107 protein-coding genes, 2 tRNA genes and 1 pseudogene (1 of these 110 only partly in view) are annotated in these 111,231 nt (G+C 70.3%); 50 read left to right on the top strand and 60 right to left on the bottom strand.

Annotated features, from left to right (window positions below):
• The 6 genes from MKK68_RS03030 to MKK68_RS03005 form a co-directional block, all read right to left on the bottom strand.
• A protein-coding gene (locus MKK68_RS03030) for an RNA polymerase sigma factor region1.1 domain-containing protein (protein WP_244028601.1) crosses the window boundary here: on the bottom strand, positions 1-164 show its 5' end (the start). The gene continues 220 nt to the left of window position 1, outside the view; 164 of the gene's 384 nt are visible here — the first part of the coding sequence; it begins with the start codon at positions 162-164; its stop codon lies beyond the left edge, outside the window.
• Between the two features lie 55 nt (positions 165-219).
• The gene (gene gor / locus MKK68_RS03025) at positions 220-1,605 is read right to left on the bottom strand and encodes a glutathione-disulfide reductase (protein WP_244028600.1); all 1,386 of its coding nucleotides are present in this window, start codon (positions 1,603-1,605) and stop codon (positions 220-222) included.
• The gene (locus MKK68_RS03020; RefSeq protein ID WP_244028659.1) at positions 1,602-2,789 is read right to left on the bottom strand and encodes an O-antigen ligase family protein; all 1,188 of its coding nucleotides are present in this window, start codon (positions 2,787-2,789) and stop codon (positions 1,602-1,604) included. Before MKK68_RS03020 ends, gor begins: the two co-directional genes overlap by 4 nt.
• 79 nt (positions 2,790-2,868) lie before the next feature.
• A complete protein-coding gene (locus MKK68_RS03015) occupies positions 2,869-3,441 on the bottom strand; it encodes a DUF2059 domain-containing protein (protein ID WP_409567147.1) in 573 nt (190 codons plus the stop codon).
• Positions 3,442-3,524: 83 nt separating this feature from the next.
• Entirely contained in the window at positions 3,525-4,238 is a 714-nt protein-coding gene (gene rpiA, locus MKK68_RS03010) for a ribose-5-phosphate isomerase RpiA (protein WP_244028596.1), read from the bottom strand.
• Positions 4,239-4,404: 166 nt separating this feature from the next.
• Positions 4,405-4,869, bottom strand: coding sequence for a hypothetical protein (locus MKK68_RS03005; protein ID WP_147842870.1), 465 nt, complete (start codon positions 4,867-4,869; stop codon positions 4,405-4,407).
• 175 nt (positions 4,870-5,044) lie between these two features.
• Between MKK68_RS03005 and gph the strand changes: the two genes are divergently transcribed.
• Positions 5,045-5,728 carry a phosphoglycolate phosphatase gene (gene gph, locus MKK68_RS03000; RefSeq protein WP_244028594.1) on the top strand — a complete coding sequence of 228 codons (684 nt, stop codon included), beginning with the start codon at positions 5,045-5,047 and terminating at the stop codon, positions 5,726-5,728.
• Here the strand turns inward: gph and MKK68_RS02995 are convergent.
• From MKK68_RS02995 to MKK68_RS02970, 6 genes are all read right to left on the bottom strand, one after another.
• A complete protein-coding gene (locus MKK68_RS02995) occupies positions 5,719-8,955 on the bottom strand; it encodes an efflux RND transporter permease subunit (protein WP_243987279.1) in 3,237 nt (1,078 codons plus the stop codon). The genes gph and MKK68_RS02995 overlap by 10 nt on opposite strands.
• Before the next feature lie 143 nt (positions 8,956-9,098).
• Positions 9,099-10,229: a M48 family metallopeptidase gene (locus tag MKK68_RS02990; protein WP_409567150.1), complete on the bottom strand. Its 1,131-nt coding sequence runs from the start codon at positions 10,227-10,229 to the stop codon at positions 9,099-9,101.
• Entirely contained in the window at positions 10,226-11,479 is a 1,254-nt protein-coding gene (locus MKK68_RS02985) for a DUF898 family protein (protein ID WP_244028590.1), read from the bottom strand. The genes MKK68_RS02990 and MKK68_RS02985 overlap by 4 nt, the downstream gene beginning before the upstream one ends.
• Positions 11,480-11,512: 33 nt before the next feature.
• Positions 11,513-11,947 carry a tellurite resistance TerB family protein gene (locus MKK68_RS02980; RefSeq protein ID WP_147844056.1) on the bottom strand — a complete coding sequence of 145 codons (435 nt, stop codon included), beginning with the start codon at positions 11,945-11,947 and terminating at the stop codon, positions 11,513-11,515.
• A 112-nt stretch (positions 11,948-12,059) separates the two neighbouring features.
• Entirely contained in the window at positions 12,060-12,284 is a 225-nt protein-coding gene (locus tag MKK68_RS02975) for a YbdD/YjiX family protein (RefSeq protein WP_147844055.1), read from the bottom strand.
• 5 nt (positions 12,285-12,289) lie between these two features.
• On the bottom strand, positions 12,290-14,347 hold the full coding sequence (locus MKK68_RS02970; protein ID WP_244028588.1) for a carbon starvation CstA family protein: 2,058 nt from the start codon (positions 14,345-14,347) through the stop codon (positions 12,290-12,292).
• 206 nt (positions 14,348-14,553) lie between these two features.
• On the opposite strand from MKK68_RS02970, the gene MKK68_RS02965 reads away from it, so the two are divergent.
• Positions 14,554-15,420 carry an NAD(P)-dependent oxidoreductase gene (locus MKK68_RS02965; protein ID WP_147844058.1) on the top strand — a complete coding sequence of 289 codons (867 nt, stop codon included), beginning with the start codon at positions 14,554-14,556 and terminating at the stop codon, positions 15,418-15,420.
• A 6-nt stretch (positions 15,421-15,426) separates the two neighbouring features.
• Here the strand turns inward: MKK68_RS02965 and miaA are convergent, their stop codons facing one another.
• Positions 15,427-16,350 (bottom strand): tRNA (adenosine(37)-N6)-dimethylallyltransferase MiaA, encoded by a 924-nt coding sequence (gene miaA / locus MKK68_RS02960; RefSeq protein WP_244028586.1) that lies wholly within the window; start codon positions 16,348-16,350, stop codon positions 15,427-15,429.
• Between the two features lie 19 nt (positions 16,351-16,369).
• On the opposite strand from miaA, the gene serB reads away from it, so the two are divergent.
• Positions 16,370-17,266 (top strand): phosphoserine phosphatase SerB, encoded by an 897-nt coding sequence (gene serB / locus MKK68_RS02955; protein ID WP_243946208.1) that lies wholly within the window; start codon positions 16,370-16,372, stop codon positions 17,264-17,266.
• 6 nt (positions 17,267-17,272) lie between these two features.
• Here serB and MKK68_RS02950 read toward each other — a convergent pair whose 3' ends face one another.
• The 6 genes from MKK68_RS02950 to MKK68_RS02925 all read right to left on the bottom strand — a co-directional run bounded on the left by MKK68_RS02950 (position 17,273) and on the right by MKK68_RS02925 (position 23,149).
• Positions 17,273-17,686 carry a DUF1640 domain-containing protein gene (locus MKK68_RS02950; protein WP_279605176.1) on the bottom strand — a complete coding sequence of 138 codons (414 nt, stop codon included), beginning with the start codon at positions 17,684-17,686 and terminating at the stop codon, positions 17,273-17,275.
• 134 nt (positions 17,687-17,820) lie between these two features.
• Positions 17,821-19,344, bottom strand: coding sequence for a Do family serine endopeptidase (locus MKK68_RS02945; protein WP_244028655.1), 1,524 nt, complete (start codon positions 19,342-19,344; stop codon positions 17,821-17,823).
• Between the two features lie 128 nt (positions 19,345-19,472).
• Positions 19,473-20,429 carry a protease modulator HflC gene (gene hflC / locus MKK68_RS02940; protein ID WP_244028584.1) on the bottom strand — a complete coding sequence of 319 codons (957 nt, stop codon included), beginning with the start codon at positions 20,427-20,429 and terminating at the stop codon, positions 19,473-19,475.
• Positions 20,426-21,598, bottom strand: coding sequence for an FtsH protease activity modulator HflK (gene hflK / locus MKK68_RS02935; RefSeq protein WP_147728693.1), 1,173 nt, complete (start codon positions 21,596-21,598; stop codon positions 20,426-20,428). Before hflK ends, hflC begins: the two co-directional genes overlap by 4 nt.
• A gap of 235 nt (positions 21,599-21,833) precedes the next feature.
• Positions 21,834-22,355 carry a dihydrofolate reductase gene (locus MKK68_RS02930; RefSeq protein ID WP_409567146.1) on the bottom strand — a complete coding sequence of 174 codons (522 nt, stop codon included), beginning with the start codon at positions 22,353-22,355 and terminating at the stop codon, positions 21,834-21,836.
• The gene (locus MKK68_RS02925; protein ID WP_243936391.1) at positions 22,355-23,149 is read right to left on the bottom strand and encodes a thymidylate synthase; all 795 of its coding nucleotides are present in this window, start codon (positions 23,147-23,149) and stop codon (positions 22,355-22,357) included. The genes MKK68_RS02930 and MKK68_RS02925 overlap by 1 nt, the downstream gene beginning before the upstream one ends.
• 121 nt (positions 23,150-23,270) lie before the next feature.
• Between MKK68_RS02925 and selA the strand changes: the two genes are divergently transcribed.
• Together selA and MKK68_RS02915 are read left to right on the top strand one after the other, a co-directional pair.
• Positions 23,271-24,692, top strand: coding sequence for an L-seryl-tRNA(Sec) selenium transferase (gene selA, locus MKK68_RS02920; protein WP_244028582.1), 1,422 nt, complete (start codon positions 23,271-23,273; stop codon positions 24,690-24,692).
• A 171-nt stretch (positions 24,693-24,863) separates the two neighbouring features.
• Complete coding sequence (locus tag MKK68_RS02915) at positions 24,864-25,340, top strand: MarR family winged helix-turn-helix transcriptional regulator (protein WP_147726067.1); 477 nt, start codon at positions 24,864-24,866, stop codon at positions 25,338-25,340.
• Between the two features lie 13 nt (positions 25,341-25,353).
• Here MKK68_RS02915 and MKK68_RS02910 read toward each other — a convergent pair whose 3' ends face one another.
• The 3 genes from MKK68_RS02910 to MKK68_RS02900 all read right to left on the bottom strand — a co-directional run bounded on the left by MKK68_RS02910 (position 25,354) and on the right by MKK68_RS02900 (position 28,637).
• Positions 25,354-25,875 carry an SRPBCC family protein gene (locus tag MKK68_RS02910; RefSeq protein ID WP_244028580.1) on the bottom strand — a complete coding sequence of 174 codons (522 nt, stop codon included), beginning with the start codon at positions 25,873-25,875 and terminating at the stop codon, positions 25,354-25,356.
• Between the two features lie 51 nt (positions 25,876-25,926).
• Positions 25,927-27,261, bottom strand: coding sequence for an alpha-amylase family glycosyl hydrolase (locus MKK68_RS02905; RefSeq protein WP_244028579.1), 1,335 nt, complete (start codon positions 27,259-27,261; stop codon positions 25,927-25,929).
• Between the two features lie 62 nt (positions 27,262-27,323).
• The gene (locus MKK68_RS02900) at positions 27,324-28,637 is read right to left on the bottom strand and encodes a pentapeptide repeat-containing protein (protein WP_409567149.1); all 1,314 of its coding nucleotides are present in this window, start codon (positions 28,635-28,637) and stop codon (positions 27,324-27,326) included.
• Positions 28,638-28,901: 264 nt separating this feature from the next.
• Between MKK68_RS02900 and MKK68_RS02895 the strand changes: the two genes are divergently transcribed.
• Positions 28,902-31,193, top strand: a complete 2,292-nt coding sequence (locus tag MKK68_RS02895; protein WP_244028575.1) for an FdhF/YdeP family oxidoreductase — start codon at positions 28,902-28,904, stop codon at positions 31,191-31,193.
• A 103-nt stretch (positions 31,194-31,296) separates the two neighbouring features.
• On the opposite strand, the gene MKK68_RS02890 is transcribed toward MKK68_RS02895, so the two are convergent.
• From MKK68_RS02890 to MKK68_RS29680, 5 genes are all read right to left on the bottom strand, one after another.
• Positions 31,297-31,512 carry a hypothetical protein gene (locus tag MKK68_RS02890; RefSeq protein WP_147726058.1) on the bottom strand — a complete coding sequence of 72 codons (216 nt, stop codon included), beginning with the start codon at positions 31,510-31,512 and terminating at the stop codon, positions 31,297-31,299.
• A 101-nt stretch (positions 31,513-31,613) separates the two neighbouring features.
• Positions 31,614-32,315: a BA14K family protein gene (locus MKK68_RS02885; protein ID WP_244028573.1), complete on the bottom strand. Its 702-nt coding sequence runs from the start codon at positions 32,313-32,315 to the stop codon at positions 31,614-31,616.
• Between the two features lie 116 nt (positions 32,316-32,431).
• The gene (locus tag MKK68_RS02880) at positions 32,432-33,664 is read right to left on the bottom strand and encodes an acyl-CoA dehydrogenase (protein ID WP_409567145.1); all 1,233 of its coding nucleotides are present in this window, start codon (positions 33,662-33,664) and stop codon (positions 32,432-32,434) included.
• A 128-nt stretch (positions 33,665-33,792) separates the two neighbouring features.
• Positions 33,793-34,710: an AEC family transporter gene (locus MKK68_RS02875; RefSeq protein ID WP_279604120.1), complete on the bottom strand. Its 918-nt coding sequence runs from the start codon at positions 34,708-34,710 to the stop codon at positions 33,793-33,795.
• Positions 34,711-34,826: 116 nt separating this feature from the next.
• The gene (locus MKK68_RS29680) at positions 34,827-35,759 is read right to left on the bottom strand and encodes a 3-hydroxyacyl-CoA dehydrogenase NAD-binding domain-containing protein (protein WP_244028571.1); all 933 of its coding nucleotides are present in this window, start codon (positions 35,757-35,759) and stop codon (positions 34,827-34,829) included.
• A 114-nt stretch (positions 35,760-35,873) separates the two neighbouring features.
• On the opposite strand from MKK68_RS29680, the gene MKK68_RS02865 reads away from it, so the two are divergent.
• From MKK68_RS02865 to MKK68_RS02845, 5 genes are all read left to right on the top strand, one after another.
• Positions 35,874-36,854, top strand: coding sequence for an ABC transporter substrate-binding protein (locus tag MKK68_RS02865; protein ID WP_147726062.1), 981 nt, complete (start codon positions 35,874-35,876; stop codon positions 36,852-36,854).
• Positions 36,854-37,663, top strand: coding sequence for an ABC transporter permease (locus MKK68_RS02860; protein ID WP_147726063.1), 810 nt, complete (start codon positions 36,854-36,856; stop codon positions 37,661-37,663). The genes MKK68_RS02865 and MKK68_RS02860 overlap by 1 nt, the downstream gene beginning before the upstream one ends.
• A 7-nt stretch (positions 37,664-37,670) precedes the next feature.
• Positions 37,671-38,465 carry an ABC transporter ATP-binding protein gene (locus tag MKK68_RS02855; RefSeq protein WP_244028569.1) on the top strand — a complete coding sequence of 265 codons (795 nt, stop codon included), beginning with the start codon at positions 37,671-37,673 and terminating at the stop codon, positions 38,463-38,465.
• A 94-nt stretch (positions 38,466-38,559) separates the two neighbouring features.
• The gene (locus MKK68_RS02850) at positions 38,560-39,213 is read left to right on the top strand and encodes an ABC transporter ATP-binding protein (RefSeq protein ID WP_147726065.1); all 654 of its coding nucleotides are present in this window, start codon (positions 38,560-38,562) and stop codon (positions 39,211-39,213) included.
• Positions 39,214-39,301: 88 nt separating this feature from the next.
• Entirely contained in the window at positions 39,302-40,543 is a 1,242-nt protein-coding gene (locus MKK68_RS02845) for a capsule biosynthesis protein (protein WP_244028567.1), read from the top strand.
• 28 nt (positions 40,544-40,571) lie between these two features.
• On the opposite strand, the gene MKK68_RS02840 is transcribed toward MKK68_RS02845, so the two are convergent.
• Positions 40,572-41,312: a general stress protein gene (locus MKK68_RS02840; RefSeq protein WP_243946191.1), complete on the bottom strand. Its 741-nt coding sequence runs from the start codon at positions 41,310-41,312 to the stop codon at positions 40,572-40,574.
• A gap of 197 nt (positions 41,313-41,509) precedes the next feature.
• On the opposite strand from MKK68_RS02840, the gene flhA reads away from it, so the two are divergent.
• Entirely contained in the window at positions 41,510-43,657 is a 2,148-nt protein-coding gene (gene flhA, locus MKK68_RS02835) for a flagellar biosynthesis protein FlhA (RefSeq protein WP_147728230.1), read from the top strand.
• Here flhA and MKK68_RS02830 read toward each other — a convergent pair.
• The 5 genes from MKK68_RS02830 to fliI form a co-directional block, all read right to left on the bottom strand.
• Entirely contained in the window at positions 43,569-44,090 is a 522-nt protein-coding gene (locus MKK68_RS02830) for a hypothetical protein (protein ID WP_244028565.1), read from the bottom strand. The two genes, flhA and MKK68_RS02830, sit on opposite strands and share 89 nt — an antisense overlap.
• On the bottom strand, positions 44,087-44,650 hold the full coding sequence (locus MKK68_RS02825; protein WP_243946186.1) for a hypothetical protein: 564 nt from the start codon (positions 44,648-44,650) through the stop codon (positions 44,087-44,089). Before MKK68_RS02825 ends, MKK68_RS02830 begins: the two co-directional genes overlap by 4 nt.
• A gap of 12 nt (positions 44,651-44,662) precedes the next feature.
• Positions 44,663-45,715, bottom strand: a complete 1,053-nt coding sequence (locus tag MKK68_RS02820) for a lysylphosphatidylglycerol synthase domain-containing protein (RefSeq protein WP_147728231.1) — start codon at positions 45,713-45,715, stop codon at positions 44,663-44,665.
• A gap of 173 nt (positions 45,716-45,888) precedes the next feature.
• Positions 45,889-46,296: a flagellar export protein FliJ gene (fliJ, locus tag MKK68_RS02815; RefSeq protein WP_147728232.1), complete on the bottom strand. Its 408-nt coding sequence runs from the start codon at positions 46,294-46,296 to the stop codon at positions 45,889-45,891.
• Between the two features lie 86 nt (positions 46,297-46,382).
• Complete coding sequence (gene fliI / locus MKK68_RS02810; RefSeq protein WP_244028563.1) at positions 46,383-47,738, bottom strand: flagellar protein export ATPase FliI; 1,356 nt, start codon at positions 47,736-47,738, stop codon at positions 46,383-46,385.
• A 418-nt stretch (positions 47,739-48,156) separates the two neighbouring features.
• Between fliI and ctrA the strand changes: the two genes are divergently transcribed.
• From ctrA to MKK68_RS02780, 6 genes are all read left to right on the top strand, one after another.
• On the top strand, positions 48,157-48,858 hold the full coding sequence (ctrA, locus tag MKK68_RS02805; protein WP_147727979.1) for a response regulator transcription factor CtrA: 702 nt from the start codon (positions 48,157-48,159) through the stop codon (positions 48,856-48,858).
• A gap of 415 nt (positions 48,859-49,273) precedes the next feature.
• Positions 49,274-50,836 carry a 2-isopropylmalate synthase gene (locus tag MKK68_RS02800; protein ID WP_147843017.1) on the top strand — a complete coding sequence of 521 codons (1,563 nt, stop codon included), beginning with the start codon at positions 49,274-49,276 and terminating at the stop codon, positions 50,834-50,836.
• Positions 50,837-50,978: 142 nt separating this feature from the next.
• Positions 50,979-51,054 (top strand) — tRNA-Lys (locus MKK68_RS02795).
• 174 nt (positions 51,055-51,228) lie between these two features.
• Positions 51,229-52,026 (top strand): ABC transporter ATP-binding protein, encoded by a 798-nt coding sequence (locus tag MKK68_RS02790; RefSeq protein WP_244028561.1) that lies wholly within the window; start codon positions 51,229-51,231, stop codon positions 52,024-52,026.
• Positions 52,026-52,910: an ABC transporter permease gene (locus tag MKK68_RS02785; RefSeq protein WP_243937758.1), complete on the top strand. Its 885-nt coding sequence runs from the start codon at positions 52,026-52,028 to the stop codon at positions 52,908-52,910. Before MKK68_RS02790 ends, MKK68_RS02785 begins: the two co-directional genes overlap by 1 nt.
• A 75-nt stretch (positions 52,911-52,985) precedes the next feature.
• Entirely contained in the window at positions 52,986-53,951 is a 966-nt protein-coding gene (locus tag MKK68_RS02780; RefSeq protein WP_243987182.1) for an ABC transporter substrate-binding protein, read from the top strand.
• Between the two features lie 42 nt (positions 53,952-53,993).
• On the opposite strand, the gene MKK68_RS02775 is transcribed toward MKK68_RS02780, so the two are convergent.
• Both MKK68_RS02775 and MKK68_RS29365 read right to left on the bottom strand, forming a co-directional pair.
• Positions 53,994-54,239 (bottom strand): hypothetical protein, encoded by a 246-nt coding sequence (locus tag MKK68_RS02775; RefSeq protein WP_147843013.1) that lies wholly within the window; start codon positions 54,237-54,239, stop codon positions 53,994-53,996.
• A gap of 121 nt (positions 54,240-54,360) precedes the next feature.
• On the bottom strand, positions 54,361-55,161 hold the full coding sequence (locus MKK68_RS29365) for a cold-shock protein (protein WP_147858186.1): 801 nt from the start codon (positions 55,159-55,161) through the stop codon (positions 54,361-54,363).
• Between the two features lie 306 nt (positions 55,162-55,467).
• Here MKK68_RS29365 and MKK68_RS02760 point away from each other — a divergent pair, with 306 nt between their 5' ends.
• The 3 genes from MKK68_RS02760 (at position 55,468) to MKK68_RS02750 (ending at position 57,987) form a co-directional block, all read left to right on the top strand.
• Positions 55,468-55,941 carry a response regulator gene (locus tag MKK68_RS02760; RefSeq protein WP_147729085.1) on the top strand — a complete coding sequence of 158 codons (474 nt, stop codon included), beginning with the start codon at positions 55,468-55,470 and terminating at the stop codon, positions 55,939-55,941.
• Positions 55,942-56,170: 229 nt separating this feature from the next.
• Positions 56,171-57,259, top strand: a complete 1,089-nt coding sequence (locus MKK68_RS02755) for a Ppx/GppA phosphatase family protein (protein ID WP_147844394.1) — start codon at positions 56,171-56,173, stop codon at positions 57,257-57,259.
• The gene (locus tag MKK68_RS02750) at positions 57,256-57,987 is read left to right on the top strand and encodes an RlmE family RNA methyltransferase (protein WP_147844395.1); all 732 of its coding nucleotides are present in this window, start codon (positions 57,256-57,258) and stop codon (positions 57,985-57,987) included. Before MKK68_RS02755 ends, MKK68_RS02750 begins: the two co-directional genes overlap by 4 nt.
• Positions 57,988-58,266: 279 nt before the next feature.
• Here MKK68_RS02750 and MKK68_RS02745 read toward each other — a convergent pair whose 3' ends face one another.
• The 5 genes from MKK68_RS02745 to MKK68_RS02725 form a co-directional block, all read right to left on the bottom strand.
• The gene (locus MKK68_RS02745) at positions 58,267-59,514 is read right to left on the bottom strand and encodes a DUF4167 domain-containing protein (RefSeq protein ID WP_244028651.1); all 1,248 of its coding nucleotides are present in this window, start codon (positions 59,512-59,514) and stop codon (positions 58,267-58,269) included.
• A gap of 442 nt (positions 59,515-59,956) precedes the next feature.
• Entirely contained in the window at positions 59,957-60,856 is a 900-nt protein-coding gene (gene prmC, locus MKK68_RS02740; protein ID WP_409567144.1) for a peptide chain release factor N(5)-glutamine methyltransferase, read from the bottom strand.
• Positions 60,853-61,938, bottom strand: a complete 1,086-nt coding sequence (gene prfA / locus MKK68_RS02735; protein ID WP_244028559.1) for a peptide chain release factor 1 — start codon at positions 61,936-61,938, stop codon at positions 60,853-60,855. The genes prmC and prfA overlap by 4 nt, the downstream gene beginning before the upstream one ends.
• 60 nt (positions 61,939-61,998) lie before the next feature.
• Positions 61,999-64,263: a phosphoenolpyruvate--protein phosphotransferase gene (ptsP, locus tag MKK68_RS02730; RefSeq protein ID WP_243987169.1), complete on the bottom strand. Its 2,265-nt coding sequence runs from the start codon at positions 64,261-64,263 to the stop codon at positions 61,999-62,001.
• Between the two features lie 85 nt (positions 64,264-64,348).
• A complete protein-coding gene (locus MKK68_RS02725; protein WP_244028557.1) occupies positions 64,349-65,584 on the bottom strand; it encodes an aspartate kinase in 1,236 nt (411 codons plus the stop codon).
• A 280-nt stretch (positions 65,585-65,864) separates the two neighbouring features.
• Between MKK68_RS02725 and ubiG the strand changes: the two genes are divergently transcribed.
• Genes ubiG through MKK68_RS02710 form a run of 3 tightly spaced genes read left to right on the top strand, consistent with a single transcriptional unit; the run spans position 65,865 to position 68,283 of the window.
• Entirely contained in the window at positions 65,865-66,653 is a 789-nt protein-coding gene (gene ubiG / locus MKK68_RS02720) for a bifunctional 2-polyprenyl-6-hydroxyphenol methylase/3-demethylubiquinol 3-O-methyltransferase UbiG (RefSeq protein ID WP_244028555.1), read from the top strand.
• 45 nt (positions 66,654-66,698) lie between these two features.
• Positions 66,699-67,259, top strand: a complete 561-nt coding sequence (locus MKK68_RS02715) for a YbhB/YbcL family Raf kinase inhibitor-like protein (RefSeq protein WP_244028554.1) — start codon at positions 66,699-66,701, stop codon at positions 67,257-67,259.
• Between the two features lie 49 nt (positions 67,260-67,308).
• On the top strand, positions 67,309-68,283 hold the full coding sequence (locus tag MKK68_RS02710) for an NADPH:quinone oxidoreductase family protein (protein WP_244028552.1): 975 nt from the start codon (positions 67,309-67,311) through the stop codon (positions 68,281-68,283).
• Positions 68,284-68,287: 4 nt separating this feature from the next.
• On the opposite strand, the gene MKK68_RS02705 is transcribed toward MKK68_RS02710, so the two are convergent.
• The 4 genes from MKK68_RS02705 to MKK68_RS02690 form a co-directional block, all read right to left on the bottom strand.
• The gene (locus MKK68_RS02705; protein WP_244028550.1) at positions 68,288-69,301 is read right to left on the bottom strand and encodes an adenosine kinase; all 1,014 of its coding nucleotides are present in this window, start codon (positions 69,299-69,301) and stop codon (positions 68,288-68,290) included.
• A gap of 67 nt (positions 69,302-69,368) precedes the next feature.
• Positions 69,369-69,923, bottom strand: coding sequence for a Uma2 family endonuclease (locus tag MKK68_RS02700; RefSeq protein ID WP_244028547.1), 555 nt, complete (start codon positions 69,921-69,923; stop codon positions 69,369-69,371).
• 43 nt (positions 69,924-69,966) lie between these two features.
• The gene (locus MKK68_RS02695) at positions 69,967-70,287 is read right to left on the bottom strand and encodes a hypothetical protein (RefSeq protein WP_147726310.1); all 321 of its coding nucleotides are present in this window, start codon (positions 70,285-70,287) and stop codon (positions 69,967-69,969) included.
• 77 nt (positions 70,288-70,364) lie between these two features.
• Complete coding sequence (locus MKK68_RS02690; RefSeq protein WP_244028545.1) at positions 70,365-71,246, bottom strand: sulfite oxidase heme-binding subunit YedZ; 882 nt, start codon at positions 71,244-71,246, stop codon at positions 70,365-70,367.
• 203 nt (positions 71,247-71,449) lie between these two features.
• On the opposite strand from MKK68_RS02690, the gene MKK68_RS02685 reads away from it, so the two are divergent.
• Together MKK68_RS02685 and MKK68_RS02680 are read left to right on the top strand one after the other, a co-directional pair.
• On the top strand, positions 71,450-72,469 hold the full coding sequence (locus MKK68_RS02685; RefSeq protein WP_244028543.1) for an aldo/keto reductase: 1,020 nt from the start codon (positions 71,450-71,452) through the stop codon (positions 72,467-72,469).
• A 131-nt stretch (positions 72,470-72,600) separates the two neighbouring features.
• Positions 72,601-73,722, top strand: a complete 1,122-nt coding sequence (locus MKK68_RS02680) for a DUF2336 domain-containing protein (protein WP_244028541.1) — start codon at positions 72,601-72,603, stop codon at positions 73,720-73,722.
• A gap of 71 nt (positions 73,723-73,793) precedes the next feature.
• On the opposite strand, the gene MKK68_RS02675 is transcribed toward MKK68_RS02680, so the two are convergent.
• Complete coding sequence (locus tag MKK68_RS02675; protein ID WP_244028539.1) at positions 73,794-74,132, bottom strand: hypothetical protein; 339 nt, start codon at positions 74,130-74,132, stop codon at positions 73,794-73,796.
• A 322-nt stretch (positions 74,133-74,454) separates the two neighbouring features.
• On the opposite strand from MKK68_RS02675, the gene MKK68_RS02670 reads away from it, so the two are divergent.
• The 3 genes from MKK68_RS02670 to MKK68_RS02660 are packed head-to-tail and all read left to right on the top strand — an operon-like array spanning position 74,455 to position 77,500.
• On the top strand, positions 74,455-76,350 hold the full coding sequence (locus MKK68_RS02670; RefSeq protein ID WP_147858191.1) for a PAS domain-containing sensor histidine kinase: 1,896 nt from the start codon (positions 74,455-74,457) through the stop codon (positions 76,348-76,350).
• A 32-nt stretch (positions 76,351-76,382) separates the two neighbouring features.
• Positions 76,383-77,102, top strand: coding sequence for a peptidoglycan-binding domain-containing protein (locus tag MKK68_RS02665; protein ID WP_244028647.1), 720 nt, complete (start codon positions 76,383-76,385; stop codon positions 77,100-77,102).
• Positions 77,103-77,158: 56 nt separating this feature from the next.
• Complete coding sequence (locus tag MKK68_RS02660) at positions 77,159-77,500, top strand: DUF1491 family protein (protein WP_244028537.1); 342 nt, start codon at positions 77,159-77,161, stop codon at positions 77,498-77,500.
• Positions 77,501-77,543: 43 nt separating this feature from the next.
• Here the strand turns inward: MKK68_RS02660 and gltX are convergent, their stop codons facing one another.
• Entirely contained in the window at positions 77,544-78,887 is a 1,344-nt protein-coding gene (gltX, locus tag MKK68_RS02655; protein ID WP_244028535.1) for a glutamate--tRNA ligase, read from the bottom strand.
• A 173-nt stretch (positions 78,888-79,060) separates the two neighbouring features.
• Between gltX and MKK68_RS02650 the strand changes: the two genes are divergently transcribed.
• Together MKK68_RS02650 and MKK68_RS02645 are read left to right on the top strand one after the other, a co-directional pair.
• Positions 79,061-79,369 carry a hypothetical protein gene (locus MKK68_RS02650; RefSeq protein ID WP_147841302.1) on the top strand — a complete coding sequence of 103 codons (309 nt, stop codon included), beginning with the start codon at positions 79,061-79,063 and terminating at the stop codon, positions 79,367-79,369.
• A 176-nt stretch (positions 79,370-79,545) separates the two neighbouring features.
• Positions 79,546-79,620, top strand: a tRNA-Val gene (locus MKK68_RS02645).
• A gap of 129 nt (positions 79,621-79,749) precedes the next feature.
• Here the strand turns inward: MKK68_RS02645 and MKK68_RS02640 are convergent.
• Entirely contained in the window at positions 79,750-80,661 is a 912-nt protein-coding gene (locus MKK68_RS02640; RefSeq protein ID WP_147728610.1) for a neutral zinc metallopeptidase, read from the bottom strand.
• An 87-nt stretch (positions 80,662-80,748) separates the two neighbouring features.
• Complete coding sequence (locus MKK68_RS02635; RefSeq protein ID WP_244028645.1) at positions 80,749-81,645, bottom strand: uracil-DNA glycosylase family protein; 897 nt, start codon at positions 81,643-81,645, stop codon at positions 80,749-80,751.
• A 228-nt stretch (positions 81,646-81,873) separates the two neighbouring features.
• Here MKK68_RS02635 and MKK68_RS02630 point away from each other — a divergent pair, with 228 nt between their 5' ends.
• A complete protein-coding gene (locus MKK68_RS02630) occupies positions 81,874-83,547 on the top strand; it encodes an electron transfer flavoprotein-ubiquinone oxidoreductase (RefSeq protein WP_244028533.1) in 1,674 nt (557 codons plus the stop codon).
• A gap of 277 nt (positions 83,548-83,824) precedes the next feature.
• Entirely contained in the window at positions 83,825-85,693 is a 1,869-nt protein-coding gene (locus MKK68_RS02625; protein WP_244028643.1) for a tetratricopeptide repeat protein, read from the top strand.
• A gap of 7 nt (positions 85,694-85,700) precedes the next feature.
• Here MKK68_RS02625 and MKK68_RS02620 read toward each other — a convergent pair whose 3' ends face one another.
• Both MKK68_RS02620 and MKK68_RS02615 read right to left on the bottom strand, forming a co-directional pair.
• On the bottom strand, positions 85,701-86,141 hold the full coding sequence (locus MKK68_RS02620) for a HEPN domain-containing protein (RefSeq protein ID WP_244028531.1): 441 nt from the start codon (positions 86,139-86,141) through the stop codon (positions 85,701-85,703).
• The gene (locus MKK68_RS02615) at positions 86,125-86,421 is read right to left on the bottom strand and encodes a nucleotidyltransferase domain-containing protein (RefSeq protein ID WP_243936223.1); all 297 of its coding nucleotides are present in this window, start codon (positions 86,419-86,421) and stop codon (positions 86,125-86,127) included. Before MKK68_RS02615 ends, MKK68_RS02620 begins: the two co-directional genes overlap by 17 nt.
• A gap of 167 nt (positions 86,422-86,588) precedes the next feature.
• Here MKK68_RS02615 and MKK68_RS02610 point away from each other — a divergent pair, with 167 nt between their 5' ends.
• Positions 86,589-87,464: a 4-(cytidine 5'-diphospho)-2-C-methyl-D-erythritol kinase gene (locus tag MKK68_RS02610; RefSeq protein ID WP_244028529.1), complete on the top strand. Its 876-nt coding sequence runs from the start codon at positions 86,589-86,591 to the stop codon at positions 87,462-87,464.
• Between the two features lie 59 nt (positions 87,465-87,523).
• Here MKK68_RS02610 and MKK68_RS02605 read toward each other — a convergent pair whose 3' ends face one another.
• On the bottom strand, positions 87,524-88,546 hold the full coding sequence (locus MKK68_RS02605; RefSeq protein WP_147725412.1) for a polyprenyl synthetase family protein: 1,023 nt from the start codon (positions 88,544-88,546) through the stop codon (positions 87,524-87,526).
• 161 nt (positions 88,547-88,707) lie between these two features.
• On the opposite strand from MKK68_RS02605, the gene MKK68_RS02600 reads away from it, so the two are divergent.
• Complete coding sequence (locus MKK68_RS02600; protein ID WP_244028527.1) at positions 88,708-88,938, top strand: DUF2007 domain-containing protein; 231 nt, start codon at positions 88,708-88,710, stop codon at positions 88,936-88,938.
• A gap of 2 nt (positions 88,939-88,940) precedes the next feature.
• A complete protein-coding gene (locus tag MKK68_RS02595; RefSeq protein ID WP_244028525.1) occupies positions 88,941-89,690 on the top strand; it encodes a tRNA1(Val) (adenine(37)-N6)-methyltransferase in 750 nt (249 codons plus the stop codon).
• Positions 89,691-89,763: 73 nt separating this feature from the next.
• On the opposite strand, the gene MKK68_RS02590 is transcribed toward MKK68_RS02595, so the two are convergent.
• On the bottom strand, positions 89,764-90,018 hold the full coding sequence (locus MKK68_RS02590; protein WP_244028523.1) for a hypothetical protein: 255 nt from the start codon (positions 90,016-90,018) through the stop codon (positions 89,764-89,766).
• A gap of 228 nt (positions 90,019-90,246) precedes the next feature.
• Here MKK68_RS02590 and MKK68_RS02585 point away from each other — a divergent pair, with 228 nt between their 5' ends.
• Positions 90,247-91,101, top strand: coding sequence for a S49 family peptidase (locus MKK68_RS02585; protein ID WP_244028521.1), 855 nt, complete (start codon positions 90,247-90,249; stop codon positions 91,099-91,101).
• Positions 91,102-91,146: 45 nt separating this feature from the next.
• Here the strand turns inward: MKK68_RS02585 and MKK68_RS02580 are convergent, their stop codons facing one another.
• Positions 91,147-91,410 carry a hypothetical protein gene (locus MKK68_RS02580; protein ID WP_147725407.1) on the bottom strand — a complete coding sequence of 88 codons (264 nt, stop codon included), beginning with the start codon at positions 91,408-91,410 and terminating at the stop codon, positions 91,147-91,149.
• Positions 91,411-91,621: 211 nt separating this feature from the next.
• On the opposite strand from MKK68_RS02580, the gene MKK68_RS02575 reads away from it, so the two are divergent.
• The 5 genes and pseudogenes from MKK68_RS02575 (at position 91,622) to MKK68_RS02555 (ending at position 97,181) form a co-directional block, all read left to right on the top strand.
• Positions 91,622-92,548 carry a glycine--tRNA ligase subunit alpha gene (locus tag MKK68_RS02575; protein ID WP_244028519.1) on the top strand — a complete coding sequence of 309 codons (927 nt, stop codon included), beginning with the start codon at positions 91,622-91,624 and terminating at the stop codon, positions 92,546-92,548.
• A gap of 84 nt (positions 92,549-92,632) precedes the next feature.
• Positions 92,633-93,805: a Fic family protein gene (locus tag MKK68_RS02570; RefSeq protein ID WP_244028518.1), complete on the top strand. Its 1,173-nt coding sequence runs from the start codon at positions 92,633-92,635 to the stop codon at positions 93,803-93,805.
• 58 nt (positions 93,806-93,863) lie between these two features.
• Positions 93,864-94,307 carry a DUF3828 domain-containing protein gene (locus MKK68_RS02565; protein WP_244028516.1) on the top strand — a complete coding sequence of 148 codons (444 nt, stop codon included), beginning with the start codon at positions 93,864-93,866 and terminating at the stop codon, positions 94,305-94,307.
• Positions 94,308-94,400: 93 nt separating this feature from the next.
• Positions 94,401-96,611: a glycine--tRNA ligase subunit beta gene (glyS, locus tag MKK68_RS02560; protein WP_244028514.1), complete on the top strand. Its 2,211-nt coding sequence runs from the start codon at positions 94,401-94,403 to the stop codon at positions 96,609-96,611.
• A 217-nt stretch (positions 96,612-96,828) separates the two neighbouring features.
• Positions 96,829-97,181 (top strand): annotated as a pseudogene (locus MKK68_RS02555) (endonuclease domain-containing protein).
• 9 nt (positions 97,182-97,190) lie between these two features.
• Here MKK68_RS02555 and MKK68_RS02550 read toward each other — a convergent pair.
• A complete protein-coding gene (locus MKK68_RS02550; RefSeq protein ID WP_244028512.1) occupies positions 97,191-98,192 on the bottom strand; it encodes a magnesium transporter CorA family protein in 1,002 nt (333 codons plus the stop codon).
• Between the two features lie 211 nt (positions 98,193-98,403).
• On the opposite strand from MKK68_RS02550, the gene groES reads away from it, so the two are divergent.
• Both groES and groL read left to right on the top strand, forming a co-directional pair.
• Entirely contained in the window at positions 98,404-98,691 is a 288-nt protein-coding gene (gene groES, locus MKK68_RS02545) for a co-chaperone GroES (RefSeq protein ID WP_055886789.1), read from the top strand.
• Positions 98,692-98,774: 83 nt separating this feature from the next.
• Positions 98,775-100,427 carry a chaperonin GroEL gene (groL, locus tag MKK68_RS02540; protein WP_147725401.1) on the top strand — a complete coding sequence of 551 codons (1,653 nt, stop codon included), beginning with the start codon at positions 98,775-98,777 and terminating at the stop codon, positions 100,425-100,427.
• Positions 100,428-100,755: 328 nt separating this feature from the next.
• Here the strand turns inward: groL and MKK68_RS02535 are convergent, their stop codons facing one another.
• Entirely contained in the window at positions 100,756-101,409 is a 654-nt protein-coding gene (locus tag MKK68_RS02535; protein WP_244028510.1) for a peptidase inhibitor family I36 protein, read from the bottom strand.
• A gap of 348 nt (positions 101,410-101,757) precedes the next feature.
• Here MKK68_RS02535 and MKK68_RS02530 point away from each other — a divergent pair, with 348 nt between their 5' ends.
• The 3 genes from MKK68_RS02530 to MKK68_RS02520 all read left to right on the top strand — a co-directional run bounded on the left by MKK68_RS02530 (position 101,758) and on the right by MKK68_RS02520 (position 104,769).
• Entirely contained in the window at positions 101,758-102,051 is a 294-nt protein-coding gene (locus tag MKK68_RS02530) for a hypothetical protein (protein WP_147725400.1), read from the top strand.
• A 129-nt stretch (positions 102,052-102,180) separates the two neighbouring features.
• Positions 102,181-104,295: an ABC transporter ATP-binding protein/permease gene (locus MKK68_RS02525; RefSeq protein ID WP_244028508.1), complete on the top strand. Its 2,115-nt coding sequence runs from the start codon at positions 102,181-102,183 to the stop codon at positions 104,293-104,295.
• Positions 104,296-104,469: 174 nt separating this feature from the next.
• Positions 104,470-104,769 carry a hypothetical protein gene (locus MKK68_RS02520; RefSeq protein WP_147725398.1) on the top strand — a complete coding sequence of 100 codons (300 nt, stop codon included), beginning with the start codon at positions 104,470-104,472 and terminating at the stop codon, positions 104,767-104,769.
• An 80-nt stretch (positions 104,770-104,849) separates the two neighbouring features.
• On the opposite strand, the gene eda is transcribed toward MKK68_RS02520, so the two are convergent.
• From eda to MKK68_RS02505, 3 genes are all read right to left on the bottom strand, one after another.
• Complete coding sequence (eda, locus tag MKK68_RS02515; protein ID WP_244028506.1) at positions 104,850-105,464, bottom strand: bifunctional 4-hydroxy-2-oxoglutarate aldolase/2-dehydro-3-deoxy-phosphogluconate aldolase; 615 nt, start codon at positions 105,462-105,464, stop codon at positions 104,850-104,852.
• Positions 105,465-105,486: 22 nt separating this feature from the next.
• Positions 105,487-107,310 (bottom strand): phosphogluconate dehydratase, encoded by a 1,824-nt coding sequence (edd, locus tag MKK68_RS02510; protein WP_244028504.1) that lies wholly within the window; start codon positions 107,308-107,310, stop codon positions 105,487-105,489.
• Positions 107,311-107,470: 160 nt separating this feature from the next.
• The gene (locus MKK68_RS02505) at positions 107,471-108,580 is read right to left on the bottom strand and encodes a type II asparaginase (RefSeq protein WP_244028502.1); all 1,110 of its coding nucleotides are present in this window, start codon (positions 108,578-108,580) and stop codon (positions 107,471-107,473) included.
• A 178-nt stretch (positions 108,581-108,758) separates the two neighbouring features.
• Between MKK68_RS02505 and MKK68_RS02500 the strand changes: the two genes are divergently transcribed.
• Together MKK68_RS02500 and MKK68_RS02495 are read left to right on the top strand one after the other, a co-directional pair.
• Positions 108,759-108,974: a hypothetical protein gene (locus MKK68_RS02500; protein WP_147725394.1), complete on the top strand. Its 216-nt coding sequence runs from the start codon at positions 108,759-108,761 to the stop codon at positions 108,972-108,974.
• Positions 108,975-109,113: 139 nt separating this feature from the next.
• Positions 109,114-109,362 carry a hypothetical protein gene (locus MKK68_RS02495; RefSeq protein WP_244028500.1) on the top strand — a complete coding sequence of 83 codons (249 nt, stop codon included), beginning with the start codon at positions 109,114-109,116 and terminating at the stop codon, positions 109,360-109,362.
• A 21-nt stretch (positions 109,363-109,383) separates the two neighbouring features.
• On the opposite strand, the gene MKK68_RS02490 is transcribed toward MKK68_RS02495, so the two are convergent.
• On the bottom strand, positions 109,384-109,659 hold the full coding sequence (locus tag MKK68_RS02490; protein ID WP_244028498.1) for a hypothetical protein: 276 nt from the start codon (positions 109,657-109,659) through the stop codon (positions 109,384-109,386).
• A 9-nt stretch (positions 109,660-109,668) separates the two neighbouring features.
• Positions 109,669-110,559 carry a DNA/RNA non-specific endonuclease gene (locus MKK68_RS02485; RefSeq protein ID WP_405042548.1) on the bottom strand — a complete coding sequence of 297 codons (891 nt, stop codon included), beginning with the start codon at positions 110,557-110,559 and terminating at the stop codon, positions 109,669-109,671.
• A 513-nt stretch (positions 110,560-111,072) separates the two neighbouring features.
• Here MKK68_RS02485 and MKK68_RS02480 point away from each other — a divergent pair.
• The coding region (locus tag MKK68_RS02480) for a 1-deoxy-D-xylulose-5-phosphate synthase N-terminal domain-containing protein (protein WP_243936377.1) at positions 111,073-111,231 on the top strand (159 nt) is incomplete at its 3' end.

Here is a 111,231-nt window from a genome sequence, read left to right as displayed (position 1 = left end):
GCCGGCCGGAGCGCGTCGGCCAGGAGGCCGTCGATCACGCGCTGACGCCGCGCCTGCGCGTCGCCGGCCGTCGGCACCGGCTCGGCCGGGCCGGCCTTGCCCGGCTCGCGCTTGCCGGGGTCTTTCTTGCCGGAGTCTTTCTTGCCGGAGTCTTTCTTGCCCATCGATCGGATATGGCTCGTGAAACCGCGCCGTCGAGACCCGGCGCGACCGGGATCGTCAGCCGACGGCGACGGGATGCTTGGTCACCTGCGGGACCCGCATGGTGACCAGTTCCTCGGACGCGGTCGGATGCACCGCGATGGTGCGGTCGAAATCGGCCTTCGTCGCGCCCATGGTCACCGCGATGCCGACCGCCTGGATGATCTCGCCGGCATCGTGCCCGAAGATGTGGACGCCCACGACCTTGTCGCTGGCGCAGTCGACCAGCACCTTCATCAGGATTTTCTCGTCGCGTCCCGACAGCGTCGCCTTCATCGGCCGGAAGCTCGCCTTGAACACGTCGATCTTGCCGAAGATCGCGCGGGCGGTGTCCTCGTTGTGGCCGACGACGCCGATCTCCGGGGTCGAGAACACCGCGGTCGGGATCAGGCGGTGGTCGACGCAGGCCGGCTTCTCGCCGAACACCGTGTCGGCGAAGGCGTGGCCCTCGCGGATCGCGATCGGCGTGAGGTTAACGCGATTGGTGACGTCGCCGACCGCGTAGATCGAGGGCACCGCGGTCCGCGAGTAGGCGTCGACCGGGATCGCGCCGGCGGCGTCGGTCTCGATCCCGACGCGGTCGAGGCCGAGCCCGCCGACGTTCGGGCGCCGGCCGGTCGCGATCAGCACCTGGTCGACCGTGATCGTCTCGCCGTCGTCCAGCGTCGCGGCGATGCCGTCCGCGACGCGCTCGAGCTTCGCGAGGGTGCGCCCGAGCTTGAGCGACATCCGCCTGGCGTAGGCTTCGCCGAGCGCGTCGCGGATCTCGTCGTCGAAGCCACGCAGCAGCCTGTCGCCGCGATGGAGCAGCGTCGTCCGGCTGCCCAGGGCCGAGAACACGCCGGCGAACTCGACGGCGATGTAGCCGCCGCCGATCACCAGGATGCGCTCGGGCAGCGTCTCCAGCTCGAACACCTCGTTCGAGGTGATCGCCAGCTCGGCGCCCGGCACCGCCGGTTCCTTCACCGGATGGGCGCCGACCGCCACCAGGATCACCTTGGCGGTCACGCGTGCGCCGCTGCCGACGAGGCGGATCGTGTGCGCGTCCTCGATCACGGCGCGCTCCGGCACCACCGTGACCCCGGCGCGGATCAGGTTGGCGTCGTAGATCCCTTCGAGCCGGGTCACCTCGGCGTCGCGCCTCCGCTTCAGGACGCTCCAGTCGAAGCGCGGTGCCTCGACGGTCCAGCCGAACCCGGCGGCGTCCTCGAACTCGTCGGCGAAGCGACCGGCATAGACCATCAGCTTCTTCGGCACGCAGCCGCGGATCACGCAGGTGCCGCCGACGCGGTACTCTTCCGCCATGGTCACGCGGGCGCCGTAGCCGGCCGCGATCCGCGCGGCGCGAACGCCGCCCGAGCCGCCGCCGATGACGAACAGGTCGACGTCGTAGGTATCGGTCATGACGGGGTCCGATCGGGCGCGGCCGAGGGCCGGGGAAGGGGTGCCTGCGCGGTGCGGTGCCCGGCATCGCGCAGCCAGGTGATGGCAGCGCCGAGGCCGGCGGTCCACCACGCCGCCCAGGTGTTGTGCTCGACCAAGGCGATGGCCGCCGCCGCCGCGATCAGGGCGAGCGCCGTCGCGCGCTCGGCCGAATCCGAACCCGCAACCGGCGCGAGCATCAGCATCGAGACGGCCGCCACGAGCACGGCGCCGACGACGCCGAGCTCGGCCCAGACCTGAAGGAACGCGTTGTGCGGATGGCCGACCGCCAGAAGCGTGCGCATCTCGGGATCGAGGCGTTGGGCCACCGGCGTCTCGGCGAAGCGGGCGGAGGTGCCGAAGCCCGCCCCGACCCACGGATCCGCCGCGACCGCGGCGCCGAAGCTGCGGGCGATGGCGACGCGGGCGCGCGACGAGGAATGCACCAGCCGCTCGTGCGCGGCCTCCGGCATGAAGCGATCGAGCAGGTCGCCCTCCACCGGCGCCAGCGCCACCGCGAGGCCGAGACTCAGCCCGGCCACGCCGACGGCGAGCCGGCCCGGCACGAGCCGCGCGAGAGCGAACATCGCCCCGCCGGCGATCAGCCCCATGGCGGCGGCTCCGCTCACCGAGCGCAGGATGCCGAGTGCCGCGAAGGCCAAAGCGACGAGGGCGAGAACCCGCCGGCCCTGCCGCCACAGCGCCAGGGCGAGCGGGCCGGCGACGACGGCGAGGGCCAGCGCCGGGCGGTTGTAGACGAATTCCGCCACCCGCTGACCGAGCGCGCGCTGCAGCGGCAGGCCGGTGGCGAGGCCGACGGCGATGGTCAGCCCGGCGAGCACCACCATCGCCGCCGCGAGCGGGGCCGCGAAGGCCGGGATGCGCCCCGGCGCGAGGCGGACGAGGAGGTAGGCGGCGACGAGCGTCGGCAGGAACTCGCCGGCCATCCGCAGCGACAGCGCGGGGAACGGCGTCCAGGCCAGGGTGAGCGCGCACCAGGCGAGGAACGCCAGCGCGGCGAGGCCGATCGGCCTCGCGAGCGGCGGGACGAGGCGGCGCGGGACCGCGCCGGCATCCTCGACGCAGCGCCCGGCCAGGAACAGCACGGCCGCGATGGCGACGACGAGGGGGCTCGACCGGTTGGCCAGCGCCATCGCCAGGGGCATCACGGCGAGCGCGACAGCGCCCGCTGCATAGAGACGTCGGGACGGGGACACGGGCCGGCCGCGCGGTCGATTCGTGTGCCTACTGGAGCTGGTGCCCGCGCTTGCCCATCTCGGCGCGCACGCGGACCATGACGTATTCCGAGACTTCCTGGGTCCAGGTCTGCATCGCCTGCACCATCTCGTCGAGGATCTGAGGTTGGGTCTCGACGTAGCGCTTGCCGGCGGGCGAGCGGAAGAACGCCGCGATGTCCTGCAGCTCGGCTTCGCTCAGCTTGTTCGCGTAGATTCGCGCCGCGGTGTCGATGATGCGCTGCTTCTGCAGCTCCATCTCGGGGTTGAGGCCCTGCAGCACCTCGTCGAGGTCCTTGCTCAGCTCGGGGCGGGTCACGGTCTGCTGCTTGATCTGCTCGGCGAAGGCCGGAATGATCGAGTCGAACGAGCGCGCGATGCCCGAATTGAGCATCACCTCGCGGGCGAGCGCGAGATGGTTGGCGCCGATCGTCGGGGCGCCGCGCGTGGCCGGGGCGGCGGGCGCGGCCGGCGTCGCGGCGGGCTTCTGAGGCGCAGCCTTCTGGGCCTGGGCGAGGCCGGGCGCAGCGGCGACCAGGGCCGCGATCAGCACGGGGAAGAGGCGGCGGGAGAGGACGGGCATTCCGGGCATTCCTGAAGCGAGGGGAAGAGCCGGCGCCGGCATCCGAGGCCGTCGCCGGGGCGCCGTCGGGCGCGCTGATGCAGCTATGCGAGGCTGCCGATCACGGTGATCTCGGCCTGCCCGTCGCGGTCCTCGGCGAGGATGGCCGCGGTGGCGATCCCGAGGAACAGGCCGTGCTCGACCACGCCCGGCACCGACCAGAGCAGCGCCGACAGCCGCTCGGGATCGGCGATCCGCCCGAGGCGCGCGTCGAGGATGTGGTGGCCGCCGTCGGTCGTGAGCGGCGCGCCGCCGGGGGCTATGCGCAGCGCGACCGCACCCGTGCAGCCGGCGCGCTCGATCGCCGCCTCGACGGCGCGCCGGGTCGCCGTGAGGCCGAAAACGTTGACCTCGATCGGCAGCGGGAAGGCGCCGAGCGTCCCGACGCGCTTGGCGGCATCGGCGATCACCACCATGCGGCGGCTGGCGCAGGCGACGATCTTCTCGCGCAGCAGCGCCGCGCCGCCGCCCTTGATCAGCCGGAGATCGGCATCGACCTCGTCGGCCCCGTCGATCGTCAGGTCGAGCTCGGGCAGTTCCTCCAGCGTCGCGAGGCGGATGCCTTCCCGCGTCGCCGCCGCGTGGGTCGCCTCGGAGGTCGGGACGCCGACGACGTCGAGGCCGTCGCGAACCCGCGCGCCGAGCAACGCGACGAAGGCCGCCGCCGTCGATCCGGTACCGAGGCCGAGCCGCATTCCGGGCTCGACGAGATCGAGGGCGCGGGCGGCGGCCGCGCGGCGAAGGTCCGGGCCGCTCACGACGACGTCCCGCCGTCGGGTCTCACGAAAGGATGCATGCGCAGGGTGCCGGTCCGTCCCGTTGGGATGCGGCACGCCCTAGCATGGCCGCCGTCGCGCCGGGAAGCCGCGGTACCGGCCGAGACCGGTATTCGGATGACGATCCCCCCGGTGGAATCCGGCTTCGTCAGAACCGGCTGCCCCCCTGCGGCGGCGTCGCGCTCGCGCCGGCCCGGCCCGGGACGCTGCCGACGAGCGGCGCCTCGGCGGCCCCCTCGGCCGACGGGTTGGTCTGCTGGGTGCAGACGACCTGCTCCTTCTTCACCAGCACGAAGCAGATGCTCATCTCGCCGGTGCGGTAGTTCACCCGGAACACGCCCGCCTCCCGGGTGTGGCGCGTCGCCACGAGCCCATATTCCGACGGGGGCTGCGCACCGGCGCCCTCGCCGGCCGCGAAGCAGACCGTGAGGCCGATGCCGCCGGCGCCTTCCTGCAAGCCGTACTGGCACGAGGTGACCTCGCCGGTGACCTTGTCGACCCGATACATGCGGTTGAGGTCGGCCTGGGGCGCCGGAACGAACTCGAACGAGGCGGCGGCGGCGACACCCGGCGCGAGCAGGCCGAGGCCGAGGGCGAGCAGAGGGAGTTTCATGGGGGGTCCCGGAGGGTGTGACGCCCCTCCTTTCGAGGGGGTTTCGGGCAAGTGTGGGGCGCCGCACGCCGTCTCGCGCACGACGCGCACGGTTTCGAAACCTGCGCGCAACCTTGCCCCGCCGCGGGCGGCCGGCTAGCGAGGGCCCCTCCCCCCGCCGACCCGGAAAGACCCGATGCCCACCCTGCCGAAGATCGCCGTGTTCGACCTCGACGGCACCCTGGCCGAGACCGCGGGCGACCTCGTCGGCACGCTCAACGTGCTGCTCGTGCGGGAAGGTTTGCCGGAACTGGCGCTCGAGGAGGCCCGCGACCTGATCGGCGCCGGCGCCAAGGCGCTGATCCGCCGCGGCTTCGAGGCCGCCGGCCGCGAGCTGACGCCGGAGCGGCACGAGGCGCTGTTCGGCGACTTCCTGGAGCATTACGGCGCGCATCTGTGCGAGCGCTCGCACCTCTATCCCGGCGTGGTCGAGGCGCTGGATCGGCTCGAGGCCGAGGGCTTCCGGCTGGCCGTCTGCACCAACAAGGTCGAGGGGCTCGCGGTCGACCTGCTCGACCAACTCGGCATCGGCGGCCGTTTCGCCGCGATCTGCGGGCGCGCGACCTTCCCCTACAGCAAGCCCGATCCGCGCCACATCACGCTGACCATCGGCCGGGCCGGCGGCGATCCGAAGCGCGCGGTGATGGTCGGCGACTCCCGCGCCGACATCGATGCCGCCAAGGCCGCCGGCATCCCGGTGGTGGCGGTCACCTTCGGCTACACCGACACGCCGGTGGACCAGCTCGGGCCGGACCGGGTGATCTCGCACTTCTCGGACCTGCCCGGTGCCGTCGCCGAGCTGCTGTCGGCTCAGGCGTAGTCCTCCGGCACCCGGACCTTGCCCGCGCGCAGCAGCGTGTAGAGGAACGGCACGAACAGCAGCGTCGCCGGCGTGCCGAAGGCGATGCCGCCCATCACGGCGCGGGCGAGCGCGGCGTTCTGCTCGCCGCCCTCGCCCGTGCCGAGCGCCATCGGGATCAGGCCGAGGAACATCGCGCCCGCCGTCATCAGCACCGGGCGCAGGCGCGTCTCGCCGGCGAGCAGGGCGGCGTCGACCGCCGAGCACCCCGTCGCCTCGCGATGCTCGCGGGCGAAGGTGACGAGCAGGATCGAGTTCGCGGACGCGATGCCCACCGACATGATCGCGCCGAACAGCGACGGGATCGAGAAGGTGGTGCCGGTGATGAACAGGCTCGCGACGATGCCGCAGAAGGCGAGCGGCAGGGCGGCCAGCACCACGAAGGGATCGCCCCAGCTCTGATAGTTCACCGCCATCAGCAGGTAGACGGCGATCAGCGCGATGCTCAGGCCGACGCCGAGGCGCAGGAACGCCGAGTCCATGTTCTCGATCTGCCCGCGCACGGTGATCTTGTCGGGCACCGGCAGCGCCTTCTGCTCCTCGTCGACGATGGTGCGGATCTCCCGCGCCACCGAGCCGAGGTCGGAATCCTGCACCGCCGCGTAGATGTTGTAGGTCGGCGCCGTGTTGACGTGGTTGACCACGGTCTGCGTCGCCTCGCGGCGCAGGGTCGAGACGCTGGAGAGCAGGGTCAGCACGCCCGGCTGGTCGCTGTTGGCGCGCACCAGCAGCGGCGTGTTCTGCAGGTCCGTGAGTGAGGCGTTGCGGTATTCCGGCGTCTGCACCCAGAGCTGGTACGGGATGCCGGTCTTCGGGTCGGTCCAGAAGTTCGGCGTCACCTGGAAGGAGCCCGACAGGGAGACGTTGAGCCCCTGCGCCACCTGCTGCTGGGTCAGCCCGAGCTCCGAGGCGAGGCGGCGGTCGACGTCGACGAAAAACTGCGGCGTGCCGACGATCTGGTGCAGGTGCACGTCGACCGCGCCCTTCGTCTCCTTCAGGCGGCGGACGATGTTCTGGGCGACCGCGAGGTCCTTCTCGGCGTTGCGGCCCGAGACCTGGATGTCGATCTGCGCCAGCGTGCCGAAGTTCAGGATCTGCGTGATGATGTCGGAGGGCTGGAAGTAGACGATCACGTCGGGGAAGCGCTCGCGCAGCACCTCGCGCAGGCGCTTCGTGTAGGCGCCGACGTCGCCGTGTCCCTCGCGCAGGTTCACCAGCATCTGGCCGTCGTTGTAGCCGACGAAGGAGCCGTCCGAGAACGCGAAGTTGTAGTTGTTCGAGGGCAGGCCGATGTTGTCGAGGATCTGCTCGATCTCGCCGTCCGGGATCACCTCGCGCACCGTGGCGCCGACGGCCGCGAAGACCTGCTCGGCGGTCTCGATCCGCATGCCGGGCCGGGTGCGCAGGTGCAGCGTGAGCTGGCTCGAGGCGACCTGCGGGAAGTAGTCGCGCCCGACGAAGGTGAACAGCCCGGCCGTGCCGAGGAACACCAGCAGGACGACGGCGATCGTCGCGACGCGGCGGCGCACCACGACGTGGAGCAGCCCAAGATAGCCGCGGTGGAAGCGCTCGAAGCGCGCCTCGAAGCCGTTCCGGAAACGCCCGGCGACGTGGATCACCGGGCGCCCGAGCCAACCGATGGCCCGCGCCACCCGCCCGCGCCGCGGCGGTGCGACGGCGTCGGGCCCGCCGCCATGTCGCTCGACGTACTCGCGCGCGACCAGCACGTCGATCAGCACCGGCACGAGGGTGCGCGAGAGCAGGTACGAGGTCAGCATCGCGAACACGACCGCGAGCGCCTGCGGTGTGAACAGGTACTTCGGCGTGTCGGCCAGCGCGAAGACCGAGACGAAGGCGGCGCAGATCGACAGCGTCGAGATCAGCGTCGGCTTCGCGATGCTGGCGGCGCCCTCGACCACGGACTTGCGGAACGGCTCGCCCTCCTCGAACAGCCGATAGGTGTTCTCGATCGCCACCGTCGCGTCGTCGACGAGGATGCCGACGGCGAGCGCGAGGCCGCCCAGCGTCATCACGTTGATGGTCTGGCCGAGCGCGGCGAGGATCGCGAGCGAGGTCAGGATCGAGAGCGGGATCGAGATCAGCACGACGATGGTCGAGCGCCACGAGCCGAGGAACAGCAGGATCGTCAGGCCGGTGAGGCAGGCGGCGATCGCCGCCTCGTGGATCACGCCCTCGATCGCGGCGGACACGAAGACCGACTGGTCGAACAGCGGCTTGATCGCCATGCCGTCGGGCGCGGCGGCCTGGATCTCGGGCAGCACCTTCTTGACGTTGTTGACCACGTCCAGCGTCGAGGCGGTGCCGTTCTTGAAGATCCGCATCAGCACCGAATGCAGCCCGTCCGAGCGCACGATGTTGACCTGAGGCGGGCCGCCGTCGCGGACGTAGGCGACGTCGCGCACCAGCACCGGCTGGCCGGCCACGACCTTGATCGGGATCTCGTTCAGCGCCGCGATCGCGTCCGGGGTCGCGTTGAGCAGGACCGGATATTGCTGCTCGCCGATCTTGACCAAGCCGGAGGGCACGGTGAGGTTCTGCGCCGTCATCGCGTTGGTGACGTCGAGCGCCGTGAGGCCAAGCGCCCGCAGCGCCTGGAGGTCGAGATCGACCATGATCTGTCGCGGCGTGCCGCCGAACGGCGACGGCAGCGTCGAGCCCGGCACCTGAACCAGGCGCTGGCGGATGCGGTACTGCGCGTAATCGTAGACCTTGGTCAGGCTCTCCTTGGTCGAGGTCAGCGCGAGCTGGATCACCGGCACCGAGGAGGCCGAGAACCGCAGCACGATCGGCGGCTGCACGCCCGGCGGCATCGCCGAGCGGATCGAGTTCATCGCCGAGACGACCTGGGTGATGGCGAGGTCGACGCTGACCTCGCCGTCGAAGTAGATCTTCTGGATCGCGGTGCCCTGGAGCGTCGTCGACTCCATCCGCTTGATGTTGTTGACGTTGTTCGAAAGCGAGAATTCGGCGTAGGTGGTGATCCGCCGCTCCATCTCCGGCGTCGACAGGCCGGTATAAGTCCAGACCACCACGACCACGGGGATGTCGACGATCGGCAGCACGTCCTTGGGCGCGACCACGATCGCGCCGCCCCCGGCGAGCATCATCAGCACGGCGAGCACGTAGGTCGTGATGCGGAACTTCAGTGCGTACTGGACGAGGCCCATCTGGTCTCCGCGATCCGGCCACGGCCCGGATCATCGCATCATGAATTCAGGCGCCACCGAACGCGAGTATTGTTTCGCGATCATGTCCACGCGCTGCGGCTGCGAAGAGGCCGCAGGACCTTGCGGCGTGGTCGAAGGCCGGCTCAGACCCGCCGTCGCTGGCTCGGACGGGGTTTCGGTGCAGGCTTGTCCGGCCCGTCCGTCGCCCCGGGGCAGATCCCGCGCAGCTGCATCCAATCGGCGTCGCTCAGGATGTGCCTGTCGGGGTCCCGGGCCCCGGCGAGGGCGCGGATCGTCGCGGCACGCTCGCCGGTGTAGGGATGGCTGCGCAGGAGGGCCGGGTCGGCATCCGCCTCGTCCTTGGCGATCCGCTCGAGCATCGAGGCCAGCGCCGCCGCGTCGCCGCCGGCCGACCGCATCGCGGCGACGGAATAGGCGTCGGCCGCGCGCTCGGCATCGCGGCTGTAGCCGGCCGAGAGCACGGCCTGGCCGAGGGCGACGATCACGGTGGAGCCGGTGAGGTCGCCGAGCACGAGGCTGAGCAGGAACGACGTGCCCGAGGCCTGGATCAGCGCCCGGGTCGGATCGCGCAACGCCACGTGCCCGAGCTCGTGCGCCAGCACGCCAGCGAACTCGTCGGCGCTCCGCGCCTTGGCGATCAGCTCGGAGAGCACGACGACGCGCGCGCCCGGCAACGTCACCGCGTTCGCGGTGTCGTGGCGGCGGACCGTGACCGCGAGACCGGGCGGCAGGCTGCGACCGGCCGCGAGGCGGGCGACGAGGCGGTCGAGCACGGCCCGGCCGGCCGGCTCCGCGCAGGGCGGCGGTTCGCCCATCAGGTCGAGCACCTGCGCCTCCACCGCCGTGCCGATGCGCGCCTCGATGCCGGCCGGCACCAGCGGCGCGAGAACGCCCGCCGCGATCGGAAGGCCGAAGAACACGGTGAGCAGGACCGCGATGCCGACCGCAAGCGAGCCGGCGACGAGGCGCCAGGTCCCCCCGTCCGCGTCCGCGCGCTTGCGCAGGTCGGAGCAGCGGGTTTCGAGACATGCGGCGAACGACGGGTCCACGACCTCGACATGGCCGGGATCGCCCGCGATCCCGAGGCGCAGCAGCGGGGCCTGCGCCGCGCCGGCCCGCAGGTCGATCAGGTTCCAGTCGCGATGCACCTCCGGCCCGGTGATCTCGAGGCGCTCACCGAGGTGCAGGGTCACCGCGTGCGGCGCGGCGCTCCGTCCGTCGAACCAGCGGCCGGACGCGGTGAGCGCCATCAGAACCCGATCTGCAGCGCGCCGCCGACGTCGAGCGCGTCGGCGAGGCCCTCGTTGAGGCCGCTGCCGGGCCCGTGGCTCGCGGCGAGGATGCAGTTCAGGCCGTCGGCATCGGCCACCTGCGTCGTGGTCGCGACCGCGGCCCAGAGTCGGGCCTGGACGACGCGCACGTACAGCACCGCGAAGGCGAGCGCGCCGCCGAGATAGAGCAGGCCGCCGCCGAGCACCGCCGCCCAGGCCAGCCCGTCGCCGCCCGCGGCCCGCGCGGCGAGGCCGGCGAGCAGCGCGATCAGGCCGACCACCACGACGAAGCCGAGGAGCGACAGGGCGTAGACGAGGTAGGGCCAGTAGAATTGCCGCGCGCGGAGCGTCGAGACGAGGCGCACCGGCCCGAGGCGCGCCGCGTTCATGAAGACCCGCGTCTCGCGCGCCCGATAGAACGGCACCAGCAGGAGCGAGAGCGGAAGGCAGAAGCCGGCGGTGATCCCGAGCGCGACGGCGAGGGTCGCGATCCGGGTGCCGGCATAGGCGGGGTTGAGGATGAGATCGCCGCCCTTGCCCCCGGGCTTGGGCAGCATCAGGTCGATCGGCAGGACGAAGTCGTTGGCGGCGATCAGCGCCAGCAGCAGGGCGAGCACCGGGCCGAGCGCCACCGCGTAGAACAGCAGCCAAGGCCCGAGGAGCGCGCGCCCGCGCGCGTCGGACGCCATCCGGCTGGTGCCGATCAGGGTGTGGCCGATGCGGTAGCGCTCGAGGCCGGCACGCATGAACGGGAAGGCGAGGCCCAGCGTCGCCAGCGTCAGCGCCCACCACAGGGCGGCCCGGCCGGCATAGGCGAGGCCCGAGCCGTCCTGGCCGAGGCGGATGCCGCGCCACAGCGTCCGCATCGCCCGGTAGCGGCGCCCGCGGTAGATCGCGAACTGCCCGAGCAGGAACAGGATGACGAAGGACAGGATCGCCGAGTACGGCGCCAGGCTCGGCAGCGCGATCGCCAGGCCGAACAGCCCGACATAGATCACGATCAGCAGCCCGAGGGCCGCGAGGAAGCCGAGAAAGAGCTCGCGCCCGGTGCCGGTGTAATCCGCCGGGCTGCCGTCGACGACGGTGCGGCTCCAGAAGAAGCGCCGCAGGTCGGTCATGTACCAGAAGCGGTAGATGCCGAAGGTGACGAGCGAGAGCAGGAACCCGACGATCGCGAGCCCGGTGAGGCCGCGGAGCCGGGTGTCGAAGGCAACCTGTCCGGTCCGCGACATGGATCCCCTTCCGGGCCAGCGATCGACAGCCGGTCAGCGCAGCAGGGCCGATTTCTCGACCTGGAGGGCGGCGGCGATCTCGTCGAGCGCCTTGTGCTCGACCTCGCTGATGCCGCCGAAATCGGCGACGTCGGCGGCGATCAGGAAGATGTCCTGGCGCTGGTCGAGCGGCCGGTCGGCGATGGCCGCGACGTGGCGCAGGTTCTCGATCCGCCCGGCGCGGGTCTTGGCGCGGGCGATGCCCTCGTACAGCTCCTGCTCGATCCGCAGGGTGTCGTAGGATTTCTGGAGGATCGGGTTGGCGCGCATGCCCGAGATCGCCGACTCGACCTCCTCCTCGTCGACGTCGCCGTCGGCGATCGTCACGTTGGCCGCGGCCGAGACCGCGGCAGCAAGAAACAGGCCGTCGCCGGCATAGGACATGATCGTCCGGCCGAACCGCAGAATGGCGTCCTGGAAGATGCTCATTGCCTACCTCGCACTCGCCTGACTCACGGGAAATGCCCGTTCGGAGTCAAGCGTTTCCCGCCCGCGACCGGGCCGCATCCTCGAACGATCCGTCCGTCACGCCGTCGCATGGTCAACAGCAGCGAAATCCGCTGGTGTTGCCGACACCGAACCGCGCGTTCTCCCGATGGCGGAAGAACTCGATCTCGGTCATCGGCGCCTGATCGGGATGCGTCCGCGCGACGTGGGCGGCGTAGGCCGCGTAATCGCCCTGCCCCACCATCAGGCGCGCGCCGTCGCAGACGCACTTGGACAGGGCCTTCCAACGGTCGCGCAGGTTCTGCGAAGCGGCCTCCATCGGCTCTACTCCGCCGCGACGATGCGGGCTTCGCTCTCCAGGGCCGTCCAGCGGTCGGTGCGCAGCGCCTTGACGCAGGCGGCGATGCCGAAGCCGGCGATCGCCACGACGAGGCCGATGAACAGCCCGGCGAGCACCGCGTCGATCCGGTCGTTCAGCACGATCTGACCCATCTGGCCGAGGTCCTTGGCCGGCGCCAGCACCTTGCCTTCCGCCAGCGCGCCCGCGTAGCGCTCGGTATGGGCGAGGAACCCGATCTTCGGGTCGGCGAAGAAGATCTTCTGCCAGCCCGCGGTGAGGGTGCAGATGCACAGCCACGCGGTCGGGATGATCGTCACGAACGCATAGCGCTCGCGCTTCATCTTGAAGATCACCACCGTGCACAGCGTCAGCGCCACGGCGGCCAGCATCTGGTTCGAGATGCCGAACAGCGGCCACAGCGTGTTGATGCCGCCGAGCGGGTCGGTCACGCCCTGGTAGAGGAAGTAGCCCCAGGCGCCGACCGCGATGGCCGTCGCCAGGATGCTCGGCACCCAGGCGTTGGTCTGCTTGAACGACGGCACCGCCAGTCCGACCAGGTCCTGCACCATGAAGCGGCAGGCGCGGGTCCCCGCATCGACCGCGGTGAGGATGAACAGCGCCTCGAACAGGATCGCGAAGTGATACCAGAACGCCATCATCGCCTTGCCGCCGATGGCGCTGGAGATGATGTGCGCCATGCCGACGGCGAGGGTCGGCGCGCCGCCGGCCCGCGCGACGATGGTGCGCTCGCCGACGTCGCTGGCGGTCTGGGCGATCACCTCGGGCGTGGTCGGGAAGCCGAGCTTCGTCACCGCGGCGGCGGCGGTCTCCGGCGTCGTGCCGAGGAGCGCGACCGGCGCGTTCATCGTGAAGTACACGCCCGGATCGATGACGGTGGCCGAGACCAGCGCCATCACCGCGACGAAGCTCTCCATCAGCATGCCGCCGTAGCCGATGAAGCGCGCATCCGCCTCGCTGGCGATCAGCTTCGGCGTGGTGCCCGAGGCGATCAGCGCGTGGAAGCCCGAGACCGAGCCGCAGGCGATCGTGATGAACAGGAACGGGAAGAGCTGGCCCGCCCAGACCGGCCCGGTGCCGTCCACGAACTTGGTCACCGCCGGCATCTGCATGTGCGGGGCGACGAAGGCGATGCCCAGCGCGAGGCCGACGATCGTGCCGATCTTCAGGAAGGTCGAGAGGTAGTCGCGCGGGGCCAGCAGGAGCCAGACCGGCAGGATCGAGGCGACGAAGCCGTAGCCGATCAGCATCCAGCAGAGCTGCGTCCCGGTGAAGGTGAAGGCCGGGCCCCAGACCGGGCTGTCGGCGATCGCGCCGCCGCCGAAGATCGCCGCCATCAGCAGGACGAAGCCGAGGATCGAGACCTCGCCGATGCGGCCGGGGCGGATGTAGCGGGTGTAGACGCCCATCAGCATCGCGATCGGGATCGTCGACATCACGGTGAAGGTGCCCCACGGGCTCTCGGCCAGCGCCTTGACGACGATGAGCGCGAGCACCGCCAGCAGGATCACCATGATCAGGAACGTGCCGAACAGCGCGATGATGCCCGGGACGGTGCCGAGCTCGGTGCGGATCAGCTCGCCGAGCGAGCGCCCGTCGCGCCGCATCGAGACGAACAGGACCATGAAGTCCTGCACCGCGCCGGCGAGCACGACGCCGGCGAGGATCCAGAGCAGGCCGGGCAGGTAGCCCATCTGCGCGGCCAGCACCGGGCCGACGAGGGGGCCGGCACCGGCGATCGCCGCGAAGTGGTGGCCGAACAGGACGCTCTTGTTCGTCGGGACGTAGTCGAGCCCGTCGTTGTGGAGGACGGCCGGCGTCTCGCGCTTGGGATCGAGCCGCATCACCTTCTCGGCGATGAACAGCGCGTAGTAGCGATAGGCGATGAGGTAGACGCAGACCGCCGCGACGACGAGCCAGAGCGCGTTCACCGCTTCGCCGCGCTCGACGGCGACGATGGCGAGCGCCGCCGCCCCCAACGCACCGACCAGGGCCCAGGGGCCATGCCTACCGATCGCGCCCATCGTTCCACTCCCGAAGCCGGCACTCGGGGGCCGACGATCCCGCGCGTGATGCCGCAATTTTGGATTGAGGAAAATCCCCATCGCGGCAGCGAGTGGACAACCGCGCGGCGTTGTCGCGATCCGCTTCGCATCGTCGGCGCCGCGGTTTGACGCTGCGGTGCGCGATACCTAGACCGCTCCAGCAGCACACGAGACGGAGACGGATGATGGCGAAGGTCGCGTTCCTGGGGCTCGGCGTCATGGGCGCCCCGATGGCCGGACACCTGGTCAAGAAGGGCCACTCGGTCACCGTCTACAACCGCACGGCCGCCAAGGCCGAGGCGTGGGTGGCGGCCAACGGCGGCGCGCATGCGCCGACGCCGCGCGAGGCTTCCGAGGGCGCCGAGATCGTCTTCGCCTGCGTCGGCAACGATGACGACCTGCGCGGCGTCGTGCTCGGTCCGGACGGCGCGCTCGCCGGCATGGAGGCCGGTGCGATCTTCGTCGATCACACCACCGCCTCGGCCGAGGTGGCCCGCGAGCTTGCCGAGGCCGCGACCGCGAAGGGGCTGGGCTTCATCGACGCCCCGGTCTCCGGCGGCCAGGCCGGCGCCGAGAACGGCATGCTCACCGTGATGTGCGGCGGCGGCCAGGGCTGCTACGACAAGGTCGAGAGCGCGATCGGCGCCTATGCGCGCGCCTGCCGGCTGATGGGGCCGGTCGGGGCGGGCCAGCTCACCAAGATGGTCAATCAGATCTGCATCGCCGGCCTCGTCCAGGGGCTGTCCGAGGGCGTGCACTTCGCCAAGAAGGCGGGGCTCGACGTGGAGGCGGTGCTCTCCGTGATCTCGAAGGGGGCCGCCGGCTCCTGGCAGATGGAGAACCGCGGCTCGACCATGAACGCGGGGAAGTTCGACTTCGGCTTCGCCGTCGACTGGATGCGCAAGGACCTCGGCATCCTGCTCGACGAAGCGCGCCGCAACGGCGCCAAGCTCCCGGTCTCGGCCCTCGTCGACCAGTTCTACGCCGACGTCCAGGCCATGGGCGGCAACCGCTGGGACACGTCGAGCCTCGTCGCGCGCCTGGAGCGCTGAGATCCCTCAGGCGATTTCCGCCATCGCCGCCTCGGGCGCCAGCCAGCGCCACTCCGCTCCCATCTGGTGGCGGAACCAGGTGAACTGGCGCTTGGCGTAGCGGCGGGTGTCGGCCTGCCCGCGCACGATCGCCTCCTCCAGCCCGATCGCGCCGTCGAGATGCGCGATCAGGCCGGGCACCCCGTGGGCGCGCATCACCGGCAGCAGCGGGTCGAGGCGGCGCTCGCGCAGCGCCGCGACCTCGTCGAGGGCGCCACGCTGCATCATCATGCGGAAGCGCGCGTCGATGCGGGCGCGCAGCAGCTCGCGCTCGGGCGCCAGGAAGATCTTCAGCAGCCTTCGCCCCGCGAGCGGACCGGGCACGCGTGGCCCGTGGAACGCGGCGATCGGCCGGCCGGTGGCGGCGAGGATCTCGAGCGCGCGCATGACCCGGGCGCGGTCGCTCGGCCGCAACAGGGCGGCGCCGGCGGGGTCGCGTTCGGCGAGATCGACGTGCAGCGCCTCGGTCGGGCGGCCCTCGCTCTCGGAGCGGATCGCGGCGCGCACGGCCTCCGGCACCGGCGGGAGGTCGGACAGGCCCTCCTCCAGGCTGCGGAAGTACAGCCCGGTTCCGCCGACGAAGACGGGCAGTCGCCCGTCGAGACCGGCCAGCAGCGACGCGGCGTCCCGCGCGAAATGCCCGGCGGAGTAGTTTACCGCCCCGTCGACATGCCCATAGAGGCGATGCGCGACGCTTGCCTCCTCCGCCCGATCCGGTCGCGCCGAGAGGATGCGCAGGTCGGCGTAGACCTGCATCGAGTCGGTGTTGACGACGATCCCGCCGTGACGGAGCGCCAGCGCCGTCGCGAGCGCCGACTTGCCCGACGCGGTCGGCCCTGCAATGAGGATCGCCTCCGGCCGCCCTTGCGACGACGCACTTGAAAGCGGCAACACGAAATCGTCGGCTCCGATGACCCTTGTCGCGACCCTGATAGCAAACGAGGCCCGCCCCGCCATCACCGATGCGGTGCTGGCCGAGGCGCGCCTGGTTCTCGCGACCGAGCATCAGCCGCGCATCCTGCACGGCGAGGTCGCCGCCGAGTTGCTGGTGCCGGGGGCTGCGGTCGCCGCGCCGGCCTTCACCGCGCGGTTGCGGACGGCGCTCGCGGGCGAGCCGATCGACGTCGCGGTGCTGCCGGCGGACGCCCACCGGCGCAGACGCCTGTTCCTCGCCGATATGGACTCGACCATGATCGAGCAGGAATGCATCGACGAGCTCGCCGACACGATCGGCCTGAAGCAGCAGGTCTCGGCGATCACCGAGCGCGCGATGCGCGGCGAGATCGCCTTCGAGCCCGCTCTGCGCCAGCGCGTCGCCCTGCTTCGCGACGTGTCGGCCGGCGTCGTCGACGCGCTGATCCGCGACCGGCTGACCCTGACGCCGGGCGGTCGCACGCTCGTGCACACGATGAAGGCGCACGGCGCACGCACCTGCCTGGTGTCGGGCGGCTTCACGCTGTTCACCGGGCCGATCGCCGAAGCGCTCGGCTTCGACGAGCATCACGCCAACCGGCTCGGGCTCTCGGACGGACGCCTGACCGGCCTGGTGGACGACCCCATCGTCGGGCGTGCCGAGAAGCGCGCGACGCTGATCGCGCTCCGCGATGGCCTCGGACTGGACGTAGCGGAGACGATGGCGGTCGGCGACGGGGCCAACGACCTCGACATGCTCGGCGAAGCGGGCCTCGGCGTGGCGTTTCGCGCGAAGCCGGCTGTGGCCGCCGCGGCGCGCGCCCGGATCGAGCACGGCGACCTGAGCGCGCTGCTCTACCTGCAGGGCTACATGGCGAGCGAGTTCGTCGCCTGACCGCCGTCAGTGCAGGCTGCGGACGAGCGCGACGACCGCGCCGAGGATCGCGACCGTCTGGAACCCGATCATCCCGAACATCCACTTGATGATGTCGGACTTCGCCGTCGCGATGTCCACGCGGGTTGCTCGACGCAGGGCATCGATGTCCGCCTTCGTCGAGAAGCGCAGCGCATCGATGTCATGTCGGACCGCGACGATGTCGGCCTGCGTCGTCACGCGGAACGCTTCGATGTCGTGCCGGACATCCGCGATGTCGGTCTTGGTCGGAATGCCGCTGGCGAACACCTCGGACATGGCGTCCGCTATCCCCTCCGCCTGCTCCGGCGTGAGGTGAGCCTTCTCGCGCAGGTTGCGCGCGAACTTCAACGTATCGAAGGCAATGGCGTTCACGGGGGCGGCCGGCTCGCGCGCGGGCATCCGCAGGATGCGAAGGGTGACGGGTTCGGTCCTTGCAGGCAAGGTATCCGCCGGCTTTCGTCCGCCACCAAAGAGAACGCCGCCGCCCGGATCGGGCGGCGGCGTCGGTTCGTGCCGTTATCTTGGCGAAAAGGTCAGTCCAGGCCGATCGCCACGAACCGGACGTCGCCGGTCGCGCTGGCGACCAGCAGAAGCACCGACTTGCGGGAATCCTTGCGAAGAGCCTCGACGCGCTTGGTCACGTCGGCCGGCGTGTTGACCGCCTCCTGCCCGACCTCGACGATGACTTCGCCCGGCTGGATGCGCTTGTCGGCCGCGGTCGAGTTCGGGTCGACGCGGGTGACGACCACGCCCTTCACGCCGTCCTTGATGCTGTACTTCCGGCGAAGCTCGTCGGTGAGGCCCGAGAGGTTGAGGCCGAGCGCCTGACGCGTGGCGCTCTCAGCCTCGGGCTGGCGGAGGTTGGCGAGCTGCGGCTTGTCGCTGTCCTCGAGACGACCGAGCGTCACGGCCTTGGTGCTTTCCTCGCCCTTCCGGACGACGACGACGTCGACCTTCTGCCCGACCGGGGTCGAGGCGACGATGCGCGGCAGGTCGCTCGAGGCCTTCACCGCCGTGCCGTTGAACTTGACGATCACGTCGCCGACCTCGAGGCCCGAGGTCTTGGCCGGCCCCTTCTCGTCGACGCCGGCGATCAGCGCGCCCTTGGCGCCCCCCTTCAGCCCGAGCGCTTCGGCGGTGGCGTCGTCCACGTTCTGGATGCGCACGCCGAGCCAGCCGCGACGGACCTCGCCGAACTCGCGGAGCTGGTCGATCACCGGCTTGGCCGAGCTTGACGGAACCGCGAAGCCGATGCCGACGGAGCCGCCGGTCGGCGACAGGATCGCCGTGTTGATGCCGATCACCTCGCCGTCCATGTTGAACAACGGGCCGCCCGAATTGCCCTTGTTGATGGCCGCATCGGTCTGCAGGTAGTTGTCGTAGGGACCGGACTCGATGTTGCGGCCGCGCGCCGAGACGATGCCGGCCGACACCGAGCCGCCGAGGCCGAACGGGTTGCCGATCGCGATGACCCAGTCGCCGGCGCGCATCTTGTCCGAATCGCCGAACGGCACCGCCTTCAGCGGGCGCTCCGCCGTCGGCTTCACGCGCAGCACGGCGAGGTCGATCTTGGAATCCTTGCCGATGATCTCGGCCTTCAGCTTCGTGCCGTCGTGCAGGATCACCTGGATGTCGTTGGCGTCGCCGATGACGTGGTTGTTCGTCACCACGATCCCGGACGCGTCGATGATGAAGCCGGAGCCGAGCGAGCTCGACTTGCGCTGCTGGCGCGGGTTGTCGCTCTCGCCGCGCTGCTCCGGGCCGCCGCGCCCGCCACGCTTGTTGAAGAATTCCTCGAACAGGTCCTCGAACGGGGTCCCGGGCGGCAGCTGCGGGCCGGCGCGGTTGCCGGGGCGCGCTTCGACGGTGGTCGACGCCGAGATGTTGACCACCGCGTCGTCGACCTTCTCCGCGAGGTCGGCGAGCGAATCCGGCCCCTTGGCATAGGCCGGCATCGCCACGGACGAGGATGCGATCAGGATCGCGGCGGCGACGGACCGCGCGGAGCGGCGGAACCGGGCGAGGGGATGCGCGGACGCGCTCGCGGCGGGGTGCATGATCGACCTCTTCAAGAACGCGTTTCCGGTGCTGTCGGGTGCCGCCGACTGGCGGCTAGCGGTTCGATGGCCGCCTTAAGATCGGCGGCGGCCCGCCCCCGTTCAAGGGCGGGCCGCCTGCGTCATGGTCAGCGTGCCGGGCCGGTCGAGCCGGTCGTCGCCGCCGGATCGGACCCGCGCGGCGCCCCGCCCTGCGCCGCCTTGCCCTGCGGATCGCTGAAGTAGCGGAAGAAGTCCGAGTTCGGGCTCATCACCAGCCGGGTCTCGTTCCCCTTCAGCCCGGTCTCGTAGGCCTGCATCGAGCGGTAGAAGCTGAAGAAGCTCGCATCCTTCCCGAAGGCCTCCGCGAGGATGCGGTTCTTGTCCGCGTCGCCCTGGCCGCGCAGCTTCTCCGCCGTCTGGGTCGCGTCGGCGAGGATCACGGTCACGTCCCGGTCGGCCTTCGCCTTGATCGTCGCGGCGATCTGGTCGCCGTTGGCGCGGATGTCGGCGGCCTCGCGCTCGCGCTCCGTCTTCATCCGGCGATAGACCGCGACGCTGTTCTGGGCGGGCAGGTCGACGCGGGTCATCCGCAGGTCGACGATCTGCACGCCGAGCGCCTTGGCCTCCCGGTTCACGTCCTCCTGGATCTGGTTCATCAGGCGGGTGCGCTCGGTCTTGACGATGGCGTCGCGTGTCGAGCGCGCCAGGACGTTGCGCAGGGACGAGTTGGTGAAGCTCGCGAGGCGCTGGTTGGCCAGCGCGACGTTGTTCACCGACTGGTAGAACCGCAGCGGATCGACGATCCGGTAGCGGGCGAAGGCGTCGACCTCGAGGTTCTGCCGGTCGGCGGTCAGGAGCGTCTGCACCGGCAGGTCGAGGTCGAGGACGCGCTTGTCAAACAGCACCACGTTCTCGACGAAGGGCAGCTTGAAGTAGAGCCCGGGCTTGTCCTCGCCGGTCTGGTTCAGGACGGCGCGGACGCGGCCGAACTGAAGCACCAGCGCTTGCTGCATCTGCCCGACGGTGAAGACCGAGGCATAGAAGGCGAGTGCGAGGGCGGCGGCGACGACCGCCGAGCCCGTGCGGATGGCCTGTGCGTTCATCGGGCCGCTCCATTGGTCTGCGCCGGGGCGGGGGTGCGGGACCCGAACTCGGCCAGCGGCAGCACCGGCACGACGCCCGCGGCACCGGTCGCGCCGGAGCCGGCGACGCCCTGATCGATGATCACCTTGTTCACGGAGCCGAGCACCTTCTCCATCGTCTCCAGGAAGATCCGCTCGCGGCTGATCGCCGGGGCGGTCTTGTAGGAGGCATAGACCTCGTCGAAGCGCGCGGCCTGCCCCGTCGCGTCGGCGGTCGCCTTGGTCTTGTAGGCTTCCGCCGCCTGGACGATCTGCGAGGCACGGCCGCGGGCCTGCGGGACCTCGCGGCTGGCATAGGTCTTGGCCTCGTTCTGCGCCGTGTCGGCGTCCTGCTGGGCCGCGTTCACGTCGATGAAGGCGGGCCGGACTTCCGGCGGCGGGTTGACGCTGACGAGCTGCACCACCTCGATGCGCACGCCGGCGCCGTACTCGTCGAGCGCGTTCTGGGTGATCTCCTTGACCTCCTGCGCGACGCTCGACTGCTCGTTCGTCAGGATCGCCTGGATGTTGCGGCGGCCGACCACCTCGCGCATCGCGCTCTCGGCGATCGCCTTGATCGTGCCTTCCGGGTTCTGGAGATTGAACACGTAGTCCGAGGCCTTGAGCGGGTTCACGCGCCACTGCACCTCGAAGTCGAGGTCGACGATGTTCTCGTCACCCGTCAGCATCAGGCTCTCGTCCGGCATGTCGCGCGAGCGCGCCTGGGTTCCGCCGCCGGAGCGGAAGCCGACCTGGATCGAGTTCACCTGGCCGACGTTCGGCTTGATCACGCCGCCGACCGGATAGGGAAAGTTGTAGCGCAGACCCTCGCCCTTGGAGCCGACGTAGCGCCCGAAGATCGTCTCGATGCCGACCTGGTTGGGGGCGACGGTGTAGAAGCCGGTCGCGAGCCAGAGGCCCACCGCCAAGGCGCCGATCACCACGAAGCTCTTGCCGCCGCCGAGCGAGCCGCCCGGCATCACGCCGCGCAAGCGGTCCTGGCCGCGGCGCAGAAGATCCTCGAGATTGGGCGGTGTCTTGCCGCCACCGCCACCGCCGCTGCCCCAGGGGCCGCCGCCATTGCCGCCGCCGCCACGACCCCAGGGACCTCCCCCGCCGCCACTGCCGCCGCTCTGATTGCTCCAAGGCATGCTAGCCGTCTTCTCCTGCCTGCTGCGGGATTGCCCGCGCGCCAACGGTTCGAACCGCCCGAACGGCCCGCGACCGTGTCCAAACCTGCCCGTATGAGGCAGCCACCGGAACGAGCGGAGGCCTACGCACCTGCGAGGGACCGTCGCCTGCTGTCAAGGCAAGCAGGTGGGCATCGGCGCCGCCTTTGGCAACCGCGACCGGACGCCCCTCCACATCCGAGGGAAATCGTGGTTTTCACGGGATGCGTTCGAGGTCCACGAACGTGTAGGCGTGCTCGTCGTGCGGACCGGCCGGATGCGCCTCGCGGAAGGTCTCGCGAAACAGGGTCCGGTCGAAGGCGGGGAAGCGCGTATCGCCGTCCGGGCTCGCCGCGACCTCGGTCAGCCTGAGGGCGTCGGCATGGGGGAGCGCGAGCCGGTAGATCTCGGCGCCGCCGACCACCATCAGCTCCTCGGCCGCCGCGGCCGCCAGCGCCTGCGACCAATCGTGAACCGTCTCGATCCCGTCGGCCGCGAAGGCGGGATCGCGGGTCATGACCAGCGTGCGGCGACCCGGCAGGGGGCGGCCGATCGAGGCGTAGGTCTTGCGCCCCATCAGCATCGGCTTGCCCATGGTCACCGCCTTGAACCGTTTCAGGTCGCCGCGCAGGTGCCACGCGAGCCCGTTGTCCCGGCCGATCACGCCGTTCTCGGCCAAGGCTACCACCAAGGTGATCTTGACCGGCCGCATACCGGCCCCGTGCGTCGGGGACGGCATCAGACGGCCACCGGCGCGCGGATGGCGGGATGGGGCTCGTAGCCCTCGATCGCGATGTCCTCGTAGCGGAAGGCGAACAGGTCGCGGACCTCCGGGTTGAGGCGCAGCGTCGGCAGCGGCCGCGGTGCGCGCGTGAGCTGGAGGCGCGCCTGGTCGAGGTGATTCCGGTAGAGATGCGCGTCACCGAAGCTGTGGACGAAATCGCCGGGGCGCAGCCCGGTGACCTGCGCGATCATCGCGGTCAGCAGGGCGTAGCTCGCGATGTTGAACGGCACGCCGAGGAAGGCGTCGGCCGAGCGCTGGTAGAGCTGGCACGAGAGCCGCCCGTCGGCGACGTAGAACTGGAACAGGCAGTGGCACGGCGCCAGCGCCATCCGGTCGAGGTCGGCCGGGTTCCAGGCCGAGACGATGAGACGGCGCGAATCGGGATTGCGGCGGATCTCGTCGACGACCCAGGCGATCTGGTCGACGGTGCCGCCGCCGGGCTTCTCCCAGGAGCGCCACTGCTTGCCGTAGACCGGGCCGAGATCGCCCTGCGCGTCGGCCCACTCGTCCCAGATCGTCACGCCGTTGGCGCGCAGCGCGCCGACATTGGTGTCGCCGGTGAGGAACCACAGCAGCTCGTGGATGATCGAGCGCAGGTGCAGCTGCTTGGTGGTGACCAGGGGAAAGCCCCGGCCGAGATCGAACCGCATCTGGTGGCCGAACACCGAGAGGGTGCCGGTGCCGGTGCGGTCTTCCTTGGCGCAGCCCTCGTCGAGGATGCGGGTGAGCAGCTGGTGATACGCGTCCATCGTCCGACTTCCTGCCCGCGTTCGCGGGCGTTGCCAAGAGCGGGTCGCGGGCGGAGGACCGACGGCGCGCGTGCGGCTTCGCGGGACTGGATGGAGCGGTCCGACCTGCTATCACTCGTTCATGGCTTCACGTGCGTCCGCTCCCCGTCCTCGCGAACAGGCACAGGGCGCGCGACCTCCCTCCGTCGAGCGGCTTCTCGGTGACGAAGCCTCCGTCGCGCTGGTCGAGAGGTTCGGCCGAACCGCTCTCCGGGACGCGATCCGCGACGATCTCGCCGCGATCCGGGCCGGCGGGGATGGCGTGCCGGAGGCGGCCGAGATCCTCGCCCGCGTCGGCCATGCTCTGGCCCGGCAGGCGAGCCCGTCCTTGCGGCCGGTCTTCAACCTCACCGGCACCGTTCTGCACACCAATCTCGGCCGCGCCCTGCTGCCGCCCGAGGCGGCCGCCGCGGTATCGGCGGTGATGACGGGCGCGAGCAACCTCGAGTTCGACCTCGCCACGGGCGAGCGCGGCGAGCGCGACGACCATGTCGAGGCGCTGATCTGTCGGCTGACCGGGGCGGAGGCGGCGATCGTCGTCAACAACAACGCGGCGGCCGTCTTCCTCGTCCTGAACGCGCTCGCGATGCGCAAGGAGGTGGTGGTCTCCCGCGGCGAGCTCGTGGAGATCGGCGGCTCGTTCCGCGTGCCCGACGTGATGGCGCGGGCCGGGTGTCGCCTGCGCGAGGTCGGCACCACGAACCGGACCCACCTGCGCGACTTCGACGAGGCGCTCGGCCCGCGCACCGGCCTGGTGATGCGGGTCCATCCCAGCAACTACGAGATCCGCGGGTTCACGGCGCAGCCCCGCGAGGAGGCGCTCGGCGCGCTCTGCCGCGAGCGCGGCGTGCCGCTGGCGCTCGACCTCGGCAGCGGCAGCCTGATCGATCTGGCCGCGCATGGCCTGCCGCCGGAGCCGACCGTGCGGGCCGCCCTCGCCCATGCCGACCTCGTCACCTTCAGCGGCGACAAGCTCCTCGGCGGGGTCCAGTGCGGGATCGTCGCCGGGCGCGCCGACCTGCTGCGTAAGGTTCGCAAGAGCCCGCTGAAGCGCGCGTTGCGGGTCGACAAGATGACCTACGCCGCGCTCGAGGCGACGCTGCGGCTCTACCTGCATCCCGAGCGCTTGGCCGAGCGCCTGCCGACGCTGCGCCTCCTGACGCGCCCGGCCGAGGCGATCGACGCCCAGGCGCGCCGGCTCGCGCCGGAGGTGGCACGTCGCCTCGCCGGCCGGGCGGAGGTCGCGGTCGCGGCCTGCAGCAGCCAGATCGGCTCGGGCGCCCTGCCGGTGGAGACCTTGCCGAGCGCCTGTCTGGTCCTGACCCCGCCCGCGGGCGAGGGCGGGCGCCGCGGCGGTGCCTGGCCGAAGCGCATGGCCGCCCTCCTGCGCGATCTGCCGGTCCCGGTGATCGGCCGGATCGCCGACGGCGCCCTGCACCTCGACCTGCGCACGCTTGAGGACGAGCCCGGCCTGCTCGCGAGCCTCGACGCGCTCGCCGCCTGAGACGGCAAGTGGCTCCATGCAATAAGTGGCTCTATGCAATGAGGTTTGCGACGGAATTTCACGTTCGCCTCCTCACCGATCGGACATATCGTGCTATGCGGGAAGGCCGGGGCGACGCGCGAGCGCGACGGAGACTCGCGCGTGACGATGTGGGCGACTGAGATGGCGTGCATGACGGAGGCGACGCGGGAGGCGCCCGAGGCGGAAGCCGAGCGGACCAGGGATCCCCTGCTCCTCGACAACCAGCTCTGCTACGCCCTCTATGCGGCCGCGCACCGGATGACGAAGTCCTACCGCCCGCTGCTGGAGCGGATCGGGCTGACCTACCCGCAATATCTTGTGCTGATGGTCCTGTGGGAGACCGACGGGGTCACCGTCTCCGAGATCGGGCGGCGCCTGCGCCTCGATTCCGGCACGCTGACGCCGGTGCTCAAGCGGCTCGAGGCGGCCGGCTTGCTCCAGCGCAACCGACGTCGCTCCGACGAGCGCGAGGTCGAGATCGCCCTGACCGAGAAGGGGCGTGCCCTGCGCGCCGACGCGGCGGAGGTGCGCCAGAGCGTCATGTGCCAGCTCGACCTGACCGAGCCCGAGGTGCAGGCGATGCGCATCGACCTGAACCACCTCATCGACAGCCTGTCGAAGGACTGACCGCACGGCTCGCCTAGGGAGCGGCTTCCTTGGCGATGCCGGCGAGGCCCGCCTCGTAGACGCCGGCGATGTCGGCGACCGCCTCGGCCTCGGTCATCCCCCCCGCCTCGAAGCGCGCGGTCCAGGTGACCGTCGCGCCCTTGCCGATCGGCGTGACCGAGAGCGTCGACGTGTAGTCCTTCGCCGGCAACGGCCCGGAGACGAGCCTGTAGGAATAGCTCAGCGCCGCCTCGTCCCGCGCGGTCTCGATCTCGATGAGCGTGCCGAGGCCGCCCGCCGCGACGAGGGCGCGCACCGGGGCGCCGTCTTCCGATGACAGCGTGCAGCGCGTCACCTGCGGGTGCCACCGCGCGATGTCGCAGAAGCCGCCGATCAACGACCAGATCGCGGCGGGCGGCGCGGCGACGATGCGGGAGCGGGTCACTTCCAGCGCCGAGGCGGCCCCGGCATGCGCGACGATGCCGAGCGAGACCGCGAAGACGAGGTGTCTCAGCGACGGCTTGCGGATCCCGGTCGTGCGCGCTCGCGTCTGCATGGTCGGCCTCGTCCGCTTCACGATCTCCACCTAGGGCGGCGCGCCCGGCGATCACGCCTTTGCCGCGAGGATCGCCCATCCGTGCGGCGAAAGGCGGATGCGGACCTGAGACTCGCCCTCGCCGATCACCTCGCCCTGCCCGGCTTCGAGGCCGAGCGCGCCCGGCGCCGGCTGCTCCGACGGCTCGTCCGACAGGTTGAGGGCGAGGAGGAGCCGTTGCCCGTCGCCCTGCGCTTCCAGCGTCAGGGCGGTGTTAGTCAGGTGCAGCGCGCGCGTCCGCGCCGTGTGCAGCCACGGATGCCGCCGGCGCAGGGCGATGAGATCCTGATGCAGCCGGTAGGTCGGCCAGCCTTCCGGCGCGAGGTCGTCGGGGCTCGGGGGGAAGGCCGGGCGGACGGCGTCGTCGCCGCCGGCCCGGTCCTCCTTGATGCCGCGGAACGCCTGCTCGTCGCCGGCATAGATCGAGGGCGTGCCGCCGACGGTGAGCAGCACGGCCAGGGCATGGGGCAGGTGCCGGATGTCGGCGATCCGGCTCGCGATCCGGGTGACGTCGTGGTTGCCGACGAAGGTCATCGGCACGAAGGCGTCGAGAAAGTCGTCGTGCCGCTTCAGGGCGTGTGCCAGCTCGAACAGGTTGCGGTCGTTGAGGCCGCTCCAGATCGCCTTCCACAGCTCGTACTGCGTCACAGAATCGAGGCCGGTCTCGGCGACCATGCCGGCGTAATCGCCGTGGATCACCTCGCCGACGAGGTAGGCGTCCGGATGCGCCGCGCGGACCCGCGGCAGGACGCGCGTCCAGAAGGCGCGCGGGACCGCGTAGGCCGCGTCGAGGCGCCAGCCGTCGGCGCCGCGGGCCAGCCAGTGGTTCATCACCGCGACGACGTGGTCGGCGACCTCGGGGTGGTCGTGGTTCAGGGTGACCAGGGCGCTGTGGCCCTCGAAGCAGCGGTGGTCCGGCACGTCGCCGGGGTTGGTGCCCTCCGGCCAGGACAGGTGGAACCAGCCGGCTCGGGCGGCGGACGGGCCCTCGTCGAGGACAGTGCGGAACGCCGGAAAATCCTGCCCGACATGGTTGAACACGCCGTCGAGCAGGACCTTCAGCCCGCGGGCATGGGCCGCCGCGATCAGCCGGTCGAAGTCGGCCTCGTCGCCGAGCCGCGGGTCGATGCGCAAGTAGTCGATCGTGTCGTAGCCGTGGGTCTCGGACGCGAAGATCGGGCCGAGCGCGAGGCCGGTCGCGCCGAGATCGGCGGCGTAGTCGAGCCAGGCGACGATGTGGTCCAGGCGATGCGCGACCTCGGCGCCGCGTCGGCGCGTGCCTTCCGCCCCGACGAAGCCGAGCGGGTAGACCTGCCACCACACGGTGTCGCGAATCCAGTCGGGCATGAAGGTGCGTGATCCTCGGCCGGCGCGGCCCTGCCCCGTGACATAGGGCGCACCCGGCAAAATCAGCGGCGCAGCCGGTTGCCGAGCACGAAGCCGTACAACCCCATTAGGATGATGCCGGCGGCGCCTTCGATGCCGACGAGCAGGTTGGTGAAGCGGCCGATCGGCTTGACGCCGATCTCCGGCGGGTTCGCCGTCATCATGTTGAGCGCGCTGTAGCTCAGCCAGTCGACGGCGTTCCGGGTCGGCTCGGTCGACCCGTCCGGGATCAGGCCGCCGGCGAAGCCGAACAGGACCGCGAAGACGACGATCAGGATGGCGAAGGCGCGCGCGATCCGCGACAAGCTCTCGCCGTAGTCGCACAGCCACTCGACGAAGCGGTCCGAGGTCCAGCGGTAGCCGTGGCGCAGGAACGCCCGCCCGTCCCGTGCGGTCCAGGCCGCGCGGGTCTTCTCCCCGGCCTCGAACCGCCCCATCCTTCGGCCGCGCTTGTACGCCCAGCTCGCCTCGTCGTGGCTCCCGATGCTCTTCAGGTTCTGCTCCAGCGCGAGGTAGCTCGCCTGCGCGCCGGCGTAGTCGCCCGCGGCCTCCTCGCCGACCATGCCGCCGAGCTGCTCGATCCGCATCCGCGTGCCGTTGAGCCAGGCGCCGGCGAAGCGGGCATGGTGCAGCTTGCACGTGACGAAGTTGAGCCGGACCAGGCTGGTCTCCGAGAGGTCCGCGCCGGAGAGGTCGGCGCCGTCGAGCTTGACGTTCGAGAGGTTGGCGCCGCGAAGCCGCGAGCCGACGAGGCGCGCCTTGGTCAGGCTCGCGCCCTCGAAGTCCGCGTGCGTCAGGTTCACGTCGGAGAGGTCGGCCTCGTCGAGCCGCGCCCCCTTGAAGCTGGTGTCGTCGGCATCCGCCCCGGTGAAGTCCGCGCCCCACAGGTCGGCGCCGGAGAAGTTCGCGCCGTCGAGCAGCGCCTGCGGGAACTTCGCGAAGCGCAACGCCGCGTCGTCGAAGCGTGCATCCTCCAGCATCGCCTCGCGGAAGCTCGCCTGGCCGGCGACGATGCCCCGGAAATCGGTGCCGCTGAGGTCGGCCTCGCCGAAGTCGGCCTCTTCCAGGTTCGCGCCGGCGAAGGTGGCGGAGCGGCCGACCGCGCCGGAGAGGTTCGCCCGCCGCAGGTTCGCGGCCGAGAGGTTCGCCCCTTCCATCCGGGCCCTGTCGAGGACCGCGTCGGCGAGGTTCAGGCCGCCGCATTCGGGGTCCCACCACGCCGGCGCGGGCGCCTCCGGGTCGATGCGCTGCGCGAGCGTTGCGCCCGCGGCGTCGATGCGCACGAGATCGAGCCCGTGCTCGCCGGTCCCGAAGCGGGTGCTCCCCGCGGCGGCGATCCGGTCGAGGACCGCTTCGGTTCGGGCGTCGCGCGGGGCGTCTGCGGCGCGCGGCAGCGGGGTCTCGTTCCGGTCGGACAATCGGGGGCGTGCTTTCGATGATGGCCGGGGCGAGCCGTAGCACGGCCGACCGCCCGCCGCCGACCCTGCGCGCGCTATGTTTGCCGCATGCGCCCGACCGGACCCTTTCGCACCGACGGACGGTTCTTCCCCGATGATCGCGCCTTCGGCCCGATCCGCGAACGCGAAGTTGGAGTCTCGGGAATGACGGATTCGGTGCAGCTCGATCCCTACGAGGGGCCGGCCGGCGGCTGGGGGTCGGCGAAGTCGCTGACCGAGATCCTGCTGCGCGAGCAGATCCCCGTCACCGGCGGGTTGATGCTGCGCCACCAAAACAAGCCCGGCGGGTTCATGTGCGTCAGCTGCGCCTGGGCCAAGCCCGGCAAGCCGGCGGTGTTCGAGTATTGCGAGAACGGCGCCAAGGCCACCGCGTGGGAGGTGACGCGCAAGCGCGTCGGCGCCGACTTCTTCGCCGCCCATACCGTGACCGAGCTCGCCGGCTGGCGCGACTACGATCTCGAGGAGCTCGGCCGCCTCACCGTGCCGCTGCGCTGGGACGCGGCGACCGACCGGTACCGGCCGGTCTCGTGGGACGACGCCTTCGCGGAGATCGGCGCCGAGCTGAAGGCGCTCGAGCCGAAGCAGGCGGTGTTCTACGCCTCGGGCCGCGCCTCGCTCGAGACCTCGTACATGTACGGCCTGCTGGCGCGGCTCTACGGCAACAACAACCTGCCCGACTCGTCGAACATGTGCCACGAATCGACCTCCGTGGCCCTGCCCGAGAGCATCGGCTCGCCGGTCGGCACCGTTTTGCTGGAGGCGTTCGAGCATACCGACTGCATCCTGTTCTTCGGCCAGAACCCCGGCTCGAACGCGCCGCGGATGCTGCACCCGCTGCAGGACGCCAGCCGGCGCGGCGTCCCGATCATCACCTTCAACCCGTTCCGCGAGCGCGGGCTGGAGCGCTTCACCAACCCGCAGGCGCCGCTCGAGATGCTGACGCGGTCCGAGACGCGGATCTCGTCGCAGTACCTCCAGGTGAAGGCCGGCGGCGACCTCGGGGCGATCTACGGCATCTGCAAGGCGCTGCTGGCGCTCGACGACGCGGCGATCGCGAGCGGGGCGGAGCGGGTTCTCGACACCGCCTTCATCGCCGAGCACACCCAGGGCTTCGAGGCGTTCGCGGCCTCCGTGCGCGAAAAGACCTGGGACGAGCTCGAGCGGCATTCCGGCCTGACGCGGAAGGCCTTGGAGCAGACGGCCGCGACCTACGCCAAGGCGAAGGCGACGATCGGCGTCTACGGGATGGGGCTGACGCAGCACCGCATGGGCGTCGAGACGGTGCAGGCCCTGGTCAACCTGCTCCTGATGCGCGGCAACATCGGGAAGCGCGGCGCCGGCATCTGCCCGGTCCGGGGGCACTCCAACGTCCAGGGGCAGCGCACGGTCGGCATCACCGAGAAGCCGGAGCTGGTGCCGAACGACAAGCTGCGGCAGCTCTACGATTTCGAGCCGCCGATGGAGAAGGGCCTCAACACCGTCGAGGCCTGCGAGGGCATCCTCGACGGGTCGGTGAAGGCGTTCGTGGCGCTCGGCGGGAACTTCATCCGCGCCGTCCCGGAGACCACGCTGATGGAGGCGGCCTGGAAGACGCTGCGCCTGACGGTGCAGATCTCGACCAAGCTCAACCGCAACCACCTGATCCACGGCGAGGTCGCCTACATCCTGCCCTGCCTCGGCCGGATCGAGATCGACCAGCAGGCCGGAGGACGGCAGGCGGTCTCGATGGAGGATTCGACCGCGTGCATCCACGGCTCGAAGGGCTATGCCGAGCCGGCGGGACCGGAACTGCTTTCCGAGCCGCGGATCGTCGCCGGGATCGCCAAGGCGACGCTGGCGCCCAATCCGCGAATCGACTGGGATCGCTGGGGCAGCGACTACGCCAGCGTGCGCGACGCGATCGAGGCGACCTATCCGGATCAGTTCAAGGACTTCAACGCGCGGATGTGGACGCCCGGCGGCTTCCGCCGACCGATCCCCGCGGCCGACCGCGATTGGAAGACCGAGAGCGGCAAGGCGAACTTCGTCACCACCCGCGGGCTGTCGGCCGATCCCGACACCGAGCAGGCCGATCCGGACGTGATGCGCCTCATCACGATGCGGTCGAACGATCAGTTCAACACCACGATCTACGGCTACGACGATCGCTTCCGCGGCGTCAAAGGCACGCGCATGGTGCTGTTCATGAACCGCGACGACATCGCCCGCCTCGGCCTGCGCGATGCGCAGAACGTCGATCTCGTCGGTGCGGCCAACGACCAGGTCGTTCGGCGGGTGGATGGATTTCGGGTGCTCGCCTACGACATCCCGAAGGGTTGCGTCGGCGGCTACTACCCCGAATGCAATCCGCTGATCCCGCTCTGGCACCATGCCGAGCGCAGCAAGGTGCCCGCGGCGAAGTCGGTCCCGGTGCGGATCGAGGTCGCCTCGGCCTGAGACCGGTCGCGGGCGAGGGACGACCGGCGCTTGGCGGGCGCCGATCCGACGGGTGATCGATCATGGAACGCCGGCCCGAGCCTTTCGGGTCGGCGTTGGGCCGTCAGCCCTCGGCCTGTATCTCGGGCGCCATGTAAGGGCGGCCCTCGGCGGTCAGCGCCCGGTCGACAGCCTCGATCGCGACGAGGATGCGGGTCAGGTCCTCGGCCATCGAGACCGGCGCGAGATCGATCCCGGCGAGCCGCTTGGTCATCGCGTTGCGCTGGCGTGCGAGCACGGTTCGGGCGCGGTGCAGGTCTTCGATTTCGTCGGCCATCATGATGTGAGTTTCCCTTCGGCCCGGCACGGTATCCGGCCGGCAGCAAAAAGCCCCGCGACCCTCTCGGCCGCGGGGCTCTCCTTCAGTTCGGCACGATGCCGTTACGGGCAGGAATGCCGCTGGCCGTCGTTGCCGAGGTAGGTCTGCGACCGCACATCGTAGGAGCGGAAGCGCTGGATGCAGTAGCTCACCGATTCCTGCGGCCCCGGCGCCACCTCGGTCTGAACCTCGGTGTATTCCGGATTGTAGCCGTAGCCGTAGCCGGCCGGCGCATAGCCGCCGCCGTAGTAGTTGTCGTCGTAGCCGTATCCGCCGTAGCCGTAACCCAGGCCGCCGCCGATCAGCGCGCCGGTCGCCAGCCCGAGGCCGAGCCCGGCAGCGCCGTATCCGAGGCCGCGACCGTAACCGCCGCGGTAACCGCGCCCATAACCGGCGCCGTAGCCCCGGCCGATCCCGCGGTTGGCGAAGCCCGCGTTGTTGGCGAAGCCGCGGTTTCCGCCGAATGCGCCGCGATTGGCGAAGCCGGCATTGCCGCCGAACGCGCCTCGGTTGGCGAAGCCGCCGCCGATCCCGCGATTGGCGAAGCCACCGCCACCGCCGCCGATGCCGCGACCCGCGAAGCCGCCACCACCGAAGCCGCGGCCACCACCGAAGCCACGGCCGACGCCGAACCCGCCGCCGCCGAAGCCGTGACCGCCGCCGATGCCGCCGCCACGACCGCCGAAGCCGCGGGCGTCGACCGTCGCCGGAAGCATCGCGAGGGCGCCGACCATCAGCGCGGATGTCAGAACAATCCGTTTCATAAGATTCTCACTCGTTCATCGACATGATGTTGTCGGATAAACAACGCGCGAGAGAGAGAAACGTACCGTTGTATCGTGTGCCCGCGGCGAAACATCCAATCGTCGCGGTCTTCCGTTCAGAAGAAGGCCTGCAGCCCGGTCTGCGCACGCCCGAGGATCAGGGCGTGGACGTCGTGCGTGCCCTCGTAGGTGTTGACCGTCTCGAGGTTCTGGGCGTGCCGCATCACGTGGTACTCGCCCATGATGCCGTTGCCGCCGTGCATGTCGCGGGCGGTCCGCGCGATGTCGAGCGCCTTGCCGCAATTGTTGCGCTTGATCAGCGAGATCATCTCCGGCGCCATCTTGCCCTTGTCCATCAGGCGGCCGACGCGCAAGGACGCCTGCAGCCCGAGGGTGATCTCGGTCTGCATGTCGGCGAGCTTCTTCTGGATCAGCTGCGTCTGCGCCAGCGGACGGCCGAACTGCTTGCGCTCCAGGGTGTAGGACCGCGCCCGGTGCCAGCAATCCTCGGCGGCACCCATCGCCCCCCACGAGATGCCGTAGCGGGCGCGGTTGAGGCAGCCGAACGGCCCCTTCAGCCCGGAGACGTTCGGCAGCAGCGCGTCCTCGCCGACCTCGACGCCCTCCATCACGATCTCGCCCGTGGTCGAGGCGCGAAGCGACAGCTTTCCCTTCAGCGTCGGGGCGGAGAGCCCCTTCATGCCCTTCTCCAGGATGAAGCCGCGGATCGCGCCGTCATGCGCGTCGGACTTCGCCCAGACGACGAACACGTCGGCGAAGGGCGCGTTCGAGATCCACATCTTGGCGCCCGACAGGCGGTAGCCGCCGTCGATCTTCTCGGCTCGCGTCTTCATCCCCCCGGGATCCGAGCCGGCATCGGGCTCGGTCAGGCCGAAGCAGCCGATGAACTCGCCGGACGCGAGCTTCGGCAGGAACTTGCGGCGCTGCGCCTCGGAGCCGTAGGCGTGGATCGGGTACATCACCAGGGACGACTGCACGCTCATCATCGAGCGATAGCCGGAATCGACCCGCTCGACGGCGCGGGCCACCAAGCCGTAGGCGACGTAGCCGGCGCCGGCGCAGCCGTACTCCTCCGGGATCGTCACGCCGAGCAGGCCGAGCGCGCCCATCTCGCGAAACAGGTCCGGGTCGGTCTTCTCCTCGGCGTAGGCCTCGACGATGCCGGGCAGCAGGCGCTCCTGCGCGAAGTCGTGCGCCACGTCGCGGATCGCGCGCTCGTCCTCGGTGAGCTGGTCGTCGAGCAGGAACGGGTCGTCCCAGACGAAGCCGGCCGACGCCTTGGCCGTGGGGCCGGCGCTTCCGGCAGGCGCGCGCATCGGTGCGTTCATGGTTGGTCCCTCTCCGAGACTGTCTTCGCCGGTTCGGTGGTCCGCCGATCCGTTGCTCGCGAAGATAGACGGATGCGCGCCGACTTCCACCGCGCCCGGCGCGGCGAAGGGTCAGCCGCGCGCCGCTGTCACGTCCGGCCGAGCAGGGTCAGCCAAGCGATGGTGGTAAACGGCGCGAGCAGCGTCGAGACCAGCAGGGAGGCCGCGATCAGCCCGGTCTCGGTGCGGTAGCGCATGGCGAGCAGGTAGGCGTTGATGCCGACCGGCATCGCCGCGAACAGGGTCGCGACGCCGGCATAGGCCGGCGGCATCGCGAACACCTTGGTCGCCAGCAGCCACACGATCAGCGGATGCACGACGAGCTTGAGCAGCGCGATCACCACGGCACCCGGCAGGTCGAACAGCACCCGGTAGCGCCGCAGCCCGGCGCCGAGCGCGATCAGCGCGCAGGTCGAGGCGGTCGCCGCGAACATGTCGATCAGCGACTTCGGGATGCCGGACGGGACGACGCCGCCCTGCTTCAGCGCCATCCCGATGAGCAGCGCCACGAAGATCGGGTTGCGGATCAGCACGAGAGCGAGGCCGCGCAGGCGCTGCCACAGGGAGCGACCGGCCTCCGCCTCGATCAGGAAGGTGGCGCAGCCCATCATCAGCGGCAGGTGGACGGCGAGCAGCAGGAAGAGCGGGAACGCGCCCTCCTCGCCGTAGGCCTGCAGGATGGTCGGGACGCCGACGAAGATCGTGTTGGACTGGCTCGCAGCGAAGCCGTGCAGGATCGCGCCCTGCCGCCCGATGCCGTCCCGCCGCCGCGCGATCAGCGAGCCGGCGAGCCACGACACGCCGGCGCCGCCGAAATAGGCGATCCAGTAGCCCCAGGCGATCTCGCCTTCGAGGCCGGGCCTGGTCAGCGTCGCGATGATCAGCGACGGCACGGCGATGGCGAAGACGTATTCCGACAGGCCCTCGCTCACCTTGTCGGAGAGCAGCCCGGCGAGCGCGGCGCCCCAGCCGATCAGGATGATCCCGAAGATCGGGACGATGATCATCACGGCGTTCACGGGATGGCCGACCGGTTCGTGTTCGAGGAGGTGCCGCGCATAGCACGCCCGTTGCGGCCGTCGCGCTGCGCCCGGCGCATGGCCGCAGCGAACCCTTGCGCCGGCTACGGCCCGGCGACCTCGGTCCGGGCCTTCAGGATGTCGATCAGCGCCCGGTCGCGGCGGGCTTCGAGGTCGGCGAGCGAGCGTCCGGCCGCCTCCGCCGCGACGCCCTCGACGATGGCGTCCTTCACCGCCTCGCTCAGGTCGGGATGGCCGAGGCTCTCCCAGCGGCGGACCTGGCTCGGGCCGAGATGGTCGAGATAGTGCCGGATGCCGCCCGCGCCGCCGCCGAGATGGTAGGTCATGTGCGGCCCCATCGCCGCCCAGCGCAGGCCCGGCCCGTTGCAGAGCGCGGCGTCGATGTCGGCGACGCTCGCGACCCCCTCGGAGACGAGGTTCACCGCCTCGCGGTACAGGGCCGAGGCGAGGCGGTTGGCGACGTGGCCCGGCATCTCGCGCCGCAGGATCACCGGGCGCCGTCCGAGCCCGGCGTAGAACGCCGCCGCGCGCTCGGCGACCGCGGCGTCGCCGGTGACGATCTCGACCAGCGGAACTAGGTGCGGCGGGTGGAACGGGTGGGCGACGATCACGCGCTCGGGCGTGCCGCAATCGGCGACGATCCGGCTGCGCAGCATCGCCGAGGTGCTCGACGCGACGATCACGCCGGGGGCCGCCCGCGCGTCGAGCTCGGCCAGGATCGCGCGCTTGACCGCCTCGTTCTCCGGCGCGTTCTCCTGGACGAAGACGGCGCCGGACACGGCTTGGTCGAGCGTCTCGCAGATCTCGAGGCGACCCGTGCCGGTCGGGCCGAGCTCGGCCAGCTGATCGCGGTATCGGGCGACGGACGCAAGCATCCGATCGGCGAAGCCGGGGGCGGTGTCGTAGGCCGCCACATCGAAGCCGTGCGCCAGGAAGAGCGCCGCCCAGCTCGCGCCGAGCGTGCCGCAGCCGACCACGGCTATCGGGCCGGTTTCATCCGTTTCAACAGCTGTCACCGCGTCGCCTTCCTGCGCTTTACTTTCAGTCGAGCCCGCGCCTAGTCAATGCGACGCCCGGCGTACAGCGTCGGGCCAAACGCAGGCGGGACGACCTGCGACCGGAGGACATCGATGTTCAAGCGCGCTTCGGCCGCCGCCGCCGCAATCCTGTTCCTGGCCGCCGGAGCGGCGCAGGCCGACGACGTCGTCCGCCTCGGGAACCTGAAGTTCGCCCATTACGGCGCGATCTCGTACATGAAGGAGATCGCCCCGAAGTTCGGCCTGAAGATCGACGAGAAGCAATTCGCCAAGGGCGCCGACATCTATCCGGCGATGGCGGTCGACCAGATCGACATATCGGCCTCGGGCGCCGACGGCGCGGTGGCGGCGCGCGGCAACGGCGTGAAGCTCTACGTCGTAGCGGGCTTCGCCAACGGCGGCGTGCGGATCCTGAAGCGGCCGGACCTCGACGCGGTGAAGACGCTGAAGGACGTGAAGGGCCTCAAGGTCGCCACCGTCCGCGGCGGGACGCAGGACCTGATGCTGCTCGCCGAGCTCGACAAGCACGGCATGACCTGGGGCGAGCGCGCCGGCAAGGACGTGCAGCTGATCTACTTCAACAACTACGCCGACCTGAACCAGGCGCTGGCGCAGAAGTACGTCGACGTGATCTGCCAGTCGGAGCCGCAATCGACCCAGGCGATCAGCGCCGGCTGGGGCGTCGAGGTGGTCAAGCCCTACGACACGCCGATCGGCATTCCGGTGCGTCCGCTCGTCATGACCGAGAAGATGTACAACGAGAAGCCCGAGATCGCCGGACGCGTCCTCAAGCTGTTCGTGGCCGCGACCAAGGCGTTCATCGACGACCCGGCGCTCGCCGAGAAGTACGTGCGGGAATCGGTGTTCAAGGGCCAGCTCTCGAGCCAGGACTTTCGCGACGGCATGGCCAACGCGAGCTACACCTACGACGTCCCGGCCGGCCACATGCAGACGACCACCGACTACATGATGAAGTACGGCCTGGGTAAGATGGTGACCCCGCCCAAGAGCGACGCCGAGTGGGTGAAGACCGATCTTCTCGACAGGGCCAAGGCCGAGCTGAAGATCAAGTGATGCGGCTGTCCTCGCTTCGCGGTGCCGTCGTCCCGGTCGGGCTGCTGGTCCTCTGGGAGATCCTGAGCCGGGTCGGGGTGTTTTCGCCGATCGTCCTGCCGCCGCCGAGCGCGGTCGCGGTGAAGTGGTATGCCGGCCTCCTGCCCGCCCTCCCCTACGAGCCGGGCCAGGAGAGCTACGTCGCCTGGCTCTTCTCCGGCGAGATGCCGCACGACGCGGTGTCGAGCCTGACGCGGGTGCTGTCGGGCTTCGTCATCGGGGCCGGGCTCGCGGTGCCGACCGGGCTGATGCTCGGCACCAGCGACCGGCTCTACGCGCTGTTCAACCCGCTGCTGCAGGTGCTGCGCCCGATCCCGCCGATCGCCTACATCCCGCTCGCCATCGTCTGGTTCGGGCTCGGCAACCCGCCGGCCCTGTTCCTGATCGCGCTCGGCACCTTCTTCCCGGTGCTGGTCAACACCATCGCCGGCGTCCGGCAGGTCGACTCGATCTACATCCGCGCAGCCCGGAACCTCGGGGCGAATTCCTGGACGATGTTCCGCCGCGTGATCCTGCCGGCGGCGAGCCCCTACGTGCTGGCCGGCATGCGGATCGGGATCGGCACGGCCTTCATCGTCGTGATCGTCGCCGAGATGATCGCGGTCTCCGACGGCCTCGGCTACCGCATCCTCGAGGCGCGCGAGTACATGTGGTCGGACAAGATCATCGGCGGCATGCTGACGATTGGCATCCTCGGCCTGATCATCGACGGCGCGATGAGCCGCCTCAACGACCACCTGCTGCGCTGGCATCGCGGCCTCGAGCGATAGGCCGTTCATGTCCGCAGAGATCGTCGTCGCGAACGCCGTGAAGGTGTTCGGCTCCGGAACCGCCGCGGTCGCCGCGCTGCAGGACATCACCGCCACGGTGCCCGAAGGCCAGTTCCTGTGCCTGCTCGGCCCCTCGGGCTGCGGCAAGTCCACCCTGCTGAACGCCATCGCCGGCTTCACCCCGCTGACCGACGGGCGGATCACGCTGGGCGGCCGCCCGGTGACCCAGCCGGGGCCGGACCGCGGCATGGTCTTCCAGGAATACGCGCTGTTCCCGTGGATGAACGTCGAGGACAACGTGCGCTTCGGCCTCGACATCAAGGGGGTGCCCAAGCCCGAGGCGACCGTCACCGTCGACCGCATCGTCGCGACGCTCGGCCTTTCCGACTTCCGCAAGCGCTATCCGAAGGACCTGTCCGGCGGCATGCGCCAGCGCGTCGCGATCGCCCGCATCCTGGCCCTCGACCCGCCGGTGATGCTGATGGACGAGCCCTTCGGCGCGCTCGACGCCCTGACCCGCCGAACGCTGCAGGACGAGCTTCTCCGGATCTGGTCGGAATACCGCAAGACGATCGTGTTCGTGACGCACTCGATCGAGGAGGCGATCTACCTCGCCGACCGCATCCTGGTGATGACCTACCGCCCGGGCCGGATCAAACGCGACGTCGTTGTGCCGATGCCGCGCCCGCGCGATCCGGCGAGCCACGACTTCAACGCGATCAAGCGCGAGCTCGGCGCGCTGGTGATGGAGGAGCAGCAGCGCTTCACCAACGCCGAGCTGCACGCCCCGGCCGTCGATTAGGCGCGCGGCCGGCCATCCTCAGATTCGCCGTTTTCGGTGCGCACAGCCGCGGGGCGGCCTGCCGACCCGGTCGCACCGAGGAGACCGGCCCGCGGTGATCCGCTTCGAGAACGTCACCAAGATCTACAAGACCGACGGCCACCGCCGCACGATCCTGGAGCGGGTGTCGCTGACGCTGAAGCCCGGCATCAGCTACGGCATCCTCGGGATCAACGGCGCCGGCAAGTCGACGACGATGCGCATGATCGGCGGCACCGAGGAGCCGACGAGCGGCAAGATCAAGCGGAACCTCCGGGTCTCCTGGCCGCTCGGCTTCGGCGGCGGCTTCCACCCGATGATGACGGGGCGCGACAACGTGATCTTCGTCGCGCGGGTGTACGGCGAGGACCCGAAGCGGGTGCTCGACTACGTCGAGGACTTCTCCGAGCTCGGCAGCTACCTCGACGTCCCGATCCGGACCTACTCCTCGGGCATGGGCTCCCGCCTCGCCTTCGGGATGAGCATGGCGATCCCGTTCGACTGCTACCTGATCGACGAGGTCACGGCGGTCGGCGACGCGCGCTTCCAGCGGCGCTGCTCGGAGGTGTTCGCCGAGCGGCGCAAGTCGGCCGACGTCATCATGGTGTCCCACTCGATGGAGACCATCCGCGAGTGGTGCACGCAGGGCATCGTGCTGATCAACGGCCGCGCGATCATCTACGAGGACGTCAACGACGCGATCGAGGTCTATCGCCGCCTGAACGCGTGAGGATGCGCGGCGCGGCGGACATCGTTTCGCCGCGCACGAAGCCGAGGGTGGTCGCCGCCTCCGCCGGGACAACGGAAACAGCAGGTCCATGAACGTCGAGATCCGCAATCCCCAGGGCCAGCCGCTGACGACCGCCGACCGGTCCAAGGCGGTGGCGGAGTCGCTGAGCCAGATCGCGCGGCTGTCCCGCTTCGCCGACCGCAAGAAGGGCATCCGCTCCTACCAGAGCCACGTGAAGAGCGATCCGTGGCTGCCGATCCTGTTCGTGCTCTGCTTCGTCCTGCCGACCGCGCTCGGCGGGATCTATTACGGCCTCATCGCCTCCGACCGCTTCGTCACCGAGGCGCGCTTTGCGCTGCGCCCGGCGCTCGGCGGCGCCGAGAAGGCGACCCCCGACGCGGTCGGCACCAACGCCGGCGTTCCCAAGGAGATGCTGGCCCAGGACGTGCTGATCACGCACCAGTACGTCCTCAGCCGGCCGATGCTGGAAGTCATTCAGGCGAAGCTGCCGATCCGGGAATGGTTCAGCCGGGATCAGATCGACTTCCTCTCCCGCTTCGACGCCGAGAAGCCGATCGAGAAGTTCCTGAAATACTGGCGCGAGCGCGTGAACGTCGAGCTCGAGGGCAGCTCCGGCATCATGTCGCTGACGGTGTCGGCATTCGACCCGGCCGAGTCGCTGGCGATCACCAAGGCGGTGATGGCGGAAGCCGAGCGGATGGTGAACGATCTCAGCATGCGCGCGCGCACCGACGCGGTCGCCGAGAGCAACCGCGAGATGCGCCTCGCCGAGGAACGCCTCGCCAAGATCCGCCTCGCGGTGCGCGACCTGCGCAACCGGGACGGCGTCCTCGACGCGCAGAAGGCCAACGAGACCAATCTGAAGGTGATCGGCGAGCTTCGTGCCGCGCGCATCAACCTGTCGGTTCAGCTGACGATGTCGCTGCGCGACCTCGCACCGGAATCGCGCCGGATCCAAGACATGAAGGCGCAGATCAAGGACCTCGACGACAACATCAGCCGGATCGAGCGTCAGTCGGCTAGCCAGGATCCGGAGCAGAAGCGCCTGCTCTCCGACGCGCTGACGCGGTTCGAGGCCTTGGACAACGAGCGCAAGGACACCGAGAAATACTACGCCAAGGTCATCGCCGCCAACGAGCGCGCGCGGATGATCGCGGCGCGGCAGATCGAGTTCTTCAGCCCGATCGTCGAGCCGGTGCTGGCGGAATCCTCGACGCAGCCGCGGCGCCTGCTGATGAGCAGCCTGGTCGCGGCGGGCGCGGCGGTGTTCTTCGCCGCCGCCCTGTTCGCCCGCAAGCAGATGGCCTGATCGCCGCAAGGCGACCAGGTTCGGGCGGTCAGCGGCGGTCCGATCCGAAGGTCTGCGTCGGCGCAGGCGGCGTGCCGGCGGCCTTGTGCTCCTCCGCCGGCAGCAGGGTGTGACCGCTCTCGGTGTCGAGCCCCGTCGTGGTCGAGCCCGCGGCGCCGATCGCGGTCGACCCGATCTCGCCCCTCGCCCCGTCCGAGCCGGTCATCCCGCCGGTCCAGCCCTGTGCCCGCCAGCCCTGCGCCCGCTCGTCGAGATCGATCGAGCCGTGCCGATCGAGGATGGCGAGGACGCGGTCGGCATGGCCCTCGTCGACGCGCGCGGTGACGAGGGTCCCGCCCCGGCGCACGCCCTCCGCATAGGTCTCCGCCTCGTGCTCGCTGAGGCCGGCGCCGGTCAGCGCGCCGAGCAGCCCGCCCGCCGCCGCGCCGACGCCGGCGCCGGCCGCGGTCGCGATGAGCCAGCCCGCCGCCACCACCGGGCCGATGCCGGGAATCGCCAGCATCCCGAGCCCCGCCAGGAGGCCGGCGCCGCCGCCGAGCACGGTGCCGAGCGTCGCGCCAGTGCCGGCGCCTCCGACGTTGGCGTCGTTCGGGTCGGACGAGCGCGTCGGATCCCCGACGGGGGCCAAGCGCCCGGCGTGCCGATCCTCGGCGTTGTTTGCGACGATGCTGATGTCGCCGTGCGGGATGCCCTCGGCCTCGAGCTTGTCGACCGCGCGGGCCGCCGCGTCGTAATCGTCGAACAGGGCGGTGATGGCTCGCATCGCCATGGGCATTCCTCCGGTGTCGAACCTCGGATCGCGCAAACCGCCTGGACGGCGGGCCCGATCCCGAGCCCGTTCAAGCCGCGGAATCCGAGCCGGGTTCCAGCTTGGCCTTAGGCATCGATCGCCTCCGTTAAGGCGCCGCTAACCATCCGCCCGGCAGATCTTGCCGGGTCCGCCCGTCGCGGGCGGGAGCGGTGGACATGAGCGAGACGGCGATCGCGTCGGAGCGGAGCGGAGGCCTGTCGGCGCTCGCCGGCTTCTCGATGCCGAACCGCGCCAGCCTCGATGCGCTCACCAAGCGCACCGACCTGTTCTTCGCCACCGCGGTGATGGGCATCCTCGCGGTGCTGATCTTCCCGCTGCCGTCGGTGCTGCTCGACCTGCTGCTCGCCGTGTCGATCATCATGTCGGTGCTGATCATGATGACCGGGCTGTTCATCGACAACCCGCTCGAGTTCACCGTCTTCCCGACGCTGCTGCTGATGGCGACCATGCTGCGGCTGGCGCTCAACCTCGCCTCGACCCGGCTGATCCTCGGGCACGGTCACGAGGGCACGGCGGCGGCCGGCCACGTGATCGAAGCCTTCGGCAACTTCGTGATGGGCGGCAACTTCGTCATCGGGATCATCGTGTTCGCGATCCTGATCATCGTGAACTTCGTCGTGATCACCAAGGGCTCGGGCCGCATCGCCGAGGTCGCGGCGCGGTTCACCCTCGACGCGATGCCCGGCAAGCAGATGGCGATCGACGCCGACCTCTCGGCCGGCCTGATCGACGAGAAGGTCGCCAAGGCGCGGCGCTCGGCGCTCGAGGAGGAATCGTCGTTCTTCGGCGCCATGGACGGCGCCTCCAAGTTCGTCCGCGGCGACGCGATCGCGGCCCTGCTCATCACCTTCATCAACGTTGTCGGCGGCATCATCATCGGCGTCGCGCAGCAGGACATGGCGATCGGCGCGGCGGCCAAGAGCTACACCCTGCTCACCATCGGCGACGGCCTCGCCTCGCAGGTTCCGGCGCTGATCGTCTCGACCGCGGCCGGCATCCTCGTCTCGAAGGCCGGCGTGAAGGGCTCGGCCGACAAGGCGCTCGGCAAGCAGCTCGCCAACTACCCGAAGGCGCTCGGCATGTCCTCGGGCGTGATGGTGCTGATCGCGCTGATGCCCGGCATGCCGATGCTTCCGTTCCTCGCCCTCGCCGGCGCCTCCGGCTACGCCGCCTGGCGGTTCGCGAAGACCGCCCGCGAGGCACCCCCGCTCGATGCCGCCGGCGTGCCGATGGACGCGGCGGCGGTGGCGGCCGCGGCCAAGGAGAAGGAGGAGACGGTCACCGACCTCCTGAAGCTCGACGAGCTCAAGCTCGAGATGGGCTACGCCCTCCTCGCCCTCGTCAACGGCGAGGGACAGGACCGGCTGACCGACCAGATCAAGGCGCTGCGCCGGCAGCTGGCGGCCGATCTCGGCTTCGTCATGCCCTCCGTTCGGATCCTCGACAACGTCCAGCTCGATGCCAACGCGTACGTCGTGCGCGTGAAGGAGATCGAGGCCGGAACCGGCCAGATCTTCCCCGGCCAATTCATGGCGATGGACCCGATGGGCGGGCAGGTGCAGCTTCCCGGCCAGCACATGCTGGAGCCGACCTTCGGCCTGCCGGCGACCTGGATCGACGCGTCCCTGCGCGATCAGGCCCAGCTCAAGGGCTACACGGTCGTCGATGCGGCCACCGTCGTCTCGACGCACCTCACCGAGATCATCAAGGCGCACGTCTCGGAACTTCTCAACCACGTCGAGGTCTCGAAGCTGCTGCGCGAGCTGTCCAAGGAGCACGCCGACCTGGTCAAGGAGGTCGTGCCCTCGCAGATCAACACCACCGGCATCCAGCGGGTGCTGCAATTCCTGCTGGCCGAGCGGGTCTCGATCCGCGACCTCGGCGCCATCGTCGAGGGCATCGCCGAGGTTGCCGGATCGATCAAGAACCCGCGCGACATCGTCGAGCACGTCCGCGCGCGGCTCGGCCGCCAGATCTGTGCGCAGTATCAGGGCGCCGACGGCATGCTGCCGATCATCACCCTGTCGCCGGCCTGGGAGCAGGCTTTCCTCGACTCGATCGTCGGCGAGCGCGACGAGCGCTACCTGGCGATGCAGCCCTCGAAGCTCACCGAATTCGTGCAGACGGTGCGCGACCGGTTCGAGACCGCCGCCCGCATGGGCGAGATGCCGGTGCTCGTCACCTCGGTCCAGGCCCGGCCCTTCGTCCGCTCGATCATCGAGCGCTTCCGCCGCGAGACGCCGGTGATGAGCCAGGCGGAGATTCACGCGCGGGCGCGGCTTCGCAACGTCGGCTCGGTCTGAGGTCCGGCGGCGGATAATCGAGCGGCAGGCTTCGAACGCCGCGGCGATAGGGAAATCGCGCGCGTTGCAGCGGATCCGGACCCGTGAAGATCAGGCGAACCCGGAAGGCGACCGGGCTCGCGCAGAGCAGGTAGTCGCGCAGGTTCGGCTCGTCCGGCAGGAACCACGCCGTGGTGAGGTAACGTGCGTCGTCCCGCACCCATCCGGGGATCGGCAATCCCCAACGGCGGCCGAGATGCTCGGCGATCGCACCGAGATAGGCGTCCGCGCGCCGATCGCCGACGAGTCCGGGATCGCCGGCGATCATCGCCGCCTGGCGCTCGATCTCGCCGTCGAGCGCGTAGAATGCGTCGAGAAACTCGCGGCTGTGATGATCCCATTCGCCATCCTCGCGGATGCGGATGGCGAGCGCGTGCAGCGTGGCGGGTCTCACGGCGACGCGTCCAGGACGCCCGGAAAGCGGAGTTGCGCATCGATCGGCGGGGCTTCGTCGTAGATCGACGCGTAGAGGGCGTGCAGGCTTTCCAGGTCGAGGATCCCGAGATGGGCGGCGAGCGCGCGGGCATCGTCCATGTCGCGCGTTCCGCGATCGAGGCTGCTCAGGGCGCGGAGCTTCATGGCGAGGAGATAGTGCGGACGGGCCACGAGCGTCCTCAGCCCCGGGGGGCCCTCGCTGGGATAGGTGCCCGACACATCGAACAAGCTCTCGGGCTCGTCGAGGGGCGTGAACATGCCGACGGCATTGTTGAGCCAGTCGGGATCGAGGCCCATCAGCCCGGCGACCCGGGCGACGGATGGCGCGAGCGTCGCCTCGTCGAAACCTTCCCGCACCACCGCGTCGACGTCCCGCGTCGATCGCCGCCATGCGACGCGAAGGATCAGAGCGCCGCCACGGTGCACGGCCAGTTCGACGAAAAGGCCGCGCGCGGCCAGATCCGCTCCGAGGGCCTCAAGGGCCTGCCGCAAGCGCTCGTGGCCGAGCGGTTGCGCCATAAGCCCTGTCTCTCACACCGTCTTCTGCTTCAGGTCCCGCTCGATCTTCGCCGGATCGAGGCCGGGCGCGACGAGCGGCGGGTCCGGCGTGGGGGCTGCCGACGTCCCGGTCCCGCGCAGGGCGCCGGCCAGGCGGTTGCGCTCGTAGAGCAGCACCACGATCACCGAGATCAGGAACGGAAGCCAGAAATAGAACATCCGGAAGACGAGGAGCGCGGCGATGATCGAGGGCCGAGCGATGTCGGGCATCGCCACCACGAAGACCAGCTCGAACACGCCGAGGCCGCCCGGCGCGTTCGAGACCAGCGCCGCCGAGAACGAGGCGAGGAAGACCGCAAGGACCACGAGGAAGCCGGGATTGTGCGCCTCGGGCAGCGCGAAATAGATGATGCCGGCGGCCCCCAGCAGCTCAAGCGGGGCCGCGATGATCTGCCGGATCATGATCGGCGGGCGCGGGTACTCGAGCTTGAACGACCGGATCGTCAGCGGCTTCAGCCGGAGCAGCGAGCCGGCGATGTAGAGCGCGACCGCGCCGAGCAGGACAGCGCCGAGGGTGCGGGCGGTGCTCGGGTTGGTGAGGATTGCCGGCAGGTAGCCCTGGAGGCGCGTCAGGGTATCGGGGAGCGCGACGAGCACGAAGCCGCCGAGCAGGATCGTCCCGAGGCCGAAGGTGAAGGAGCACAGGGCCACGAGCACCGCGACCTGCGCGGCCGACAGGCCCTTGGCGGTGTAGGCGCGGTAGCGCACCACCGCCCCGGAGAATACCGAGGCGCCGATGTTGTGCGACAGCGCGTAGGTGGTGAAGGAGCAGACCGAGACGAAGAACGTTGAGATGTGCGTCACGCCGAGATGCAGCAGCGCGATCCGGTCGTACCAAGCCAAAGCGGCGTACGCGACCAGCGTCGACAGGGCGGCGAGCAGGAAGCGGTGCGGCGGGATGGCGGCGAGGCTACCCTTGATCTCCGACAGCGAGATGCCGCGCAATTCACGAAACAGCAGGTATCCGGAGACGATCACCGCGGCGAGGCCGACGATCGGCCAGATGAAATCGCTGATCTTCTTCATGGACACCGACACCTCGGGGGGAACGCCCCTGATGCGTCAGGACGCGACGCATCGCAAGCACGCCCGCGGGAGCGCGCCTGCGCGGTCTGATGTCATCGGATCATGACGGTTTCGTGCCGCCTTGCCTCTCGCGCGGACGCGCCCGCGCCTGAGGCGCTGGGGCGCGGCTCGCCTCAGGCGCGGGCGCGGGCGAGGCCGATCCCGTCCATCGCCGCCTGCTCGCGGACGGCTTCCGCAGCGCGCTCGGCCGAGCGCTCGCGATCGTCGAGGATCTCGACCTTCTTCAGGTCCTCGAACGCCTCGCCGAGCTCAGCCTTGGCCTCGGCGAGCTGGCCTTCCAGGGCGATCGCCGATTGGCGCATGTTGTCCCGGCGCGTGGCGGCGGCGCGGGCGTAGGTCGGGTAGGCGAAATGCCCGATGTCGGTGATACCGGCGCGGGCCTCCTCGTGGACGACCTCGCGGTCGAGCTCCATCGCCATGCGCTGGAAGTCGGCCATCATCATCTCGATCTGGGTGACGCGGCGGCGCTTCTCGTCGACCTGAAAGCGGCGCAGCCGGATCAGCGTGTCACGCGATTTCATGGGATACGCTCACTCCACACAACGCAGGAGATCCAGGCATATGACCCGAGGAGCGGAGGCGGCGAAGGGCCGCCGCACCGCACGTCTCAGGAACCGCCCACGATCTCCGCGAGCCGTGCGTAACCATCGCCGATGGAGGTTGCTTCTTCCTTACCCTGCCCCAGAAAAGCCTCCAATCGCGGCATGAGCGCCACCGCCTCGTCGACCTCGGCCGAGGCGCCGGCGCGGTAGGCGCCGAGGCGGATCAGCTCCTCCATGTCGGCGTAGGTCGCGAGCAGCTTGCGCGCCCGCCGCACCACCGGGAGGAAGGCCGGGTCGCAAGACCGCGGCATGGTGCGCGAGACCGAGCGCAGCACGTTCACCGCCGGATAGCGCCCGCGCTCGGCGATGGAGCGCTCCATCACGATGTGCCCGTCGAGGATGCCGCGCACCGCATCCGCCACCGGCTCGTTGTGGTCGTCGCCTTCCACCAGCACCGTGAACAGCGCCGAGATCGTCCCCTCCCCCACGCCGGGGCCGGCGCGCTCGAGCAGGCGCGGCAGCTCCGAGAACACCGTCGGGGTGTAGCCCTTGGCGGTCGGCGGCTCACCGGCGGCAAGGCCGATGTCGCGCTGGGCCATGGCGAAGCGCGTGATCGAATCGATCATGCACAGCACCTTGGCGCCCTGATCGCGGAAATGCTCGGCGACGGAGAGGGTCACGTAAGCGGCGTTCCGGCGCATCAGGGCCGGCTCGTCTGAGGTCGCGACCACGACCACGGACCGGGCGAGGCCGGCGGCGCCGAGGTCGTCCTGCAGGAATTCCTGAACCTCGCGGCCGCGCTCGCCCACGAGACCGATCACCGCGACGTCGGCGACGGTGTAGCGCGCGAGCATCGACAGCAGCACGGACTTGCCGACGCCGGAGCCGGCGAAGATGCCCATGCGCTGCCCGGCGCACATCGTCAGGAAGGTGTTGAGGCAGCGCACCCCGAGATCGAGTGGCGTCCCGACGCGGCGTCGGGCATGGGCGGGCGGCGGGTCGGCCCGCAGCGGGTAGATCTCCGGCCCGCTGGCGAGCGGGCCGAGGCCGTCCACCGGGCGGCCCAGCGCATCGACGACGCGCCCGAGCCAGGCCGGCGAGGGCCGGATCGCGCCCGCGGCCTCGTCGCGGACGAAGGCGGGGCAGCCGCGGCGGACGCCCTCGAGCGAGCCGAACGGCATGGCGAGCGCCCGGTCGCCCTGAAAGCCGATGATCTCGCACGGGATCAGCCCGGCGCTGCCGGCGCCCTCGACGTCGAGCCGCCCGCCGAGCCGCATCGCGGCGACGGGGCCTGCGACCTCGACGAGCAGGCCGCGAATCGCGACGACCCGTCCGTAGGTCTCCAGCGGCTCGACGCGCTCCAGCCCGGCGCGGATTCCCGAGAGCGTCCGTGCCGCGGTCCCACCCTGGTCCTGCGTCATTCCTGAAGCCCTAACGGTTCGTTTACCTCCCTCCTTAACACTGCGGTCATCGGGCTTGTAGCGGGGCCGATCGCAGTGCTGGTCCGGGTCCCTCGATCCGCTCAGGACATGCGTGCTGGATGTGGCGGAACGGTCACAAACGGGTGCGGCCCGTTATGGGTGAAGGACTTGGCTGGGGCGGGGGGCGCGGCGTCGGCCGCGGACGGTTTGTGCGGTGAGAACAGACCGCAAACACCGGACGCAAAAAGGTCGAGGCGGGGTCAAACGATCGCTTGCCACACAGAATCAGGTTTTGTTAACGATTAACGAATAGCGTTTCACGTCAATGACGATGGGGCGTCCGTCCACAGGCCGGTGGCGGACGAATGGCGGCGACGTGTCCGAACGCTGATACGGCCGGCCGGGCTGGGGATCGACGATGCGGGTACTTCTGATCGAGGACGACGGCGCCACGGCGCAGAGCATCGAGTTGATGCTCAAGTCCGAGAACTTCAACACCTACACCACCGATCTCGGTGAGGAAGGAATCGATCTCGGCAAGCTCTACGATTACGACATCATCCTGCTCGATCTGAACCTGCCCGACATGTCGGGCTACGAAGTGCTTCGCAACCTTCGCGTCGCCAAGGTCAAGACGCCGATCCTGATCCTGTCGGGCATGGCCGGCATCGAGGACAAGGTGAAGGGCCTCGGCTTCGGCGCCGACGACTACCTCACCAAGCCGTTCCACAAGGACGAGCTCGTGGCCCGCATCCACGCGATCGTCCGCCGCTCGAAGGGCCACGCCCAGTCGGTGATCACCACCGCCGACCTGATCGTGAACCTCGACCAGAAGACCGTCGAGGTCGCCGGCTCCCGCGTCCACCTCACCGGCAAGGAGTACCAGATGCTGGAGCTCCTCTCGCTGCGGAAGGGCACGACGCTGACCAAGGAGATGTTCCTCAACCATCTCTACGGCGGCATGGACGAGCCCGAGCTGAAGATCATTGACGTGTTCATCTGCAAGCTGCGGAAGAAGCTCGCCAACGCCAGCCAGGGCAAGAACTACATCGAGACCGTCTGGGGCCGCGGCTACGTGCTGCGCGAGCCGATGGACGCCGAGGAGCGCATCGCCGTCTGATCCTCGCCCGCCCCGGCTCTTCCCTCTACAGGCACCCGCGGATCGCTCCGCGGGTGCCTTCTTCGTTGCGGCGGCCGGTTTCGCCGCTCGGCCGTTCAACGGTCGCGCTTGTCTTCGGGCCCAACCAGGGATATCCACGCTGCCTGCGTCGCCGGCCCCGCACATCTCCGTGCGGTCCCGAGATCGGCGCCGAGGAGAGACGAGCCTTGGCCAGCGCCGGCTCAGCACCCGTCATCGTCGAGGCCGCGACCGCGGCGTCGCTGACGCGCGCCCTCCGCTCGCTTCTGCTTACCCGCCCCTGAGGGCCGTCCGGGCGTTCGCCTGGGCCTTCAGGGGATCGCATGGCCGACCTCACAGGCTTCGAAGGCCGCCCGATCCGCTCGGCGGGGGCGCGCCGCGACAGGGTGGACAACCGATGACCAGCGTTTCCGAGACGAAAAAAGACCGCGTCGTGATCTTCGACACGACGTTGCGCGACGGCGAGCAATGCCCGGGCGCGACCATGACCCTTGACGAGAAGCTCGCCGTCGCCGAGCTGCTCGACGCGATGGGCGTCGACGTCATCGAGGCCGGCTTCCCGATCGCCTCGAACGGCGACTTCGAGGCCGTCTCGGAGATCGCCCGCCGCGCCAAGCGCGCCACCATCGCCGGGCTCGCCCGCGCCATCCCCGCCGACATCGCCCGGGCCGGCGAAGCGGTGCGGCACGCCCGCCAGGGGCGCATCCACACCTTCGTCTCGACCTCGCCGATCCATCTCGCGCACCAGATGCGCAAGACCGAGGACGAGGTCGTCGAGATCATCCTCAAGACGGTGGCGCAGGCCCGCGACCTCGTCGCCGACGTCGAGTGGTCGGCGATGGACGCGACCCGCACGCCGATCGACTACCTGTGCCGCTGCGTCGAGGCGGCGATCAGGGCCGGCGCGACGACGATCAACCTGCCCGACACCGTCGGCTACGCGACGCCGGGCGAGTACCGCGCGATGTTCGAGGCGGTGCGCGCGCGCGTGCCGAACGCCGACAAGGCGATCTTCTCGGTCCATTGCCACAACGATCTCGGCCTCGCGATCGCCAACACGCTGGCCGGCATCGAGGGCGGCGCGCGGCAGGTCGAGTGCACGATCAACGGCATCGGCGAGCGCGCGGGCAACGCGGCGCTTGAGGAGGTGGTGATGGCGATCCGCACCCGCTCCGACGTGCTGCCCTACGAGACCGGCATCGAATCGACGATGCTGACCCGGGCCTCGAAGCTCGTCAGCCACGCCACGAACTTCCCGGTGCAGTTCAACAAGGCGATCGTCGGCCGCAACGCCTTCGCGCACGAGAGCGGCATCCACCAGGACGGCATGCTCAAGCACGCCGAGACCTACGAGATCATGACCCCGGCCTCGGTGGGCCTCACCAAGACCAACCTGGTGATGGGCAAGCATTCCGGCCGCGCCGCCTTCCGCTCGAAGCTCGACGAGCTCGGATTGAGGTTGTCCGACAACCAGCTGCAGGACGTTTTCGAGCGGTTTAAGGCCTTGGCCGACCGCAAGAAGAACGTCTACGACGAGGACATCGAGGCGCTGGTCGACGAGAATCTCGCCACCGCGCACGACCGCATCCGCTTGGTCTCGCTCTCGGTCATCGCCGGCACGCGCGGGCCGCAGCGCGCGACGATGAAGGTTGCCGTCGACGGCAAGACGCTCACCGAGGAGGCTGACGGCAACGGGCCGGTCGACGCGGTGTTCAACGCGATCCAGGCGCTGGTGCCGCACGAGGCGCAGCTCGAGCTCTACCAGGTCCACGCGGTCACCGCCGGCACGGATGCCCAGGCGGAGGTCTCGGTGCGGCTGAAGGCCGGCGAGCGCTCGATCACCGCACGCGGCGCCGACCCCGACACCCTCGTCGCCTCGGCCAAGGCCTACCTCTCGGCGCTGAACAAGCTCTCGGCCTCGGCCGTGCGCCTCCACGCGCAGCACGCGGCGGCGGAGTAGGCCGAAAACCGACCGGCCCGGGGGAAAATTCCCGCTCGCGGGCAAAAACCGCGAACACGGGGTGGACAGCCCCCGGCCCGGTTGGTATCAGCCCGCATCGCAGCGGGACTTGGTGGACCGCGGCGGATCGCTCAATGCGATCGGGCGCATAGCTCAGTTGGTAGAGCAGCTGACTCTTAATCAGCGGGTCCTAGGTTCGAACCCTAGTGCGCCCACCAAAGAATTCCGAACTTCGATGATGTGAGGGCAGGACGCGGTCGCGCGTCCTGCCCTTCTTCGTTTGGTCCGGCGCCAGCGATCACGCGTGTCTCGCCGATTCGGCCTCGCGCCTGCATTCTGCATGCAGTTTGGCCCGGGCCTTGCTGGATCCCGCCGTCAGCGTGGAGCCGGTGATGGATGCGATTGCGAACGGCCGGGACGTGCAGCTCGCCCTGCGGGGCATCCGCAAGGCGTTCCCGGCGAAGGGTGGTGCCGTCCCGGTGCTCGACGGGCTGAGCTTCGACATCTACGAGCGCGACTTCGTCAGCATCATCGGGCCGTCCGGCTGCGGCAAGACCACGGTCTTCAACGTGATCGCCGGCCTGCTCGAGCCCGACGAGGGGACGATGCGCTTTCGCGGCGAGATCGTGCCCGGCCTGTCCGGCCGCGTCGGCTACATGATGCAGAAGGACCTGCTGTTCCCCTGGCGCACGGTCCTGCAGAACGTGATGCTCGGCCTGGAGATGAAGGGCGTCGACGCCAGGGCCGCCACCGAGACGGCACGGGACTACCTCGCCCGCTTCGGCCTGTCCGGCTTCGAGAACGCCTACCCCAAGACCCTGTCGGGCGGCATGCGGCAGCGCGCGGCGCTGATCCGGACGCTGATCATGGATCCGGACATCCTGCTCCTCGACGAGCCGTTCTCGGCGCTCGACTACCAGACCCGGCTCTACCTCGAAGGCGTGCTCCTCGACGCGGTCGAGACCTTCCACAAGACCGTCGTGCTCGTGACCCACGACATCGACGAGGCGGTGGCGCTCTCGAAGCGCGTCGTGGTGCTGGGCAATCGCCCGACCCGGGTGAAGGCGGTGCACGACATCGCGCTCAGCGATCGGTCGCCGATCGGCGCCCGCAGCGATCCGCGCTTCTCCGAGTATTTCAATACGCTCTGCGGCGAGCTCGACATCCAGACCAGCGCGAGGGCGGCCTGATGGCGATCCAGATCCTATCCCACGAACAGGCACCGCCGGAGGCGGCGAGCCGACCGACGCCGCCGGCCCGACGCCGCCGGCCCGGTGCCCTGGCACGGGCGATCGACACCACGCTCGGGCGCGGACTGATCCAGCTCCTCGCGGTGGCCGTGTTCTTCGCGGCTTGGGAGGTCGCGGTCGATGCCGGCTGGCTCACCGAGTTCCTGGTCGGCGCGCCCTCGGGCATCTGGCGGGTGTTCGTCAAGAGCGTGCTCGACGGCAGCCTCGCCCACGACACCTGGCTCACGGTGGTGGAGGCCATCCTGGGCTTCGTGATCGGCACCGCGATCGGCTCGGTCGCGGGGCTCGGGCTCTGGTACTCGGTGCTGGTGGCGCGGATCGTCGAACCGTTCATCGTCGCGATCAACTCGGTGCCGAAGATCGCGCTCGCCCCGATCGTGATCCTGTGGTTCGGCACCGGGTTCGTCTCGAAGGTCGCGCTCGCGGTCTCGCTGACGGCGCTGGTCGCGCTGATCGCGGCGTACCAGGCCGCCCGGGACGCCGATCCCGACCTGCAGGCGCTGCTGGCCTCGATGGGCGCCTCGAAGAACCGGATCTTCCGCTCGGTGATCGTGCCCTCGACGCTGCCCGCGATCATCGGGATGTTCCGGATCAACATCGGCTTCGCGCTGGTCGGCGCGGTCGTCGGCGAGTTCATCTCGTCCCAGGCCGGGCTCGGCCACCTGATCTACAACGCCTCGTCGCTCTACGACCTCAACGCCGTCTGGGTCGGGCTGTTCGTGCTGATGTTCGTCGGCTTCCTGCTCTACCACGTCATCGATTTCGCCGAGCGCCGCATCCTGCCGTGGCGGCAGGTCGACACCGCCGGCAGCGTCCAAGTCTGAGTTCCAAGCCGGCGGAGCGCGGCTCGCCGCGGCCGTCCGCCCCGCCCTTCCCGCCAGCAGAACGAGAGCCTTCCGATGATCCAGCGTCGTCCCCTCATCGCGACCGTCGCCGCGGCCTGGCTGATGGGGGCCCTGCCCGCCTCGGCGGCGGCGCTGAAGGCGACCGTGAGCCAGGCCTTCCAGTCGATGCTCTACCTGCCGCTCTACGTCGCTCTGGACGAGGGCCTGTTCGAGAAGGCCGGCATCGACGTGACCAAGGAGACGGCCGGCGCGCCGAGCGTCGCGCTCTCGGCGGTGATCTCGAAGAGCGCGCAGTTCTCGATCCACGGCCCGGAATGGACCGCGGTGGCGGCCTCGAAGGGCGCGCCCGTCGGCGTCATCGCCAACGTCGTCAACGGTGCCGCCGTGTGGATCGCGACGACGCCGGACTTCGTCTTCAAGGACGTGAAGGACCTCAAGGGGCAGACCATCGTCACCGGGTTGATGCCGACGACGAGCACCTCGCTGTTCCTCAAGCTCTTGAAGGAGAACGGCCTGTCGAAGGACGACGTGACGCTGACGCAGGTGCAGCTCGGCACCGAGCCGGGCCCGTTCCTGGCCGGCCAGGCCAAGGTCGCCGTGCTGTACGAGCCCGGCCTCGATCAGGTCGCCGCCAAGGGGATGAAGGTCGTCCTCGGCTTCCCCGAGAAGTACGGCCCCTACGCGTTCTCGGCGGTGAGCGCGCGCAAGGATGTCGATCCGGCGGTGGCGCAGGCCTTCGTCGACGGCATGCAGGCGGCGATCCGGCTGATGCAGTCCGATCCGGCCAAGGCGGTCGCGGTGGCGAAGAAGGAGTTCCCCAACCTCGATCCGACCGTGGTCGAGGCTGCGGTCAAGCGCATGATGGGCGACAAGGTCTATCCGGAGAGCGTCGACATCACGTCCGATGCCCTCAAGATCGCCCTCGATACGCAGATCGCCCTCGGCAACCTCGCGGCCCAGCCGGACTACGCGACCTTCGTGCGGCGCGATTTCATCATCAAGGCGATGGCCGGCCAGTAGCGCCCGGTGCCGTCCGCGATCTCAGCGCGGATGGTCCCCGTCTCAGCGGGCGGCCGGACGCGACGATCGGAGGGACTTCGCTGCCATCGACGCGCTCGGTGGCAGATCGTTCGCGCTCGGAACCGCCGCGTCCTTCTCCGGGAGGGGGCCGGGCTTCTTCGCATCCCGCCCGCGCTCGAAGCCGTAGCCGAGGTTCACGCCGGCATAGGCGCCGGTGAAATCCTCGGCCCTCGCCTGCTGCGCCGTGGCGAGGGCGAGCAGGATGCCGAACGGTACGGCACGACGCATGAGATGTCTCCGATTGCCGTCCCGGAACGCAAAACGGCGGCCCCGTGAGGGACCGCCGTTTTCAATCGCATCGGGAACGCGGCGGAAGCGAGGCCGCCGCGTTCGCCAAAAATGCCGCCGATCAATCGTCGACGTTGATGCTCTGAGCCTCGCGGCCCTTCTGGCCGTCGACCACACCGAGCGTCACGGTCTGACCCTCGGCAAGCGACTCGAGGCCGGCCCGCGACAGGGCGGAGCGATGGACGAACACGTCCTTGCCGCCGTCGTTCACCGACACGAAGCCGAAGCCCTTGGCCGGGTCGTACCACTTCACGGTGCCCTGCATCTCGGTCGAGGGGCCCGAGGCGACGCGGCCACCGCCGCCGTAACCGCCGCCGCCGCCACCGAAGCCGCCACCGGCGCCGCCGTAACCACCGCCGGCACCGTAGCCGCCGGCGCCGCCGAAGCCGCCGGCGCGCGGGGGACGCGCATCGCGCATCTCACGCCGGGGCGGAGCCGCCTCAGCCGTCGAGGTGTCGACGCTGGTCACGTTGGTGACCTGCGGACCCTTCTGGCCCTGCGCGGTCTGAACGGTGAGCCGGGTGCCCGGCAGCAGGTCGTCATGGCCGGCTGCCTCGACGGCGCGGATGTGGAGGAAGGCGTCGCCCGAGCCGTCGCCGAGCTCAACGAAGCCGAAGCCCTTCTCCTTGTTGAACCACTTGACCGTGGCATCGCGCTCCGGGCCCGTAGGGGCCGCCGCAGCCCGGGGAGCGCCGCGATCGAAACCACCGCCGCCGCCACCGAACCCGCCACCGCCGCCGCCGAAGCCGCCGCCACCGTATCCGCCGCCACTCGGGGGAGCCTGATCAGGCCATCTCGGCTCTGCGCCACCCTCATCGAAGCCGCGCTTCTGCGGCCCCCGGAAATCACGACCACGTCCCATCGAAAGCTCGCCAAAAACCGTCCGCCGACCACGTCTCGAATACCGCGTGCGCGCCATCCCAGACAGCTCACGCCCCGCACTCCCATTACCCCCGGTCGCGGTAACCAAGAATAACGCCTCAGTCCTGACGCAATTGGCCGTTGACCGCAAGGACCTTGTTGTCGATCCGCTCGGAGTTCCATCACTTTCTCGTCGTCGTGAAACCCAGGCTTGCAGAGCGCGCCGTGTTAGGGAAGCGCAAAGGCCGGGCGCGTATGAAGGGGGACAGGCTCCCGCATCCGCCGGGGCCCGCGTGCCGCCCCCTCGATGATCGCGACCCCGACCTTCCCGGACTTCTCCGCCCTCGTGGTCGACGAGAGCCTCTACATCCGTCGAATCGTGCGCGACATGCTGATGCGCGTCGGCATCAAGCGGGTGCTGGAGGCGCCGGACGGGGCCGAGGCGCTCGGCGTGCTCGCCGAGAGCAAGCCCGACCTGACGATCATCGACTGGGACCTGGCGATCCTCTCGGGCGAGGAGTTCATCCGGCTGGCGCGCACGCCCTCGACCTCGCCCTGCCCGACGATTCCCATCATCCTGATGCTCGCCCAGCCGCGTCGGAACGTCGTCGACCGCGCGATCACCCTCGGCGTCAACGAGATCATCGCGAAACCGTTTTCGCCCAAGACGTTGTGGTCGCGCCTCGACGAGGTGATCAACCGGCCGCGACCCTACTCCCAGGTGAAGAGCCTGCTGCGGCCGACCTCCCGCGCCGCCAGCCTCGCCAAGGCGATGGCCTGACGCGACCGCGTGATCGCGCATCGCATCCGATGTCTCGGCGGCCGGGTCTCGGCGTCGGGCGAATGGTTTTCGATCCTCGTCGCGGGTTGCGGTCGCGCCGACGGCCGTGGATGCAGTCCCGGCATTCGTGAACGGGACGTTGCAGTTCGCCGCCGAGCGAGTAGGGTCGAGCGTGAATGATGGCCGGGCGGTTCGCCGGGGCCAGGGATGGGAAAGCGCGGCGACGCCGATGAGGGACGAGAGTGGCGCGACCGCGCCGGCCCGCCCCCAGGGCGCGCCACCGGCAGGGGCACCCGGTTCCGCCCCCGCGGTCTCGCATCGCGACATGCGCCGCAACGCCTACGCGGCCCTGGATCTCGGCACCAACAACTGCCGCCTGCTCATCGCCGAGCCGTCCTCGCACGGCTTCCGGGTGATCGACGCGTTCTCGCGCATCGTCCGGCTCGGCGAGGGACTCGGCAGCTCCGACCGGCTCAGCGAGGCGGCGATCGAGCGGACGATCGACGCGCTGCGGATCTGCAAGGGGAAGATGCGCGCCCGCGGCGTCGGGCGGGCCAAGATCATCGCCACGGAGGCCTGCCGGCTCGCCGTGAACGGTGCCGAGTTCGTCGCGCGCGTGCGGGCCGAGGTGGGCCTCGATCTCGAGATCGTCGACCGGCAGACCGAAGCCTATCTCGCCGTCACCGGCTGCGCCGCGCTCGCCGACCCGCAAGCCGAATCGGTGGTGATCTTCGACATCGGCGGCGGCTCGACCGAGATCGCCTGGCTCGACGGCTCGGCCGCCAACCCCTCGACCGATCCGACCCTGCGCATCCGCGCCTGGGATTCGCTGCCGGTCGGCGTCGTCACCCTGGCCGAGCGCCACGGCGGCTCCGAGGTGACGCGGATGATGTTCGAGGGCATGGTCGAGGAGGTGGCCGAGATGCTGGGCCCCTTCGCGATCCGCGCGGCGGCCGCGGCGACGGCGCCCGGCTTCCACCTGCTCGGAACCTCCGGCACCGTCACCACCATCGCGGCGATGCACCTGCGCCTCGTGCGCTACGAGCGCCGCCGGGTCGACGGGCTGTGGATGAGCGACGCCGAGGTCGCCGGTGCGATCGACGACCTGCTCGACACGCGGCTCGACCAGCGGGCGGAGAACCCGTGCATCGGCCGCGACCGCGCCGACTTGGTCCTCGCCGGCTGCGCGATCCTGGAGGCGATCCGCCGTGCCTTCCCGGCCGAGCGCCTGCGCATCGCCGATCGCGGCCTGCGCGAAGGATTGTTGATGAACATGATGCGGGAAGACGGCGTGTGGCGCCGCGGGGGCTACCGGTGACCGACAGGCGTGGCGGAGCGGGCGCGACGGGCGGAGTCCGCGGCGATCTCAAGCAGCGGGTGAAGACCGGGCGCGGGCGCACCCATTCGCAGAAGAGCTGGCTCGAGCGCCAGCTCAACGATCCCTACGTCCAGCGGGCCAAGCGCGAAGGATACCGCTCGCGGGCGGCCTTCAAGCTGATGGAGATCGACGAGCGCTTCAAGCTGCTGAAGCCCGGCCAGCGCATCGTCGATCTCGGCGCCGCCCCCGGCGGCTGGTCGCAGGTCGCGGCGAAGATCGTCGGCGAGACCGGCCGCATCGTCGGAATCGACCTGCTCGAGATCGAGCCGATGCCGGGCGTCGAGTTCATCACCCTCGACTTCCTCGACCCCGAGGCGCCGAGGCGCCTCACCGGCCTGCTCGGCGGCCCGGCCGACCTCGTGCTGTCCGACATGGCCGCCAACGCCACCGGCCACAAGAAGACCGATCACCTGCGCATCATCGGGCTCGCCGAGACCGCGGCCGAGTTCGCCCGGGAGGTTCTGGCGCCCGGCGGCGCCTACCTCGCCAAGGTGCTGCAGGGCGGCACCGAGACCGCTTTGCTCACCGACCTCAAGCGCGACTTCTCCCTCGTGCGGCACGTCAAGCCGAATGCCAGCCGCGCCGATTCGAGCGAGCTCTACGTGCTGGCGACCGGCTATCGCGGGCCGACGCCGGCCCTTGCCCTCGCCGAGGCGGACGGGGACTGATTAGCGGCGCTGCGCCTGCTGCGCGCACGGGTGGTTTGGCTCGAAACGCCGGTGCCGTGGCACCCATGCCGGCTCGGTGACCTGCCGCGAGAGCCTATCGCTCGACGCCCGCTGTCACTGCCGGGAGGCCTGGATCTCACGTCTCTCCGGCCCGTTCTCTGCGTCCGAGCGTATCCCGACCGGGTGAAGGCCGGATCGGCCCTTCGGGGACCGACCTTCGGATACGAAAAAGGCCGCCCCGGAGATCCGGGGCGGCCTGTCTCGCGGGAATGATGGCGTCTACTCGACCGAGGAGGCGCCGTCCGGTGCCTTGGTCTCCGGCGAACCTTCGGCCTCGGTCCCCTCGAAGCGCGGGCGCCGCCGGCGACGGACCTTCGGAGCCGGCGCGTCCTCGCTTTCGGCCGTGGGCGGGCTCGGCGCCTGCGCCTCCGCCACGGGCGCTTCGGCGGCCGGCGGCAGGCGGGGCGGCGTCATCAGGAAGGCCGGGAGGCCGGCCGCATCCTCGGCGACGGGCCGCGGCTCCTCGCGGCGACGCTCGCGCCGGGCCGGAGCCTCGGCCCGGGCCGGCGCTTCCGCACGCACCGGCGCCTCGGCGCGGGCCGGCATCTCGGTCCGGGCCTCCTGGCGCGGCTCGCGGCGCGGCTGCTCCGTGCGTCCGTTCTCGTAACGGTTCTCGCGGGGCGCTTCGGCGCGCGGCTGCTCCTGACGAGACGGATCCTGGCGCGAAAGGTCCTGGCGCGGAAACTCGTCCCGCGGCTGATCGCGACGGTTGAACTCGGCGCGGTTGTCCTGCCGATTGTCCTGGCGCGGATACTCCTGACGCCCGTTCTCCTGCCGTCCATTCTCCTGCCGCCCGCTGTCCTGGCGGTTGAAGGTCTGCCGGGGCGCGTCCTGGCGATCGTAATCGGCGCGCTGGCCGTGCTCCTGGCGGCCCTGATCCTGCCGGCCGCCGTCCTGGCGGTTGCCGTCGGGACGCTGGTTGTCGAAGCGGGCGCCGTTGTCGAAGCGCGGCCGGTCGTTGCGGTTGTTCTGGAACCGGTCGCGGCGCTCCTGGCGGTCGCCGCGGTTCTGGTTCTGGCCGAACCTGTCCTGCTGATTGCGATCCTGGCCGCGATCCTGGCGCCCGTCCTGCTGGCCGCCCTCGCCGCGGTTGTCGTAGGGCTGCGGCTGTTGGCCCGGATCGCCGTATTCGGGTGCGTAGCCGGCATAGCCCTGGCCGTTGGCCTCGCCGCCCTGCTCGTCGTCGCCGTCCTCCATGTCGTCGTCGTACGACCGCGAGGCGTAGCCGGCGCCGGCCTGCGGGCGGCCCTGCTCCTGCGCGCCGGAGATGATCCGGAAATAGTGCTCGCCGTGCTGGAAGTAGTTCTCCGCCGCTACCGGGTCGCCCGCCGCCTGCGCGTCCCGCGCGAGCTGAGCGTACTTGTCGGCGATGTGCTGGGCGGTGCCGCGGACTTTGACGTCGGGTCCGTTGGATTCGTAGGACCGGGTCAGCGGGTTCGGGCCCTTCGGCCGGTTCCGGCCGCGCACCCGTCGGTTCTGGTTTGGTCTCATCGGTCTCAGATGACCCTCGTTACTGCGAAAGGCGCGTCTGGTCGGGGGGAAGGCTGGGGGCCGGGCTCCCGAGGCGCCGCAGTGCGGGTCCTCGCCGGCGCCCGCGGACGGATCATCGGAATTGATCCACGACCCGCTCGCCTACCAGCCGTCTGTCCCGATCCCTCGGGGCCTACGCTTGCGTCCAAGACGCCCGTCGATTGTCAGGTTCGAAAACCGCCGCGCCGCTGCTCGAACCCGAGCCTGCGTCTGATCGACGGTGGAGCGATCGGCCGCCACCCCGCAAAGGATGCGCTATACCGAACCTACGGCTTTCCGTCTTAACGGATCGTCCGCGAACCGCAAGTCGAGACGGGGGATCCAGCGCGAAGTTGATGGGGATTCCGGCGAATTTTGCGTGATCGGTGCCATAAATCCCCTATGCGGGCGCCTTGTCGGGCCGACCGACGAACGACGCGACCCGCGTATGCCCGGCGAGATCGCGCGTGATGCCGGTCTGTCGAAGGCCCGCCTTCCGGCCCAGCTCCGTCACGGCGTCCGCCTGATCGTAGCCGATCTCGAGGTGGAGCGAGCCGCCCGGCGCGAGCAACCCGCCTGCCGTCGCATCGACGATCCGTCGATAGGCCGCAAGCCCGTCGCCGCCGCCGTCGAGCGCGGCCATCGGATCGTGCTCGCGCACCTCGCGATCGAGGCCGGCGATCACGGCGCTGGCGATGTAGGGCGGGTTCGAGACCACCCGGTCGAACCGGCCCACGAGCGCATCGCACCAATCGCCGGCGACGAACAGGGTGCGATGGGCGACGCCGTTGTCGAGCGCGTTCGCGCGCGCCGTGCGCAGGGCATTCCAGGAGCGATCGAGGCCGATGCCGGTCGCGTTCGGCAGCGCGCTCAGCAGCGCGACCAGGATGCAGCCGCTGCCGGTGCCGAGGTCGAGGATGCGGAGCGGTACCGCCGGGTCCGAAACCGTTTCCAGCGTGGCGTCGACCAACGTTTCGGTGTCGGGCCGCGGCACCAGCGTTTCCGGGGACAGCCGGAACGGCAGGCCCCAGAACTCCCACGTTCCGAGGATGCGGGCCACCGGTTCTCCGGCAACGCGCCGGCGCGCGGCGGCCTCCAACCTGTCCGCGCCCTCCGACCCGAGGGCTCGGCCGCCGTGCAGCGCGAGGTCGACGGCGCGGAGATCGAGCACGCCGAGCATCAGGAAGCGGGCATCGCCCTCGGGTATGCCTTCCGCGGCGAAGCATTCGGCGAGGCGCCGCAGGGCAAGGCTGCGCGTATGATCCGGGCGGACGATGCGCGCGTCGGCCAGTCCGCTCACGCCATGCCTTCCGCGGCGAGCAGCTCGGCCTGATGCTCCGTCACGAGCGCGTCGACCAGCTCGTCGAGGGCGGTGCCGGCGAGCATCTCCTCCAGCTTGTACAGGGTGAGGTTGATTCGGTGGTCGGTCACCCGGCCCTGCGGGAAGTTGTAGGTTCGGATGCGCTCCGAGCGGTCGCCGGTGCCGACCTGCGACTTGCGGTCGGCGGCGCGGACCACATCCTTGGCCGAGCGCTCGGCATCGTAGAGCTTGGCCCGCAGCAGCGACATCGCGCGGGCGCGGTTCTTGTGCTGGGAGCGCTCCTCCTGGACGAAGATCACGATCCCCGATGGCAGGTGGGTGATGCGGATCGCCGATTCGGTCTTGTTGACGTGCTGGCCGCCGGCCCCCTGCGAGCGCATGGTGTCGATCTTCAGGTCGGCGTCGTTGACGACGATGTCGACCTCCTCGGCCTCGGGCAGGACCGCGACGGTGGCGGCGGAGGTGTGGATCCGCCCCTGCGCCTCGGTGTCGGGCACGCGCTGGACCCGGTGGGCGCCGCTCTCGAACTTCAGGCGGGCGAACACGCCGCGGCCCTTCACCTCCGCCACGACCTCGCGATAGCCGCCGACGGTGCCCTCGCTCTCGGAGATGACCTCGACCTTCCAGCCCTTGGTGTCGGCGTACTTGGCGTACATCCGGAACAGGTCGCCGGCGAACAGCGCGGCTTCGTCGCCACCGGTGCCGGCGCGGATTTCGAGGATCGCGCTCTTCTCGTCGGCCGCGTCCTTGGGCAGCAGCATCAGCTGCAGGTCGCGGTGCGCCTTGATCAGCGCGTCCTCGGCGTCGGGCTTCTCGGCGGCGGCGAGCGCACGCATCTCGGGGTCGCCGCCGGGCTCGTCGATCAGCGCCTCGACCTCGGCCAGGTTGGCGGCGGCGGCGCGATAGGCGTGGATGCCGGCGACGACGGGATCGAGATCCGACAGCTCGCGGGAGAGCTGGACGATGCTCTCCGAGCTCGCATCGCCGGCGGCGAGGGTGCCGGTGACGATGTCGTGGCGCACGAGGATGGCGTCGAGGCGGTCGGGGGGAAAGGGGATCATCGACCGGGGTCTACTCTGGGACGCTGACGGAAACGAGCCCGGTTTTCACGCTGGGCGGGGTCAGACCGGGATGCCGTGGGCCTTGGCGAAGGCGGCGAGCGCCGGGCGGATAGAGGCGCCGTCATGGGCGCGGGCCATCTCGGCGTCGATCACGTCGGCGATCGCCCGCGCGTCGAGGCTCAGCACCATCGCCTTGATCGGGCCGATCGAGGCGGGCGACATCGAGAGGTCGCGGAAGCCCATGCCGATCAGCGCCATCGCTTCGAGCGGCCGTCCGCCGATCTCGCCGCACACCGTCACCGGGCATCCGGCCGCGTTCGCGCGCTCGGCGATCAACCGGAAGGCGCGGATCGCCGCGGCGCAGAGCGGATCGAACCGGTCCGCGACGCGGCGGTTCTCGCGGTCGACCGCGAACAGGAACTGCATCAGGTCGTTCGAGCCGACCGACAGGAAGTCGGCCACCTGCGCGATCTCGTCGATCTGGAACAAGAGCGAGGGCACCTCGACCATCGCGCCGAGGCGGCAATCGCTCGGCAGCGGATGGCCGTGGCGGCGCAGATGCGCCTTCTCGCGATCGACGATCGCCTTGGCCCGGACGAACTCGTCGACCGTGGCAACCATCGGGAACATGATCTTGAGCGGGCGCCCGGCCGCCGCCCTCAGCAGCGCGCGCAGCTGCACACGAAGCAGCGCCGGCCGGTCGAGGCCGATCCGGATCGCGCGCCAGCCCAGCGCCGGGTTCTCCTCCTCGAGCTTGGGCATGTATGGCAGGATCTTGTCGCCGCCGATGTCGAGCGTCCGGATCGTCACCGGCCGGTCGCCGGTGGCGGCGAACACCGCCTCGTACAGCGCCTGCTGCTCGGCCGCCGAGGGCATCCGCTGCGCCACCATGAACTGCAGCTCGGTGCGGAACAGGCCGATGCCCTCCGCGCCGGTCTCGTTGAGGTGGCCGAGGTCGACGAGCAGGCCGGCATTGAGATGCAGGCCGATGCGGATGCCGTCCCGGGTGGTCGCGGGGACGTCGCGCAGCGCCCGGTACTGCTCCTGCCGCTTGGCGCGCAGGCGCACCATCTCGGCATAGGCCGCCTCGATCTCCGGCCCGGGGCGGACCTGGACCTCGCCGGAGACGCCGTCGACGATGATCGCGTCACCCGAATCGCACAGCGCCGTCGCGTTCTCGACCTCGCCGACGGCAGGGATGCCGAGCGCCCGCGCGACGATCGCGATGTGGCTCGTCGGGCCGCCCTCCTCCAGCACGACGCCGCGCAGGCGCGACGGGTCGTAGTCGAGCAGAGCCGCCGGGCCCATCGAGCGGGCGACCAGGATCGCGTTGTCGGGCAGGTAGGCGCCCGCGCCCGCGCCCTCCTGCCCGGTCAAGCGGCGCAGCAGGCGGTTGGCGAGGTCGTCGAGGTCGTGCAGGCGATCGCGCAGGTACGGGTCGCTCTGGCGCATCATCCGGGCGCGGTTGTCCGACTGGACGCGCTCGACCGCCGCCTCCGCGGTCAAGCCCGAAACCACCGCCTCGCGCATCCGGCGCAGCCAGCCCTTGTCGTGGGCGAACATGCGCACCGTTTCCAGCACCTCGCGCGATTCGCCGGTGCCGATCTTGTCGCCGCGCTCGACCAGGTCGTCGATCGCCGAGCGCACCGCCTCGATCGCGGCCTCGAGCCGGGCGATCTCGGCCTCGACGTTCTCGGCGATCAGCGTCTTCACGACGATGCGCGGCTCGTGCAGCACCACGTGGCCGAGGCCGATGCCGTCGGCGAGCACGACGCCGCGGGCGTTGACGGCGCGGCGCGCCGCGGTGCCGGCGTCGGGAGCCAGCCCCTGCAGCTCGCCAGACGCGATCATCTCCGAGAGCACCATCGCGGTGGTCTGGAGCGCCTCGATCTCCTCGTCGGAATAGACGCGGTAGGTCTTGTTCTGGACGGTGAGCACGCCGAGCGTGTTGCCGGCCCGAAGCAGCGGCACGCCGAGGAAGGCGTGATACGCCTCCTCGCCCGTCTCCGGGCGGTAGGAGAAGGCCGGGTGGGTCTGCGCGTCGGAAAGCGACAGCGGCTCGGCCGTCTGCGCGATCAGGCCGACGAGGCCCTCGTCGGCGCGCATCCGGGTCAGGTGGACCGCCTCGCGGTTCAGGCCCTCGGTGGCGAACAGCTCGAGCGTGTTGTCGTCGCGCAGGACGTAGACCGAGCACACCTCGGCGATGACGTTGGCGGCGATGACCACGACGATGCGGTCCAGGCGCGCCTGGGGGCTGACCGGCTCCGCCATGGCTTCGCGGAGGCGGCGCAGCAGCAGGCGCGGGCCTCCGGGCGCAGCGGGCATCGTCTGGTCAATCCCCTGTCAGCGCGACGCCGGGTGTCGGCGCCGGGCAATCTCAGGTCGCACCCGTCGGACGGGCCTGCAAGCCTCAGGCCTGATCCAGGCCGTATAGCGAGTGGAGCGTGCGGACGGCAAGCTCGGTATAGGCCGCGTCGATCAGGACGGAGAACTTGATCTCGGAGGTGGTGATCGCCCGGATGTTGATGCCCTTGTCGGCCAGCGCCCGGAACGCCTTGGCCGCGACGCCGGCATGGCTGCGCATCCCGACGCCGATCGCCGAAACCTTCACTACGTCGGTGGCGCCCTCGATCTGCGCGAACCCGATCGTGTCGTGTGCCCGGTCGAGCACCGTGCGCGCCCGGTCGTAGTCGGCGACCGGCACCGTGAAGGTCATGTCGGTGGTCGACTGGTCGCCCGACACCGTCTGGATGATCATGTCGACGTTGATGTTGGCGTCGGCCAGCGGCCCGAAAATCGCGGCGGCGACGCCGGGGCTGTCCTTGACGCGGCGAAGCGTGATCTGCGCCTCGTCCCGCGCGAAGGCGATCCCGGTGATGATCTGCTGTTCCACGTCTGTGTCCTCGTCGCAGATGAGGGTGCCGGGGCGCGCGGCGTCCGGCGGATCGAAGGAGGAGCGGACCGTGGTCGGCACCCGGTGCACCATGGCGAGCTCGACGGAGCGGACCTGCAGCACCTTGGCGCCGAGCGAGGCCATCTCCAGCATCTCCTCGAAGGTGACGCGCTCCATGCGCCGCGCCTTCGGCACGACGCGCGGGTCGGTGGTGTAGACCCCGTCCACGTCGGTGTAGATGTCGCAGCGCTCGGCGCCGATGGCGGCGGCGACGGCCACCGCGCTGGTATCCGACCCGCCGCGGCCCAACGTCGTGATCCGGCCGGTCTCGGCATGGATGCCCTGGAAGCCGGCGATCACCGCGACCTCGCCGCGCTTGAACCCTGCGTCGAGCCGGGTGCCGTCGATCTCCTCGATGCGGGCCGAGCCGTGCGCGTCGGATGTCAGGATCGGCACCTGCCAGCCCTGCCAGGAGCGGGCCGGGATCCCGGCCTTGCGCAGCGCGATCGCCAGGAGGCCCGAGGTCACCTGCTCGCCTGAGGCGACCACGGAATCGTACTCGGCGGCCTCGTATTCGGGGTCGGCGTCCTTGACCCAGCCGACGAGCTCGTTGGTCTTGCCCGACATCGCCGAGACCACGACCGCGACCTCGTAGCCGGCCGCGACCTCGCGGCCGACGTGGGCGGCCACGTTGCGGATGCGCTCGACGTTGGCGACCGAGGTGCCGCCGAATTTCATCACCAGACGGGGCATGCAGCGTCCGCGTTTCTCAAACTTCGTCGAACGACCGATCCGGGCTCAGATGTCCGGGCGTGTTCGGCGGCCTCCAACGATTCGCGAACGGCCGCGCCGCCGGCTGTACCGGACCGGCGTCCGGCGGGTACAAGCGGGGTCGGGGGCTGTCAACACGCCGCCAAGCTCCACTTACCCGGAATGCAGGGTCGGCCGCGCCCGCTCGGCCGGTCGCCCGTGCGCGGTCGGCGCGGGACTGCGACCACCGAGCGCGCGCCGTCCCCGAATGGAAAGAGATCGGATGACCATCGACGAGACCGCCGCCGGGATCGAGGCGGGTGCGAGCAGCAGCGCGGGCCTCGGCTTCGTCGACCCCGGCGAGGTCGCCCGGTTCGATGCGCTCGCCGCGACGTGGTGGGATCCGCGCGGTCCGATGCGGGTGCTGCACCGCTTCAATCCCGTCCGCCTCGCCTACATCCGCGACGCGGTCTGCCGTCATCACGGGCGGTCGGTCGAGACGCCGTTCGCGCTGCAGGGCCTGTCGATCGTCGATGTCGGCTGCGGCGGCGGCGTGCTGTCGGAGCCGCTCGCGCGCCTGGGCGCCGACGTCACCGGCCTCGACCCGGCGGCGCAGAACATCGCCGCCGCGCGACGCCACGCGGAGGCCGAAGGCGTGCCCGTCGACTATCGCGCCGAGACCATCGAGTCTGTGGTCGCCGCCGGCGAGACCTTCGACGTGGTGCTGATCATGGAGGTGATCGAGCACGTGACCGACATGCCGGCCTTCGTCCGCACGGCGGCGTCTGCGGTGAAGCCCGGCGGCCTGCTCTTCGCCGCGACGCTCAACCGGACGATGCGCTCCTTCGCGCTCGCCATCGTCGGCGCCGAGTACGTCCTCGGCTGGCTCCCCAAGGGCACCCACGACTGGGAGAAGTTCGTGACGCCATCCGAGCTGTCGGCGGCGCTCGGCGGCGGCGGCCTGTCGGTCACCGACACCACGGGCGTCGTCTACAATCCGCTCACCGACGGCTGGCGGCTGGGCCGCGATACGGCGGTGAACTACATGCTGGCGGCCGTGCGCCCGGCCTAGGATGCCGGGCGCTGTTCGACCGGCGTCAGAAACGAAGGAGACCCGATGCTCGAGAAGATCCCCGCAGCGGTCGGTCAGACCTTGTCCGGCCTCAAGGCCGGCCTCGAGAAGACCGTCTTCCACGCCGATTTCGCCGATGCCCCGGAGACGATCGCGCTGACGAGCCCGGCCTTCGCCGACGGCGCCGGCATGCCGGTCCGCTTCACCGCGGATGGCGACGGGACGTCGCCGCCGCTCGCCTGGAGCGGCCTTTCCGCGGGCACGGCGAGCGTCGCGATCCTCGCCGAGGATGCCGGCAGCCCGACGCCGCAGCCGCTGGTGCACCTCATCGTCTGGAACCTCGCGCCGGACGTTTCGGATCTGGCCGAGGGGGCGGCCTCCGCGAACGCGCGCGTCGATCTCGGCAAGAACAGTTTCCTCAAGGACGGCTGGCTTCCGCCCGACCCGCCCACCGGCCACGGCCCGCACCGCTACCTGTTCCAGGTCTACGCCCTCGACCGCCTCCTCGACCTGCCGGCCTCGCCGGGCCGCGGCGCCCTGGTCGATGCGATGCGCGGCCACGTCCTGGCCAAGGGATCGCTGGCGGGAACCTACGAGCGGCGCTGAGGCGATCGGCTGGCCTTGGGCAACTGGTGAAACGAACGGAAGGCGCGCGATGAAGGCTCTCCTGTGCACCCGGCTCGGCGGCCCGGACGACCTGTCGATCGCGACGCTGCCCGATCCCGTCCCCGGCCCGGGCGAGGCCCTGGTGCGGGTCACTGTCGCCGCGCTCAACTTCTTCGACACGCTGATCATCGCCGGGCGCTACCAGGTGAAGCCCGAGCTGCCGTTCTCGCCCGGGGGCGAGGCCTGCGGCGTGGTCGAGGCCCTGGGACCGGGCGCGGACGGCGTGCGGGTCGGCGATCGGGTGATCGTGCATGCCAAGTACGGCACCTGCCGCGAACGGCTCGCGGTGCCCGCACGCATGCTGACGCCGGTTCCGGCCGGGGTGAGCGACGAGCAGGCTGCCGGCCTCACGATCACCTACGGCACGTCCCTCCATGCCCTGCGCAACCGCGCGAAGATCCGGCCCGGCGAATGGCTCGCGGTGCTCGGGGCGTCGGGCGGGGTCGGTCTCGCGGCGGTCGAGCTCGGGGCGCTGCTCGGGGCCCGGGTGATCGCCTGCGCCTCCTCGGAGGACAAGCTCGCCATCGCCCGGCAGCACGGGGCGGAGGTGGGCCTCGTCTACGATCCGGCCACCCTGCGCGACGCCCTGAAGGACGCGACCGGGGGCAAGGGCGTCGACGTGGTCTACGACGCGGTCGGCGACGCCTTCTCGGAACCGGCCTTCCGCGCGCTGACCTGGCGCGGCCGCTTCCTCGTCGTGGGTTTCGCCGCGGGCGAGATTCCCCGCCTGCCCCTCAACATCATGCTGCTGAAGGAGCTCGACGTGATGGGCGTCCACTGGGGTGTCTTCACCGAGCGCGAGCCGGAGGTGCACCGCGAGAACCAGCGCCAGATGCTCGCATGGGTCGCCGAGGGGCGGCTGACCGCGCGGGTGCACGGCGTCTACCCCCTCGACGACTACGCCGCGGCCCTCGGCATCCTCAGCCGGCGCGAGGCGGTGGGCAAGGTGCTGCTCCGGCCCTGATCCTTCAGATCAGCCCCTGCGCCTTGGCGAGCGCGACGAGGTCGCCCTGCGGCCGGGCGCCGATGTGCTGGATCACCTCCGCCGCCGCGAGCGCGCCGAGGCGGGCCGAGGTGACGTAGTCGAGGCCGCGGGCGTGACCGGCCAGGAAGCCGGCGGCGAAGAGGTCGCCCGCGCCGGTGGTGTCGACCACATCGCGCACCGGCGAGGCCTCGACCGAGCGGATCTCGCCGCCCTTCACCACCATCGCGCCCTCGGACGAGCGCGTGACGAGGCCGAGCAGGTGCCGCCCGCGGGCGTCGCGCTCGTCGCGGAGCGCCTTCAGCGCCGCGTCCGCGTCGTCGGTCTGGTAGAGGCTCTGCAACTCGCCGATGTTGGCGAACAGGATGTCGACGCTGCCGTCGCGGATCAGCCCGAGGAACTCGTCGCGGTAGCGGCCGACGCAGAACGCGTCCGACAGGGTCAGCGCCACCGCGTTGCCGGCACCGTGGGCGATCGTCACCGCCTTGCGGAACGCGTCCTTGGCGGCCGGCGGGTCCCAGAGGTAGCCCTCGAGGTAGACGACGCGGGCGCTCGCGACCGTCGCCTCGTCGAGGTCGGCCGGCGACAGGCCCTGGCAGGCGCCGAGATAGGTGTTCATCGTGCGCTCGCCGTCGGGCGTCACGAGGACGAAGCAGCGGGCGGTGGCCGGCCCGTCGGTCGCCACCGGCACGTCGAACGTGACGCCGGTCGCCTTCAGGTCGTGGCTGAACAGGCCGCCGAGCTCGTCGTCGCGGACCTTGCCGACGAAGCCGGTCTTGGCGCCGAGCAGCGCCGCGCCGACCGCCGTGTTGGCGCCCGACCCACCCGACACGATCGTCGCCGGCCCCATCGCGGAGAACAGCGCCTCGGCGCGCGGCTCGTCGATCAGCGCCATCGCGCCCTTCGGCACGCCCTGGTCGGCGAGGAAACCCTCGTCCGTGCGGGCGATGACGTCGACGATGGCGTTGCCGAGCACCAGGAGGTCGAGGCGAGCGGTCATGCGGGCGTCCCTTCGAAAATTCGCTCGCGCTCTCGCACCGGCGCCCGGCAGGGTCAAGCGAGGCGGCTCAGGCGTCGTCGTAGAGTTCGGCGAGCGGGACGGTGATGCCGGGAGGATCGAAGGTCAGCACGCCGTCCGAGACGATACGCGTCTCGATGACGTCGTCCGCGCGACGATGATGGTGGACGGCGAGGCGTTTGACCGTGTCGATGAGGAGGTAATGCATCACGCTCGGGATGCCGAAGTAGCCTGCGAATTTCGCGCCCGTATCGATCGATCGCGTGCTCGGCGAGAGGACATCGACCACGATGACCGGATCCGTCACCTCCACCGTGTCCGGATCGAGACGAGGTCCGCAACGCACGAGGGCGTCAGGCTCGAAAGCCGTGGTGCGTTCGATCCGAATCGTCATTCCGTCCGGGAGCACCTGGCAGGGCAAGCCTTCCCGCCGAATGGCAGCCCGCAACGCGAGTTGAGCGGCGAATTTCGTCTCGGCATGCCGGACCCGTTCCGGCGACATCGCGAAGACCTCGCCGTCGAGCAACTCATGCCGCCCCGGTCGTCCCTCGCCCCAAGCCAGGAACTCGTCGACGGTCATGCGCGGTTTCGGCTTCACGCTCATGCGGCGAGCGTAACATGTCCCGATCGGGCCGCGAAGGCTGCCGCTACTGCATCGACTTCACTTCGCACTGCGCGTAATCGGCGCTCGCCTTCACGTAGGCGTTGAGCTTCTGCACGTAGCCTTCCGCGATCGGCCGGAACGCCTGGAGCTGCAGGTTGTAGGCCTTGATCGCGTCGTTGTAGCTGTAGGCCTCCCAGCCCGGGCACCCACCCTTGGCATCGAGGCAGGCGGGTTTCGCCGGAAGGGCCGGCTTCTCCGGCTTGGCCGAGGCGGGCGGCGGCTCCGGCAGCGGGCAGGCGGCGAGCGCCGCGCCGGGGCAGACCAGCGCGAGGACGAGCGAGGATCGGCTCAGGAAACCGCGCATGGACAGGTCGAGCTCCGTTCGGCCCACCGCGGGGCCGCGCCGGGTTCTGCGTCAGCGTGCCGGCGGGAGCAAGGCGCCTATGCGGCCGGCTGGACGCGCTGCGGACGGCCCGCACGCGGCGCCGGCGCCTTCGCACCCGGCGGCACGCGCACGAGGGCGACGACGGGCAGCGTCAGGCCGGCCGCGAGGACCCACCAGGCCGGGCGGATCACGTCGGAAAAGTCGAGGTTGGCGCCGAGCACGAGGTCGGCCGGGATGCCGCTCTTGATCCCGTACCAGGCCGCCTCGATGCCCGCGGTCGCGAGGGCGGCGGCAACGGCGAGCAGCGCGAGCGACCACGGCCGCATCGGCAGCCTGAACCGTTGCATCAGGCGCCAGCCCATCAGCAGCACGAACAGCCCGGTCCAGAACACCGGATCGGAGACGTCGATCTTCGATTGCAGAAAGTAGTGCAGCAGCCCGAGGATGCTGATCGCGTAGGCCGCCTTGTGCAGGCGCGACCAGCTCGCGCCCATCCGCCGGATCGCGGCGTCGGTCGAGGTCGCCCCGAGGGCGATGAGGCCGACGAGCGCGACGAAGCCGATCGTGAGGTAGAACCGCAGCGCGATCTCGGAGACGACCTTGGCGAGGTCGAAGTTCTGGTCGACCACGTACAGCGCGAGATGCGCCAGCGCGTAGGCCGCCGTGGTCACGCCGAGCAGGCGCCGGACGTTGATCAGCTTCGGCCAGTTCGCCACCCGCCGCAGCGGCGTGACCGCAAGGGAGGCCAGCAGGAAGCGGATCGTCCACTCGCCGGTGCCGTGGATCAGCGCCGTGATCGGCTTCGGTCCGAGCGCGTTCGTCGCGTAGGCGCCAGCGAGGTAGACGGCCGGGGCGACGGCGATCAGGAACGCGACGAGCTTCAGGAGCGAGAGGCGTCCGGCGCGGTCGAGCCAGGGCAGCGGCAGGGCGTGGGACATCTCGGCTCTTCGCATGCGGTGTCGATGATGGTTGGCGGCCCGGTCGGCCGGCACGGCGCGGGGGACGCACGCGACCCATTCGCCGCGATGTGCCTCCGGTTACGGGCACGGGCCATTCCCGGTTCCGAACCTGCGACGACGGTTGACCCTCCGCGATCCCGGCCGAGATACCCCCGCAACCCCACGACGCAGGACCGCCTCCGATGAATTACCGCACGCTCGGCCGCTCGGGCCTCAAGGTCTCGCCGATCTGTCTCGGCACGATGATGTTCGGCGGTGCCACCGACGAGGCCGATTCCGCGCGCATCGTCGCGAGCGCCCGGGATGCGGGCGTGAACTTCATCGACACCGCCGACGTCTACAATTCCGGCGCCTCGGAAGCGATCACCGGCCGCGCGATCGCGACGGATCGGTATGCCTGGGTGCTGGCCACCAAGGTCGCCAACCCGATGGGCGACGGGCCGAACGATCGCGGCCTGTCGCGCGTCCACGTCCTCCGCGCCGCCGAGGAGAGCCTGCGCCGGCTCGGGACCGACTTCATCGACATCTACTACCTCCACAAGGAGGACCACGCGACGCCGCTCGACGAGACCGTGCGGGCGATGGAGACCCTGGTCCGCCAGGGCAAGATCCGGCACTTCGGCGTCTCGAACCACCGTTCCTGGCGGATCGCCGAGATCTGCCGCCTGTGCGATGCCTACGGCATCGACCGGCCGGTTGTGAGCCAGCCGTACTACAACGCGCTCAACCGCATGCCCGAGACCGAGCACCTTCCGGCCTGCGCGCATTTCGGCCTCGGCGTGGTGCCGTACTCGCCGCTCGCCCGCGGCGTGCTGACCGGCAAGTACGATCCCGACGCCCCGCCGCCGGCCGACACCCGCGCCGGCCGCCAGGACGCGCGGATGATGCAGACGGAATGGCGCCCGGAATCGCTGCGCATCGCCCGCACCCTGAAGGACCATGCCGAGGCGCGCGGCATCACCGCCGGGCAGTTCGCCTTCGCCTGGGTGATGAACAACCGCGCCGTGACCGCGGTGATCGCCGGCCCGCGGACCATGGAACAATGGACCGACTACCTCGGCGGGCTCGACTATCGCTTCACGCCCGAGGACGAGGCCCTGGTCGACGGCCTCGTCGTGACCGGCCATCCCTCGACGCCCGGCTACAACGATCCGGCCTACCCGATCGAGGGCCGGGTGACGGTGAGCGGCACGAAGGTCTGAGGCGGATCGGCCTCGTGCCGATCCGATCTTGGCGCAGGACGACACGTCGCTTCGGCGAGCGGCTTAAAGGTCGATTCACGCAAACGACCCTAGCGTGATGGTCGATCCAGTTCCTGCGTATCCGAAGTGCCATGCCCCCATCCGTCGAGGTCGCGCCCGACCTGTCCGGGCTGATCGAACTGTCGCGCATCGCGCATCTCGACCTGAAGCCCGTCATCCTGCGGGTCCAGACCGATCTGTTCGTGCAGGCGGCCAACCGCGACAAGTCGGAGCTCGAATCCTTCGCCTCGCTCGCCGGCGGTCTGATCCCGATCGTCGATGAGGAGACGGCGGCGATCGTTGCGGAGAAGCTCGCGCCCTTCGCCGACACGCCGCAATCCGTCCTCGCCACGCTGGCCGCCCGCGGCGGACGCGTCCGCGACATCGTGCTGGGGTCGGCGGTGACGCTTTCGCCCGCCCTGATCGATGCCGCGCTCCTAGACGGCGCCGATCTCGGATCGGCGATGGCCGGCCGACCCGGCCTCCCCCGCGCGGTGATCGCCGAGCTGGCGCAGCGCGGCGATCCGGCGATCGACCGGGCGCTTGCCGGCAATCTCGGGATCACGCTCCGCGGCGGCGACGTCCGGCACCTCGTCGGCCGCGGCCGGACCGATCCGGATCTCGCTGGCCTCCTGCTCGCCCGCCCGGATCTCGCCGCCGGCGAGCTCGCTCCGCTCTACCTGCACGCCGACCCGATCCGGCGCGACGCGATCCGCGAGGCGATCGCCGCCACGGCCGCGCTTCGCCCCTGCCCGCCCCCGCCGCGCGACCTTGGCAGCATGCTGCTCGGCCTCTCCGCCGCCCACGACGTCCCGGGCTTCCTCGCCGCCCTGTCGGACGGGCTCGGGCTGCCGGCGAATTTCCTGCGCAGCGCGCCCGACGCCGGCTCGCGCTACGACCTGCTCACGCTGTGCCTGCGCGCTGCCGACCTCCACGAGGAGGAGGCGGTCTACGTCTTCCTGACCCTCGACGAGGCGGTCTCGCGCTCGGCCGAGCGGGTGTTCGAGCTCGTCCGCCTGTTTCGGACCACCGATCGTCCCGCCGCCCGCGACCTGCTCTCGGCGATCCTCGACCGGCCGCTGCGCGAGCGCAGCGGCGCGTCCGACGCCCACCAGCCGCACCATGCGCCGGACACGGGCAAGATCCGGCAGGCCGCGGCCGAGCGGCCAGCGAACCGGACGCCCCTCCCGATGCGGGCTCGGAAGTCGTCCTGAGATCGGCCGGCGCCGGCCGCCGGCTGGGGCTCACGCACTCCGCGTCGTCGTATCGTCCAGTACGAACGGCCTCAACGCCCCTCCGAGCCCCGCCACGGAGCCTTGCGATCGGCATCCGCGAGGGTGTCGCGCGAGGCGGCCTGCGGACCGACGTGCCGGCCGAGCGCGGTCATGGCCTCCTGCGCCAGGCGCTGCCGGGACTCCGCCGGCATCGCGCTCCAGGCGGCCGTGGCGGACCCGACCGTGGCGAGCAACGTCGATCCCGTCGCGGGCGCCGGGGACGCCGCGTCGCGCGGACCGGCCATCTCGGGTGCGGACGGAACGCTCGCGCGTGTCCCCGGCTGGTCGCGGGTGGCCGCGAGGTACGACAACGCGCCGATCACCAGGGCGGCTCGCAGCAGGAACGACATGGACGGTGATCCGGGAAGCGTGCGGGTCGAAGACGCCCGAGGGTGGGGCCGTTTTCCTGAATCCAACGTCAACCGATCGCCTAAAAGGCATTCGATGGTGAACGAGCCCCGACGGGGACACCCTGCGCGTAGTCACGGTTACGTTGTGGAAAGCATCCCGGCCATCGCGGGCCGACGCGCAACACTCGTTTAAGCCGGGTCTGCGAGGGTCGGGATGTAGTCGTTCGTCACCGAACCAGGGGGCGCGAAGGCCGAGTATTTCCAGGCATGCCGCGTTGTTGGCCGTCCTGGTCTTGGGTCTTGTGCGTTGCGCGTATCTGTCTTGCGTATTCAACACCGGCTGCCCGCGCTGCTCGACGCCCGCCTCGCGAGCTTCGTGCATGAATCGGCGATCGAGGATGCCAGCGTGCGCTTCCGCCACGAGCGCTTCCTCGTGTCGCGCCTCGCCACCGGCGCGGTGATGATGGCCGGCCTGCCGCCCTACCTGCTGTGGCGCGGCGTGCCGTCGGGCATCGAGGTCCTGGCGATCGCCAGCCTGTTCCTGCCCGTGCTCGCCGCCGTCCTGCTCTCGCGCACCGGCTCGCTGTGGATCGCGCACGCCGTCTCGTCGGCCGGCCTCACCGGCCTCGTCGTGTGCCTCGCCAGCCTCACCGGCGGCGTGCAGTCGGCCGCCGCGATCTGGCTCGTGGCGATCCCGCTCGAGGCGGTGGTCTCCGGCTCGAAGCGCGCCACCGTCGCGGCGTCGCTGCTCGCGATGGTCGGCGTCCTCTGCGTGGCGTTCACCGGATCGTGGATCATCACGAGCCCGACCATGGCGCTGTCGGCCTCCGTCGCGATGCCGGTCTTCGCCATCACCGCGATCGGCCACGTCGCCGCGCAGGTGCTGGAGCAGATGCGCAACGAGGGCCAGTGGCGCAAGCGCATGCGGGACAACGAGGCCCGCGACCGGATGCTGCTCGCGGCCATCGACGACCTCGTGACCTGGCACGACGTCAACGGCCGGGTGATCGAGGCGTCGGCCTCGGCCGAGACGCTCGTCGGCACCGATGCGATGCGCCTGCGCGGCCACGGCCTGCTCGAGCGGGTGCACGTGGCCGACCGCCCCGCCTTCCTCCAGGCGATCAGCGATGTCGCGGCTCTGGGCAAGCCGGCGACGGTGCAGCTGCGCCTCAACGTCGACCCGACCGCCCGGCGCCAGGACGGCGCGCGGCTGATCCATGTCGAGATGCGCGCCCACCGAATCGCGCAGTCGCCGTCGGGCCCGGTCGGCGTCGTCGCGGTGACCCGCGACGTGACCGAGCATCGCCGCCACGCCGAGGAGCTCGAGCGCGCCCGCGCCGAGGCAGAGCGCGCCGACGAGGTCAAGAGCCGGTTCCTGGCCAACGTCACCCACGAGCTGCGCACGCCCCTGAACGCCATCATCGGCTTCTCCGAGGTCCTGGCCGGCGAAGGCGCGGTCGTGCTCGCACCGGAGCGGGCGCGGGAATATGCCGGCATCATCGGCGCCTCGGGCCAGCACCTGCTCAGCGTCGTCAACACGCTGCTCGACATGAGCCGGATCCAAAGCGGCAACTTCGACTACGCGCCCGAGCTGGTCGACGCGGCGGCGCTGACGCGCAGCTGCTGCGACCTGATGAAGCTCAAGGCCGATGCGGTCGGCGTCGTGCTCGCGCAGGTCGCCGAGCCCGGCCCGATCGAGATCACCGCCGATTCGCGCGCCTGCCGTCAGGTGCTGATCAACCTGATCTCGAACGCGGTGAAGTTCACGCCGGCCGGCGGCCGCGTCGAGGTGGCGCTGCGCCGGACCGCGGCCGGCCTCGACCTGATCGTCTCGGATACCGGCATCGGCATCCGCGAGGCCGACCTGCCGCGCCTCGGAACGCCGTTCTTCCAGGCCGGCTCCGGCGGCTACAAGCGCACCCACGAGGGCACCGGCCTCGGCCTCTCGGTGGTGCAGGGCCTCGTCGGCCTGCACGGCGGCACGATCGCGATCGAGAGCGCGCCGGATGCCGGGACCACGGTCACCGTCAGCCTGCCGAGGGCCTGCCGGTCGGCCGAGAGCCCGGTCGGCACCGCGCCGCTCACCGCCCGGGTTCGCCCGGCCGGCAGGGCTTCGGCCCACGGCGCCGTGGTGCGGCTGCCGCTCGGCCTGTTCGACACCGGGCCGACGGTGGTGCGGGAGATCGACGATCCCGCGCGCCTGCGCCGCGTCGGCTGATCGAAACGCAACGGGGAGACAGAATGTCCGAGATGCGCGACCATCGCGAGATCACCGTCGCCGGAGACGCCCGCAGCGCCCGCCCGGCCAAGGCCCCCCGCCGCCCGGTGCAGCGCCGGCCCGCCGCCGACGTGTCGGAATGGCGGATGATGCTCGGCGCCGTCGCCAGCGGGACGTTCCGGATGTGCCGGCGCAATCCCGGCGCGCTGTTCGGCGGCGTGGTCGCGTTCGGCGCGGTGGTGGTCGTCTCGATGAACGCCCTCGGCTACCAGAACGGGCGCCACCCGGCCCCGATCCTGCCGAAGATCGCGATCCGCCAAGATGCGATGAGCAAGGATGCGGTGAGCAAGGATGCCGCGAGAAAGGACCCCGCCGCGAGGTCGGCGCCTGAGAAGGTCGCCGATGCCGACCGGCCGGCCGAGACGGCGCGCACGCCTCTCAAGGCAGCAGAGGCCGCTAGGCCCGCCGCCCGCGATCCGATCGCCGACCTGATCCGATCCGACGAGACGACCGCTTCGGTGACGCCCAAGAGTGCCGTCGCGCCGCCCAAGCCGCAGCCGGCGGTGATGCAGGCGCAGAAGGCCTTGTCGAAGCTCGGCTACGGCCCGCTCAAGGCCGACGGGCTGATGGGAGCGACCACCCGCGCGGCGATCGAGAAGTTCGAGCGCGACCGCAAGCTGCCGGTGAAGGGCGAGGCCGCCGGCCGCACGCTTCGCGAGCTCGCCGCCCGCGCGGCCTTGCCCCCGGCCTGATTGCATCGCGGTCCGGCGCGGCGCATGCCCGGCGCGCATCCGCACCGGGAGGGTCCATGCCGCGCCTGCGCTCCGATTTCTGGGTTTCGGCCCATCTGCGGCGACTGGCCGTCGAGGGGATCTCCGCGGTGCAGCGCCGCCGGGGCGCGGCGGAGGCCGGCGCGATCTTCGTCAAGGTCGATCGCCTCGACGGCCGCGCCGACCTCTACGGGCCGGCGCCGCAAGCGCTGTTCGAGGACGAGGATACCGGCGGGCGTCGCTTCGTGGCGATGGTTCCGGAGGGCACGCCGCTCGATACGGAGGAGCGCCTGACCAAGGAGATCCGGTTCGATTCCGACCTGTGGATCATCGAGATCGACGACCGCGAGGGCCGCCATCTCCTCGATCTCGCCGAGTAGAGCCGGCCGACGTTTTTCCAGGATCCGCCCGGGAGGCGGCGTCTCAGGCGGTCTCTCCGGCGAGCCGTCGCCCGGCGCGGTCCCGGCCGATCAGCGGCAGCAGGCCCGCAAGGTCGGGCCCGTGCTCCAGCCCCGTGAGCGCCAGGCGCAGCGGCATGAACAGCGCCTTGCCCTTGGCGCCGGTCCGCTCGCGGATCGTCGTCGTCCAGGCCTTCCAGGTTTCGGGTCCGTAGGGTTCGGGCGGAAGGGTGTCGAGGGCCGCCGCCGTCACGGCGGCGTCTGCGATCACCGGTGTCACCGGCCCGGCCACCACCCCCCACCAGTCCCGGACCTCGTCGATCCTGTGCAGGTTGGCCCGCACCGCGAGCCACAGCGGCTCGGCGGCCGCGGCCGGGATGCCGAGCGCGTCCAGGCGCTCGGCGGCGTCGGCGAAGGGCATCGCGTGCAGGATGCGGGCGTTGAGCCCGTCGAGCTCGTGCGGGTCGAACTTTGCCGGCGCCCGCGAGATGTGGGCGAGGTCGACGAGGCCGGCGAGCTCGTCCAGCGTCGCGACGGCGCGGACCGCCTCCGCCGATCCGGTCAGCACGGCGAGCGAGCGGACGGCGGCCGGCTCGTAGCCCGCCTCGCGCAAGGACCGCAGCGAGAGGTGGCCGAGGCGCTTGGAAAGCCCCTCCCCGTCCGCCGTGGTCAGCAGGTTGTGGTGGCCGAAGATCGGCAGCGTCGCCGCCAGCGCCTCGAAGATCTGCACCTGAACGCCGGTGTTGGTGACGTGGTCTTCGCCGCGGATCACGTGGGTGACGCCGAGGTCGGCGTCGTCGACCACCGAGGGCAGCGTGTAGAGGTAGCTGCCGTCGGCTCGCACCAGCACCGGGTCCGAGAGCGAGGCGCAGTCGACATGGGCCTCGCCGCGGACGAGGTCGTCCCAGGCGACGACGCGCGGCTCGAGCTTGAAGCGCCAATGCGGGATGCGGCCCTCGGCCTCCATCGCCGCCCGCTCGTTGGCGGTGAGGGCGAGCGCGGCGCGGTCGTAGATCGGCGGCAGGCCGCGGCCGAGCTGGCGCTTGCGCCGCCGCTCCAGCTCCTCCGACGTCTCGTAGCAGGGATAGAGCCGGCCGAGCGCCTTCAACCTGTCGGCGGCCGCGTCGTAGATCGCGGTCCGGTCGGATTGGCGGGCGCGTAGATCCGGCACGATGCCGAGCCAGGCGAGGTCGGTCTCGATCGCCTCGGCGAAGGCCTCGGTCGAGCGTTCGCGGTCGGTGTCGTCCAGCCGGAGCAGGAAGCGGCCGCCGCGCGCGCGGGCGAACAGCGCATTCAGCAGCGCCGGGCGCGCATTGCCGATGTGGAGGAAGCCGGTCGGAGACGGCGCGAAGCGGACGAGAGGAGCCATGCTGGGCTCATAACCCCCAATCGACCCGCTCGGCCACAGCCCGTCGGACGGAGGGAGCCGCACGCCCCGCGAGGACCGACGGAAACGCGCGCCGGGTTTCGCGGTTGAAGACCTGTGTCGTTCGACCGGCTGCGCGCAGCGCGGCGTCCACTATCCAGGGAGATCACCCTCCGATGCGATCGATCCTCCTCGCCACCCTCGTCGCCGCGGCGACGCCGGCCTTCGCCCAGAGCAACGCGCCGGCACCGATCCGCCAGCCGAACCCGCCTCAGCAGGTCGCGCCGGGCACGCCGCCGGGCACCGTCGCGGTTCCGGGTGGCGCCACGAATAGCGGCTCCGGGGCCGGCGCCGTGGTCGCGCCGACCGGCACCGGCGCGGCGACGGTCACGACGGATTCCGCGGCGGGCGGCAACGCCGACCAGCCCGAGCGCGGCGTTCCCCAGATGGGCCGCGGCGGCGGCGGCAACGCCGGCGGCCAGTAGGTCGCGAGGAAGTTTTCCGATCGGAGCCGGCGCGGCCGTCGACATTCGTGGGCGGTTGCGCCGGTTCTGCAGCTTGACGCCGCCGCCTACCCCGCCCTAGAAGGCCCTCGTCCCGGGATCGAAGGCGCCAGCGCCGGTCGCCCCGGTCGCGGCGACTGCGTGTCGACGCGCAGTACGGACGGTTAGCACAGCGGTAGTGCGTTCCCTTCACACGGGAAAGGTCGCAGGTTCGATCCCTGCACCGTCCACCATTCTCTCCCGCATCGCCATCGCGGCATCGTTCGACGCTCGGCGAGCGTCCGCACGTGCTAGTTCGAGCGCTCGGAATCGCCGTGAGCCGCATCGCTTCCCCCGCAGAGGAGGGAGCAAGCCGGCCAGGGTCAGTTGTTCGCGGTCCGGAACGTGTCGCAGGACTTCGTCTGGCCACTCTTGTAGCCGTTCATGAACCAGCGCTGGCGCTGCTCGGACGAGCCGTGGGTGAACGAATCCGGCACGGCGTAGCCTTGGCTCTGCTTCTGCAGCTTGTCGTCGCCGATCGCGCTCGCCGCGTTCATCGCCTCGTCGATGTCGCCCTGCTCGAGCGCGTTGTACTTGTCGTTGGAGTTCTTGGCCCAGACGCCGGCAAGGCAGTCGGCCATCAGCTCGATCCGCACGGAAAGCGCGTTGGCGTCTCGCTTCGAGGACGCCTGCTGCTGCCGGGCCTGAACCTTGCCGAGAATGCCGAGGACGTCCTGCACGTGGTGGCCGACCTCGTGAGCGATGACGTAGGCGTAGGCGAAGTCGCCCTTCACGCCGAACTTCTGCTCCATCTCCTTGAAGAAGCCCGTGTCGAGATAGACCTTCTTGTCGAGCGGGCAGTAGAACGGGCCCATCGCGGCCTGGGCCGAGCCGCAGCCGCTGCGGGTGCCGCCGGTGTAGAGCACCATCGTCGTCGGGGTGTACTGCTTGCCGGTCTGGTTCGGCAGGATCTGGCTCCACACGTCCTCGGTGTTGCCGAGGATCTTGGAGGCGAAGCGGCCGCTGTCGTCGGTCGGCGCGGTCTTGCGGCGCGTCTGAGTCTGCGGATCGGCGGGCTCCTCGCGCTGGCTGCCGCCGCCACGTGTGATCTGCTCGGCGCCCCCCATCAGGATCGCCGGGTTGATGCCCGTGACCCAGCTGATGATCAGGATGACGACGATCGCGCCGATGCCGAGGCCGCCAGCGCCACCGCCCGGGAAGCCCATCCCGCCACCGCCGCCCTCGCCGCGACGATCCTCGACGTTGTCCGAACTCCGAAAATCGTCCCAGCGCATGGTCTCGACCGCCACTCGTTCTCACGACGCCGTTATCGCGAGTCGCAGGGTAATGACACAGGCCGAAGGACGGTTCCGCCGGAACGGTCAAGCTTTTCCGTCGAGCGCGGTGCGCAGCAGCCGGAAATCGCGCCAGGCGAGCCGCTTCTGCATCGGCTGCCGCAGCAGGTAGGCCGGGTGCAGTGTGGCGAGGGCCCGCACGGTGCGGTGAGGCATCGCGTAGGGGTAGAACCGCCCGCGCGCCTTCAGGATGCCGTCCTTGGTGCCGGTGATCGCCTTCGTCGCCGGGCTGCCGAGGCAGACGATGATGTCGGGGTCGGCCAGCTCGATCTGGCGCTCCAGGAACGGCCGGCACACGGCCAGTTCCTGGATCGTCGGCTCGCGGTTGCCCGGCGGACGCCACGGCACCACGTTGGCGACGTAGGCCTTGGTCCGGTCGAGGCCGATCGCCGCCATCATCCGGTCGAGCAGCTGGCCCGAGCGGCCCATGAACGGCTTGCCGATGCGGTCCTCGTCGGCGCCGGGCGCCTCGCCGATGAACATCAGCTTCGCGGCCGGATTGCCGTCGGCGAAGACGAGGTTCTTCGCGGTGAACTTCAGCGGGCAGGCGTCGAAGGTCGCCATCAACGCCTCGAGCTCCTCGAGCGTCCCGACATCCTTCGCCCGTGCCCGCGCATCGATCGCCGCATCCTCGGGCTTCGCCGATGCCGACTGCCCGTAGGTGCGCGCCGGAGCCTTCTCGGGCGCCGGCGGCGGATCGCCTCGCGGCGGCAGCTCGCGGCGCGGCGCTTCCGGCTGTCCCAGGCGCGGCGCGTCCACCTGCGCCTCGCGCCCGGGCGCGCTGCGGCGCAGGGTCGGCGCCGGGGTGTCGGCTTCCCGGAAGCGGTCGTGCGGCGCCTCGTCGAGGGCGAGGTCGACGCCGCTCTCCACATGGAAATCCAGGTACGCGATCAGGTCGCGCTGTGCGTCCGCCGACGAGGTCATGAGCATCATGTGGGGCTTCGCACGCCTGTGGACAACGCGGCATTCCGGTCGGCGTCAGGCCGCGACGCTGCGCAACTTGGCCGCTCCCGCGCCCAATCCCCTGCCAGCAGCGGCTTGCCAACCTACATTGGAACGGGTTCAGAACGACGGCAACGGCGCATCGAACGGTCGGACGGCGGAGACGCACGGTCCGCGCGCACGAACGAGACACGGCAGGAGACGACAGGCATGGCGCATCCCGAACGCGAGGGCATGGATTTCGACGTGGTCGTCGTCGGCGCAGGGCCGGCCGGGCTCGCCGCCGCCATCCGTCTGAAGCAGCACGCGCTCGAAAGCGGCGACGAGGTCAACGTGGTCGTCGTGGAGAAGGGCTCCGAGGTCGGCGCCCACATCCTGTCGGGCGCCGTGATCGACCCGTCGGGCCTCGACGTCCTCGTGCCGGACTGGCGCGACGATCCCGAGCGGCCGCTGAAGACCGCGGTGGAGCGCGACGAGTTCCTGTTCCTGACCAAGAACAGCGGCGTCACCCTGCCGAACCTGTTCTTCCCGAAGTTCATGTCGAACCACGGCAACTTCGTCGGCTCGCTATCGAACGTGACCAAGTACCTCGGCGCGAAGGCCGAGGCGCTCGGCGTCGAGATCTATCCCGGCTTTCCGGCCTCCGAGGTGCTCTACGACGACCGGGGCGTCGTCGTCGGCGTCGCCACCGGCGACCTCGGCATCGCCAAGTCGGGCGAGCCGCGCGACGACTACACCCGCGGCATGGAGCTGCGCGGCAAGTACGTGATCTTCGGCGAGGGGGCGCGCGGCTCGCTGACCAAGACGGTGATCGACCGGTTCCAGCTCAACCGGCACAGCGACCACCAGAAGTACGGGCTCGGCGTGAAGGAGCTGTGGCAGCTCGCCCCCGGCAAGTTCGAGCCGGGCCTGGTGCGGCACTCGATGGGCTGGCCGCTGCCGAACAAGGCCGGCGGCGGCTCGTGGCTCTACCACTTCGACGACCACCTGCTCTCGGTCGGCTTCGTCACGCACCTGAACTACGAGAACCCGACCCTGTCGCCGTTCGAGGAGTTCCAGCGCTTCAAGACCCACCCGATGATCCGCGAGGTGTTCGAGGGCGCCAAGCGCATCGGCTACGGCGCCCGCGCGATCATGGAAGGCGGCTGGCAATCGGTGCCGAAGCTCGTCTTCCCCGGCGGCTGCCTCGTCGGCGATTCCGCCGGCTTCGTGAACGTGCCGCGCATCAAGGGCTCGCACAACGCGGTGCTCTCCGGGATGCAGGCGGCCGACGCCATCGCCGCCGCGCTGAAGGCCGGGCGCCAGGGCGACGAGCTCACCGCCTACGATGCCGGCTGGCGCGACAGCGCGATCGGCACCGACCTCAAGGCGGTCCGCAACGTGAAGCCGCTGTGGTCGCGCTACGGCACGCTTGCGGGCGTGGGCTTGGGCGGCCTCGACATGTGGTCCAACACCCTGCTGAACGCCTCGATCTTCGGCACGCTGAAGCACGGCAAGCCCGACTACGCCTGCACCAAGCCGATCTCCGAGGTGACGCCGATCGTCTACCCGAAGCCCGACGGCAAGCTCACCTTCGACCGGCTGTCCTCGGTCTACCTCTCGAACACCAACCACGAGGAGGACCAGCCGGCCCACCTTCAGGTCAAGGACAAGGGCCTGCAGAAGACCTCCGAGCACGACGTGTTCGGCGGGCCCTCCGCGCGCTACTGCCCGGCGGGCGTCTACGAGTGGGTCGAGGATGCGGCCGCCGGCGACGGCGTGCGCTACCAGATCAACGCGCAGAACTGTGTCCACTGCAAGACCTGCGATATCAAGGACCCCAACCAGAACATCAACTGGGTGACGCCAGAGGGGCCTGGCGGGCCGAACTACCCCAACATGTGATCGGATCGATCCGTCTCGTCCGCTCCGCGCGATTCACGTCGCGCGGAGCGGTTTCGCTCGGCGAACCCGCTTCGCGGGAACCGGACGCGCGAGCCGAAAGGGTCGTCCGTCGGGGCGTGGAACGATCGAATCGCGGCGGGTCCGGCGGCGTCCGGCGGTCGGGCCCGCGCCATCCTTTCGCCTTGCGGGCATGGCGGGAAGAGTCCAGTGTCCCCGCCGAATTCGGCGCCGCCTGGCCGCGATGGGCAGGCGCCCGCAGGAGCCGTGAACGGTGCCCATGACCGATGTCCGTCCCCGCCGCACCCGCACGGTGCTCGCCCTGACGCTCGCCGCGAGCGTCTCGCTCGGCGGGCAAGCGTTCGCGATGCAGCCGCGCGAATCCAGCCCGATGTCGGAGTACGAGCCGGCGGAGTCGCTTGAGGGCAACTTCCTCTCGGCCTACATTGCCGGGGCCTCCCGCGACACCGCGGCGGCGGCGAGCTTCTACCGCGAGGCGGTGAAGGCCGATCCGCGCAACACCGATCTGCTCGAGCGGGCCTTCGTCTCGCTGCTCGCCGACGGCGCCCTGCCCGACGCGTTCCGCGCGGCCGAGCGCCTTGTCAACCGCGACTCGACCAACGGGCTGGCGCAGCTGTCGCTCGGCGTGCGCCAGATCAAGGCCGGCCAGTGGGCCGCCGCCCGCCAGAATTTTTCGCGCAGCGGACGCGGGGCTGCCGCCGACCTCACCGCGACGCTCCTCACCGCCTGGGCCTATGCGGGTGCCGGCGACGGCAAGCGCGCGCTCGAGACCGTGAGCAAGCTCAAGGGCGAGCGCTACTACAACACCTTCCGCGACTATCATGCCGGCCTGATCGCCAGCGTCACCGGCGACCAGGCCGAGGCGGAGCGCCGCCTCAAGGCGGCCTACGACGCCGACAAGAACACCCTGCGCATCGTCGACGCCTACGCGCGGTTCGAGGCCAATGCCGGCCGCACCGACCTCGCGATCCAGACCTATACCGACTTCGACGCGCTGATGCCGCGCCACCCGATCGTGCGCGACGCCCTCGACAAGCTGAAGGCCGGCAAGCCGCTCGCCCGCCTCGTCACCACGGCGCAGGAAGGCGCCGGCGAGGTGCTGTACGGGCTCGGCTCGGCCGGCTCGACGCAGGGCGACGAGCTGCCGGCGGTGGTCTACCTCCGGCTCGCCCTCTACCTCGCCCCCGAGCATGCGCTGGCGCGCCTGACGCTCGCCGACACCCTCGACCGGATGAAGCAGCCGGAGAAGGCGAACGAGGCCTACGCCCAGATCCCGGCGACCTCGCCGCTGAAGCTCAACGCCGACATCCAGATCGGACTCAACCTCGAGCAGGCCGGCAAGGGCGACGAGGCGCTGCAGTACCTCGACGCCGCGATGAAGGCGCATCCCGACGACATCGACGTCATCACCGCGCTCGGCAACGTGCAGCGCTCGCGCAAGAAGTACGAGGAGGCGGCCGAGACCTACAGCCGCGCGATCGCGCTGATCGGCGACCGGCCGCAGGCGAACTTCTGGACGACCTACTATTTCCGCGGCACCGCCTACGAGCGCGCCAAGCAATGGCCGAAGGCCGAGGCCGACCTGAAGAAGGCCCTGGAGCTCGTGCCGGCGAGCCAGCCGGCCGCGAAGGCGCAGGTGCTGAACTATCTCGGCTATTCCTGGGTTGACCAGAAGATCAACATCGACGACGCCTTCAAGCTGCTGAAGCAGGCGGCCGACGCCAGCCCGCGCGACGGCATGATCGTCGACAGCCTCGGCTGGGCCTATTTCCGCCTCGGGCGCTGGGACGACGCGGTGCGCGAGCTCGAGAAGGCCGTGGAGCTGAAGCCGGGCGACCCGACCATCAACGACCACCTCGGCGACGCCTACTGGCGCTCCGGCCGGCGCCTCGAAGGCAAGTTCCAGTGGCAGCACGCCAAGGACCTGAACCCCGAGCCCGACGACCTCGTGCAGATCAACGAGAAGCTGAAGAACGGCCTGCCCGACACCGACAAGCCGACCGCCACGGCGGAGAACCCGCCGGCTCCGGTGGCCGCGCCGCACAACGCCGAGAACCCGGAACTGCCGAAGGGCGCCCCGGCCCCGAGCGAGGCGCCGGGCTCGGCCGACAAGAAGAGCGGCGGCTGAAGCAGGTTTATCGACGCGGGACCGGGTTCGACGCGGTCCCGCCGACTTCGGCTTCGATCGCGAAATGCTCTTCGAGGGATACGATCAGCCCATCGATCGCTGCCAGTGCGTCCTCGACGCGGTCGGACGACGGAGTCGTCGGAACACGCCCTGTCGGTGTCCCGTAGCGATAGCTGGTCGCGTAGGCTTCCAGGAACGTGATCGCTGCGAGCGCCCGGCGATCCGGGTTTTCCTCCGGGATCTTCCGAACGATGGTATCGAGCTGGTGGGCGTCCTTCCGCTCGATGTGGATGCTCTCGGCCGTGGCGACGGCTGTGATCAGGTGCTCGGCGGCCTGCGACGCCAAGTAGGCAGCGTTCCGCGACTCGGCCTTGAGCAGGATGCGAGCATCCTTCGCACAATCGCGGGCAAGCTCGAGGCAGGTCGCGATCCTACGCCCCTTGGACATCGAGTCTCTGGCCTTCGCGGGCGAGGGCATAGCTCAGCGTATTCGGGACGCCCCAGCTTTCGGCCAGCTCGCTTTCGCGGGCGGCCAGGATCGTGGCGGAGATGCCGGCTTCGCGGCCGATCGACCACCCGATGATGGGATCGAGCGCATCGTCGGAAACATCGTCCGGCACCGCGACGACGAGGTCCCAATCGCTGTCGGCACGATGATCGCCGCGGGCCCTGCTCCCGAACAGCCAGATCGCCCGCGGTCGCATGCGGGTGCGGATCGCCGCGATCAACGTGGCGAGGTCGTCCGGCAGCGGATCGGCGTAGTTGGATCGGGACACCGTGCGATCCTAGGCCGGCCTTGGCGGGCCGACAATGCCGGGCGTACGCCTGCGGGTTGCCGCGCTGGCGCCCGCCTCGTATGGCCTGCCGCTCCAAGTCATCGCCCCGACGAGAGCCCGTGCCCCTGCTCACCACCCGCGCCCCGGCGAAGATCAACCTGACCCTGCACGTGCTCGGGCGTCGCCCCGGCGACGGCTATCACGTGCTGGAAAGCCTCGTGGCGTTCGCCGGCGTCGGCGATGCGCTGACGCTGGATCCCGGCCCGGAGCTGTCGCTCTCTGTGAGCGGCCCAACCGCGGGACCGGCCGGCCCGACCGGCGACAACCTCGTCGTGCGGGCGGCCCGGCACCTCGCGGAGGCGTTGCCCGATCTCAGGCTCGGCGCGTTCGATCTCGTCAAGCGGCTGCCGGTGGCGGCGGGGATCGGCGGAGGGTCGTCGGATGCGGCCGCGGCGCTGCGCCTGCTCGCGGAGCTGAACGGCCTGCCCTTCGACCATCCGGCGGTGGTCGCCGCCGCGCGGGCCACCGGGGCCGACGTGCCGGTCTGCCTTGATCCGCGGGCCCGCATGATGCGCGGCGCCGGCGAGGAGATCGGCCCGGCGCTCGGGATGCAGCCGTTCCCCGCGGTGCTGATCAACCCCGGCGTGCCGGTGCCGACGGCACCGGTGTTCAAGGCGCTCGGCCTCCGGGTCGGCGATCGCTTGAACGGCGCGCCCCATCCCGGGATCGGCCCGGGATCCGGGGTCGAGGCTCTGGTCGCGGCGATCGGGCCGGCGCGCAACGACCTCGAAGCCCCGGCGCTCACCGTGGCGCCGGCGATCGGCACCGCGCTCGCGGCGCTCCGCACCCAGGCGGGCTGCCGGCTCGCGCGGATGTCGGGTTCGGGCGCGACGGTGTTCGCGGTCTTCGCCGATCGTCATTCGGCGTCGCGGGCCGCGCGCGCCATCGGTTCGACGCAGCCGACGTGGTGGACGGTCGCGACCTACCTGCGCTGACGGACGGGCGGAAGCGTCGAGAGGATCTGTGAAGTGGTTCGAGGGCCGCCGCGTGCGGATCAGTGGACGCGCGAAACGCAGAAATCCACGACCTGCAGCAGCGCCGACTTCATCGGGCTTTCGGGGAAGGGATCGAGCGCATCCCGTGCCAGCGTGCCGTAGTCGCGCGCGCGGGCGACCGTCTCCTCGAGGGCGTGGTGCCGCCGCAGGATCGCGTGCGCGGTCTCGAGATCGCCGTCTTCCAGCGCACCCTGCTCCAGAGTCCGGCGCCAGAAGGCGCGCTCCTCCTCGGTGCCGCGGCGGACGGCGAGCACGATCGGCAAGGTGATCTTGCCTTCGCGAAAATCGTCGCCGACGTTCTTGCCGAGCGCTGCGCTGGTGCCGCCGTAGTCGAGCACGTCGTCGATGAGCTGAAAGGCGATGCCGAGGTTCATACCGTAGGCGCGGCAGGCCTCCTGCTCGGCGACCGGGCGCCCGGCGAGCACCGGACCGACCTCGCAGGCGGCGGCGAACAGCTCCGCGGTCTTGGCGCGGATCACCGCGAGGTACGCGTCCTCCGAGGTGCCGGTGTTCTTGGCAGCGGTGAGCTGCATGACCTCGCCCTCGGCGATCACCGTCGCGGCGGCCGAGAGGATGTCGAGGGCGCGCAGGGAGCCGACCTCGACCATCATCCGGAACGCTTGCCCAAGCAGGAAGTCGCCGACGAGCACGCTCGCCTCGTTGCCCCACTTGATCCGCGCGGCGACCCGGCCGCGGCGCATGTCGCTGCCGTCCACCACGTCGTCGTGCAGCAGGGTCGCGGTGTGCATGAACTCGACGCTGGCGGCGAGCTTCACGTCCCCGTCGTGGCCGGAATAGCCGCAGAGGTCGGCGCTCGCCAGGGTCAGGATCGGGCGCAGGCGCTTGCCGCCGGAATCGATCAGGTGGTTGGCGACCTCGGGGATCATCGCCACGTCGGAACCGGTGCGCGACAGGATCTGTGCGTTCACCCGCTCCATGCCGCCCGACACCAGGGCCACGAGGTCGGCGAGGCTCGCTTCCGCGTCGGGGCGGCCTTCTTCGATGGAAACGACGACACCCAAGGTCCGATGCCTCCAGACCGATTTCGACTGCAGCGCGCGATGCGCCACCCCTTCGCATGCGCTTGAGGGCACCGCAACATGCGTCCGCGAAACCGGATATGGTGCCGGCGCACGCCAGCGCGCACGCGACGAAAGCGCCCTCCATCGCGAACAGGGTTGTGATGACCGAGCTGATCCGCACCAACGACATCGTCCTGATCGGCTTCGCGCAATCGCTGCTCGAAGGCGCCGACATCCCGGTGCTCGTCGCCGACAACCACATGAGCCTGATGGAGGGCTCGATCGGCGCCTTCCCCCGGCGCCTGCTGGTGCCCGGCGATCATGCCGCGCAGGCGCGCCGGCTCCTGCGCGACGCCGGGCTCGCGCACGAGCTTCGCGATGCGAAGCCCTGATCATGGCCGAGGTGCCGGACGACTTTCTCGGCGGAACCCTGCGCCTGCTGCAGCCGCCGCGCGGCAGCCATCGAGCCGGGACCGACGCGGTCCTGCTAGCGCGGTGGATCGAGCCGAAGCCGGGCGACGTCGTCTGCGACGTCGGGGCCGGGACGGGGGCGGTCGGGCTCGCCGTCGGCATCCGCGAACCCGGCAGCCGCATCGTTCTGGTCGAGCGCGCGCCCGAGATCGGCGCGCTGGCGCGCCGGAACGCCGAGCTGAACGCGATGGCCGACCGGGTGACGGTGGTCGAGGCCGACGTGCTCGCCTCCGGTGCCGATCGCCGCAGCGCCGGCCTCGCAACGGGTTGCGCCGACATCGTGCTCACCAACCCGCCGTTCTTCGAGGCGGGACGTCACCGCCCGTCGCCGGACGCGGGCAAGGCCGCCGCCCACGACTTCCCTGTGGGCGGGTTGGAGCGCTGGATCCGGACCTGCACCGACCTGCTTCGACCGGACGGTCGGCTCGGGTTGATCCATCGGGCCGACGCCCTGCCGCTTTGCCTCGAAGCCCTGCGCAACCGGTTCGGCGGCGTCGCGATCCGTCCGGTCCACGCCCGCGCCGAGCGTCCGGCGATCCGCATCCTCGTCCGCGCGACCAAGGGAAGCCGTGCCGCGCTCGAATTGCATCCGCCGCTCGTCCTGCAGGGGGCGGACGGCGGCTTCACCGCCGAGGCGGACGCTCTGCACCGTGGCCGGCCCTGGCCGGCGTGAAGGTGCATGCGGCGCAAAACATCCGCGACGCGTGAAAAGAGGGGGGCGTCCCGGACGCCCCCCTCGCAAAACCTCAATAGAACCGCAGCCGGCGATGATGACCGTGATGGTGGTGGTGATGATGCCGGCGCCAGTGATGGTGACGGTGCCAGCGGTGATGCCGGTGCCAGCGATGGTGGCGGTGCCAATGGCGGCCGCCGTGCCAGCGGGCATTCTGCACCAGCGGCGCGGCATCGTTCTGCGCGGCGGTGATCGGCACCATCATCGGGGCGGCCTTCGCCGAGAGGCTCAGGCCCGTCGCGCCGCCGAGCAGCGCGAGCACGACCATCACAAATCTCCAGGATCGCATCGAGACGTCCTCTCCTTGCCTGTGGGACGGGCGAGGGGTCGGGCCCCGCCCGGGCGGAGAACGCTCCGCCGCGCCGGAAACGGCGGCCGGCGCGATTCGGTTCGATCGGCAGGCCGCGAAACGACGCGCCCTGCGCCGCAAGCCTTGCCGCGGGGCCGGCGATGACCACCTCCCACGACGCGGGCCTTCTCCCACCATCGGATCTCCATGTCCTTCGCCGTTCCGGATTTCGTGCGTGCGCTCCTGCCGGCGCGCTTTCGCAAGACGCGGCCGCGCGTCGCCGTGGTGCGCCTGAACGGCGCGATCGGCGCGGTCTCGCCGCTGCGCCCGGGCCTCTCGATCGCCACGGTGGCGGGCAGCCTGGAGCGCGCCTTCGCGGTGCCGGGCGCGGTCGCCGTGGCGATCGTGATCAACTCGCCGGGCGGCGCGCCGGCGCAATCCCACCTGATCCACCGGCGCATCCGGGATCTCGCCGTGGAGAAGAACCTGCCGGTCTACGCCTTCGTCGAGGACGTGGCGGCGTCGGGCGGCTACATGATCGCCTGCGCGGCCGACACCATCGTCGCCGACCCGACCTCGGTGGTCGGCTCGATCGGTGTCGTCTCGGCCGGCTTCGGGTTCGACAAGCTGCTCGCACGCATCGGCGTCGAGCGCCGCGTCCACACCCAGGGCGACGCCAAGGCGATGCTCGATCCGTTCCGGCCGGAGGACCCGGCCGACGTCGAGCGCCTGCTGCGCATCCAGGCCGACGTGCAGGACCTGTTCACCGGTCTCGTCACGACGCGTCGCCCGACGTTGAGGTCCGGCGAGAACCTGTTCACGGGGGCGATCTGGACGGGACGGCAGGCTCTCGAGCTCGGGCTCGTTGACGCGATCGGCGACATCCGCTCGACGCTGCGCGCCCGATTCGGGGAGGGCGTCGACCTGAGGCTGATCGCCGAGGCGAAGGGGTCGTTCGTCGCCCGCCTGCTGCGCCGCGGGGCGCCGGGCGGGATCGGCTTGGCCGACGAGGCCATCGCCGCGATCGAGGAGCGTGCGGCCTGGGCGCGTTACGGCCTGTGAGGCGACGTCGCGCGCAGGCCGCAAGGCCGCCACACGACGGCGCGCTCAGCGCGCGAGGCAGGCGGCGTCCGGCGTGCCGTACCCGCTGTAGACTACCCGCACCTTGCGGGTGCAGCCCTCGGCCTTGACGGCCGGCGCGGCGACGGGCGCCACCTCGACCGGCACCACCGCGACCGGCACGGCCACCGCCGAGACGTCGTCCACGGTGGCCAGTGCGCTGCTGGCGCTCATCACCAGCGGTGTCGCGACGAGCGAGGCGGCGACGAGGACCGCGAAGACGGTGACGTTCTTCTTGGCGAGGCTGCGCATGACTGTTGTTCCGTCGCGTTCGGCCGGGGCGGGCGGCCGATATCCCAGTGTTGGGCAATAAACTTGGCCGTCGCGATACGGTTCCGCTTGTCTGCCGAAATTGCGCCGCAATCGGTGTGCGCCCGCACCCGCGCCGGCGTCGCGGTTGCCCAATGCGGTCGCCCGCGCTTAAACGCTGCCGCCTCCCCTGCCCGACGACGAAGAAGCGCCCATGCCGAGCGATGCCGATCTCAGCCCGAAAACGTCGTTCCAGGGCCTGATCCTGACCCTGCAGCGCTTCTGGGCCGCCAAGGGCTGCGTGATCCTGCAGCCCTACGACATGGAGGTCGGGGCGGGCACGTTCCACCCGGCGACGACGCTGCGCGCGCTCGGCCCGAAGCCGTGGAAGGCCGCCTACGTCCAGCCCTCGCGCCGGCCGAAGGACGGGCGCTACGGCGAGAACCCGAACCGGCTGCAGCACTACTACCAGTTCCAGGTCATCCTGAAGCCGAACCCCGAGAACCTGCAGGAGCTCTACCTCGAATCGCTCGCCGCGATCGGCGTCGATCTCGCCCTGCACGACATCCGCTTCGTCGAGGACGACTGGGAAAGCCCCACGCTGGGTGCCTGGGGTCTCGGCTGGGAATGCTGGTGCGACGGCATGGAGGTGAGCCAGTTCACCTACTTCCAGCAGGTCGCCGGCCTCGAATGCGCACCGGTCGCGGGCGAGCTGACCTACGGGCTGGAGCGCCTGGCGATGTACGTGCAGGGCGTGGAGAACGTCTACGATCTGAACTTCAACGGCGGGGCGGGCGCGGAGAAGGTCACCTATGGCGACGTGTTCCTGCAGGCCGAGCAGGAGTATTCGCGGCACAACTTCGAGGCGGCTGACACGGCGATGCTGTTCCGCCAGTTCGCCGATTCCGAGAAGGCCTGCCGCCTCTACCTCGACGCCGGCGCGCCCGAGCGCGCGGGCGCGCGCCACCGCATGGTTCAGCCGGCCTACGACCAGTGCATCAAGGCGAGCCACGTCTTCAACCTGCTCGACGCCCGCGGCGTGATCTCGGTGACCGAGCGCCAGAGCTACATCCTGCGGGTGCGTGAGCTGGCCACGGCCTGCGGCGCGGCCTGGCTGCTCACGGAGACCGGCGGCGCATAGGACTGCCACAGACGACAATTCGCGTCCGCCAGATTATCACGAAGGCCTATTTTGTGATAATCGCGGTCGGAGGGATTGCAGTTCATGAAACACGCGGATTTTGTCGGCTCGCCGAGCGGGCGGCTTGCGTCCACGGTGCAGGGACAATGGGCGTTCGTACCTCACGCCCTCCCACCGTCGGAACTCGACCTCACATCCCTGATGGGCGCCATCGCGCACGCATCGCAACTGCTCGGCGAGTTAAACGGCATCAGCCGAACGCTGCCGGATCCGTATCTTTTGATCCGGCCGCTTCAGGTGCGGGAAGCGCTGACCTCGTCGAGCATGGAAGGGACATACACGACCGTGAACGACCTTCTGCTCCTTGAGGCCGGAGCGCCGGAGCGGGGGGGAACGAGCGATACGCGCGAGGTGCAGAATTACCGCCGTGCCCTCTCGGCGGCGATCCGAAGTTTGGAGGATGTCCCGCTCTCATTGCGCACCTTGCGCGACGCGCATCGCCGTTTGCTGAGCGGGGTGGCCCGCCATCGAGGTGCGGTGGCCGCACCTGGCGAACTCAAGCGCAGTCAGAATTTCATTGGCGCCTACACGATCGAAGATGCCCGTTATGTTCCGCCGCCGCCGATGGAGGCGCAAGCTGCGCTCGAAGCTTTGGAAGTCTACATCCAGCGTGAGGATCGTGGCCTGATTCCGGACATCGTCGACGCGGCGCTGATCCATTACCAATTTGAAGCAATACATCCATTCTCAGACGGCAACGGGCGTGTCGGCCGCATGCTCATCACGCTCCATTTGTTCATGCGGCAGGTGATCCGGCTACCGATCCTGTATCTCAGTCCTGTATTCGAACGACGCAAGGACGAGTACATCGATCGTATGTATGACGTTTCGCGCCATGGAAACTGGACCGCCTGGATCGCCTTCTTTCTCGATGTCGTCGTCGAGGCGAGTGAGGCCACGATCGGCACAGCCGACGCTCTGCTCGCACTTCAAGCCGATTATCGGGCTCGTATCCGCGAGGTTGGACGGTCCGCCAACCTCGTGACAATTCTCGACCTCCTGTTTCGGCGACAAGTCGTGACGATTCCGCGGATCGCCGAACATCTAAAGGTCAAGTACCGATCGGCGCAGCTGAACGTCGAGGCGTTGGTGAGGGCCGGTATCCTCGAAGAGGTCGCAGAAACGGCGAATCCGAAATTCTTCATCGCCCGGGAAATCCGGGACATCATCGATCGCGCACCCGTTCGGACTTCATGATTCCCGGCACCCCTTTTCTCGCGCGTCGCACTTTCATCACCGAGTCCAAGGCCTCATCATGAGCATCCGCATCGCGTTCGTCTTGATATTCGCCCTCGGCGCTGCTCCGGCCTTAGCCCAGTCCGCCACCGACCCGGTCGAGACCGTGCGCGCGTTCTACGCCAAGGACGATATCGGTGCGGTCGGCTTCTATGCGGCGCGCCTGCGCTCGCTCTACGAGCGGGACCGGCGCGAGGCCGGAAACGAGGTCGGCCGACTGGATTTCGCCTTCTACGTGAACGGGCAGGACACGGAGGCGAACTGGGAGAAGACCCTGAAGCTCACCATGCTCGCATCCGACGACGCGCGTGCGGAGGTGCAGGCGACCTTCCACAACGGCACGCCGCAGTACCTGCGCTACGATCTCGTGCGCGAGAACGGGCGCTGGCTGATCGCCGACGTGCGCTCGACGACGGCGCAAACCTGGGATCTCGTGACGATCCTTTCTGCGAAGCTGCCCTAGCCCGAGCGCGACGCGCAGATCAGCGGCGGCATCCCGCGCCTCTCCGCATGCTCCGTCTCGACGGACGCGGAGCGGGCGTCTATTCCCGCGGCCATGCCCGATTTGCTGCTCGAACTCCGCTCCGAAGAAATCCCGGCCCGCATGCAGCGGCGCGCGGCCGAGGACCTGAAGAAGCTCGTCACCGCCGCGCTGGTGGAGCGCGGCTTCCTCTACGACGGCGCGAAGGCCTTCGCGACCCCGCGCCGGCTGGCGCTCCACGTCGCCGGCTTGCCCGCGCGCGGCGAGGCTTTGCGCGAGGAGCGGCGCGGACCGAAGGTCGGCGCGCCGGACGCCGCGGTGCAGGGCTTCCTGCGCGGCGCCGGGCTGACGAGCCTCGACCAGGCGCGGACGATTATCGACCCGAAGAAGGGCGAGTTCTACCTCGCAGTGATCGAAAAGCCCGGCCGCGAGACGCTGGACGTGCTGGCCGAGATCCTGCCGGCGATCATCAAGAGCTTCCCCTGGCCGAAATCCATGCGCTGGGGGGCGGCCTCGGCGCAGGCGGGCGCCCTGCGCTGGGTGCGCCCGCTGCAATCGATCGTCGCGACCTTCGGCCCGGAGACCGAGACGCCGGACCTGGTGCCGTTCGAGGTCGGCGGCATCCCGTCGGGCACCACCACCTACGGCCACCGCTTCCTGGCGCCCGGCGCGATCGAGGTCCGTCGCTTCGACGACTACGTCCGGAGCCTGGAGCGCGCCAAGGTCGTGCTCGATGCGGATCGCCGCAAGGACATCATCCTGCACGACGCCCGCGACCTCGCCTTCGCCCGCGGCCTCGAGCTCGTAGAGGACGAGGGCCTGCTGGAGGAGGTCGCAGGCCTCGTCGAATGGCCGGTGGTGCTGATGGGGACCTTCGACAAAAGCTTCCTCGACATCCCGGGCGAGGCGGTGCGCGCCACCATCCGCGCCAACCAGAAATGCTTCGTCGTGCGCGACGCCGGCGGCGCGCTGGCGCCGGCCTTCATCCTGGTCTCGAACCTCGTCGCCACGGACGGCGGCGCCGCGATCACCGCGGGCAACGAGCGCGTGGTCCGCGCCCGGCTCTCGGACGCGAAGTTCTTCTGGGAGACCGGCAAGGCGATCCGCCTCGCGGACCGCCTGCCGAAGCTCGACACCATCGTGTTCCACGAGAAGCTCGGGACGCAGGGCGAGCGGGTGCAGCGCATCGCGGCGCTCGCGCGTGAGCTTGCCTCCCTCGTCGGCGCCGATGCCGACCTCGCCGAGCGCGCCGCGCGGCTCGCCAAGGCGGACCTCGTCACCGAGATGGTCGGCGAGTTTCCCGAGCTGCAGGGCTTGATGGGCGCTCGCTACGCCGCGCTCCAGGGCGAGAACCCGAGCGTCTGTGCCGCGATCGAGGAGCACTACAAGCCGGTCGGGCCGAGCGACCGCGTGCCGACCGATCCGGTTTCGGTGGCGGTGGCGCTCGCCGACAAGCTCGACACGCTGGTGGGCTTCTGGGCGATCGACGAGAAGCCCACCGGGAGCAAGGACCCGTACGCGCTGCGGCGGGCGGCTTTGGGGGTGATCCGGACCACGCTGGAGCGGTCCCTGCGGCTGCCGCTTTCGAGCGTCGCCAACCGACAGTTCGCCATCGCGGAAACCCGTGGCGCGCCGGCCGCCTCCGCCGAGCCCGCAAGCATCCGCGAGGACGATCTCGGCTCGGCCGGCTTCCATTTCTCCGCAATCGTCGAGACCGACGGCGAGGCCGACCGAAGCCCGTCGGCCCAGCGCGTCGCCGACCTGCTGGCCTTCTTCGCCGACCGCCTCAAGGTCTACCTGCGCGACAAGGGCGCCCGCCACGACCTGATCGATGCGGTCTTCGCGCTGCCCGGACAGGACGACCTGCTGATGGCGGTCCGCCGCGTCGAGGCGCTCGGCGCCTTCCTCGACACCGAGGACGGCAGGAACCTGCTCGCCGGCGTGAAGCGCGCCTCGAACATCCTGCGCATCGAGGAAAAGAAGGACGGCCGCGCATACGATGCCGAGCCCGATGCGGCGCTCGCCGCCGCCGGCCAGCCCGAGGAGCGGGCGCTGGCCGAGGCACTGGCGACGGCGCGGGCCGAGGCCTCGGCGGCGGTCGCGAAGGAGGATTTCGCCGGCGCGATGCGGGCGCTCTCGCACCTGCGCGCCCCGGTTGACGCCTTCTTCGAGCACGTCACCGTCAACGCCGACGACGCGGCGCTTCGCGAGAACCGCCTCGCCCTCCTCAATGCGCTGCGCGCCGCAACCCGCGAAGTCGCAGACTTCTCGGCGATCGTGGGGTGAACCGCGGGTCCCTTCTCCCAGGGGGAGAAGGGCAGGACGATCTACACTTCCTATAGGGGGAAGCGCGGGTCTCCTCTCCCGTCCGGAAGAGGGACAGGGTGAGGGATGCGCCTTCTCCGGATGAACCTGTCCCCTCACCCCAACCCTCTCCCGAACGGGAGAGGGTGTGCGTCGCGCATCCGCGAGGTCGCGTCGGCGTGTGAGGTAAGGTCATGGCATGCCGAACCCGACGCAGCGTGCGAAGAATTTGCGGGCGGCGGAGACCGGTGCGGAAGCACGGCTCTGGCGCGTCCTCCGCAATCGGCAGCTGACCGGGCGCAAGTTCCGGCGGCAATGGCCGATCGGTCGCTACGTCGTCGATTTCGCCTCATCGAGGCGAAGCGCGTCGTCGAGGTCGTGGGTGCGACGCATGGATCGCAGGCCGCGATCGCGTCCGATGCCGATCGGACCGAATGGCTCGGACGATGCGGGTTCGAGGTCGTCCGCATCGCCAACGCCGAGATCGACGAAAACCTCGACGGCGTCCGCGAGACGATCCTCGCCGCGATCGAGCGGCGCGATGTCCTATGACGCGCAGCCTCAGAACCAACCCTTGATGCGGAACACCACGATCGGGATGATCGCGCTCGCGAGGATCAGGCTGAGCGCGTAGGGGTAGCCGTAGGCCCAGTCCAGCTCGGGCATGTGCTTGAAGTTCATCCCGTACATCGACGCGATCAGCGTCGGCGGCACGCCGACCACCGAGACGACGGTGAGGACGCGGAAGACGTTGTTCTGCTCGATGTTGATCAGGCCCAAGGCCGCGTCGAGGAGGAACTGGACGTTCTCCGAGAGCCGGGTCTCGAACTCGTCGAGGGACTCGATGTCCCGGCGGATCGTTTCGAAGCGCGCATCGGTCTCCTCCTGGGCCAGCACCTGCTCGCAGGCTCCGGCGACGAAGGGCACGATGCGCTCGAGGCCGAGCAGGCTCGCCCGGATCTTGCCGAGCACCTTCCCGCGGCGGGCGATGCCCCGCAGGATGCGCTTCAGCGCCAGGTCGCGGCGGCGCGGCGGGGCCTTCTCGTCGGATTTCGACGGTCGGGCGCGCACGTCGAAGTCGAAGATCCGCGTCGAGAGGCCGTCGAGCTCGGCGCCCATGTCCTCGAGCGCATCGGCGAGGCTGTCGACCAGCTCCTCCATCAGCAGCAGGAAGACCTCGATCCCGGTCTTGGCGACCTCCCCCTCGTCGATCCGCTTGCGCACCTCGGTGAAGGCGCGGAGCTCGTGGAAGCGCACGGTGACGAGGTGGTCCGGCGTCAGGACGAAGCCGAGCGGCTTGAGCAGCGAGTCGGTGCTCTCGAAGGTCACCATCGGCGTCGAGAGCGACAGGCCGTTCTTCAGCCGGCGCAGGCGGCTGGAGCTCTCGACCTCGGACAGCGCCTTGCGCGAGGGCACGCGGATGCCGGTGGCCTCCTCCACCGCCCGGGCCTCCTCGGGGGTCGGATCGTTGAGGTCGATCCACACGGTCTGGGTCGGGACGGCGGCGCGACCGCGGGTGTCGCTCGGCGCGAGCGCGCCCTCGGGGCCGTGCAGGCTGAGCATGAAAGGGAATTCCGTCGGCGCTTGCGATGAGGGAGAGAAACCCGGCGCGCGACGGCCGCCGCGGGGTGCGACAGACTTGACTCGCCAAGGGGCCGCCGCTATCTCGCCCGCAGCCTTGGCACTCATCTTCCACGAGTGCTAACGGCCAGGGTTGGACGCGGGTCTCCGCGGCATCAACGCCGATTTGCGAATTCAAACAAGAGGGCAGCTCATGAAGTTCCGTCCGCTGCACGACCGGGTCGTCGTCCGCCGCATCGAAGGCGAAGAGAAGACCAAGGGCGGCATCATCATCCCCGACACCGCCAAGGAGAAGCCGCAGGAAGGCGAGATCGTCGCCGTCGGCCCGGGCGCCCGCGACGAGGCCGGCCGCATCAACGCGCTCGACGTCAAGGCCGGCGACCGCGTCCTGTTCGGCAAGTGGTCGGGCACCGAGGTCAAGATCGACGGTCAGGATCTCCTGATCATGAAGGAATCCGACATCATGGGCGTCGTCGCCTGAGGTCTTCGGACACCTGACGTAACCGCCCTTCGAGGCCCGCCCGGGTCTTGGGGCTTCTCCACCAACGAAAAGGAATCCTGCACATGGCAGCGAAAGACGTTCGTTTCTCCTCCGACGCGCGCGACAAGATGCTCCGCGGCGTCGACATCCTCGCGGATGCCGTCAAGGTGACGCTCGGCCCGAAGGGCCGCAACGTCGTGATCGAGAAGAGCTTCGGCGCGCCGCGCATCACCAAGGACGGCGTCACCGTCGCCAAGGAGATCGAGCTCTCCGACAAGTTCGAGAACATGGGCGCCCAGATGGTGCGCGAAGTGGCCTCGAAGACCAACGACATCGCCGGTGACGGCACCACCACCGCGACCGTGCTCGCCCAGGCGATCGTCCGCGAAGGCGCCAAGTACGTCGCCGCCGGCATGAACCCGATGGACCTGAAGCGCGGCATCGACCTCGCCACGGCCGCCGCGGTCAAGGACATCATCGCGCGCTCCAAGAAGGTCGCCTCGTCCGAGGAGGTCGCCCAGGTCGGCACGATCTCGTCGAACGGCGACAAGGAAATCGGCGAGATGATCGCCCACGCGATGCAGAAGGTCGGCAACGAGGGTGTCATCACCGTCGAGGAAGCCAAGACCGCCGAGACCGAGCTCGACGTCGTCGAGGGCATGCAGTTCGACCGCGGCTACCTGTCCCCGTACTTCATCACGAACGCGGAGAAGATGGTCGCCGAGCTCGAGGACCCCTACATCCTCATCCACGAGAAGAAGCTGTCGTCGCTCCAGGCGATGCTGCCGGTGCTCGAGGCCGTGGTGCAGACCGGCAAGCCGCTGGTCATCATCGCCGAGGACATCGAGGGCGAGGCGCTCGCCACCCTCGTGGTCAACAAGCTGCGCGGCGGCCTGAAGGTCGCGGCCGTGAAGGCGCCGGGCTTCGGCGATCGCCGCAAGGCGATGCTTGAGGACATCGCGATCCTCACGCAGGGCCAGATGATCGCCGAGGATCTCGGCATCAAGCTCGAGAACGTCACTCTGCCGATGCTCGGCCGCGCCAAGCGGATCCGCATCGAGAAGGAGACCACGACGATCATCGACGGTTCGGGCGAGAAGGCCGACATCGAGGCGCGCGTCGGGCAGATCAAGGCGCAGATCGAGGAGACCACCTCGGACTACGACCGTGAGAAGCTCCAGGAGCGCCTGGCCAAGCTCGCCGGCGGCGTCGCGGTCATCCGCGTCGGCGGCGCGACCGAGGTCGAGGTCAAGGAGAAGAAGGACCGCGTCGACGACGCGCTCAACGCCACCCGCGCTGCGGTGGAAGAGGGCATCGTCCCCGGCGGCGGCACCGCCCTGCTCCGCGCCAAGAAGGCGGTCGCCGCCCTCTCGAGCGACAACCCCGACGTCCAGGCCGGCATCAAGATCGTGCTGAAGGCGCTCGAGGCCCCGATCCGTCAGATCGCCCAGAACTCGGGCGTCGAGGGCTCCATCGTCGTCGGCAAGATCACCGACAACACCAGCTCCGAGTCCTACGGCTTCAACGCCCAGACGGAAGAGTACGTCGACATGATCCAGGCCGGCATCATCGACCCGGCCAAGGTCGTGCGCACCGCCCTGCAGGACGCGGCCTCGGTCGCCGGCCTGCTCGTCACCACCGAAGCCATGATCGCCGACTCTCCGAAGAAGGACAGCGGCGCCCCCATGGGCGGCGGCGGCGGCATGGGCGGCATGGGCGGCGGGATGGACTTCTAAGTCCAAGCCACCATTGCAACGTCGGAAGGGGGTCGCCGCGAGGCGGCCCCTTTTTTCGTTGCGCTTGGGCCCGGGTCGGCGCCGTCTTCCCGACGCTGTGAAACGATCGGCGAGCGGACGCTTGGACGACGAGGGGGCTCGGGCGGCTTCGGGGAAGCCTGCAGCAGATCTGTCTCGACCATTGGCCGCGCGCGCGCGGCCTCCCCCGGACATCCTGAGCGGGAGGCTCTGACGCGACGCGCTTCAAGCCTTTCAACCGGGAAGTCGACGAGAGCCGCGGCGGCGATTCTGCGAAAAGGACGACAGGAGCGATCGACGACGCGCCGTGTCAGCCCGCCCGCTTTCCGCAGCGGACGTAGGATGCGGTGCCCTTGCCGCTCGTCCAGGTCAGGCGGTCGCCGTCGACGACGAGGCGGACCTGGGAGGACCAACGCCGGCCGCGCTCGGCGCAGTCCGCGGCCATGGTCCAGGCGTTCCCGACGCGTCGGCCGTCGTGGAAGCTGCAGATCGTCCGCCCGGCACTGGCGCGCTCAGGCGTGATCGTCGCGGGGATGTAGCCGCGTCGGCGCGAGCGCTTGCCGCAGGCGGCCTCGGTCGGGCCCCAGGTCCCGACGTACTCGGCGCGCTCAACCCGCGGCGGCGGTGCGGGCACCGAAGCAGCGGCCGGTGCCGAGACCGCCGCGACGACCGGAGCCGGCGCTTCGACGACGCGCGGCACCTGTACCTCGGGCACCGGCGTCGCGGCCGCGACGGCGATGGTCTGCGGCAAGGGGGGGAAGCCGAAGGCGGGCACCTCCGGCGGGGCGGCGGCGGCCGGCCTGAACGGGAGATCTTCGCTGAGGAACGTCACGCTGTACCCGAACAGCGTGCCCCAGCCGGCGGCGAGCGCGACGAACAGCGCGACCCAGCGCTTCGAAACGGGACGGCCCGCTCCGCTGCTCTGTTCCGTCGGGTACGCCTCGAGCCCCGCCGCCATCGTCATCCCGCCCTCCCCTTCGTGGGCCGCACGCATCCGACGCCGAAATCTTCCGTGCGCCCGTCCGTCGCGACGCGGGAGCGATGGAGATGCCGAAGGTCCGCTGGGACGCCGCCTCGAAGATCCAGCGATTCGCAGACTGCGCACCGCGGGCGACGAAATCTTAACAAGTCTTGCGCGGCGCGAAATCCCTAAACGCGCGAATACGGCGCTGCGGCGGCGACGGATCGCAGGTGGGTCTTCGACGCGACACTTCCGGCGTTGCATCGGTGCAATGGCGGGTGCGCCAATTCACTGCCATGCTCGCGCGCCGCTCCCTTCAGGGCGAGCCAACGAGGCGCCCGATTCCCAGCGATGAGATGCTTCGCCACGGCTCTTGTGATCGCCCTCGTGTCGGGGCCGGCCTCGGCGCAGACGCGGCAGGCGACACCGCGCATCGCCTGCGCGGACGCGATGGAGATGGTCAAGCGCGGCGGCGACGTGACGATCGCGGTCGGCGGCGCGCAGCCCGAGCGCATCGTGCGCGACCGCAGCTTCTGCGACCTGTCCGAGATCGCCGAGCTTCGCCTCGTGCCCACCCGCGACAACCCGCAATGCCCGATCGGCTATCGCTGTCGCGAGCCGGGCTTCGAGGAATGGAACTGGTAGGCGGCCGGCTCACGCGCGGTTGAGCGTCGCGCCCTGGCCGGTGCCACGATCTCGCCACGACCCGCGGTCACTGCCGCCGGGAAGGGCTTCGCGAACGGAGCCGATCGTCAAGATTTCCGGGAGACGCGCGTGGCCGCACTTCGAAGCGGGCTCGGCCTGCAGGCCGTCCTCACGGCGCTCGCCGCGCTCGCGCTGCTGGCAGCACCCGGCGTCCCCTCCCCGCCGCTCTACGTCTCGCTCGCGGGCTTCGCCATGGCCGGCATCCTGCTCGCCTCGGCCAACCTCTCCGCCTACCTGAAGGTCTTCGTCTCGGTCTACGGGATCGGCTACCTCGTGCTCGCCGGCGGCAAGACGCTGGCCGCGATGGGAGCGCTGCCGCCGACGCTCGCTGCCCTGCTCCCGCCGGACTTCGCGGCCACGGGCGCCGTGGTGTTCGGCGGGTTGGTCCTGGCGATCTCCTACCTGAAGCCGATCCGCGCGATCACCCTGATCGCCGATCCGTACTTCGCCAGCCGCGAGGCGCCGACCCGGGAGATCGGCCCGTTCCGCTTCTTCGGCAACACCGAGGGCAAGGTCGGGCAGCGGCTGGTGGCGCTGTCGATCTTCATCACCTTCGCCCAGGTGGCGCTGCAGCTGCGCCTGAACTTCTGGTTCCGCGACCTGTTCAATGCGCTGCAGGAGTACAATGCCGACGCGTTCTGGTACCAGCTCGTCTGGATCTTCGCCCCGCTCGCCACGATCTGGGTCGTGGTCGGCATGTTCGACACCTTCGTCGATGCGTCGCTCCACCTGCGCTGGCGGACCTGGCTGACCCGGAGCTTCTACGAGCGGTGGCTCGACGGCGGCACGCATTACCGCATCCCCTTCACCGGCGAGCACGCGGACAACCCGGACCAGCGCATCCAGAGCGACGTCAACCTGTTCATCTCGCAGACGACGACGCTCTCGATCCGCCTGCTGTCACAGGCGGCGACCCTGGTCTCGTTCATGGTCATCTTGTGGGGCCTGTCGCGCGATTTCGTCTTGCCGTTCACCGACACCGTGGTCCCGGGCTTCCTGGTCTGGCTCGTCGTCGGCTACGCGCTGGTCGGCACCTGGCTGACGCACCTGATCGGACGCCCGCTGATCGGGCTCGACTTCCGGCAGGAGAAGGTCGAGGCCGACTTCCGCTTCTCGCTCGCCCGCTCGCGGATCTACTCCGAGCAGATCGCGCTCCTGCGCGGCGAGCGCGCGGAGAACGTCAGGCTGAAGAGCCTGTTCGGCGAGATCATCGACAACTACCTCGGCATCATCTACCGGCGGATCAAGCTCGGCAGCTTCACGCTGTCCTACAGCCAGATCAGCGTGGTGTTTCCCTACATCCTCGCCGCGCCGAGCTACTTCCTCAAGAAGATCACCCTCGGACAGTTCCAGCAGACCGGCGACGCCTTCTCCAGCGTGCAGTCGTCGCTGTCGTTCTTCATCAACTCCTACGTCACGATCGCGGCCTACAAGGCCAACACCAACCGTCTCGCCTCGTTCAAGCGCGCGATGACGCTGGCCGAGGCCTATTCCGCCGCCTCCGACGGGCTCGGCCACGGCAACGCCACCGGGTCCGACGTGACCGCGACCGGGCTGACGCTCGCCCTGCCCGACGGGCGGACGATCGTCACCGCCGACAGCCTTGCGATGACGAAGGGCGCGTCGACGCTCGTCACCGGCCCCTCGGGCTCCGGCAAGTCGACCCTGTTCCGCGCGATCGCCGGGATCTGGCCGTTCGGCAAGGGCCGGATCGACGTGCCCGCCGGCCAATCGGCCCTGGTGCTGCCGCAGCGGCCCTACATTCCCCTCGGCACGCTGCGCGGTGCCGTGTGCTACCCGAACACCACCGACCAGTTTCCGGACGCGGCGATCCGCGAGGCGCTGGTCGCGGCGCAACTGCCGGCTCTGGTCGATCGCCTGGACGAGGTCGACGCCTGGGACCAGCGCCTGTCCGGCGGCGAGCAGCAGCGCCTGGCGATCGCCCGCGCGGTGCTGGCCAAGCCCGAATGGCTGTTCCTCGACGAATCCACCGCCGCCCTCGACGAGCCGAGCGAGGCCGGCATCTACCAGATGCTGCGCGAGACCCTGCCCAACACCACGATCGTCTCGATCGGCCATCGCTCGACCCTGCACGAGCACCATCAGCGCCGGGTCGACATGCAGAGCACGGGGGACGGCCGGTTCAGCCCGCGCGAGTTTCGCGCCGTCGCGCCAGCGGAATAGTCCCGGCTGCAAAACGTAAGACACCGCCGTTAGACGGCTCATCGTCGTCGCTCGAAGTCGCCGTACAGCAATGCGGGAGGGTTCACCCGTCCGCATTGCCAGGTTGAAATAATAAAGGAACCCTCCGGCAGTCCTGACGTTTGATACCCGCCTCAAGAAACTGCGGAGAAACGCATGACCAAGATCACCACTTTCGCCGGTGCCGCCGCCCTCGTTCTGATGTCGTCGGCCGCGTTCGCCGCGCCGTGCTCGACCGGAACCACCGTCACCCCCGACAAGGACGCCAGCAAGGCCTCGACGGTCGATCCGAAGGCCACCGCCAACACCAGCCCCGGCGCCAAGGGCGAGTCGCCCGGCACCGTCGGCGCGATGAACAAGGCCGGTTCCGCCGCCGGAGCCACCTCGCCGGCGGATGTCAACGCCCAGGACAAGGGCAACCCGACCGCCGCGCAGGCTGCCAAGAACGATTGCTGATCGATGATAGCGGATCGGCATCGATCCGATCCGAGACGTTGCGCCCGCTCCGGGAAACCGGGGCGGGCGTTTTCGTGCGCCTAGCGCCGCAGGCCGGTCGCCGCCAGGGCGGCCTTGCGGATCGCGTCCACGTCCGGCGGGCCGGGCTTCACGACCCAGCTTCCGCCGACGCAGAGAACCGCGTCGAGCGCGAGCCAGTCCGGCGCCGTCGCCTCGGAGATGCCGCCGGTCGGGCAGAACCGGACCTGCCCGAACGGGGCGGCCAGCGCCTTCAGCGCCTTGATCCCGCCGGACGCTTCCGCCGGGAAGAACTTGAACCGGTCGAGCCCGTGGTCGAGCCCGCGCATGATGTCGGCGGCATTCGCCACCCCCGGCAGGTAGGGGATGCCGCGCTTCAACGCCGCCTCGGTGAGCGGCGCGGTGAGGCCGGGGCTGACGATGAACGTCGCGCCGGCTTCGATCGCCGCGTCGAGGTCGCGCTCGTTGAGGACCGTTCCCGCCCCGACCACCGCGCCTTCCACCCGCGACATCGCGCGGATCACGTCGAGGGCGGCCGGCGTGCGGAGCGTGACCTCGAGCGCGGTCAGGCCGCCCTCGACCAGGGCTCGGGCGATCGGCTCGGCATGCTCGACGTCCTCGATCACGAGGACGGGGATCACGGGGACGGAGCGCATCAGCGCGTCGATGCCGGTCATGGTTGGATCTCCCGTTTCGTGATCAGAGGCCGGCGGCCGCGAGCATCGCCGAGGCGCCCTGCTCGGCCCCGTCGGCGCCGTGGCGCATGAAGGCGAACAGCTCCCGCCCGGTCCCGGTGGCCGGCGGCGGCGCCGCGGCCTCGTCGCGGGCGGCGAGTTCCGCGTCGTCGACGAGCACCTGCAGCAGCCCTTCCTCCGCGCTGAGCCGCACGATGTCGCCGTCGCGGATCTTCGCGATGAGGCCGCCGCCGAGCGCCTCCGGGCTGAGATGGATCGCCGCCGGCACCTTGCCCGACGCACCCGACATCCGGCCGTCCGTGACCAGGGCGACCTTGTGGCCGCGGTCCTGCAGCACGCCGAGCTGCGGCGTGAGCTTGTGCAGTTCCGGCATCCCGTTGGCGCGGGGGCCCTGGAAGCGAACCACAACGACCACGTCGCGCTCGAGCTCGCCCGCCTTGAACGCCTTCAGCACGTCGTCCTGGTCGTCGAAGACGCGGGCCGGCGCCTCGATCGTGCGGCGGTGCTCGTCCACGGCGCTGGTCTTGAAGGTGGCGCGGCCGAGGTTTCCCTTCACCAGGCGCATCCCGCCATCGGCCTGGAACGGCGCGGCGGGCTTGCGCAGCATCGTGTCGTCGAGGCTCTCGGGCACCGCCTCCTCGAAGGTCAGCGCGTCGCCCGACAGCTTCGGGTCGCGAGCGTGGTCGCGCAGGCGCGCACCGGACACGGTGAGGATGTCGTCGTGCAGCAGGCCGGCGTCGATGAGGCTCGCCATCACAAAGCTCATCCCGCCGGCGGCGTGGAAGTGGTTCACGTCGCCCGAGCCGTTCGGATAGACCCGGGCGATCAGCGGCACCACACCGGACAGCCGGTCGAAATCCTCCCAGTCGAGAACGATGCCGGCGGCACGCGCCATCGCCGGCAGGTGGATCGCGTGGTTGGTCGAGCCGCCGGTGGCGAGCAGCCCGACCACCGCGTTGACGATCGCCTTCTCGTCGATGCAGCGCCCGAGCGGCCGGTAGTCGTTGCCCGACGCGCCGATCTCCGACAGCCGGTGGATCGCGGCGCGGGTCACGGCCTGTCGCAGCTTGGTGCCCGGATTGATGAACGAGGCGCCGGGCATGTGCAGGCCCATCACGTCCATCATCATCTGATTGGAGTTCGCAGTGCCGTAGAACGTGCAGGTGCCGGCCCCGTGATAGGAGGCGGATTCCGATTCCAGCAGCTCCTCGCGCCCGACCTTGCCCTCGGCGTAGAGCTGGCGGATGCGCTGCTTCTCCTTGTTGGCGATCCCCGTCGGCATCGGCCCGGCCGGGATCAGGATCGTCGGCAGGTGGCCGAAGCGCAGCGCGCCGATGATCAAGCCCGGCACGATCTTGTCGCAGATGCCGAGCAGGGCGGCCCCGTCGAACATGCCGTGGCTGAGCGCGACCGCCGCCGACAGGGCGATGGCGTCGCGCGAGAACAGCGACAGCTCCATGCCGCGCTGGCCTTGGGTGACGCCGTCGCACATCGCCGGCGTGCCGCCCGCGACCTGCGCGGTCGCGCCGACCTCGCGGGCGAACAGCTTGATCTGCTCGGGGTAGCGTCCGTAGGGCTGATGCGCCGACAGCATGTCGTTGTAGGCGGTGACGATGCCGATGTTCATCGCGCGGCCGGAGCGGATCGCGGCCTTGTCCTCGCCGGAGGCCGCGAAGCCGTGGGCGAGGTTGCCGCAGGCCAGCGTCGGCCGGTGAACGCCCGAATCCCGCTCGCGCCGGATGAGGTCGAGATAGGCGGCCCGCGAGTCGCGCGAGCGCTCGACGATGCGGGCCGTCACCGCCGCGACCACCGGATGAATCTCTGTCATCGCATGCCCTCTCGACGGCTCGGAGCCGAAGCGCTCCGAGACCGTCCTGTCCGTGGTCGGGCTCGGGTGAGCCGACCGTGATGCGAACGTCTAGGCCCGCTGCCCGACCGTAAGATGGCGGCGACGGGCAAGACGGCAGGGGAAGCCGGAGCGTCGAGCCTCAGTACTGCCAGAAGATCCGCTGCAGTTCCTTGGTGTCGCTGGTCTTGGTCAGCGCGACCGCCGCGAGGATCTTCGCCTTCTGCGGGTTCAGGTCGTGCGCGACGACCCAGTCGTAGGTGTCGTCGGGCTGCTCGGCGTTGCGCAGCACGAACCCGTCGGGCACCCGCGACGAGCGGATGATCAGCGTGCCCTTGGCGCGGATGTCCTTCAGCGTGTCGACGAGATAGCCCGGCACCGAGCCGTTTCCGGTGCCGGCATTGACGATCGCCTTGGCGCCGGCATCGACCGCGGCCTTGTAGGCGCCGGGGAACATGTTGCCCGAGCCGTAGACGATCGCCACCAGCGGCAGGCTGTCGATCGTGTCGATGTCGAACTCGGAGCTGGTGCCGTGGCGCTTGTCGAGGCTGCGGAAGAAGTAGGTCTTGCCCTCGACCACCATGCCGAGCGAGCCCCACTGGCTGAAGAACGCGCTCGGCACGATGTTGGTGCGCTTGGTGGCGTCGCGACCGGACTGGATCTGGTCGTTCATCGTCACCGTCACGCCCTTGCCGATCGCCTCCTTGCTGCCGGCGACCGCGACCGCGTCGAGCAGGTTGAGCGCGCCGTCGGCGGAGATGGCGGTGGACGGGCGCATCGAGCCGACGACGACGATCGGCTTGTCGGTCTTCACCACGAGGTTGAGGAACAGCGACGTCTCCTCCAGCGTGTCCGTGCCGTGGGTGACGACCACGCCGTCCACGTCGCTCTGCTTGACGAGCTGCGAGACGCGCTTGGCCAGCTGCACCAGCTGCGCGTCGGTGAAGCTCTCGGAGGCGATCTGGAAGACCTGCTCGCCGCGGACGTTGGCGATGGCCGACATCTGCGGCACCGCCGCGATCAGCTTCTCGACGCCGACCTTGGCCGCCTGGTAGGTCGCGCTGTTGGCGGCATCCGCGCCGGCGCCGGCGATGGTGCCGCCGGTGGCCAGGATCACCACGTTGGGCTTGCCGACCTTCGCCTCGACCGCCGCGTCGGGCATCTCGCGCGCGATCGCCGCCCGCGGCAGCGACAGGCTCGCCAGGAGAACGGCCGCGACCGCGGCACACCAGCTGGATCTGACAGACAGCATCGACAATCCTTCGTCATGACCGCCGCGGCGCGGCGTGCCGGCCGCATGGTAGGCCGGCCGTCCTACGAGGCAAGAACGAAGCCGCTCGCCGAAGCGTCGCCCTCGCCGAACCGTCATGCCGGATCGTTCCGCGAGCTTGAGCGTTTCCTCGAAACATTCGTCCGGAAGAGGCGCCCCCATGCTGACCTTCGCCAGCCTTCTGGAAGACGTGAAGGGCAACGCGCCCGCCCGTGCAGCGATGTCGCTTCTCGACGCGGCGCTCGCGCGTCGCACGTCGGACGAGCAGGGCGCCTTCTGGCGTGCGATCGACCTGTATTACGTGTCGCGCAAAGCGCCGGGCGCCGAGCCGCAAGCGACGGAGGCGGGTCCCTCTCCCACCACGCAGGCCCCGTGACGATCGGGCCTCGTCCGGCGAGACCGAGGGGGTGATCTCCGGCGAGGCTTGCGCGGCGGTCCCGCTCCGGCCGATCACGCGCACGGCGCGGCACTGCCGGGCCTTCGTGCCACCGCGATCCACAACAGTCAGGAACCCCATGTCCGAACCCGACGACGAGCCCCTCGACGCCGTCTCCCGCCTCTACGCGAAGATGCTGGCGATGGAGATCGTGATGGGCGTGCTGATCGGGCGCCTGTCGGAGGCGGACCCCGAGGTTCGAGAGGATGTGAAGCGCGACGTCGCGGTGCTCCTGGCCGACATGCCGATCGACGGGGCGAGCGAGGAGCTGATCGCCGCCGAGGTCCGTCGCGCTGCCGAGGCGCTGACGAGCGTGCGGATCGCCTGAGCGAGCGGATCGCCGTCGTCGTCAGGCGAACGGGTTCTTCACGATGGTCGGTTCCGTCTTCGATTCGGCGACCCTGCCCGGCAGGTCCGCCGCCTCGAGCGACGCGACGATCGCGTCGACCGTGGCCTTGAGCGCACGCGCCTGGGCCAAGCCCGCCGCGTCCCGCGTCAGGTCGAGGGAGCCGTGGAGCGCGATCGTCTCCGGGCCGTTCTCGAACGCGAGCGCCCCGATGGTCCTCACCGCGGCCCCGTCAGCGAAGGGTTCGAAGGCGGCCTCGCCGTCCGTGGATTTCTTCATGGCTGATCCTCAGAAGATCGCGCGGAGCAGTTGCCGCAGCGCACGGTGCAGCGCGCGCACGGCCTCGTGGCCGAGCCAGTCCTGCCAGGTCTGCTCCCGTCCGCGGGGACGATGGTTGGCGATGTCGTCGCGGGAATAGGCGCGCGGCTCCGGTAGGGTCATCGCCGAGGCCTTCTGGCCCGGCGGCAGCGACGGGAAGGCGTCGATCCCGGCGATGGTGCGGAGCGCAGCGAGGGACACCGACTGGAAGGTCCCGCTGCCGTCGTTCGGCGCGAGCCAGGCACCGCCCTCCCCGGCCACCGGATCGTAGATCGCCTTGAACATCTGCGTCGGCACCAGCACCCGGCCGTTGATCGAGGCGAGCCCGTCGCCCGCGTAGACCGGCCCGGTCACGACGAAGAGCTGCCCGCGCCGGGTCGCGAGCCGGCGGGTGCTCTCCTCGATCGCGGCCCACAGGCTCCGGTTCAGCACGCGATCCTGCGGCACGATGTTGGCGAGGCTGAAGGATTGCGCCTGAGCCTCGCCGGTCGGCATGTCGCCGGCCGGCGCGAGGTGGCCGCGGTCGAAGCCGCTGCGGACGTAGTCGTCGAGCCGCGCGCGGTCGTCCGGCGGGACGCGGTCCTCGTCGTGGAAGGCGTCGATCCGCTCCACCAGCCGCGCCGCCGCGACGCTCGCTCGCGTCAGGTGCTCCGCGGCGTAGAGCGGCGTTCGCGCCACGCCGGAATGCAGCACCGCGTAGGCATCGAAGCACAGGGCCAGCGTCCTGGGGGCGAGCTTCGGGTTGGTCAGCTCCGGAGCTCGGCCGTCGGCGAACAGCGCCGGGCAGGCGTCCGACGACCGCGCCGCGCCGCATCCGAGCAGGAGGACGACGGCGGCGAGGCGAGCCGGCTTCAGGAGCACGTGCGGACCCTTCGCGGGCCCGACGGCGTCGGGCGCTCGCGCCACGCGCACGGCCGCCCGAGCGTCCCCTCGAACGGGCGCACGTCGCGGTCGGGCCCACCCGGCACGGTCCGCGGCGAGCAATCCCCGAGATAGGCACACGCGAACGTGAAGTCCCCGTCGACCGGGCGGGGATCGGCCTCGGCTCCGGTGCTGAAGACGATGGTGAGAATGGTCAGGATTCCGGGCAGCACAATGCGGAGCGACGCGGGCCTCATGTGGCAGCGAAGGCACGAAACCGGGAAAAGGGAGGGATGAAACATTGATCGGATCCCACAAGGTCCGTAATTGGCACTATCATAACAGCGGCCGTACCAACGTTCCCGCGAGCGGGCGACGGCGAATTCGGTCGAGGCGTGGTCGGAACGACCCCGTCGTCACACGAGAGGCGGACCGCGTGCCGGTCGCCTCGGATCGACGCGGCCTGCCACGGATGCCTTTCGGGCCGGACGTCATAAGCGAGCGAGTGGTTCATTGACACCTCAAGAAAACGCCCCCTCGATTTTGGACGGTTTGTCCGAGACGTCCGCGTTGCGGTTGCTTCCGGAGAGCGATCTCCGGGCGGTGGCGGACGCGGTTCGCTCGGAGATGATCGAGGCCGTGTCGGTGACGGGCGGTCATCTCGGGTCGGGG

This window comes from Methylobacterium sp. E-016, from assembly GCF_022829745.1.
GTDB lineage: Bacteria > Pseudomonadota > Alphaproteobacteria > Rhizobiales > Beijerinckiaceae > Methylobacterium.
Note: the sequence above shows the minus strand (reverse complement) of the source record. Positions and strands in the feature narration are given on the sequence as shown.

Excerpts from the sequence above, each read along its gene's own strand:
- MKK68_RS02585 (WP_244028521.1), top strand. The coding sequence starts at position 90,247 with ATGTCCTTCGCCGTTCCGGATTTCGTGCGTGCGCTCCTGCCGGCGCGC.
- MKK68_RS02945 (WP_244028655.1), bottom strand. The coding sequence starts at position 19,344 with ATGCACCCCGCCGCGAGCGCGTCCGCGCATCCCCTCGCCCGGTTCCGC.
- MKK68_RS02860 (WP_147726063.1), top strand. The coding sequence starts at position 36,854 with ATGCGGCTGTCCTCGCTTCGCGGTGCCGTCGTCCCGGTCGGGCTGCTG.
- ctrA (WP_147727979.1), top strand. The coding sequence starts at position 48,157 with ATGCGGGTACTTCTGATCGAGGACGACGGCGCCACGGCGCAGAGCATC.
- MKK68_RS02855 (WP_244028569.1), top strand. The coding sequence starts at position 37,671 with ATGTCCGCAGAGATCGTCGTCGCGAACGCCGTGAAGGTGTTCGGCTCC.
- MKK68_RS02970 (WP_244028588.1), bottom strand. The coding sequence starts at position 14,347 with ATGGGCGCGATCGGTAGGCATGGCCCCTGGGCCCTGGTCGGTGCGTTG.
- MKK68_RS29365 (WP_147858186.1), bottom strand. The coding sequence starts at position 55,161 with ATGGGACGTGGTCGTGATTTCCGGGGGCCGCAGAAGCGCGGCTTCGAT.
- MKK68_RS02885 (WP_244028573.1), bottom strand. The coding sequence starts at position 32,315 with ATGAAACGGATTGTTCTGACATCCGCGCTGATGGTCGGCGCCCTCGCG.
- MKK68_RS02565 (WP_244028516.1), top strand. The coding sequence starts at position 93,864 with ATGAGCATCCGCATCGCGTTCGTCTTGATATTCGCCCTCGGCGCTGCT.
- groL (WP_147725401.1), top strand. The coding sequence starts at position 98,775 with ATGGCAGCGAAAGACGTTCGTTTCTCCTCCGACGCGCGCGACAAGATG.
- MKK68_RS02895 (WP_244028575.1), top strand. The coding sequence starts at position 28,902 with ATGACGGATTCGGTGCAGCTCGATCCCTACGAGGGGCCGGCCGGCGGC.
- MKK68_RS02675 (WP_244028539.1), bottom strand. The coding sequence starts at position 74,132 with ATGTCGTTCCTGCTGCGAGCCGCCCTGGTGATCGGCGCGTTGTCGTAC.
- MKK68_RS02570 (WP_244028518.1), top strand. The coding sequence starts at position 92,633 with ATGAAACACGCGGATTTTGTCGGCTCGCCGAGCGGGCGGCTTGCGTCC.
- MKK68_RS02985 (WP_244028590.1), bottom strand. The coding sequence starts at position 11,479 with ATGTCGCGGACCGGACAGGTTGCCTTCGACACCCGGCTCCGCGGCCTC.
- MKK68_RS03005 (WP_147842870.1), bottom strand. The coding sequence starts at position 4,869 with ATGAAACTCCCTCTGCTCGCCCTCGGCCTCGGCCTGCTCGCGCCGGGT.
- MKK68_RS02725 (WP_244028557.1), bottom strand. The coding sequence starts at position 65,584 with ATGCCCCGTCTGGTGATGAAATTCGGCGGCACCTCGGTCGCCAACGTC.
- ptsP (WP_243987169.1), bottom strand. The coding sequence starts at position 64,263 with ATGCCCGCTGCGCCCGGAGGCCCGCGCCTGCTGCTGCGCCGCCTCCGC.
- gor (WP_244028600.1), bottom strand. The coding sequence starts at position 1,605 with ATGACCGATACCTACGACGTCGACCTGTTCGTCATCGGCGGCGGCTCG.
- flhA (WP_147728230.1), top strand. The coding sequence starts at position 41,510 with ATGAGCGAGACGGCGATCGCGTCGGAGCGGAGCGGAGGCCTGTCGGCG.
- selA (WP_244028582.1), top strand. The coding sequence starts at position 23,271 with ATGGCTTCACGTGCGTCCGCTCCCCGTCCTCGCGAACAGGCACAGGGC.
- MKK68_RS02930 (WP_409567146.1), bottom strand. The coding sequence starts at position 22,355 with ATGCCGTCCCCGACGCACGGGGCCGGTATGCGGCCGGTCAAGATCACC.
- MKK68_RS02845 (WP_244028567.1), top strand. The coding sequence starts at position 39,302 with ATGAACGTCGAGATCCGCAATCCCCAGGGCCAGCCGCTGACGACCGCC.
- ubiG (WP_244028555.1), top strand. The coding sequence starts at position 65,865 with ATGACCATCGACGAGACCGCCGCCGGGATCGAGGCGGGTGCGAGCAGC.
- MKK68_RS02790 (WP_244028561.1), top strand. The coding sequence starts at position 51,229 with ATGGATGCGATTGCGAACGGCCGGGACGTGCAGCTCGCCCTGCGGGGC.
- MKK68_RS02995 (WP_243987279.1), bottom strand. The coding sequence starts at position 8,955 with ATGGGCCTCGTCCAGTACGCACTGAAGTTCCGCATCACGACCTACGTG.
- fliJ (WP_147728232.1), bottom strand. The coding sequence starts at position 46,296 with ATGAAATCGCGTGACACGCTGATCCGGCTGCGCCGCTTTCAGGTCGAC.
- MKK68_RS02660 (WP_244028537.1), top strand. The coding sequence starts at position 77,159 with ATGCCGCGCCTGCGCTCCGATTTCTGGGTTTCGGCCCATCTGCGGCGA.
- glyS (WP_244028514.1), top strand. The coding sequence starts at position 94,401 with ATGCCCGATTTGCTGCTCGAACTCCGCTCCGAAGAAATCCCGGCCCGC.
- MKK68_RS02780 (WP_243987182.1), top strand. The coding sequence starts at position 52,986 with ATGATCCAGCGTCGTCCCCTCATCGCGACCGTCGCCGCGGCCTGGCTG.
- MKK68_RS02680 (WP_244028541.1), top strand. The coding sequence starts at position 72,601 with ATGCCCCCATCCGTCGAGGTCGCGCCCGACCTGTCCGGGCTGATCGAA.
- edd (WP_244028504.1), bottom strand. The coding sequence starts at position 107,310 with ATGACAGAGATTCATCCGGTGGTCGCGGCGGTGACGGCCCGCATCGTC.
- MKK68_RS02640 (WP_147728610.1), bottom strand. The coding sequence starts at position 80,661 with ATGCGCTGGGACGATTTTCGGAGTTCGGACAACGTCGAGGATCGTCGC.
- MKK68_RS02710 (WP_244028552.1), top strand. The coding sequence starts at position 67,309 with ATGAAGGCTCTCCTGTGCACCCGGCTCGGCGGCCCGGACGACCTGTCG.
- hflC (WP_244028584.1), bottom strand. The coding sequence starts at position 20,429 with ATGAACGCACAGGCCATCCGCACGGGCTCGGCGGTCGTCGCCGCCGCC.
- MKK68_RS02975 (WP_147844055.1), bottom strand. The coding sequence starts at position 12,284 with ATGGAGGCCGCTTCGCAGAACCTGCGCGACCGTTGGAAGGCCCTGTCC.
- MKK68_RS02595 (WP_244028525.1), top strand. The coding sequence starts at position 88,941 with ATGGCCGAGGTGCCGGACGACTTTCTCGGCGGAACCCTGCGCCTGCTG.
- MKK68_RS02695 (WP_147726310.1), bottom strand. The coding sequence starts at position 70,287 with ATGCGCGGTTTCCTGAGCCGATCCTCGCTCGTCCTCGCGCTGGTCTGC.
- serB (WP_243946208.1), top strand. The coding sequence starts at position 16,370 with ATGACCCTTGTCGCGACCCTGATAGCAAACGAGGCCCGCCCCGCCATC.
- MKK68_RS02600 (WP_244028527.1), top strand. The coding sequence starts at position 88,708 with ATGACCGAGCTGATCCGCACCAACGACATCGTCCTGATCGGCTTCGCG.
- MKK68_RS02580 (WP_147725407.1), bottom strand. The coding sequence starts at position 91,410 with ATGCGCAGCCTCGCCAAGAAGAACGTCACCGTCTTCGCGGTCCTCGTC.
- MKK68_RS02890 (WP_147726058.1), bottom strand. The coding sequence starts at position 31,512 with ATGATGGCCGACGAAATCGAAGACCTGCACCGCGCCCGAACCGTGCTC.
- groES (WP_055886789.1), top strand. The coding sequence starts at position 98,404 with ATGAAGTTCCGTCCGCTGCACGACCGGGTCGTCGTCCGCCGCATCGAA.
- MKK68_RS02760 (WP_147729085.1), top strand. The coding sequence starts at position 55,468 with ATGATCGCGACCCCGACCTTCCCGGACTTCTCCGCCCTCGTGGTCGAC.
- gltX (WP_244028535.1), bottom strand. The coding sequence starts at position 78,887 with ATGGCTCCTCTCGTCCGCTTCGCGCCGTCTCCGACCGGCTTCCTCCAC.
- MKK68_RS02785 (WP_243937758.1), top strand. The coding sequence starts at position 52,026 with ATGGCGATCCAGATCCTATCCCACGAACAGGCACCGCCGGAGGCGGCG.
- MKK68_RS02825 (WP_243946186.1), bottom strand. The coding sequence starts at position 44,650 with ATGGCGCAACCGCTCGGCCACGAGCGCTTGCGGCAGGCCCTTGAGGCC.
- MKK68_RS02500 (WP_147725394.1), top strand. The coding sequence starts at position 108,759 with ATGCTGACCTTCGCCAGCCTTCTGGAAGACGTGAAGGGCAACGCGCCC.
- MKK68_RS02620 (WP_244028531.1), bottom strand. The coding sequence starts at position 86,141 with ATGTCCAAGGGGCGTAGGATCGCGACCTGCCTCGAGCTTGCCCGCGAT.
- MKK68_RS02875 (WP_279604120.1), bottom strand. The coding sequence starts at position 34,710 with ATGATCATCGTCCCGATCTTCGGGATCATCCTGATCGGCTGGGGCGCC.
- MKK68_RS02530 (WP_147725400.1), top strand. The coding sequence starts at position 101,758 with ATGAGATGCTTCGCCACGGCTCTTGTGATCGCCCTCGTGTCGGGGCCG.
- MKK68_RS02535 (WP_244028510.1), bottom strand. The coding sequence starts at position 101,409 with ATGACGATGGCGGCGGGGCTCGAGGCGTACCCGACGGAACAGAGCAGC.
- MKK68_RS02820 (WP_147728231.1), bottom strand. The coding sequence starts at position 45,715 with ATGAAGAAGATCAGCGATTTCATCTGGCCGATCGTCGGCCTCGCCGCG.
- hflK (WP_147728693.1), bottom strand. The coding sequence starts at position 21,598 with ATGCCTTGGAGCAATCAGAGCGGCGGCAGTGGCGGCGGGGGAGGTCCC.
- gph (WP_244028594.1), top strand. The coding sequence starts at position 5,045 with ATGCCCACCCTGCCGAAGATCGCCGTGTTCGACCTCGACGGCACCCTG.
- MKK68_RS02590 (WP_244028523.1), bottom strand. The coding sequence starts at position 90,018 with ATGGTCGTGCTCGCGCTGCTCGGCGGCGCGACGGGCCTGAGCCTCTCG.
- MKK68_RS02775 (WP_147843013.1), bottom strand. The coding sequence starts at position 54,239 with ATGCGTCGTGCCGTACCGTTCGGCATCCTGCTCGCCCTCGCCACGGCG.
- MKK68_RS02965 (WP_147844058.1), top strand. The coding sequence starts at position 14,554 with ATGGCGAAGGTCGCGTTCCTGGGGCTCGGCGTCATGGGCGCCCCGATG.
- MKK68_RS02840 (WP_243946191.1), bottom strand. The coding sequence starts at position 41,312 with ATGGCGATGCGAGCCATCACCGCCCTGTTCGACGATTACGACGCGGCG.
- MKK68_RS02490 (WP_244028498.1), bottom strand. The coding sequence starts at position 109,659 with ATGAAGAAATCCACGGACGGCGAGGCCGCCTTCGAACCCTTCGCTGAC.
- MKK68_RS02650 (WP_147841302.1), top strand. The coding sequence starts at position 79,061 with ATGCGATCGATCCTCCTCGCCACCCTCGTCGCCGCGGCGACGCCGGCC.
- MKK68_RS02880 (WP_409567145.1), bottom strand. The coding sequence starts at position 33,664 with ATGAACGCACCGATGCGCGCGCCTGCCGGAAGCGCCGGCCCCACGGCC.
- MKK68_RS02705 (WP_244028550.1), bottom strand. The coding sequence starts at position 69,301 with ATGACCGCTCGCCTCGACCTCCTGGTGCTCGGCAACGCCATCGTCGAC.
- fliI (WP_244028563.1), bottom strand. The coding sequence starts at position 47,738 with ATGACGCAGGACCAGGGTGGGACCGCGGCACGGACGCTCTCGGGAATC.
- MKK68_RS02630 (WP_244028533.1), top strand. The coding sequence starts at position 81,874 with ATGGCGCATCCCGAACGCGAGGGCATGGATTTCGACGTGGTCGTCGTC.
- MKK68_RS02950 (WP_279605176.1), bottom strand. The coding sequence starts at position 17,686 with ATGCCCGCGCGCGAGCCGGCCGCCCCCGTGAACGCCATTGCCTTCGAT.
- MKK68_RS02800 (WP_147843017.1), top strand. The coding sequence starts at position 49,274 with ATGACCAGCGTTTCCGAGACGAAAAAAGACCGCGTCGTGATCTTCGAC.
- MKK68_RS02520 (WP_147725398.1), top strand. The coding sequence starts at position 104,470 with ATGACCAAGATCACCACTTTCGCCGGTGCCGCCGCCCTCGTTCTGATG.
- MKK68_RS02665 (WP_244028647.1), top strand. The coding sequence starts at position 76,383 with ATGCGCGACCATCGCGAGATCACCGTCGCCGGAGACGCCCGCAGCGCC.
- MKK68_RS02690 (WP_244028545.1), bottom strand. The coding sequence starts at position 71,246 with ATGTCCCACGCCCTGCCGCTGCCCTGGCTCGACCGCGCCGGACGCCTC.
- MKK68_RS02495 (WP_244028500.1), top strand. The coding sequence starts at position 109,114 with ATGTCCGAACCCGACGACGAGCCCCTCGACGCCGTCTCCCGCCTCTAC.
- prfA (WP_244028559.1), bottom strand. The coding sequence starts at position 61,938 with ATGATCCCCTTTCCCCCCGACCGCCTCGACGCCATCCTCGTGCGCCAC.
- MKK68_RS02685 (WP_244028543.1), top strand. The coding sequence starts at position 71,450 with ATGAATTACCGCACGCTCGGCCGCTCGGGCCTCAAGGTCTCGCCGATC.
- MKK68_RS02915 (WP_147726067.1), top strand. The coding sequence starts at position 24,864 with ATGACGGAGGCGACGCGGGAGGCGCCCGAGGCGGAAGCCGAGCGGACC.
- MKK68_RS02575 (WP_244028519.1), top strand. The coding sequence starts at position 91,622 with ATGCCGAGCGATGCCGATCTCAGCCCGAAAACGTCGTTCCAGGGCCTG.
- MKK68_RS02865 (WP_147726062.1), top strand. The coding sequence starts at position 35,874 with ATGTTCAAGCGCGCTTCGGCCGCCGCCGCCGCAATCCTGTTCCTGGCC.
- eda (WP_244028506.1), bottom strand. The coding sequence starts at position 105,464 with ATGACCGGCATCGACGCGCTGATGCGCTCCGTCCCCGTGATCCCCGTC.
- MKK68_RS02635 (WP_244028645.1), bottom strand. The coding sequence starts at position 81,645 with ATGACCTCGTCGGCGGACGCACAGCGCGACCTGATCGCGTACCTGGAT.
- MKK68_RS02700 (WP_244028547.1), bottom strand. The coding sequence starts at position 69,923 with ATGAGCGTGAAGCCGAAACCGCGCATGACCGTCGACGAGTTCCTGGCT.
- MKK68_RS02925 (WP_243936391.1), bottom strand. The coding sequence starts at position 23,149 with ATGGACGCGTATCACCAGCTGCTCACCCGCATCCTCGACGAGGGCTGC.
- MKK68_RS02625 (WP_244028643.1), top strand. The coding sequence starts at position 83,825 with ATGACCGATGTCCGTCCCCGCCGCACCCGCACGGTGCTCGCCCTGACG.
- MKK68_RS02715 (WP_244028554.1), top strand. The coding sequence starts at position 66,699 with ATGCTCGAGAAGATCCCCGCAGCGGTCGGTCAGACCTTGTCCGGCCTC.
- MKK68_RS03020 (WP_244028659.1), bottom strand. The coding sequence starts at position 2,789 with ATGCCCCTGGCGATGGCGCTGGCCAACCGGTCGAGCCCCCTCGTCGTC.
- MKK68_RS02755 (WP_147844394.1), top strand. The coding sequence starts at position 56,171 with ATGAGGGACGAGAGTGGCGCGACCGCGCCGGCCCGCCCCCAGGGCGCG.
- MKK68_RS02550 (WP_244028512.1), bottom strand. The coding sequence starts at position 98,192 with ATGCTCAGCCTGCACGGCCCCGAGGGCGCGCTCGCGCCGAGCGACACC.
- MKK68_RS02505 (WP_244028502.1), bottom strand. The coding sequence starts at position 108,580 with ATGCTGTCTGTCAGATCCAGCTGGTGTGCCGCGGTCGCGGCCGTTCTC.
- MKK68_RS02980 (WP_147844056.1), bottom strand. The coding sequence starts at position 11,947 with ATGAGCATCTTCCAGGACGCCATTCTGCGGTTCGGCCGGACGATCATG.
- MKK68_RS02905 (WP_244028579.1), bottom strand. The coding sequence starts at position 27,261 with ATGCCCGACTGGATTCGCGACACCGTGTGGTGGCAGGTCTACCCGCTC.
- MKK68_RS03015 (WP_409567147.1), bottom strand. The coding sequence starts at position 3,441 with ATGCCCGTCCTCTCCCGCCGCCTCTTCCCCGTGCTGATCGCGGCCCTG.
- MKK68_RS02910 (WP_244028580.1), bottom strand. The coding sequence starts at position 25,875 with ATGCAGACGCGAGCGCGCACGACCGGGATCCGCAAGCCGTCGCTGAGA.